This is a genomic window from Nocardioides sp. AX2bis, assembly GCF_902506435.1.
In the GTDB taxonomy this organism is placed as follows: Bacteria; Actinomycetota; Actinomycetes; order Propionibacteriales; family Nocardioidaceae; genus Nocardioides.
In genome coordinates, this window is sequence record NZ_LR733215.1 from 3,401,484 (window position 1) to 3,515,725 (window position 114,242).

Consider the following 114,242-nt stretch of genomic DNA (forward strand, 5'->3'; position numbering starts at 1 on the left):
TCGCGCCGCTGAGCCTGCCGCGGTTCACCAACTCCGCGATGGACGGCTACGCCGTGCGCGCCGCCGACCTCGGCAGCCCCGGTGAGGCCGCGCCGGTCGAGCTGCGGGTGGCCGGTGAGGTCGGGGCCGGCCAGGCCACCACCCGGGTCGTGCCGCCCGGCGAGGTCGTCAAGATCATGACCGGCGCCCCGGTGCCGGACGGCGCCGACGCGGTCGTGCCCTACGAGTGGACCGACCGCGGCGCGACCACGGTCCGGATCACCCGCGCACCCGCGGTCGGCGCGCACCTGCGGGGTGCGGGGGAGGACGTCACCGAGGGCGACCTCCTGGTCGCCGCCGGCACCCGTCTCGGCCCCCGCCACCTCGGCCTGCTCGCCTCCTGCGGCATCGCCACGGTGCCCGTACGACCCCGTCCCGTCGTGGCGGTGCTCTCGACCGGGACCGAGCTGCGCGACCCGTCCACCGCGCTGGGGGACCTGCCCGACGACGCGATCTACGACGGCAACTCCTACCTGCTGGCGGCGGCCGTCGAGGCCGCCGGCGCCACCGCGCTGCGGCTGGGGCTGGTGGCCGACGAGCCACGGGCGTTCCTCGACGTGCTCGCCCGGCTGAACGACGAGGGCGGCGTGCACGCGGTGATCACCTCCGGCGGGGTCAGCCAGGGCGACTTCGACGTGGTGAAGGCCGCGCTGCGCCCGCTGGGCACGGTGTGGTTCGGTCCGGTCGCGATGCAGCCGGGCAAGCCGCAGGGCTTCGGCCACGTCGACGGCCTGCCGATCTTCACGCTGCCGGGCAACCCGGTGTCGGCCTACATCTCCACCGAGCTGTTCGTGCGCCCCGCGCTGCGCACCATGATGGGGCTCGAGCCCGTCAGCCGGCCGCTGGTGGACGCCACGCTCACCGAGCGGGTCACCTCGCCGCCCGAGAAGCGGCAGTTCCTGCGCGGCACGGTCAGCGTCCGCGAGGACGGCCTCGAGGTCGCCCTCAGCGTCTCGCCGGTCGGCGGCTCCGGATCCCACCTGGTCGGCGACCTCGCCGCGGCGGACGCGCTGATCGTGGTCCCCGAGGACGTCACCGTCCTCGAGCCCGGGTCCACCGTGCAGGTCGTCCGGCTGACCCGTCCCGAGGAGGGGCTGTGAACGAGCAGGGGCCGGCACGCCTGACGCACGTCGACGAGCAGGGCGCGGCGCGGATGGTCGACGTCAGCGCCAAGGACGTCACCACGCGGACCGCCCGGGCCTCCGGCCGGGTCCTGGTCTCCGCCGAGGTCGTCGGGCTGCTGCGCGGCGAGGGCGTCCCGAAGGGTGACGCGCTCGGGGTCGCCCGGGTCGCCGGGATCATGGGCGCCAAGCTCACCCCGACCCTGGTGCCGCTGTGCCACCCGCTGGCGATCTCCGGGGTCACCGTCGACCTCGAGGTCCTCGACGACGCCGTCGAGATCGGCGCCACCGTCCGGACGACCGACCGGACCGGCGTCGAGATGGAGGCCCTGACCGCGGTGTCGGTGGCCGCGCTCACCCTGGTCGACATGGTCAAGGCCGTCGACAAGGCCGCGGTGATCACCGACGTGCGCGTGGAGACCAAGAGCGGCGGCCGGTCCGGGGACTGGTCGCGGTGAGCCACCCGACGAGCCACCCGCAGGTGCAGCCGCGCGGGTCCCTCGGCGCCGCCGTCGTGGTCGCCTCCAACCGGGCCGCGGCCGGGGTCTACGAGGACACCACCGGCCCGCTGATCGTCGACGCCCTGCGCGACCTCGGCTTCGCCGTCGGGGCGCCCGTGGTGGTGCCCGACGGCGAGCCCGTCGGGGAGGCCGTGCGCGCCGCGGCGGGGGCCGGCGTACGCGTCGTGCTCACCACCGGCGGCACCGGGCTGACCCCCACCGACCGGACGCCCGAGGTGACCCGCGCGCTGCTGGACCACGAGGTGCCGGGGATCGCCGAGGCGATCCGTGCCCACGGCGTCGCCCAGGGCGTGCCGACCGCGATCCTGTCCCGCGGCCTGGCCGGCGTCGTGGGGCACACGCTCGTGGTGAACCTCCCCGGCTCGCGGGGCGGGGTGAAGGACGGGCTCGCGGTGCTGGCGCCGGTCCTGGTCCACGCCGCCGAGCAGGTCGTCGGGAGCGACCACTGAACGGCCCGGGGGCCTACGGCCGCGCCGGGCGGGCCTGGCCGGCACGCCTCCGCTCGGGCCGCGACCCCCAGGTGTCGCTGCGACCGCTGGCCCGCGGTGACGCCGAGGCCTGGCGCGAGGCCCGTCGTCGCAGCGCGGCCTGGCTGGTGCGCTGGGACGCGACCGTGCCGCCCGGTGGATCGACCCGCCCCGCGTCGTACGGCGCGCTCGTGAGGCGGATGAACCGCCAGGCGCGGGAGGGCACCACCTTCCCGTTCGCGATCGAGGTCGACGGCGCCTTCGCCGGCCAGGTGACGGTCAACAACGTCGTGCGCGGCTCGGCGCAGTTCGCCTCGGTCGGCTACTGGATCGACCAGCGCTTCGCGGGCCGCGGCGTGATGCCTCGTGCCGTCGCGATGACCATCGACCACTGCTTCGGCCCGCTCGGGCTGCACCGCGTCGAGGTCGCGATCCGCCCGGAGAACACCAACTCGCTGCGGGTGGTGGAGAAGCTCGGGATCCCCGAGGTCGGCTACGCCCCCCGCTTCCTGCACATCGACGGCGACTGGCGCGACCACCGGCTCTACGCGATCACCGCCGAGGACGTCCCCGAGGGCCTGCTGGCCCGCTACGAGCGCGAGGTCGCGGGGGAGCGGTCGGAGCGGTCGGGGTAGGACCGCGAAGTCCCCGGTCGGCCGGGGACTTCTGAGCTTGTCGGCCTTTGCAAAGGCCGACAAGTTCAAGACTTGCCCGTCAAGTCCAGACCCCCGAACCACATCTGCACCACAGGCAATACGCGACACACGGGCGCGGGTCCCGGGCGCCCCGGCCCCGCCCTCCTAATCTCAGGTCGTGGACCTCAGCGCACTCATCTTCGTGGCCCTCGCGGTGGCCTGGGCCGTCTACCTGGTCCCGAAGGCGATCCGCCACCACGACGAGGTCGCCCGCAGCCGTTCGGTCGACCGGTTCTCCGCCACGATGCGGGTCCTCGCGCGCCGCGAGGCCGTCAGCGCGCGCGACAGCCGCCTGGTCGTCAGCCCCGGTCGCGCGGCCGCCACCACGACGGTCACGACCAAGGACCGCCACGCTCCCGTGGCCGAGCCTGCCGCCGAGCACCCCGCCGACCACCCCGCCGAGCGCCCCGTCGACCAGCCCGCCGAGCCCGCCCGCCGCGAGGTGCCGCTCGCCGTACGCCGGCGCGCCGCCGCCCGCGCGGCAGCCCGTCGCCGGCGCGTGCTCGGTGCCGTCCTGGGTGCCCTGGCCGCCGTCGTCCTGCTCGCCGCAGCGGGTGCGCTCGCCTGGGCCTGGACCGCGGTGCCCGTCGTGCTGCTCGTCGCCTGGCTGACCGCCTGCCGGATGATGGTCCGGGTCGAGACCGGCCGCGCCGCCGAGGCGCAGCTGCGCCGTGCGCAGCGCAAGGACGCCCGGGCTGAGAAGCGCGACCAGCGCCGCGAGGCGCGGATCGCCCGCCGGGCCGAGCGCGACGAGGACTTCTTCGGCGACTACGACAAGCCCTCCCCGCTGCTGCCCGTCGTCGACGACGGCGGTGACCCGACGCAGGAGGTCGCGGCCGTCATCGGTGGTGCGAGCACGTCGGTGCGCACGGCCGCCGAGGCCGGCATGTGGGACCCCGTCCCGGTCACGCTGCCGACCTACGTCGGCAAGGCTGTGGCCACGCCCCGGACCGTGCGCACCATCGACCTCGACTCCACCGGCGTGTGGACCTCGGGCCGGTCGGAGTCGGACAGCGCGCTGGCCCGCGAGGCCGAGCAGGCCGCGCGCACCGAGAAGGCCGAACGTGCCGAGCGGGACCGCGCCGCCGACGAGCGGCGCGCCACCGGTTCCTGACCCGGGCGGGTTTCGGCACCGGCCGCGGCTGGTGCTAACGTTTCGCACCGCGTCGCAAGACGCTCCGGGGCTGTGGCGCAGTTGGTAGCGCGTCTCGTTCGCAATGAGAAGGTCAGGGGTTCGAATCCCCTCAGCTCCACCACCACGCAGGGCCCCTCGACAGCAGCAGTGCTGCTCGGGGGGCCCTTCGTCGTCGTGTCAGGCGGCCGTGCTCACGACGCCTCGCCAGGCCCGATCACGAACGGCAGGGCGTCGCCGAAGGCGCAGACCGTGAACGGTGCGACGGCCCGCCCGGCACCCTCCTCGTCGAGGTGCTCGGGCGCCCGCATCGAGAGCAGCACGTTCATCAGCATCCCCTGGGCGACGAAGTCGCGGATCCGCTCCTCGTCGCCGCCGGCGTCGTGCAGCGTGGTGAACACCGCGCCCATGCACGCCCGGCTGCGCTCGGCGATCTCCTCGATCCCCCCGGCGGCGAAGCCGTGCATCATCACCATCAGCAGGTCCCGGTCGGCCATCAGCTCGGCGTAGGCGAGCCCGAGCCGCTCCCAGTCCTCGTCGCTGCCCGGGTCGAAGCCGGCGCCGATCACCTCCGCGAAGGCCCGGTCGATCCGTCCCATCGCGCGCTCGAACACCTCGAGGAAGAGCTCGAGCTTGGTGCCGAAGATGCGCACGACGTACGGCTGCGAGACGCCGGCGTGCTTGGCCACCGTGTCGGTGCTGGTGCCGTGGTACCCGCCGAGCGCGAAGGCCTGCGTGGCGGCGTCGAGGACGAGGGCGCGGCGTTGTGCCGCGCTCATCCGGGGGACCGGGGCGGCGTCCTGGGTGGTCACCCTTGACAGATTATCAGTCGATTACCTAGCGTCGAGACAAGTAATCATTCGATGCCTTCTAGAGTGGAGACGCAGATGACCCTCCTCGACACCCCGTACGGACGGCGCGGACCGCGCGAGCCCGACGTCGTCGCGACCGGACGTCCCTCCCGCGCCCCGGTGTGGCTCGTGGTGGTGGCGGCCTCCCTGCCGATGTTCATGGCCACGCTCGACAACCTGGTGATGACCAGCGCGCTCCCGGTGGTCCGCGCGGACCTCGGCGCGAGCGTCGGGCAGCTGTCCTGGTTCCTCAACGCCTACACGCTGACCTTCGCCACCTTCATGCTGCCGGCCGCGACCCTGGGTGACCGCCTCGGTCGGCGCCGGGTCATGGTCGCCGGCCTGACCGTGTTCACCCTCGCCTCCATCGCTGCTGCGCTGAGCTCGACCTCGGAGGCGCTGATCGCGGCCCGGGCCGTCCAGGGCCTCGGCGCCGCGGCGATCATGCCGCTGTCCCTGACGCTGCTGGCCTCCTCGGTCTCGCCGGCGCTGCGTCCGGTCGCCATCGGCGTCTGGGGCGGTGTCTCCGGCCTCGGGGTCGCGCTCGGGCCCGTCGTCGGCGGTGCCGTCGTCGAGGGCATCAGCTGGCAGGCGATCTTCTGGCTGAACGTGCCGGTCGCCCTCGTCGCCGTCCCGCTCCTGCTGCTGACGGTCGGGGAGTCGCGCGGCGCCTGGCAGCGCCTCGACCCGGTCGGCACGCTGCTGATCGGCGGCGGCGTGCTCGCCGGGGTCTGGGGGATGGTGCACGGCAACGAGGACGGCTGGGGCTCGCCCGGTGTCCTCGTCCCGCTGGTCCTCGCGGGCGTGCTCGTCCCGGCCTACGTGCTCTGGGCGCGCGGGCGCTCGTACGCCGTGCTGCCGCTGCGGCTCTTCTCCTCCCGGGGCTTCTCGGTGGCCAACGCCGTGGCGCTGCTCTTCACCACGGGGGTCTTCGGCACGGTCTTCCTGCTCTCGCAGTACCTCCAGGTCGTGCAGGGCTACAGCCCGCTCGAGGCCGGTCTGCGGACGCTGCCGTGGACCGCGGCGCCGATGGTGGTCGCGCCGATCGCCGGGGCGCTGGCCTCCCGCACCGGGCTGCGGGCCCTGCTGCTGGTGGGTCTGGGCCTGCAGACCGCGGCGCTCGCGTGGTTCGCGGTCGTCACCGAGAGCGGCGCCGCCTACGAGGCCTTCGTCGTGCCGCTGGCGATGGCCGGCGTCGGGATGGGCCTGACCTTCGCCCCCAGCGCCACGATGGTGCTCGACGGGCTGCCCGACGACGACTTCGCGATCGCCAGCTCGGCCAACTCCACGATCCGGGAGTTCGGGGTGGCCTTCGGGATCGCCCTGCTCACGGCGGTCTTCCTCGGCAACGGCGGTGAGATCAGCCCCACCGGCTACGACGGCGCGGCCGGCCCGGCGCTGCTCACCGGGGCCGCGGCGGTCGGGCTCGCGACCCTCGCGGCCCTCCTGGCTCCCCGCCGGGCCCGCTGAGGCCGGTGGGTCGGCGCCGGCTCAGCCGGCCGGCAGCCCGTCGACCTCGCGCAGCAGGTCGTCCACCCGGGCCCGGACGTGGTCGAGGTCCTGGCCGAGGTCCCGCACCAGCCCGGAGACCTCCGCGACGTCGACGTGGGTGGCGCACAGCAGCAGCGCGGGCGACGTCCCGAGCGCGACCGCCAGGGTGTCGATCTCGACCAGCGTCCAGGGTGTCGTGCCCTCGCGGCGCTCGCGGATCTGCGCCGGGGTGACATCGAGCGCCCGGGCCGCGGCGGCGTCGTCCCACGCGTGGCGCTCCAGGTGGGCGCGGACGTTCGTAGCGACCTGGCGTGTCAGTGAGTGCTCAACCACTGACCGCACAGTAGTAGGAGGCTGCCCACCCCCCCACGACCCCTCAGCCGGTCGAGACCCGGCCGCCCTCGACCCGCCAGTGCTGGTCGAGGCGCACCTGCTCCAGCAGCCGCCGGTCGTGGGAGACCAGCAGCAGGGCGCCGTCGTAGGCCTCCAGCGCCTGCTCGAGCTGCTCGATCGCCGGCAGGTCGAGGTGGTTGGTCGGCTCGTCGAGCACCAGCACGTTGACCGCACGGGCCTGGAGCAGCGCCATCGCGGCCCGGGTCCGCTCGCCGGGGGAGAGTCGGGCCACCTGACCGGCGACCTGGTCGCTCTTCAGCCCGAACTTCGCCAGCAGCGTGCGGACCTCGGCGGGGGAGAGGTCGGGCAGCGCCGCCTCCGCGGCGTCGCCGAGGGTCTGGTCCTCCGGGAGCCAGGCGCGGGCCTGGTCGATCCCGCCGACCGAGAGCGACGCGCCCTGCGAGGCGCGGCCCCCGTCGGGGGCGAGGTGGCCGAGGAGGAGCTGGAGCAGGGTCGTCTTGCCCGCCCCGTTGGGCCCGGTGATCCCGATCCGCTCGCCGGCGTCGACCTGCAGCGACACCGGGCCGAGGGTGAAGTCGCCGCGGCGCACGACCGCCTGGTCCAGCGTGGCCACCACCGAGCTGGACCGGGCGCCGCGGGCGATCGAGAACTGCAGCTCCCACTCCTTGCGGGGCTCCTCGACCTCCTCCAGGCGGGCGATCCGCGACTCCATCTGGCGGACCTTCTGGCCCTGCTTCTCCGACGACTCGCTCTGCGCCCGACGACGGATCTTGTCGTTGTCGGGGCTCTTGCGCATCGCGTTGCGCACGCCCTGCGAGCTCCACTCCCGCTGCGTGCGCGCGCGGGACTCCAGGTCGGCCTTGGTCCCGGCGTACTGCTCGTAGGCCGCACGCGCGTGCCGCCGGTGCACCGCGCGCTCCTCCAGGAACGCGTCGTACCCGCCGTCGTAGACCCGCACCTGGTGCTGGGCGAGGTCCAGCTCGACCACCCGCGTCACGCAGCGGGCGAGGAACTCCCGGTCGTGCGAGACCAGCACGACCCCGGCCCGCATGCCCCCGACCAGCCGCTCGAGCCGCTCGAGGCCGTCGAGGTCGAGGTCGTTGGTGGGCTCGTCGAGCAGGACCAGGTCGAAGCGGCTCAGCAGCAGCGCCGCCAGGCCGACCCGGGCGGCCTGCCCGCCCGACAGGGAGGTCATCAGCGCGTCGGGACCGACGTCGAGCCGCAGGTCGCCGAGCACCGCGGGCACCCGCTCGTCGAGGTCGGGCGCGCCGGAGGCCAGCCAGTGGTCGAGCGCGACGGCGTACGCGTCGTCGGCGCCGGGCACCTCGGAGCCGAGGGCGGCGGCGGTGGCCTCCATCGCCTCGGTGGCGGCGGCGGCGCCGGTACGCCGGGCGAGGTGCTGCCCGACCGTCTCCCCGGGCAGCCGCTCGTGCTCCTGGGGCAGCCAGCCCACGAACGCGTCCGACGGGGCCGTGCTGACGGTGCCCGCCAGGGGGGCGTCGCGGCCCGAGAGCAGCCGGAGCAGGGTGGACTTGCCGGCCCCGTTCGCACCGACCACGCCGACGACGTCGCCCGGGGCGACGGTCAGGTCGAGGCCCTCGAAGAGGGTGCGGTGGGCGTGTCCGCCGGACAGCCCCTTGGCGACCAGGGTGGTGCTCACCGCTGGAGCCTAGGCCGCGGTGCTGCCACCATGGCCGGGTGGTGCGCGACGGTGCGGGCTGGTGGACCGAGCAGGTGGTGCCGCGCCTGGTCGACGCCTCGCTCTCGGCCGCCCCGGTCGGCCGCCTCCGGGCCCGCGCCTGCGCCGGGCTGCACGGCCGTGTCCTGGAGATCGGGTTCGGCAGCGGGCTCAACCTCCCCCACCTCCCCGCCGCCGTCACCGCGCTGGACGCCGTCGAGCCCGCCGACCTGGCGTGGGAGCGGTCGGCCGGCAGACGGGCGGCGGCGCCGCTCGAGGTGGCTCGCACCGGTCTCGACGGCGAGCGGCTCGCGGCGCCGGACGGGTCGTACGACGCCGTGCTGTGCACCTTCACGCTCTGCACCGTCCCGGACCCCGCCCGGGCCCTGGCCGAGGCGCGGCGGGTGCTGCGGCCCGGCGGCGCCCTGCACCTGCTCGAGCACGGCCTGGCGCCGGGGCGACGGGTACGGGGCTGGCAGCGGCGCCTCGAGCCGCTGCAGGGACGAGCCTTCGGCGGGTGCCACCTGACCCGGGACGTGCTCGCGCTGGTCCGGGCCGCGGGGCTCGTCCCCGACCTCGTTCACCAGGCCTACGTGGCGACGGGCCCGGCGCGGCCCTGGTCGTACGTGACCGTGGTCCGCGCCGCTCGCGACGCGGTGGCCTGAGGCCCGGGAACCGGGTCTTCGCAAAAGTCCTCGGGCCGGGCCGGGCCCCGTCTAGGGTGCGAGAATGCCGTCCGGTCCGCCCACCGCTGGGCGTCAACGGACCCATCTGGTCGTCGCCGGCGTCCTCGCGATCGCCCTGGCCCTCACCTTCACGCTGCTGCTCACGTCCTCCCTCGACCAGGGGGCCCGCGCGACGACGTCCGCGGTCGGCCTCCTGCTGACCGGGCTGCTCGCCACGTCCAGCTCCGCCGTGCGCGCCCGGTGGTCGACCGGGGGGCGGCGGCGTGCCTGGCGGCTGCTCGCGCTCGCCGGCCTGGTGGCGATCAGCGGCAACGTCCTCGGGGCGGCGCTCGATTCCGGGCCCGCGCTCGGCCTCCCGTTCGCCCCCAGCGACGTCGCCATCGCGCTCGCCCTGATGACCTCGATCGCGAGCCTGACCTACTTCACCCAGGTCACCCGCAGCCGCGTCGACCTCGCCGTGATGGCCCTGGACGGGCTGATCCTCGGCTCCGCGGTGCTGATGATCGCGGCCACCGTGGTCTACGACCAGCTCAAGGCCGACGTCGGGGCGGACGAGGTGCTGTCCCGGGTCGTCATCCCGTTGCTCGACGTGGTGCTGGCCACGGTCGCGCTGATCCTGCTGCGTCGCACCCGCGGCCCGGACCGGTTCGCGCTCGGCCTGGTGGCCGCGGGGTTCATCGTCTACACGATGACCGACCTCGGCTACGCGGTCCGCCAGGCCGAGGACGGCACGTTCGCCTTCGGCACGCCGCTGGACCTGGGCTGGATGGTCGGCTACCTGCTCCTCGCCCTGGCCGCCTGGTGGCCCACCGGCACGAGGGAGGTGCCCCGCGAGGAGGGCGTCGCGGGCGCGGAGGACTGGGACACCGCCGTCGTGTTCGGCGTGCTCCTGGTCGCGGTCATGGTCGAGGTGACCGGCGAGGGCGGCGAGGGGCTGTTCAGCATCGAGGCCGCCCTCTGGCTGTTCCTGATCGGGGGCGCCGGGCTGCGCCAGGGCCTGATCGCCCGCGACAACCGCCACCTGCGGCGCAACCTCGAGGACGACGTCCGTGAGCGCACCGCCGACCTGCGCCAGATGGGCCGCGAGACCGAGGTGCTGCTGTCCTCGGTCGCCGACGGGATCTACGGCGTGGACACCGAGGGGCGGGTCACCTTCGTCAACCCCTCCGGCGCCACCATGCTCGGCTACGCCGTCGAGGACCTCACCGGCCGCCCCGCCCACGAGCTCTTCCACGCGCCCGCCGAGGACGGGATCCCGTTCCCCGCCGCGGACTGCTACATCGCCGAGGCCGTGCGCGAGCGGGTCGTCAGCAACGGCGAGGAGGACCTCTACGTCCGCGCCGACGGCGGGACGTTCCCGGTCGAGATCACCGCCAGCCCGCTGGTCGACACCGAGACCGGCGAGGTCCGTGGCGGGGTCGTGGTGTTCCGCGACGTCACGCAGCGCCGCGAGGTCGACCGGATGAAGAACGAGTTCCTCTCGGTGGTCAGCCACGAGCTGCGTACCCCGCTGACCTCGATCCGGGGCTCCCTCGGCCTGCTCGCGGGCGGCGTGCTCGGGGAGCTGCCCGAGCCCGCCGGGGCCATGGTCAACCGGGCGCTGATGAGCTCGGAGCGGCTGACCCGGATGATCAACGACATCCTCGACCTCGAGCGGATCGAGTCCGGCAGCCTGGCCCTCGAGGTGCTCCCGCACGACGTCGACGACCTGCTGGCCATCGCCGACCGCGAGATGGCCGGCCTGGCCGCCAGCCGGGAGGTACGCCTGGTGCGCACCGCCGGCTGCCCGGCCCGGGTGCTGGCCGACCACGACCGGATCGTGCAGTCGCTGACCAACCTGATCGGCAACGCGGTCAAGTTCTCCGACCCCGGTTCGGTCGTCGAGCTCGGCGCCGTCCAGGACGGCGACTCCATCGTGATGCGGGTGCGCGACCACGGCCGCGGCATCCCGGCCGACCGGATGGAGAGCATCTTCGACCGGTTCGAGCAGGTCGACTCCTCCGACATCCGCCAGCAGGGCGGCTCCGGGCTCGGCCTGGCGATCTGTCGCGGGATCGTCGAGCGACACGGTGGCCGCGTGTGGCTGGAGAGCGAGCTGGGCGTCGGCACCACCGCCTCGCTGTCCCTGCAGGCCGCGCCGGCGGCCTCGCACGCGGGAGACGCCGCGACCGCGTGAGTCCTGTCCACGAGACTCTGGCAGTCTCACCCCGCCGGGCCCGACCGTGTCCGGCCCCCTCGTCCCCCTCGGGAGTGCTCCTTGTCCAGCGTCACCCCTCCTGCCGGCCGTGCTGCCGCCGGGCCTCGCATCACCGTGCGCACCGGCAGCGGCACCGGGCGTACCCGGCTCTCGGCCTTCGACGCCGCCCTGCGTGAGGCGGGCGTGGCCGACCTCAACCTGGTGACGCTCTCCTCGGTGATCCCCGAGCGCAGCACGGTCGTGCAGGCGCACGAGCCGCTCGGCGCCGACCACGGCGACCGGCTGTGGTGCGTGCTGGCCAGCGACGGCGCCGAGCAGCACGGCGAGGTCGTCTGGGCGGGCCTGGGGTGGGCGGTCGACCGGCGCACCACGGGCGGCGTCTTCGTGGAGCACCACAGCGGCAGCGAGGAGGCCCTGCGCGCGCAGATCGCGCTCAGCCTGGAGGACCTCTGCGCCTCCCGCGGGTGGCACGACGTCGAGACCGGGACCGCGGTGGCCAGCGCCCACTGCATCGACGACCCCGTGTGCGCCGTCGCCGTCGCGGCCTACGAGGTCCAGGGCTGGGGGCGTCGTGGCTGAGCGGACGATCTCGGGCCAGCGGATCAGCATCGCGGTCGAGCGGGCGATGGACGAGGCCGTCACCGAGCGGTTCTGGCGGCTCTACCTCGAGACCTTCGCCCCGATGGCCGTGGTCGCCGTCGCCCGGCAGGTCCTGCACCGCGAGGAGTTCGTGGAGGAGATGGCCGACCCGCGGGTGATGAAGTACGTCGCCCGCGACGACGCGGGCGAGGTCGTCGGCCTCACCACGCTGACCCGCGACCTCGAGACGGTGCCGTGGATCAGCCCGCAGTACTTCGCGGCGCGCTACCCCGAGCACGCCGCACGCGACGCCGTGTTCTACCTCGGCTTCACCCTCGTCACGCCCGACCAGCGGCGCTCGAGGGTCTTCCAGAGCATGATCGAGGAGGTCATCGAGCACGTCCGCGACGCCCGCGGGGTGTGCGGGTGGGACGTCTGCGCCTACAACGAGCGGGTCCTGGGCTTCTCGACCATGATCACCGCGCTCCTGCACCACCACGCCGACTGCACCGTCGAGGCGGTCGACACCCAGCTCTACTCCGCGGTCGAGATGCACGGACCACGACTGACCTAGGTCCCGGGCGGGGCAACGGCCCCCGGGGGGTATCCTCGGCGCAGCAGCCACCCCGGGTCTGCCCGGGGCACTTGGAGGACGCGATGCCGACCGTGCTCGTGGTGGACGACGACGAGGACGTGCGCGTCGTGACGTCGATCTCGCTGGCCCGGGTCGGCGGCTGGAACGTCCTGGAGGCCGCCCGTGGGCGCGAGGCGATCGACATCGCGCGCGACCAGCAGCCCGACGCCATCCTGCTCGACCTGATGATGCCCGACATGGACGGCATCACGACCTTCGGCCACCTGCAGGACGACCCGGCCACGCGCGACATCCAGGTCATCCTGCTGACCGCGAAGAGCCGGGTCGGGCCTCGTCAGCCGTGGGACGGCCTGGCCGTGGCCGGGGTGCTGTCCAAGCCGTTCAGCCCGATGGACCTGCCGGGACAGGTCGCCGCGCTGCTCGGGTGGGAGATCCCGCGGCCCTGAACGGCGGGTGCCCCACCGTCTCCTAGGCTTCCACCGTGCCGACCCTCACCGCTGCCCTGCTGACCGCTGCCGCGGGCGGGGGTGAGGACCCCGCCGAGCTCGGCGGGGTCGCCGGGTGGGCCGTGGACGTGATGGAGCAGCTCGGCGCCTTCGGGGCCGGGCTGCTGATCGCCCTGGAGAACCTCTTCCCCCCGCTGCCCAGCGAGCTGATCCTGCCGGTTGCGGGGTTCACCGCCAGCCAGGGCTCGCTGTCGCTGACCGGTGCCATCGCCTGGACCACGGTCGGCTCGCTGGCCGGCGCACTGGTCCTGTACTGGCTCGGCGCCGCGCTCGGCCGGGACCGCACCTTCGCGATCTGGCAGCGGCTGCCGCTGGTCGACGACCACGACTTCCTGCGCACGGAGGCGTGGTTCGCCCGGCACGGGCGGTGGGCGGTCTTCCTGGGTCGGATGATCCCCATCTTCCGCAGCCTGATCTCGGTCCCGGCCGGGGTCGAGCGGATGCCCCTGCCCCTCTTCGTCGTGCTGACGACGCTGGGCAGCCTGATCTGGAACACCACGTTCATCCTCGCCGGCTACCTGCTCGGCGAGCAGTGGTACCGCGTCGAGCCCGTCGTCGGCTGGCTCCAGCGCATCGTGATCGTCGTGGTGGTGCTCGCCGCGATCGTGTGGGTGGTCAAGCGGCTGCGCCGTCCGATGACCCCCGCCTGACGCGCGCACCCAGCCCGACCGCCACGTCGAGGACCAGGAACCCCAGCAGGCTGACGCCCAGGACCGGCAGGGCCCACCCCACGGCCACCGCGGCGACCACCAGGACACCGGTCGCCACCGGTGGCAGGGAGCGCCAGGCGCCGCGGCGTACGGGCCGGCCCATCCGCAGCAGGTGGCCCCGCGTGGGCCGCCGCTGCCACCACATCCGGTAGCCGGTGACGATCATCGCGACCAGGACGCCGGCCAGCACGAGGAGCGCGACCTGGCTGACCCAGCCGAGCAGCAGGCCCATGTGCAGGTCGATGCCCCAGCGCGCCAGCTTGGCCGCGACCGGGTAGTCGTCGAAGCGGACCACGTCGGCGACCTCGCCCGAGGCCGGGTCGATCGCGGCCGCGTCGGCCTGCGTCGGCCAGGACTTGTCGAGCTCCTGCACCACGTAGGTGCCGGTGGCCGTGGTCGGGCCGGCGACCTCGAGCGGGCCGACCAGGTCGACGGCGCGGGCCGCGTCCACCGCGGCCTGGTAGCCGACGCCGGGGGAGTCGTCGAGCGGGGCCGCCCCGGCCTCCGCCGCCGCGCCGTGGCCCTCGTGGCCCTCGTGGCCCTCGTGGCCCTCGTGTCCCTCGGGGTCGGCCTGGGCGGCGCCGAGGTCGGCCACCACCTGCGGGGTGTCCCAGCTCAGCGCGCCGCGCAGCTCGGTGACGTGGGCGCCGGCGTAGGTCGACCAGGTCAGGCCGGTGGCCGCGAGCATCGCGAAGCCCAGGAAGGCCCAGGTGCCCAGCGCGCCGTGCCAGGACCGGGTACGCCGGCGGGCGCTGCCGTCGCGCCGCGGCCGCAGCCGGGAGCCGTCACGGCGCCCGGTCCACCAGAGCAGCAGCCCGGCCAGGGCGATCACCCCCAGCCACGAGGCCGCCAGCTCGGAGTAGAGCCGCCCGGGCTCGCCGAGGTGCAGGTGGCGGTGCAGCTCGCTGATCCAGGTGCGCACCGGCAGGGAGCCGGAGGACCCGTACGCCGTCTCCTCGCCCAGCACCTCGCCGCCGACCGGGTCGACGAAGACGGCCAGGCTGCGGCTCTCGGCCGTCTCGCCGGCGTCCAGCAGGACGCGGGTGGTGGCTCCCTCGCCGTCGGCCGGGCGGACGGCGAGCAGCGGCAGGTCGGGCTCGGCCTCCCGGGCGGCCGCCACCTGCTCGTCCAGGGGCAGGGCGGGTCCGCGTGCGTCGGTGGTGAGCACGTCGGAGTACGCGACGCGCTCGATCTGGGGGCTCACGGCGTAGAGGCCGCCGCTGACCGCGGCGACCAGCAGGAACGGGGCCACCAGCAGGGCGGCGTAGAAGTGCAGGCGGAGCAGCAGGGGCCGCAGGCTGCGGCGCGGGGCGGGGCCCGGGGCCGGTCCGGGCGCGGGCTCCGCCCCCTCGTCTCCCCCGCACCCCCCGTCGTCCGCGATGTCGTCCTGCTCCTGGCCCGTGTCGGGCTGGCCGTGGTCCTGGTGGCCCACGGCTGGCAGAAGTGGTCCACGAACAGCCTGGCCAGCACCGCCGACGGGTTCGCCGCGATGGGGGTCCCGCTGCCGGGGGTCTCGGCCACCGTGGCCGCGGGCGTCGAGCTCGGCGGCGGCCTGCTGCTCCTGCTGGGCCTGCTGACCCCGGTCGCGGGCGTGCTGGTGGCGGCGGTGATGGCCGGGGCGTGGTGGTTCGCCCACCGCGGGGCCGGGGTGCTGGCCAGCGACGGTGGTGGCGAGCTGGTCGCCGTGATCGGGCTGCTCGCCCTGGTCCTGGCGGCGGTCGGCCCGGGCCGGCTCTCGTTGGACGCGCTCCTCGGTCGCGGTCGCGCGGTCAGCCCGGCCGGTGCGCCAGCAGCTCGCCCAGCCGCGGACGCACGCCCCAGGTCCTGACCAGCTCGTCGTACTCCTCGCGCTGCTCGCCCCCCACCGCGGCGCCGGTGCGGGTGGCGCGCAGCAGCGTGTTGCGCGGCGTGTGCTCGCTGCCGACGAACTCCACGACCTCCACCCGGTAGCCCTCCAGGCGCAGCAGCGAGGCGCGCAGGGCGTCGGTGAGGGTGTCGGCGAAGCGCTCGCGCAGGATCCCGTGCCGGGTCAGGGCGGCGTACGGCGCGGGGGTCGCCGCCGCGCGCAGCTGTGCGGCCACGTCGTGGTGGCAGCAGGGCGCAGCCAGCGCGACGGGCGCCTCCCAGGCCGCGGCCCGGCCCAGCGCGTCGTCGGTCGCGGTGTCGCAGGCGTGCAGGGCCAGCACCACCTCCGGCGCGGGGTCCAGGACCACGTCCTGGATGCTGCCGACCACGAAGTCGGCGCGGCCGTCACCGAACGCACCGGCGGCGGCCAGCCGCTCCGCGACGGCGGTGTTGTGCTCGCGGGACTGCTCCTTGACGTCGACCCCGGTGACGACCACCGGCAGGCCCCGCACGCCGGCGAGGTAGCGCAGCGCGGCGAAGGTCAGGTAGGCGTTGCCGCACCCGAGGTCGACCACCCGCAGCGGCTCCTCGACGGTCGGGCGGCGCAGGTGCCCCTTGTCGAGGGCGTCGGTGACCGTGGTCTCCAGCAGCCGCAGGAACTCCTCGACCTGCCGGTGCTTGGCGACCCGCGTCGGCTTGACCCGACCCCGCTCGTCGGTGATCCCGAGCGCGGCGAAGACCGGGTCGTCGTCGTCGAGCAGCCGTGCCTTGTCGCGGTCGTGGCCGCGGTCGACCTCGACCGGGGTCTCGCGCCGCTCGGTGCTCACCAGCGCCTCGAGCTTCTTGGTCGCCCGGCCCTGGTAGGTCTGGGTCGTCGTCTCGACCAGCCAGTTGCCGTACCCCTGCGCCAGGAGGGCGTCGACGGCCTCCTCGGCGGCCGGCCCGGGCTCGTGGTTGCTGGTGTGCGCCTGGGTGGCGTCGTAGGCCGTCGCCTGGAGCCGCCGGCCGGCGCGCAGGTCGACCCAGCGCAGCTCGACGCGTCGCCACGGCGGCGGCGCCTGGCCGCGGCGGCGGCCGGACAGCACGGCCCGCACCAGCGCGTCCGGGTCCAGGACGTCGGCGCGCACCCGCTCCAGCGCGCGCAGCAGCGGCTCGGCCACCTCAGAACCTCCCCATCACGGCGGAGACCACGACGACCAGCAGCAGCGCGACCAGGGCCAGGGGGATGACGAGGCGGCGGCGGCGCGGGTTCACCGCCCGCCCCGGTCGCTGCCCCGGTCGCTGCCCCGGCCGTTGCGCAGCCCGCGCAGGCGGGGTCGGCGCGACGGGCGGGCGGTGGACTGGTCCGCGGGCACACCGAAGGCCAGCAGCTCGGCGAGGTGCAGCGCCCGCAGCTGCTCGAGGTCGTCGAGCTGGACGCGGCAGGAGACCCCGTCGGCCAGCACCACCTTCGTGCCCCGCGCGCGGACGGCGGGCAGCAGGTGCGTCTCGGCGACCGCGACCGACGTCTCGTAGTGCCCCTTCTCCATCCCGAAGTTCCCGGCCAGGCCGCAGCAGCCGGGCACGACGGTGACCGCGGCGCCGCAGCGCTCGAGCAGCGCCTTGTCGGCGTCGAAACCGAGGATCGAGGCCTGGTGGCAGTGCGGCTGGACGAGCACCTCGACCTCGGACAGGTCGGGGAGCGTCAGCCGGCCCTGGTCGGCGAGGTCGGTGAGCACCTCGGCGAAGGTGCGGACGCCCTGGGCGGCCGTGGTGGCCTCCGGGGAGTCCACGAGCTCCTCCACGTCCGAGCGCAGCGTGGCCAGGCAGGACGGCTCGAGGCCGACCACGGGGACGCCGGAGCCGACGTACGCCGCGAGGGTCGACACGGTCCGCCCGACGATCTTGCGGGCCTGGTCGAGCTGGCCGGTGGTCACCCAGGTGAGACCGCAGCAGGCCGGCTCGGGGATGACCTCGGCCCGCAGGCCGGCGGCCCGCAGCAGTGCCAGGGCGGCCTGGCCGGTGTGGGGCGAGAGCTGGTCGGTGAACGAGTCGGCCCAGATCCAGACGTCGGGCGTGCCGGTGCCCCCCGGGGCCTCTCGCGCGGTGCGGCGCAGGCTGCGCCCGGCCACGGTGGGCAGCGAGCGGCGGTGGTCCACGCCCGCGGCGGCGGTGGCCAGGCGTGCGGTGGGCGCGAAGCGGCCGGCGGCGTTCAGCGCAGGTGCGAGCGGGGGCACCTTGCCGATCAGGCCGAGCCAGGTCGGCAGCCGCCCGAGGGTGTAGTGGCTCAGCGGGCGGGTGCGGCCGCGGTAGGTCTGGTGCAGCACCTCAGACTTGTACGTCGCCATGTCCACGCCCGTGGGGCAGTCCGACGCGCAGCCCTTGCAGGACAGGCAGAGGTCGAGCGCCTCGTGGAGGGCAGGGTCCCGCAGGCCGGTGAGCGTGCCCCCGGGGCCGGCGTCGAGGGCCTCCTGGAGCACGCGGGCGCGGCCCCGGGTGCTGTCCTTCTCATCCCGGGTGGCCTGCCAGGACGGGCACATCACGCCCGTGGACGACGCGGCGACGCACTTGCCGACGCCGGTGCAGCGGTGCGCGGCCGCGGCGAGGTCGCCCCCGTCGTGCAGCAGCCGCAGGCCCGCGTTCACCCGGGTGCGGGGGCGCGCCGGGCGCACGTCGGCCTCGACCGGCCGCGGGTCGACCAGGACGCCCGGGTTGAGCAGGCCGTCGGGGTCGCAGGCGTGCTTGACGGCACCGAAGAGGTCGATCGTGTGCGGGTCGTACATCAGCGGCAGCAGCGCCGAGCGGGCCCGGCCGTCACCGTGCTCGCCGGACAGCGAGCCGCCGTACTTCACCAGGCCGGTCGCGCTGGCCTCGAGGAACTCGCGGAAGGACCGCCCACCGTCCTCGAACCGGAAGTCGATGCGGACGTGCACGCAGCCGTCGCCGAAGTGGCCGTAGGGCACCCCGTCGAGCCCGTGCTCGCGCAGCAGCTCGTCGAAGTCGCGCAGCCAGGACCCGAGGTGCTCGGGCGGCACGGCGGCGTCCTCCCACCCGGCGTGGGCGGGGCGGGTCAGGCTGCGCGCGGCGAGGCCGGCACCGTCGTCGCGGATCCGCCACAGGGCGGTGGTCTCACCGGGATCGGTGATCAGCCGGGACTCCAGTGCGCCGGACTCCGCGCGCAGGCGGGCGACGAGGTCGGCGGCCCCCTCGCCGGCGACCTCGGCGAAGAGCCAGCCGCCGCCACGAGGCAGGTCGGGGACGCTGCCGTGGCGGGCGCGGACCAGGTCGACGATGCGGGAGTCGAGGCCCTCGCAGGCCACCAGGCGGGCCCGGTCGTCGGGCGTGCCCGCGCCGCGCTCGGCGCCGAGGGCGAGCAGGGTCGGTACGGCGTCCGCGGCGTCGATCATCGAGGCGTAGCCGAGGACCAGCAGCAGCCGCTCGGGGTGGTCGCGCACCAGGGAGACCGTGGCCTCGCGAACCAGGGCCAGGGTGCCCTCGGAGCCGGTCACCAGGCGGTCGAGGCGGCGGCCGCGCTCGGGGAGCAGCTGCTCGAGGGCGTAGCCGGAGACCTGACGGGAGAACTGGCCGAACGTCTGCCGCACGTGGGCCAGCTCGGCGTCGACGATCGCGGCGAGGCGGCGCTCGACGTCGCTGCCGTCGGGGTGGTCCAGGGAGACGCCGTCACGCACCCGCACCCGCTCGCCGGCGCCGGTGAGCAGGTCGAGGCCGACCACGTTGTCGGAGGTGCGCCCGTAGCCCAGGGCGCGGGACCCGCAGGCGTTGTTGCCGATCATCCCGCCGATCGTGCAGCGGGTGTGGGTCGAGGGGTCGGGACCGAAGCGCAGGCCGTGCTCGTGGGCGCGGGCCTGGAGCCGGGCGTGCACCACGCCGGGCTGCACCGTGGCGGTCTGCGCCTCGGGGTCGAGGCTCAGGATGTTGTTGAGGTGGCGACCGGTGTCGACCACGATCCCGGGCCCGACCGCGTTGCCCGCGATCGAGGTGCCGGCGCCCCGCATCGTCACCGGGACGCCGGTGGCACGGGCGGCGTCGAGGACGGCGTCGATCTCGTCGACGTGGCGCGGCCGGGCGACGACCTGCGGGACCACGCGGTAGAGCGAGGCGTCGGCGGCGTAGAGCGAGCGGGTCAGCGCCGAGTCGTCGACGTCGCTGACGCCGCGCGCGCGCAGGGCGGCCGCGACGTCGCTGCCCGCGGCGTCGGTGGTGCCGGCGGTCGGCAGGTCGACGGTGGTCACCACAGCTCCATCGAGCCGCCGACGACGCCGGCGAGGTCCTCGCCGGTGACCGGGCGGGGGGCCGTGGCGAGCAGCCGCTGCTGCTGCAGCGCTCCCTCGACGATCCCGTCGACGTCGGCCGCGCCGTACCCGATCTCGGACAGGCCGTTGGGGATCCCGATGTCGTGCATGATCCGGGTCAGCACGCCCGGCAGCGCGTCGGGACCGCGCTCGTCGGCGGACAGGTCGGGCTCGAGCAGCCGCGCGGCGCGCACGTGCCGCTCGGGGTCGCCGTCGAAGGTGAACCGGAAGGCCGCCGGCGCGGTCAGGGAGACGGCCATGCCGTGGGGCACCATCGCCTCGTCCTGGGGGTAGCCCGCGGGCCGGTAGTCGCGGACGCGCCCGGCGATCGGGTAGGCGTTCGCGTGCGGGATGTGGACACCGGCGTTGCCGAACCCGAGGCCGGCGAAGGTCGCGGCCATCGCCATCTGCTCGCGGGCGACCTGGTCCTCGGGGTCGCGCACGGCGCGGCGGAACGCGCCGGCCAGCAGCGACATCGCCTTCTCCGACCACATGTCGGCGACCGGGTTCGCCCCGCAGTACGGCACCCGCTGCTCGGGGGTCTTGGCGTCGAAGTCGGCGTACCAGCGCGCGGTCCAGCTCTCCAGGGCGTGGCACAGGATGTCCATCCCGGACGCCGCGGTGACCATGGCCGGCTGGGTCGCGGTCAGGGACGGGTCGACCACGGCCAGGCGCGGGCGGAGCGCGACGTGGCTGATGCCGGTCTTGACGTGCAGCGACAGCACGTCGAGCACGCAGATCGTGGTGCTCTCGCTGCCGGTGCCGGTGGTGGTGGGGACGGCGACCAGCGGCAGCAGCGGGTTGACGGGCGCGAGGGCCTTGCCGACCGGGGCGTTGACGTAGTCCATCAGCTCGCCGGGGTTGGTGGTGAGCAGGTTGACCGCCTTGGCGGTGTCGATCGCCGACCCGCCGCCGACGGCGACGACGGCGTCGAACGGGCCGGCGTCCCGGCCGAACTCGACCGCCTCGCGCAGGGAGACGTCGGTCGGCTCGACGTGGGCCTGGTCGAAGACGACGACCTCGATGCCGGTGGCGCGGATCCCCTCGGCGATCCGGTCGGGGTGGCCGGTGGCCGCGACGCCCGGGTCGGTGACCAGCAGCACGCGGCGTGCGCCGTACTGCCCGAGGTCGTGGCCGATCTCGGCGGAGGCGCCCGGGCCGAACTTCAGGGCGGGGGCGGCGTAGGTGAAGACGGTCTCGCTCACCTGCCCAACCTACCGACCGGGGGGCTCATCCCCCACCGCGACCAGGGCGACCCTCACCACGTCGAGCACCGGGCGCGGGTCCGGCCCGGTGAGCTCGCGCAGCGGCACCCAGGCCGCCCGCGAGGTGGTGCCGCCGACCTCGGTCACCCGGGGCTCGGCGGCGGGGTCGCGGGTGGTCGTGGCGAAGAGCAGGTGGACGCCGTGGAAGTCCTCGTCGCGCCCGCTCGGGGCCGTCCCGCGCAGGTGGACGTCGTGCACGTCCAGGACCCGGCCGACCTCCACCTCGAGCCCGCACTCCTCGAGCACCTCGCGGCGCAGCGCGTCGCGCGGCGGCTCCCCGTGGTCGACGCCGCCGCCGGGCAGGGTCCAGGAGCCCGCGTGGAACCCGCGGGCCGAGACCTCGGTCAGCAGGAGCGCCGGTTCGGGCTCGTCGCGGACCAGGACGGCGTACGCCGCCAGCCGCTGCAGGCGGGTCGGGCGGTGCTCGGCGAGCGCCTCGGTGACCAGGGCCGTGGTGGGCAGGGTGCCGTCGAGCACCCGGTCGAGGGGGTGCCAGGCCGCGTCGACGGTGGACCCGTCGACCTCGACGACCCGCGGGGCGGGGGCGTCCTTGGCCGCCCAGCCCTCGTAGACCAGCCGGACGCCGTGGGCGTCGCGCACCGCGCCGTCCCACACCCGCTCGGGCTGGTGCCAGGAGTAGGTGCGCGCGGTCGGGCCGACCTCGACGTCGAGCCCGGTCTCCTCGTGGACCTCCCGGACGACCGCGTCGCGCGGGTCCTCCCCGTGGTCGATCCCGCCGCCGGGCAGCGTCCACAGCTCGGTCTCGCTGATCCGGGGCGCCAGGCGGCTGAGCAGGACCTCGCCGTCGCGGAGGACGACCGCGTACGCACCCCAGCGCTGCCAGCGCGGCGGGCTCACCGGACCGCCGCGGCGGTGGCTGCGGTGGTGGCTGCGGTGGTCGCGACGCCCGGGCCCCACGTGGGCAGGACCGCCGAGCGCAGCACCGGGTCCCGGGCCAACGACGTCGCCCGGTCCAGGGCGTCGCCGCCGAGGTGGGCGGGGTGCCAGGGCGCCGGTTCGCCGGGCAGCGGGCGGTGCTCGGGGAGCCGCTGGAGCGCCTCCAGCCCGTCGTGGAGGCGGTGGCCGAGCGCCCGGGTGGTCGCCACGAGGTCGGCGTCGGGTGCGACCTGCTCGGCGCGCCCGACCCGCACGTCGACCAGGCGCCCGCGCTGCGGCGTGGGCCGTGGGAACGGGTCCTCGGCGCTGTGCTTCTGCGGCCACAGCCGCTGCCCGCCCCAGACCGAGACCGGCACGAGCGGGGCGCCGGTCTCGCGGGCCAGGGCCGCGGCGCCGGGCATCAGGGCGCGGACGACGTACGCCGCGGAGATCCCGGCCTCGGGGAAGACGCAGACCACCTCGCCGGCGCGCAGGTGGGCGCGCGCCTGCAGGTACGCCGCCGCCGGCGCCTCGCGGTCGACCGGGACGTGGCCCATCGCGTCCATCGCCCGCCCGACCGCCCGGACCTTCCAGACGTCGTGCCGGCACAGGAAGCGGACGCGACGGCCGGTGGCCAGCAGGGCCCGCCCGATCAGCAGGAAGTCCGGGAAGGAGACGTGGTTGGCGGCCAGGACGACCGGGCCGCTCGGCGGGACGTGACCGGCTCCACCACCGCGCACGGTGAGGTCGAGGCCGCCGAGCAGCACGTGACCGAGGCCGACGGCGCCGGCGTAGACCGGCTCGCGCCGCGACGGACGGGTCGGGCGAGCACTCACGTGAACGGCGGGCGGTGGTCCACCGCGAGCGAGCGGCGGCCGGCCCAGCGCCAGACCCGCGCCGCGGTGTCGCGGTCCTCGTCGGTGACCAGGTTGCCCATCCAGCGCAGGGCGAGCGTCATCAGCAGGTCCGAGCGCATCCCGACCGGGCCGAGCGCGGGGAGCAGCCGCGGGACGGTCACCAGCCCGGCCATCCGGCGGGCGATCGAGAACGCCTCGCCGTACTGCTGGCGCAGCACGACCGGCCAGGACCGGGACAGGTCCGCATCGCGGCCCTCGAGCATCATCTCGGCGACCAGGCGGCCGGTCTCGAGGCCGTAGTCGATCCCCTCGCCGTTGAGCGGGTTCACGCAGCCGGCGGCGTCGCCGACGAGCGCCCAGTTGCGCCCGGCGACCCCGGACACGGCGCCGCCCATCGGGAGCAGGGCGCTGGTGGGGGCGCGCAGGTCGCCCTCCAGCTCGAACTCCTCGCGGCGCTGGTCGGCGTAGAACTCCATCAGCGGCTTCAGCGCGATGTTCGCGGGACGCTTCGAGGTGGCCAGGGTGCCGACACCGACGTTGACCTCGCCGGCGTCCTTGCCCAGCGGGAAGATCCAGCCGTACCCGGACAGGATCTCGCCCTCGGTGCCGCGCAGCTCGAGGTGGGAGGAGATCCAGGGGTCGTCGCTGCGCGTGGAGGAGACGTACGCCCTCCCCGCCACGCCGTAGACCGTCTCGCGGTGCCACTCCCGGCCGAGCACCTTGCCGAGCCCCGAGCGGACCCCGTCGGCGACCACGAGCCGGCGGCAGGCCACCTCGTGGGTCTCGGACCCACGCTTGAACACGACGTGGGTGACCTTGTCGCCGTCGCGGCGCACGTCGACGGCCTTCACCCCGTCGACGGCGCGGGCGCCGGCCTTGACCGCGGTCGTGCGCAGGTGGTCGTCGAGCTCGGTGCGCGGCACCGCGCTCCCCCAGTCCGGCAGCGTGCCGCCGGGCCAGGGCAGGTGGAGGACCTGGCCGAAGCCGTGGGCCCGCAGGCCCTTGCTGGTGGCGCGGGCGGCGAGCCAGTCCTCGAGGCCGAGGCGCCCCAGCTCGTGCACGGCGCGGGGGGTCAGGCCGTCGCCGCAGGTCTTGTCGCGGGGGAAGACCGCAGCGTCGGCCAGGACGACGTCGGCGCCGCCCTGCGCGGCCCAGGCGGCCGCCGCCGACCCGGCGGGGCCGGCGCCCACCACGAGGACGTCGGTCTGCGCGGGGAGGTTCACGCCCCCAGTCTCTCAGGCACGCCCAACGCCCTCTCGGTAGCGTCCCGGTCGTGACCGACCCCCTCGTGCTGTCCCTCGGCGACCTCAGCCCCGCCCTCGACCCGAACGCGTTCCTCGCCCCCGGGGCGGTGGTGGCCGGCGACGTGACCGTCGGGCCCGACAGCGGGATCTGGTACGCCGTCGTCGTGCGTGGTGATGCCGAGCGGATCAGCATCGGCGCCCGCAGCAACGTCCAGGACGGCTCGGTCCTGCACGCCGACCCGGGCTTCCCGTTGACCGTCGGCGACGGCGTCTCGATCGGCCACCGCGCGGTGCTGCACGGCTGCACGATCGAGGACGACGTGCTGGTCGGGATGGGCGCGATCGTGATGAACGGCGCCCGGGTCGGCGCCGGCAGCGTCGTCGGCGCCGGCGCCTGCGTGCCCCAGGGCATGCAGGTCCCGCCCCGCTCGCTGGTGCTCGGCCTGCCGGCCAAGGTGCGCGGCGAGCTCGACGACGCCCAGGTCGACGGCGTGCGCGAGAACGCGGCGACGTACGTCGCCCTCGCCGCCCGCCACCGCGCCGCCCAGCCGAGATGACGCTCGCGGACAGCCGAGATGACGGTTCCGGCGCCTCGAGGTGACGGTTCCGGCGCCTCGAGGTGACGGTTGCGGCGCGCCGGGCCCGCCCACGGGTGCGGTGACCGGCCGGCGCACGTACGCCGGACGGGTGCCGGTGTGACCGCGAGCGTCATCTCGAGGCGCCGCGAGCGTCATCTGGGCTGTCCGCGAGCGTCATCTCGGCGGGACGCAGCGGACCCCCGCCACCCTGGTGCGGGTGACGGGGGTCCGGGTGCTGCGGTCGTGCTGGTCGTGCGGGTCGTGCGGGTGCTGCGGGACTGCTAGTTCTGGTACGACCCGAAGTCGAAGTCGTCCAGGGCGACGGCCTGGCCGTTGCCCCCGAACTCGTAGTCGTAGCTGTCGTAGCCGGTGACCGAGTAGGCCGCGGCGCGGGCCTCCTCGGTGGGCTCGACGCGCACGTTGCGGTAGCGCTCGAGACCGGTACCGGCGGGGATCAGCTTGCCGATGATGACGTTCTCCTTCAGACCGCGCAGCGAGTCCGAGCGGCCGTGGATCGCCGCGTCGGTCAGGACGCGGGTCGTCTCCTGGAAGGAGGCGGCCGAGAGCCACGACTCGGTGGCCAGCGAGGCCTTCGTGATGCCCATCAGCACCGGTCGACCCGAGGCCGGCTTGCCGCCCTCGGAGACGACGCGACGGTTCTCCTCCTCGAAGATGACGCGGTCGGTGAGGTCGGAGGGCAGCAGGTTGGTGTCCCCCGACTCGATGACCGTGACGCGACGCAGCATCTGGCGCACGATGATCTCGATGTGCTTGTCGTGGATCGACACGCCCTGCGAGCGGTACACCTGCTGCACCTCGTGCACCAGGTGCTCCTGCGCCTTGCGCACACCCAGGATCCGCAGCATGTCCTGCGGGTCGGGCGTGCCGAGGATGATCATCTGACCGACCTCGACGCGACCGCCGTCCTCGACGAGCAGGCGCGAACGCTTCGACACGGGGTACTCCTGCACCTCCGAGCCGTCGTCGGGGGTGATGACCACCTTGCGCGACTTGTCGGTCTCCTCGATCTCGACGCGGCCGGCGGCCTCGGCGATCGGCGAGCGACCCTTGGGCGAGCGGGCCTCGAAGAGCTCGACCACGCGGGGCAGACCCTGCGTGATGTCCTCGGCCGAGGCCACACCACCGGTGTGGAAGGTACGCATGGTCAGCTGCGTGCCCGGCTCACCGATCGACTGGGCCGCGATGATGCCGACGGCCTCGCCGATGTCGACGAGCTTGCCGGTGGCCAGCGAGCGGCCGTAGCACTTGGCGCAGGTGCCGGTACGGGCGTCGCAGGTCAGCACGGAGCGGACCTTGACCTGCTCGATGCCGGCGCCGATGAGCTCGCCGATCTTCACGTCGCCCAGGTCGCCGCCGGCCTCGACCAGCACGGCGCCGGTCTCGGGGTGGGTGACCTCGATCGCCGCGGACCGGGCGTACGCCGCGGTCTCGGCGTTCTCGTGCTTGACCACGTTGCCGTCGTCGAGACGCTCACCGATCACCTTGGGCAGACCGCGCTCGGTGCCGCAGTCGTCCTCGCGGATGATCACGTCCTGCGAGACGTCGACGAGTCGACGCGTCAGGTAGCCCGAGTCGGCCGTGCGCAGCGCCGTGTCGGCCATGCCCTTGCGGGCACCGTGGGTGGAGATGAAGTACTCCAGCACGGACAGGCCCTCGCGGAAGTTCGCCTTGATCGGCCGCGGGATGATCTCGCCCTTGGGGTTGGCCACCAGGCCACGCATGGCGCCGACCTGACGGATCTGGTTCATGTTTCCCGAGGCACCCGAGTCGATCATCATGAAGATCGGGTTGGTGCGGTCGTAGGCGTTCTCCATCGCCTCACCGACCTTGCGCGAGGCCTCGGTCCAGATCTCGATGAGCTCCTGACGGCGCTCGTCGTCGGTGACCAAGCCGCGCTCGTACTGCTTCTGCACCTTGGCGGCGTCGGCCTCGAACGAGGCCAGGATCTCCGCCTTGTCGGCCGGCTGCGTGACGTCGTCGATGGAGACGGTGACCCCGGACTGGGTCGCCCAGGTGAAGCCGGCCTCCTTCAGCGCGTCGAGCGAGGCGGCGACCTCGACCTTGGAGTAGCGCTCGGCGAGGTCGTTGACGATCGCGCCGAGGGCCTTCTTGCCCACCTCGTAGTTCACGAAGGGGTAGTCGGCCGGGAGCGTGTCGTTGAACAGCGCGCGGCCCAGCGTGGTCTCGAGGGTCATCGAGCGGACGGCGTCGGGGTCGGCGCCCTCCTCCAGCGGCGGGACGATGTCGTCGAAACGGATCTTGACGACGCTCTGCAGGCTGATCGCGCCCTGGTCGAAGGCCATGATCGCCTCGGCCGGGCTCGCGAACGCCCGGCCCTCGCCCGGCTGACCGTCACGGTCGGTGGTGAGGAAGAACAGGCCGATGATCATGTCCTGGGTAGGCATGGTCACCGGACGGCCGTCCGAGGGCTTGAGGATGTTGTTCGTCGACAGCATCAGGATCCGGGCCTCGGCCTGGGCCTCGGCCGACAGCGGCAGGTGCACCGCCATCTGGTCACCGTCGAAGTCGGCGTTGAACGCGGTGCAGACCAGGGGGTGGATCTGGATGGCCTTGCCCTCGATCAGCTGCGGCTCGAAGGCCTGGATGCCGAGGCGGTGCAGCGTGGGCGCCCGGTTCAGCAGGACCGGGTGCTCGGTGATGACCTCCTCGAGCACGTCCCAGACGACCGGGCGCGAGCGCTCGACCATCCGCTTGGCGGACTTGATGTTCTGCGCGTGGGAGAGGTCCACGAGGCGCTTCATCACGAAGGGCTTGAAGAGCTCGAGGGCCATCTGCTTGGGCAGGCCGCACTGGTGGAGCTTCAGCTGCGGGCCCGAGACGATGACCGAACGACCGGAGTAGTCCACGCGCTTGCCGAGCAGGTTCTGGCGGAAGCGCCCCTGCTTGCCCTTGAGCATGTCGGACAGCGACTTCAGCGGCCGGTTGCCCGGGCCGGTGACCGGACGACCGCGGCGACCGTTGTCGAACAGCGAGTCGACGGCCTCCTGGAGCATCCGCTTCTCGTTGTTGACGATGATCTCGGGCGCGCCGAGGTCGAGCAGGCGCTTGAGACGGTTGTTGCGGTTGATCACGCGGCGGTACAGGTCGTTGAGGTCGGAGGTCGCGAAGCGGCCACCGTCCAGCTGCACCATCGGACGCAGGTCCGGCGGGATGACCGGCACGGCGTCGAGGACCATGCCCTCGGGCTTGTTGCCGGTCTTGCGGAACGCGTCGACCACCTTGAGGCGCTTGAGCGCACGCACCTTGCGCTGGCCCTTGCCGTTGGCGATGGTGTCGCGCAGCGACTCCACCTCGGCCTCGATGTCGAAGTTCTGCAGGCGCTTCTGGATCGCCGTGGCGCCCATGAAGCCCTCGAAGTACTTGCCGAACCAGTTCTTCATCTCGCGGTAGAGCATCTCGTCGCCCATGAGGTCCTGGATCTTCAGCGACTTGAAGGTGTTCCAGACCTCGTCGAGGCGCGCGATCTCGTTCTCCGAGCGCTTGCGCAGCTGCGCCATCTCGCGCTCGGCGCCGTCCTTGACCTTGCGGCGCTGGTCGGCCTTGGCCCCCTCGGCCTCCAGGGCCGCGAGGTCCTCCTCGAGCTTGCGGGCGCGGTCCTCGATCATGCCGTCGCGACGCTTCTCGAGCCGCTCGCGCTCGAGGCCGACCTTGCCCTCGAGCTCGGACAGGTCGCGGTGCCGCGCGTCCTCGTCGACGGAGGTGATCATGTAGGCCGCGAAGTAGATGACCTTCTCGAGGTCCTTCGGGGCCAGGTCGAGCAGGTAGCCCAGGCGGCTCGGGACACCCTTGAAGTACCAGATGTGGGTCACGGGAGCGGCGAGCTCGATGTGGCCCATCCGCTCGCGACGCACCTTGGAGCGGGTCACCTCGACGCCGCAGCGCTCGCAGATGATGCCCTTGAAGCGCACGCGCTTGTACTTGCCGCAGTAGCACTCCCAGTCCCGGGTGGGACCGAAGATCTTCTCGCAGAAGAGGCCGTCACGCTCGGGCTTGAGCGTGCGGTAGTTGATGGTCTCAGGCTTCTTGACCTCACCGTGGCTCCAGCCGCGGATGTCTTCCGCGGTGGCAAGGCCGATCTGGAGCTGGTCGAAGAAGTTCACGTCGAGCACGATGGCTGCAACCCTTCAGTTGTTCTTGAGAAAAAGCTGGGTGGGGGGCGTCAGGCCGCGTCCGCCGGCCGCGAGGGCCGGCGGACGCGGGCCGTCACACCTCTTCGACCGTGTTGGGCTCGCGCCGGGAGAGGTCGATGCCGAGCTCCTCGGCTGCACGGAAGACGTCGTCCTCCGCGTCGCGCATCTCGATGGCCGTGCCGTCCTGGGACAGCACCTCCACGTTGAGGCACAGCGACTGCATCTCCTTGACGAGCACCTTGAACGACTCGGGGATGCCCGAGTCCGGGATGTTCTCGCCCTTGACGATGGCCTCGTAGACCTTCACGCGACCGGGCACGTCGTCGGACTTGATCGTCAGCAGCTCCTGCAGGGCGTACGCGGCGCCGTACGCCTCCATCGCCCAGACCTCCATCTCGCCGAACCGCTGGCCGCCGAACTGGGCCTTACCGCCCAGGGGCTGCTGCGTGATCATCGAGTACGGGCCCGTCGAGCGCGCGTGGATCTTGTCGTCGACGAGGTGGTGGAGCTTCAGGATGTACATGTAGCCCACCGAGACCGGGTCCGCGAACGGCTCGCCGGAGCGGCCGTCGAACAGGTCGGCCTTGCCGGTCTCGTTGATCATCCGCACACCGTCGCGGTTCGGGGTGGTCGACCCGAGCAGCCCGGTGATCTCGTCCTCGCGCGCACCGTCGAAGACCGGGGTGGCGACCTTCGAGTTGCCCGGGGCCTGGGCGGCGTTGATCCGCGTCAGGCGCTGCTTCCAGTCGGCGTCGGCGGGGTCGTCGGACAGGTTGAGGTCCCAGCCCTGCTTGGCCAGCCAGCCCAGGTGCAGCTCGAGGATCTGGCCGACGTTCATCCGGCGCGGGACGCCGAGCGGGTTCAGCACGACGTCGACCGGGGTGCCGTCCTCCATGAACGGCATGTCCTCGACCGGCAGGATCTTGGCGATGACGCCCTTGTTGCCGTGGCGCCCGGCGAGCTTGTCGCCGACCGAGATCTTGCGCTTCTGCGCGACGTAGACGCGGACCAGCTGGTTCACGCCCGGGGGCAGCTCGTCGCCCTCCTCGCGGTCGAAGACCCGGACGCCGATGACGGTGCCGGACTCGCCGTGGGGGACCTTCATCGAGGTGTCGCGCACCTCGCGCGCCTTCTCACCGAAGATCGCGCGGAGCAGGCGCTCCTCGGGGGTGAGCTCGGTCTCGCCCTTGGGCGTGACCTTGCCGACCAGGATGTCCCCGGTCGTGACCTCGGCGCCGATGCGGATGATGCCGCGCTCGTCGAGGTCGGCCAGACCCTCCTCGGAGACGTTCGGGATGTCCCGGGTGATCTCCTCGGGGCCCAGCTTGGTGTCGCGGGCGTCGACCTCGTGCTCCTCGATGTGGATCGAGGTGAGGACGTCCTCCTGCACCAGGCGCTGGGAGAGGATGATCGCGTCCTCGTAGTTGTGGCCCTGCCACGGCATGAACGCGACCAGCAGGTTCGTGCCCAGCGCCATCTCGGCGTCGTCGGTGCACGGGCCGTCGGCCACGGGGGTGCCGAACTCGAGGCGGTCGCCCTCGGCCACCAGGGGGCGCTGGTTGATGCAGGTGCCCTGGTTGGAGCGCTTGAACTTCGAGAGCCGGTAGCTGGAGTACGTGCCGTCGTCGTTGAGGGTCTCGACCAGGTCGGCCGAGACCTCCTTGACCACGCCGGGCTTGAGCGCGGTGACGACGTCGCCGGCGTCGACCGCGGCGCGGAACTCGATGCCGGTGCCGACGATCGGGCTGTCGCTGCGGATCAGCGGGACGGCCTGACGCTGCATGTTGGCGCCCATGAGCGCACGGTTGGCGTCGTCGTGCTCGAGGAACGGGATCAGCGCGGTCGCGACCGACACCATCTGGCGCGGCGAGACGTCCATGTAGTCGACCTCGCCGGCCAGCAGCTCGGAGACCTCGCCGTCGCGCTGGCGGACCAGCACGCGCTCATTGGTGAAGGTGCCGTTCTCGTCGATGGCCGCGTTGGCCTGCGCGATGACGAAGTGGTCCTCGTCGTCGGCGGTCAGGTAGTCGATCTGGTCGGTGACCCGACCCTCGACGACCTTGCGGTACGGCGTCTCGACGAAGCCGAACGGGTTGATCCGACCGAAGGAGGCCAGCGACCCGATCAGGCCGATGTTCGGGCCCTCCGGGGTCTCGATCGGGCACATCCGGCCGTAGTGGCTGTGGTGGACGTCGCGGACCTCCATGCCGGCGCGGTCGCGCGAGAGACCACCGGGGCCGAGCGCGGAGAGGCGACGCTTGTGCGTCAGGCCGGCGATCGGGTTGGTCTGGTCCATGAACTGGCTGAGCTGCGAGGTCCCGAAGAACTCCTTCAGCGCGGCCACGACCGGACGGATGTTGATCAGCGACTGCGGCGTGATGGCCTCGACGTCCTGGGTGGTCATCCGCTCGCGGACCACGCGCTCCATGCGGGCCAGGCCCGTACGGAGCTGGTTCTGGATGAGCTCGCCGACGGTGCGCATCCGGCGGTTGCCGAAGTGGTCGATGTCGTCGGAGGCGATCTCCCAGGTGCCCTGGGGGGCCTCGACGTCGGCCTTGCCGTCGTGCAGCGCCACGATGTAGCGGATGGTGTTGACGACGTCGCTGATGGTCAGCGTCTGCTTGTCGAAGGCCTCGACCAGGCCGAGCTTCTTGTTGATCTTGTAGCGACCGACCTTGGCCAGGTCGTAGCGCTTGGGGTTGAAGTAGTAGTTCTTCAACAGCGTCAGCGCGGCCTCACGGGTGGGCGGCTCGCCCGGGCGCAGCTTGCGGTAGATGTCGAGCAGCGCGTCGTCGGGACCCTGGGTGTGGTCCTTCTCCTCGGTCAGCTGGATCGACTCGTACCCGCGCAGCTCGGCCATCACGGCCTCGTAGTCGTACTCCTCGCCGGTGTCCTCGGCGACGGCCTGCAGGGCCTTGAGCAGGACGGTGACGTTCTGCTTGCGCTTGCGGTCCAGGCGCACCCCGACGAGGTCGCGCTTGTCGATCTCGAACTCGAGCCAGGCGCCGCGCGAGGGGATCAGGCGCGAGGTGTAGATGTCCTTGTCGGACGTCTTGTCGGCAGACCGCTCGAAGTAGACGCCCGGGCTGCGGACGAGCTGGGAGACGACGACGCGCTCGGTGCCGTTGATGACGAAGGTGCCCTTGTCGGTCATCAGGGGGAAGTCGCCCATGAAGACCGTCTGGCCCTTGATCTCACCGGTGTCGTTGTTGGTGAACTCCGCCGACACGTAGAGGGGCGCGGAGTAGGTGAAGTCCTTCTCCTTGCACTCGTCCACGGTGTACTTGGGGTCGTAGAAGACCGGGTTCTCGAACGAGAGCGACATCGTCTCGGAGAAGTCCTCGATCGGCGAGATCTCCTCGAAGATCTCCTGGAGCCCCGACTTGCGGGACGAGTCCTGGCCCTCGGCCAGGCGCTGCTCGACGCGGGCGTCCCAGGCCTCGTTGCCGATCAGCCAGTCGAAGCTGTCGGTCTGCAGGGCCAGGAGCTGCGGGAGCTCGAGCGGCTCGTCGATCTTCGCGAACGAGATGCGACGGGGGTGGGAGGAAGCGGTGGTGCTGCGCGCGGCCAAGAGGAGTCCTTCGAGAGGGTCGTCGGTTGGCGGCGCCGACCGACCACTGCTCCGGTCATCCGGACAGAGCGGAGAGCATCTGAGGGCAGGCGCAATGCGCCACGATACATCCCCCAGCGGCGCGTGACAAGACGGTCCGCGCCTGACCCCGGGGCGTGGGCCGATCATGCTCCCCCTCCGGGCTGCAGGTCAAGCACCTGAGGGGCGGGTCGTGGACGGACCGGGGGCCGCGGGGCGGGGCGGGGCGGGGGGCGCTACTCCGGGGCGGGCGTGGTCTGCAGCCGGTCCACGAGCCAGCCGTCGTCGTCGCGGACCATCGTGACGGTGACCTGGTCGCGGTAGACCACGGGCTCGGTGACCTGCTTGTTCGTGGTCGGCCGGTTGACGAAGAGGAGGACCTCGACGGCGTCCGGGGAGGTGCGCACCACCGAGGAGGCGATGACCTCGGCGCGGACGACGGCCTCGGTGCGCGGGGCGTTGTCGGAGATCACCGTGAAGAGCTGGGTGTACTCCTCCTGGTAGTCCTCGGTCAGGTACGACCGGGCCGCCTCGGCGTCCTCGTCGAGCTCGCGGTAGTCGTAGGACAGCACCGGGACGATCGCCTGCTCGGCCGCGGACTGGGCGGCGCCCACGTCGTCGGGGTCGACGTGCGGGCGGAACCACACCACGGCGGCCAGGACCACCAGCGCCAGCGTCACCACGCCGGCCACCGCGAGCAGCAGCACCGGCAGCCGCCGTCCGGACCGGCCGGCCGGGCTCTTCTCCCCCGTGGCCGACGTCTTCTCATCCGTCACCGGGCGGTCGTCGGACCGCGGCGCGACCGGGGCCGGCACCACGACCGGCTCCGGGGCCGGCTCGGGCTCCTCGGCGGGCAACGTGGCGTCGTAGGCCCGGCGCCGGTCGGCGTCGAGGAGCACCTCGGCGGCCTCGTTGGCGGAGCGGAACCTGCGGTCGGAGGGGTCGAGGTCGGCGATGCTGCGACGCCAGGCGGCGCGCACCTCGTCCGGCGTGGCGTCGCGCTCGACGCCGAGGACGTCGTACCAGGTGGGGCTCATCGGGCTCCCCCGCCGTTGCCGCCGCCGCTGCCGTTGCCGCCGCCGTTGCCGCCGCCGTTGCCGCCGTTGCCGCCGCCGCCCGGGATCTCGGTCGGCACCTCGGAGGGCACCGGCTGCGGTGCCTCGGAGGCCTCGCCGGTCACCGGCACGAAGTCGTCGACCAGCCACTGACCGCCGGTGCGCACCAGCGCCACCTCGACCCGGAACGGCGCCGGCTCGTCCTCGACGCGCTCGGCGTCCTGGACGTCGGCGCCGCGCCCGGCGCTCGCCGGGTAGGAGTTGATGAAGGACCCGGCGACCAGCACCCGGGCGGAGTCGGTGTCCAGGGAGCTGACACCGGTGGCGAAGACCTCAGTGGTCCGTGCCAGGCCCGCGCCGGAGACGGTCTGCTCGGCGGCGACCACGCCCTGCTCGAAGGAGGCCTGGAACTTCGGCGAGATCACCTCTTCGACCCCGGTGCGGTAGTCGGGCATCGTCCCGTTCTCGGCGAGCAGGTCGGGACCGTAGGTGTTGATCCGCAGCATGAACTGGCGGGCCTGGCTCATCACGACCTCGCGCTCGGCCTGGCTCGGGTCGTCCCCGGACACCAGGGCCCCGGCCCGCTCGGTCAACGAGCCGTCGGCCCCGCTGGTGCGCTGGGTGAAGGCGACCGCGAGCACCGCCAGCGCCAGCACGAGGAGCAGCACGAGAACGCCGAGGACGAGCCCACGAGCGCGGGCGGGCACCTGCCGCGCCGTCACTCCCGACCCGAGGCCAGGGGCTGGAGGTACAACCACTTCCACGAGTCCTTTCCGAGTGATCTCGGAGCCACGCTACCCGGCTCGCCGGCCTCGAGCGCGGCAGCGTCGACGTCCCAGTCGACCTGCTCGGTCTCGGGGTCGTACGACGCCACGACCTGCTCCTCGTAGCTGGCCGGGGCGCGCGGGATGTTCTGCGCACCGCGGGCGTTGCTCTCGGCCGCGGGCTCGGTGCAGCGGGCCTCGGTGTTCAGCGGCAGGTCGGCACGCTCGAACGGCGTGCGCTTGTTCGTCCCCTCGTACCCGCGGGTGCAGACCGGCTGGTCGGTGATGATCAGCCCGAAGTGGGCGTCCATCAGACCGGTGTCGGGGCTGCGGGACACGACGGTCAGCCCGCCCTCGACCACGTACGGGTAGAGGATCAGCAGCTGCTCGATGCCGTCGAGGCGCTGCACGACGACCTCGCCCGTGGTGACCAGCCGGTTGAGCAGCTGGCCGAGCTCGACCCGGTTGTCCTCGATCAGGCCGCGCAGCTGCAGCGCGGTGCCCGAGCCGGTGTCGATGATCTGGCGCAGGTCGCCGTCGGCGTCGACCAGCGTGTCGCTGACCAGCTCCAGGTCGTTGGAGAAGCTCCGGATGGCCGACTCCGAGTCCACCTGGGTCTGGAGCACGGTGTTGCCGTCGCGCAGCAGCCGCTGGGTGGTCTCGAAGTTCGCGTCCGCGGTCTCCAGGAAGGAGCTGCCGGAGTCGATGATGCGCTGCAGGTCAGGCCCGGTGCCGGCGAAGGCCGTGCCGAGCTCGAGCACGGTCGTGCGCAGCGCCTTGCGGTCCACCGACCCGACGGTGGTGGAGATGCTCTCCAGGAGGGTCTCGGTGGCCACCGGGGTCCGGGTGTCGTCCATGGCGATCTCGGAGTCCTCGGCGAGGTACGGCTCCTCGTCGCTCTGCGGCTGGAGCTCGACGTACTGCTCACCGACCGCGGACCGGTTGCCGACCACGGCGAGGCTGTCGGCGGGGATGTCGTCGTAGTCCTTCTCGATCGAGAGGTAGGCGTCGACACCGCCCTCGACCAGCTCGAGCTTCTCGACGCTCCCGACGCCGACGCCGCGGTAGGTGACCTCGCCGGCGGCGAAGGTGCCGCCGGACTCCGCGAGGTGGGCCACCACGGTGTAGGTGTCGTCGTAGAAGATCCGGTCCAGCCGGGCGTAGCGGGCCCCGACGAACGAGACCCCGACCATCGTGATGATCGCGAACACGATCAGCTGCATCTTCGTGCGGCGCGTGATCACTGGGTCACCATCCCGGGGACGAGGAGCGTGGTCAGGGCGGGGTCGTAGACCTCGACCAGCTGGGCGAGGGTCGGGCCGGACGTCGTGGCCGGGGCGGTACGGGTGGGGCCGAACGCGGCCCGGTTGCCCAGGACGCCGCCGAGCAGGCCGCCGCCGTTGCCGCCGCCACCGCCGCCGCCGAGGAGGCCGCCGCCGCCCAGGAGGCCGCCGCCGCCGTTGCCCCCGTTGCCGCCGCCCAGGAGGCCACCGCCACCGCCGCCGAGCAGGTCAGGCAGACCACCGAGGAGGTCGTCGAGGACCCCGGGGAGCAGGTCGCCGTTCTGGTCGCAGAACGGCAGGTCGAGACCGGTCGTGCCGGAGACCGCGTCGCAGATGTCGGAGAGCAGGTTGGTGCAGGCCTCCGGGAGCTGCTCGTTCAGGCCGTTGGCCACGCAGTCCTGCACGACGTCGTTCAACGCCTCGCAGGCTCCCTCGGGGTCGAGCTGCTTGAGGGCTTGCGCCAGGGCCTTCTCGAGCGCGTCGCCGAGCGGCAGGTTCGGCTGGTTCTCCTGGATCTGCTCCAAGATCGGGCCCAACGCCTCACCGAGCTGCTGGGAGCCGTCCCCGATGATGTTGCAGGGGATGCCGGGGATGTCCGGCGGGTCGGTCAACGGGTCGCTGAGGTCGAGGTCGAGCTCGATCGAGAGGTTGGTGTAGTCGCCCATGTGCAGGTTGCGGGCGACCTGCGGGTCGCGCCCGACGACCTCGTCCACGAACGGGTAGGTCAGGAACACGTTGAAGGCGTTGACGAAGTCGTCGCCGGAGTTCGCGAGCTGCGTGAGCACCGGCTGGAGGTTCTCCAGCGTCTCGATGGTCACGGCCTTGGAGCGGCGGATGACCCCGACCCCGACGTCGCCGAGGTCCTCGAGCGCGGTCAGCATCCGGACCAGGTCGTCGCGCTGGCGGTCGATCGAGTCCAGGGCGCTGGGCAGCTGCTCGAGGGCGTTGTCGATGCTGGGCTGCTGGTCGCGCACGGCCAGCGAGAGCTCGTTGAGCTTCTCGATCGCGGTGACGATGTCGGCCTTGTTGGCGTCGAGCTGGCCCATGAAGGAGTCCAGCTGCTGGAGCAGCTGCTTGGTGGTGCCCTCCCGGCCCTCGAGGGTCTTGTTCAGCTCGACGGTGATCGTCTTGAGCTGGCCCACGCCGCCGCCGTTGAGGATCAGGCTGAGCGCGCCCAGCACCTCCTCGACCTCGGGGTTGCGCCCGGTGCGCGAGAGCGGGATGTCCTCGCCGTCCTCGAGCTCGCCGCTGGCGCCGGCCGGCGGCGGCGCGAGCTCGACGAACTTCTCGCCGAGCAGGCTGGTCTGGCGGATCTCGGCCACGGCGTTGTCGGGCAGGTCGAGGTCGTTGCGCAGCACGAGGTCGACCTCGGCGCTGAAGCCCTTCAGTCGCACGTCGCTGACCTGGCCGACGTTGACGTCGTTGACCTTGACCGTCGACTTGGGGACCAGGTCGAGCACGTCGCGGAAGGCGACGGTCACCGTGATCGGGTCGTCGCCGACGTCGGCGCCACCGGGCAGGGGCAGCTCGTAGACGTCGAAGTCGGCGCCGCCGCAGCCGGTCAGCAGCAGTGTGCCGGCCAGGCCGAGCGCCACGCGCCGCAGGATCCGTCGGGTGCTCATCGGGTGCCCTCCACCAGTCCGCCGAGGCTCGGGTCGAAGCGCTCGCCGTAGGACGTACCGGTCCCGGCCCCGAGGAACGGGGCACGGTTGTTGCCCTGCTGGAGGATGTCGTCGACCAGCAGCTCGATCGCGTCGCAGGCCCCGCCGTTCGTGGGGTCGTTGGGCTCCACCAGGCCGCACAGGAACCGGCTGGGGTCGCTGAGGATCTGCTCCGGGAGCATCCCGAGGTTGGCGTTGGTGTCGAGCGTGCCGGCCTCGGGGTTGTAGGTCAGGGCGAGGTTGTTCAGCGCCACCGGGGCCACCTCGAGCACCTCGTCGAGCGCGGCCCGCCGGTCCGAGAGGATCTTCGCCACGTCGTTCAGCCCGGCGATGTCCTCGGTGAGGATGTCGCGGTTGTCGCGGACGAACCGACCGACCTCGGTCAGCGCGGTGGCCAGGTTGGACAGCGCGGCGCGCAGCTCCTCCCGCTCACCGGACAGCACCGAGGAGACCTGCGCCAGGGACTGGTTGAAGTCCCGGACGGTCTGGTCGTTGTCGGCCAGGGTCTCGACGAACTGACCGAGCTCCGCGGTGGCACCGAAGAGCTCCTCCTTGTTGTCGTCCAGCGTGGTGGTCAGGGTGCTGAAGTCGCGGATGGTCTGGTTGAACGACTCCCCCTGACCGGCGAAGTTGTCCGCGGTCGACTCGAGCAGGTCGGTCAGCGCCCCGTTCGCGTTGGCCCCGTCGGGGCCGAGGGCGACCGAGAGGTCGTTGAGGCTGGAGTAGATCTGGTCCAGCTCGATCGGCACCGACGTGCGGTCCAGCCCGAGCTCGGCGCCGTCGGCCAGCGTCTCGGTGCTGGCACCCTCACGCCCGTACGGCGGGGTGAGCTGCACGAACCGGTCCCCCACGATCGAGGGCGCCACGATCACCGCGGTCGCATCGGCCGGGATGTCGGTCGCGGAGTCGTAGCTCATCTCGACGCGGACGGCGGTCCCCTCGGGGGTGACGGTGTCGACGGTGCCGACGGGCACCCCGAGCACGCGCACGTCGCTGCCCTCGTAGACCGAGATGGCCCGGGGGAACAGCGCGGTGACGCTCTTGCGGTCGTCCCCGTCGAGCATCACCAGCGCACCGGCGAGCACGAGGGCGACCACGACCAGGGGCCCGACGGCCCTCTTCAGCGCGTTCATCAGTTGCCCCCGACCGGGAGGCCGTTGCCGAGGTCCGGCACCGGCGGGATGTTCTCGATGTAGGTGTCGAACCAGGGTCCGTTGCCGAGGGTGTTGGCGAAGACCCGGTAGAAGGGCGCCATCAGTCGCAGGCTCTCGTCGAGGTTCTCACCGTTGGCGTTCAGCACGTCGAGCACCTCGTCCACCTCACGCAGCGCCGGCTCCAGGTCGGCCCGGGTCTGGCGCACCAGCAGGGTCAGCTCCTCCGAGAGCGTCGAGGTCGAGACCAGCAGGGCGTTGATCTGCTCGCGGCGGGCCACCAGGGCCCGGAAGAGCACGTCGGCGTCGCGCATCAGCGCGATGATGTCCTCGTCCCGCTCGTCGAGCACGGAGGAGAACCGCTCCAGGTTCACCAGCAGCGACTGGATCTGGTCGTCGCGGGCGGCGATGTTCGACGACAGCCGCGACACCCCGTCCAATGCGCCGCGGAACTCCTCGGGCGTGTTGCGGGTGAGGTCGGCCAGCGTCGTCAGCGACGCGGCGAGCTGCTCGGTGTCGACGTCGTCCACGGTCTCCGACAGGCCCTCGAACGCCTCCACCACGTCGTACGGCGAGGAGGTGCGCTCCAGCGGGATCTCGGCGCCCTCGTCGAGCTGGCCCTCGCCGCTGGGCTGGAGGGCCAGGAACATGTCGCCGAGCAGGGTCTTGACCTTGATCGCAGCACCGGTGTCGGTGCCGAACGCCGAGTCGGTCTTGATGGTGAAGGTGGCCTTGACGCGGCCCTCCTCGACGACCAGCTCGTCGACCTGGCCGACGCGGACACCGGCGATGCGGACCTCGTCACCGGGCTCGAGGCCGCCGGCCTCGGAGAAGGAGGCGTAGTAGGTGTCGCCGCCGCCGATCAGGGGCAGGTCCTGGGCGCGGAAGCCCGCGACCAGCAGGCCCGCCACGGCGGTCAGGCTGATCGCCCCGATGATGACGGGGTTGCGCTCGCGGAACGGGGTGCTCATCCGAGGTCACACCTCTCGGCGTTGGTGCTGTACTCGAGGGGCAGCGACTGGGGCAGGTCGATCGGCAGGCCACCGAGCTCGTCGACGACCGGCAGGTCGATGCGGCCCTTGAAGTCGCAGAGGTAGAAGTTGAACCAGGACCCGTACGTCGCGGTCCGGCCGATCTTGTTCAGCTTGATCGGCAGCACCTTCATCGCCCGGTCCAGCTCGCCCTTGTTCTCGTTGATGTTGCCGGCGAAGCGGCGCAGCTGCGAGACGTCCTGGACCAGCGGGGGCCGGATGCCCTTCACCAGCCCGGCGGTCTCGACCGAGAGCTCCGAGATGCCGTCGAGCGAGCCGAGGATGGCCTCGCGGTCGTCCTTCAGCCCGCCCACGAGGCGGCGGAAGGACAGGATCAGGTCGCTGAGCTGCTCGTCGCGGTCGGCGAGGTGGTCGAGGACGAAGTCCAGGTTCTCCAGCAGCTGGCCGATCACCTCGTCGCGGTCGGCCAGGGTGCTGGTGACCGACGCGGTGTGGCCCAGCAGGCTCTCCAGCGTCCCGCCCTCGCCCTGGAAGACCTGCACGATCTCGTACGACAGCTGGTTGATGTCCTCGGGCGAGAGCGCCTTGAACAGCGGCTTGAAGCCGTTGAACAGCACCGTGAGGTCGAGCGCGGGCGCGGTGCGCGAGACCGGGATGGTGTCGCCGGGCTCGAGCCGGACGTCGTCGCCGATCTCCTCGGTGAGCGAGATGTAGCGCTGGCCGACCAGGTTGCGGTAGCGGATCGTGGCGAACGTGCGGCCGGTCATCGGGACGTCGGTGGAGACGTCGAAGGAGACCAGCGCGAGGTCCCGGTCGACCACCGTCACGTCGGCGACGGTGCCGACCTTCACGCCGGCGACGCGGACGTCGTCGCCCTTGACCACGCCGGTGGCGTCGGAGAAGACCGCCCGGTAGTCCTCGCGCTCGCCGAAGGAGATGTTGCCGATCAGGATCACCAGGACCCCGGTGAGGAGGCTGGTGACCAGCACGAAGGTGATCAGCCGGACGAAGTCCTTGCTGGTCTTGGCGTCGAAGAGCTTCACCGCAGCCCCACCTTCGCGCCGCGCGCCATCGGCGCGACCAGCAGCGGCCCGAGGTCCGGGACGTCGGTGGTCGGCACGCCCATGCCGGGCGCGAGCAGGCCCTTGAGCACGTCGGACTCCTCACGGCTGCCGGCGAAGCCCATGCCGTCGCGCAGCCAGTAGCTCGGAGCGACGCGGGTGGTGCCCTTGCCGGTGGGCTCGTCCACGCCGTCGTCGAAGTTCGGGATGTCGTCGAAGGGGTTCGCCTGGGACCCCGGGGGGTTCGGCAGGTTCAGGCAGTCGGGTCCGCGCTTGTCCCCCAGCCGGGGCTGGTCGGCGGCGGTGTAGCCGCGCGGCTGGTTGGGGATCGTCTCCAGCACGATGTGCAGGGTGAAGTTGCGGAACGCCTCGGCCTGGCCCTTGCCGGCGTTGACGACGCCGCCGAGCAGGCAGGGGAACTCCGGCGAGTACTTCGCCAGCACCCGGAAGGACGCCGCGCCCAGCTCGCCGGAGCGGACCAGGTTGTCGCCGTTGTCGCGCAGGAAGGTCCGGGTCGTGTCGGAGAACGAGGCCACGTCGTTGAACAGCGCCTGGAGCTTGGCCTCGCGGTCCTCGAGCGTCCCGGTGGTGATCACGGTGTTGTCCAGGATGGTGCCCAGCTCGGGCAGCACGTCGGCGTAGATGTCGGAGGTCTGCGAGGCCAGCCGGAGGTCCTCGACGAGCAGCGGGATCTCCGGGTTGATCTTGCGCAGGTACGCCTCGGTGACCTCGATCGTCTCCCCCACCTGCTCGCCCCGGCCCTCGAGGGCCGTGGACAGGGCGTTCAGCGTCATGTTCAGCTCGGCCGGCTGCACGGTGCGCAGCAGCGGGTAGAGGTCGTTGAGGACCTCCTCCACCTCGGTGGCCACCGCGGTCTGCTCGACGGTGTCGGCGGCGGTGATGTGCTCCGACGACGGCTCGGGGGGCACGACGAGCGAGACGTACTTCTCGCCGAAGAGCGTCTTGGGCAGGATCGCGCCGGTGACGTTCTCGGGGATGATGTCGACCTGGTCGGGGTAGAGGCCGAGGGTCACCTCGGCGCCGTCCTCGGTGGGCTCGAAGTCGAGCACCTCCCCCACGATCACGCCGCGGATCTTCACGTCGGCACGCTCGGGCAGCTGCAGCCCGATCTTGGAGGTCTGCAGGGCGACCTCCTCGTAGGTGACGAACTGCTTGGAGAAGATCCCGTACGTCAGGTACGCCGCCGCCAGCAGCAGGAGAAGGAAGGCGACGCCGAGCGTCTTGTACATCGCGAGCAGCTTGGTCATCAGCCGGCCAGCCTCACGGTCGTGGTGGTGCCCCAGATGGCCATGGACAGGAACAGGTCGATCACGTTGACGGCCACGATGCTGGTCCGCACGGCGCGGCCGACCGCGACGCCCACACCTGCGGGCCCGCCGCCGGCGGTGTAGCCGTGGTAGCAGTGGATCAGGATCACCACGACGGCGAACACCAGGACCTTGCCGAAGGACCACAGCACGTCGCCGGGCGGCAGGAACTGGTTGAAGTAGTAGTCGTAGGTGCCCGCGCTCTGGCCGTAGAACTGCGTGACGGTGAGCCGGGTGGCGAAGTACGAGGACAGCAGACCCACGACGTAGAGCGGGATGATCGCGATCAGCCCGCCGACGATGCGGGTGGTGACCAGGAACGGCATCGAGGGGATCGCCATCACCTCGAGGGCGTCGACCTCCTCGGAGATCCGCATCGCGCCGAGCTGGGCGGTGAAGCCGCAGCCCACCGTGGCGGCCAGGGCGATGCCGGCGACCAGCGGGGCGATCTCGCGGGTGTTGAAGTAGGCCGACACGAAGCCCGCGAACGGCGCGGTGCCGATCTGGTCGAGCGCGGCGTACCCCGAGAGACCCACCTGGGCACCGGTGAAGAAGGTCATCGCCGCGATGACGCCGACGGTGCCGCCGATGACGGCCAGCGCCCCGGAGCCGAGGGTGACCTCGGCCAGGATCCTCAGGATCTCCTTCGGGTAGCGCTTGACCGACCGAGGGGTCGCGGCCAGGGCGCGCAGGTAGAACGACAGCTGCTCGCCCATGGTGTCCAGCGACGACAGCGGTCGCTGGTAGACGGATCGGATCCCGGCCATCTGATCAGCCCGTCTTCGGTGGGATGACTTGGAGGTAGATGGCGCTGATGATGAAGTTCACGATGAACAGCAGCACGAAGGTGATGACCACCGACTCGTTCACGGCGTCACCCACGCCCTTGGGCCCGCCGCCGGCGTTGATCCCCTTGTACGCGGCCACGATCGCCGCGATCAGCCCGAAGATCAGGGCCTTGACCAGGCCCACCCACAGGTCGGGCAGCTGCGCCAGCGCGGTGAAGCTGGCGATGTAGGCACCGGGCGTGCCGCCCTGCAGGCCGACGTTGAAGACGTAGCCGCCGGCCACGCCCACCACGCTGACCATGCCGTTGAGGAACACCGCGACGAGCATGCAGCCCAGGACGCGGGGCACGACGAGGCGCTGGATCGGGTCGATGCCCAGCACCATCATCGCGTCGAGCTCCTCGCGGATCTTGCGCGCCCCGAGGTCGGCGGCGATCGCCGACCCGCCGGCACCTGCGATCAGCAGTGCGGTCGCGATCGGGGCGGCCTGCTGCACCACCGCCAGCACCGACGCCGAGCCCGTGAAGGACTGCGCGCCGAACTGCCGGATCAGCCCACCCACCTGCAGCGCGATCACCGCACCGAAGGGGATGGCGACCAGGGCGGTCGGCACGATCGTCACCGACGCCACGAACCAGGCCTGCTGGATGAACTCGCGGGTCTGGAACGGGCGACGGAACAGGGCCCGTCCCACGTCGAGCGCGAAGGCGAAGAGGGTCCCGGCCGCCCCGACGGGCTTGAGGAACCTCGCGCTGGTCAGCGACGACACCGATCAGGCCCCCGTGGTCATGGACATGTTGTCGTCGAAGGACCCCGGGGGCGGGGTGACGCCGTTGTCGCGGCACCAGGCACCGGGCTCGCGCTGGCTGCGGCGCGGGATGCCGTTGGACGGCTCGAGCTGCATCGGGATCGGGGGCAGCGCCGGCAGCTCCTGGTCGGACTCGGCCGCCAGCTCGTCGGCGTCCTTCTCCTCCGACATGCCGATCGGGCCGACCTTCTGCGCGTTCAGGAACTGGCGCACGACCGGCTCCTCGGAGCTCAGCAGCATCTCGCGGGGGCCGAACATGGCCAGGTGCTTGTGGTAGAGCAGGCCGATGTTGTCCGGCACCGTCCGGGCGGTGTTGATGTCGTGGGTGACGATCAGGAACGTGGCGTCGATCTGGGCGTTGAGGTCGACGATCAGCTGGTTCAGGAACGACGTGCGCACCGGGTCCAGCCCCGAGTCGGGCTCGTCGAAGAGGACGATCTCGGGGTCGAGCACGAGCGCCCGGGCCAGGCCGGCGCGCTTGCGCATCCCGCCCGAGATCTCTCCGGGCAGCTTGTCCTCGGTGCCGAGGAGACCGACGAGGTCGAGCTTCTCCATGACCACGTCGCGGACCTCGGACTCGGACTTCTTCGTGTGCTCGCGCAGCGGGAAGGCGATGTTGTCGTAGAGGTTCATCGAGCCGAACATCGCGCCGTCCTGGAACAGGACGCCGAAGAGCTTGCGGATCTCGTAGAGCTCGCGCTCGGGGCAGCTGGCGATGTCGGTGCCCTCGATGATCACCGAGCCCCGGTCGGGCTTGAGCAGGCCGATCAGCGTCTTGAGGAACACCGACTTGCCCGTCCCCGACGGACCGAGCATCACGCAGATCTCGCCGGCCGGGATCGTGAGGGTCACGTCACCCCAGATCAGCTGCTTGCCGAACGACTTGGTCAGGTGCTCGACCTTGATCTCCACGCCCACTGCGTGTGCCTCCCTCGATCTCGTGGCCCCATGACCCGCGCCGGGTTGCCAGGCGCACGCCGTGCCACCGACTGGTAACAACGCCGGTGACCCGGCGAGGTTACGCGCTGGACTTGACGCACGTCACGTTTTTGCCGGCCTCCGGTGCACACTCGTGACCTGAGTCAGCGCCGGAGGCGTCAATCACCCCTCCGACCTGCACGGACGCCCCGACGACCGCCGACGACGTGACGCCGCTCACGTAGGTTACTCACGAGTCACCCCCTGCCCAGGCCGCTCCCGACCCCTGGACGACCCGACCTACGGGCGAGCAACGGGGCGTCCGGACGCACGACGGGGCGGGCACCGGTGAGGTGCCCGCCCCGTGGCGGTGTGCTGCTGTCGCAGCGTGGCCCGCCGAGGCGGGCCGGGTGTCAGGCGTGGGTCACTTGACGGTGACGGACGCGCCGGCGCCCTCGAGCTGCTCCTTGGCCTTCTGAGCAGCCTCCTTGGTGGTCTTCTCGATGATCGCCTTGGGGGCCGACTCCACGAGCTCCTTGGCCTCCTTCAGTCCGAGGGAGGTCAGGGCGCGCACCTCCTTGATGACGTTGATCTTCTTCTCGCCGGCAGCCTCGAGGATGACGTCGAACTCGTCCTGCTCGGCGGCCTCCTCCGCGCCACCACCGGCGGCGGGGGCGGCGGCGACGGCGACCGGAGCGGCCGCGGTGACGCCGAAGGTGTCCTCGAACTGCTTCACGAACTCGGAGAGCTCGATCAGCGTCATCTCCTTGAACGCGTCGAGCAGCTCGTCGGTGCTGAGCTTCGCCATGGTGGCGGTTCCTTCCAGTCGGTGGCCCGTGTCGGTCGACCCGGGCCGGGGGTTTGTCTTCGTCGGTGGTGAGCCGGGCCGTCAGGCCTCGGCGGTCTCGCCCTCGGCGGCGGGGGCGTCCTCGGCGGCCGCGGGGGCCACCTCGGTCTCCTCCGCGGTGTCGACGGGGGCCTCCTCGGCGGCAGCCGGCACGCCGGCACCACCAGCGAGGATCGAGGGGTCCTCCGCAGCCTTGGCCTGCAGCGCACCCGCGACGCGGGCGGCCTGGCTGAGGGGGGCCTGGAACAGGGCGGCGGCGTTGGTGAGCGACGCGAGCATCGCGCCGGCCATCTTGCCGAGCAGCACCTCGCGCGACTCGAGGTCGGCCAGCTTGGCCACCTCGGACGCGTCCAGCGCAGCACCGTCCAGGTACCCGCCCTTGATGATCAGGGCGGGGTGAGCCTTGGCGAAGTCACGCAGGCCCTTGGCGGCCTCGACCACGTCACCGTTGATGAAGGCGATGGCGGTCGGACCGACGAGCAGCTCGTCGAACCCGGCCATGCCGGCCTCAGCGGCGGCGATCTTGGTCAGCGTGTTCTTGACCACGGCGTAGGAGGCGTCCTCACCCAAGGCGCGCCGCAGGTCCTGCAGCTCCTTGACGGTGAGACCGCGGTAATCAGTCAGGACAGCGCCGGCGGACTCGTTGAAAGACTCGACGATCTCCGCCACGGCTGCCTGCTTGTCTGGCCGCGCCATGGGTCTCCTTCCGGTGGGCGACCACCGGGCGGGTCCTCAGATGCGAAACGCCCCGAGCGCAGGCTCGGGGCGTGGACTGGCGCGGCGGGCATCCGCTGCGGGTCTGGCGACGTGGCCTGCGCTGGACGTCCGCTGCTGCGGAACCTTCGGTCCTGCCACGGGGACAGGACGACCGGCGGTCTCTGGTTGCGAGAGGAACAGTACGCGGGGCGACCCCGCACACCAAATCGGCCCGGCCACCCGCGAGGGGCGACCGGGCCGAGGCCGTGCTGGTGGTGCTGGGTGGTGCGGTGGCTCAGACCTGCGGGGCGTCGTCGTCGCCGGCGACGTTGCGCACGCGGTTCGGGTCGACCTGGACGCCGGGGCCCATCGTGGTCGACAGCGTCACCTTGCGCACGTAGCGGCCCTTGGAGCTGGCCGGCTTGAGCCGCAGCACCTCCTCGAGGGCGGCGGCGTAGTTCTCCGCGAGCTGGGCCTCGTCGAAGGAGGCCTTGCCGATGATGAAGTGCAGGTTGGCGTGACGGTCCACGCGGAACTCGATCTTGCCGCCCTTGATGTCGGTCACGGCCTTGGCCGGGTCCGGGGTGACGGTGCCGGTCTTCGGGTTCGGCATCAGGCCACGGGGGCCGAGGACGCGGCCGAGGCGACCGACCTTGCCCATCATGTCCGGGGTGGCGACGACGGCGTCGAAGTCGAGGTAGCCGCCGGCCACCTTCTCGATCAGCTCGTCGGCGCCGACCTCGTCGGCGCCCGCGGCGCGGGCGGCCTCGGCCTTGTCACCGGCCGCGAACACCAGCACCTTGGCGGTCTTGCCGGTGCCGTGGGGCAGGTTGACGGTGCCGCGCACCATCTGGTCGGCCTTGCGGGGGTCGACCCCGAGGCGCATGACGACGTCGACGGTCTCGTCGAACTTCTTCTTGCTCGCGGTCTTGGCGATACCGATGGCCTTCAGGGGGCTGAAGACCTCGTCCCGGTCAAAGGACTCGGCCGCCGCGCGGTAGGTCTTGCTGCGCTGCATGTCTGGCTCTTCTCTTCTCGTTGTCGTCCAGGTGTGGTCGGCGGGCCAGCGCGGCCCTGCCACGGGGGTGGAGCGGTGGGTCAGTCGGTCGTGACGCCCATGGAACGGGCGGTGCCCTCGACGATCTTCATGGCGGCGTCGATGTCGTTGGCGTTCAGGTCCGGCAGCTTGGTCGTCGCGATCTCGCGCACCTGGTCCTTGGTCAGCTTGCCGACCTTCTCCTTGTGCGGGACGCCGGAGCCGCGCTGCAGGCCGGCGGCCTTCTTGATCAGCTCGGCGGCCGGCGGGGTCTTCGTGATGAAGGTGAAGGACCGGTCCTCGAAGATGGTGATCTCGACGGGGATCACGTTGCCGCGCATCGCCTCGGTCTGGGCGTTGTAGGCCTTGCAGAACTCCATGATGTTGACGCCGTGGGGGCCGAGCGCCGTACCGACCGGGGGCGCGGGGGTCGCGGCGCCGGCCTGCAGCTGCACCTTGACCAGCGCTGCGATCTTCTTCTTCTTGGGAGGCATGGTTTCTCTTTCTCTCTCGTGGTCATGACGAGGACTCGCGTCCTCTGCCACCTCGGGTGGTGCACGTCGTGCGCCGCGACCCGGGGCGTGGCCCGGGGCGCGGGGTGCCTCAGACCTTCTGGATCTGGCTGAAGCTCAGCTCGACCGGGGTCTCCCGGCCGAAGATCTCGACCAGCGCCTTGACGCGCTGGGACTCGGCGTTGATCTCGGTGATCGTCGCGTGCAGCGTGGCGAACGGACCGTCGACCACCATGACCGAGTCGCTGACGTCGAAGTCGGCGACCTCGACGGGGCGGGAGGACTTCGCAGCGCCGCCCTTGGACTTGTCGCCCTCGCCGGCGGCGGCCGCCGCGGCCTCGGCCTGGGCCACCACGGCGGGGGCGAGCATGTTCTCGACCTCGCTCATGCTCAGCGGCACGGGCTGGTGGCTGTGGCCCACGAAGCCGGTGACCGACGGCGTGTGGCGCACGGCGGACCAGGACTCGTCGGTCAGGTCCATGCGGACCAGGACGTAACCGGGCAGGACGGTGCGCTTGACCATCTTGCGCTGGCCGTTCTTGATCTCCGCGACCTCCTCGGTGGGGACCACGATCTCGTGGATGTAGTCCTCCATGTTCAAGGAGATGATGCGGTTCTCGAGGTTCTGGCGGACGCGGTTCTCCATGCCCGAGTAGGTGTGGACCACGAACCAGTCGCCCGGCTTGGCCCACAGCTCGCGGCGGAACTCCTCGAGGGGGTCGATCTCCTCGGGCTCGGCGTCCGCGTCGTCGACGGGGACCTCGTCGCCGTCGGCGAGGGCCTCCGCGCCGAGGGTGGCCTCGAGGTCGCCGTCCTCGGTGTGGTCGATCGGCTCGACGACCTCACCGGGCATCTCGACGGTCTCGACGAGTCCCTCGTTGCTGCTGTCCGTGAGGGCCTGGTCCTCGACCTGGTCCTCGACGTCCTGGTACTCCGACACTCGTTGCTCCATCATCAGGGGGTTCGTGGGGGCCGCGGCGGGCGCGGCCCTGGTCTCACTGCTCGGCGTTGCCGGTGAAGACCGCGAAGGCCAGCCGGCCGAACCCGAGGTCCAGGGCGGAGATCAGCGCCATCATCACGACGACGAAGACCATCACCACGAAGAAGTAGGTGACCAGCTGCTCCTGCGTCGGCCACACGACCTTGCGCAGCTCCGCGACGACCTGGCGGTAGAAGGTGACCAGGCTGGTGCGCTTGGGCTTGTCCTCGTCGGACCCGCCGTCACGCGACCCGCGCACGGTGTCGCTGTCCGCCACGTCGTCACACCTCTCGTCGTACGGCGACGACCCCCCTGGTCGGGGAGCCGGGCCGGCTTGGTTCTTCGCAGGGCACGAGGGACTTGAACCCCCAACCTTCGGTGTTGGAGACCGATGCTCTACCAGTTGAGCTAGTGCCCTTCGGTGGTCCCGGGCCCCGCGTCAGCGCCTCACGTGTCCTGCTGCGAGGGCGTGCCGCATCATGGCGACGGGTCCACCGTGGTGGAGTCTACGGGCAAGGGGAACGGTGCGTCCAAACGCACCGGGACTAGCCCTTGCGCGCGGAGCGCACCACCAGCACCGGGCAGGGCGCGTACTGCTGGACCCGCTGGGCGGTGCTGCCCAGCAGCACCGTGTCGGACAGGCCCCGCCCGCCGCTGGCGATGACCACCAGGCCGGCGTCGAGCTGCTTGGCGGCCTTGATGATCTCCTTGGCCGGGGAGCCGGAGCGCAGCCGGGTGTGGACCTGGGGCCCCCACCCGTCGAACTCGGCCGCGACCGTGGCCAGCGCGGCCTGCGCGGCCTCGCGGAAGCCCGACTCCTGCGCGACCGCCGTGCGCTGCTCGGCCTCGCTGACGTCGTCGGCGAAGGCCACCGCCGCGAACGGCCGGATCACCGCGACCACCGAGACGTCGGCGATCTTCGCGGGGTCGGCGAAGGACTTCAGCTTGCGGGCGGCGGCCAACGACTGCTTGCTGCCGTCGGTGGTGACGATGACGTGCATGGCTCAGGCTCCTCCGGTCGGGTCGGCGATGCTCGGCGGGGCGCCGGGCGGTCGGGTACGGCTGCCGAAGGCCTTCTCGGCGGCGAACAGCACGAGGCCGACGCCGATCAGGCCGCCGCACCACAGCAGCGAGGTCCAGTCGTCGACCACGACGTACACGGCGAGCACGACGTTGCCCACCAGGCCGACGGCCAGCAGCGGCGTCGGCGCCGTGAAGGTCGATCCGGAGCCGGTGTCGGGGTCCCCGCGCAGCTTGAGCGCGGAGACGATCACCAGGGCGTAGATGACCAGGAGCAGCAGCACGGTGACGTTGGCCAGCGTGGTGATGAGGTCGATGTCCAGGCCGAGCCGGGTGAGGACGTCACCGACGACGAGCAGGCCGACGACCACGACCGCCGACAGGATCAGCGCCACCCAGGGGCTGCGTCGCGTGGGGTGGACCTTGGCGAACACACCGGGCACGACGTCCTCGCGGGCCATGCCGTAGAGGATCCGCGACTGGGTGACCACCGCGACCAGGGTGGTGTTGGTGATGGCGACCATCGCGATGATCGCGAACAGCGTCACCGAGACCGGCAGCACGTCGGCCTTGACCACCTCGAGCAGGGAGGGCTCGCCGGCGTCGGAGGCGGCCGCGAGGGTCCCGGCGCCGACGACCAGCTCGGCGGTCATCGCGACCAGGACGTAGATGACGCCGGCGCAGATCATCCCGCCGACCAGGGCCTTGGGGAACGTCTTCGCGGGGTCGACGGTCTCCTCGGCCACGTTGGCGGCGTTCTCGAAGCCCGTCATCGCGAAGAAGGCCAGCGCCACCCCCGCCACGATCGCCCAGGTGACGCTGCCGTCGGTCGAGAACTCGGTCAGCCCGCCGAAGTCCGCGTCGCCGCGGGCCACGAAGACGACACCGATGGCCAGCACGATGACCAGGCCGGCGACCTCGACGACCGTCATCACCATGTTGATGACCACCGACTCGGTGATGCCGATGTAGTTGACGACCGCGAGCACCAGGATGAAGGCGACCGAGACCAGGAGCGCGGGCGGCAGCGTCCAGACCGAGTCGAAGTACGTCGCGAACCCGGTCGCCAGCGAACCGGCCGCGGCGAAGACCGCGCTGAGGGCGCAGATCGTGACCACGAAGGTCAGCGTGCGGTTCTTGAAGGCCTTGTTGACGTAGAGCGCGGCCCCCGCGGCCTGCGGGTACTTGGTGACCAGCTCGGCGTAGGCCAGCCCGGTGATCGTGGCGACGGTGACGCCGACGCCGAAGGCGATCCAGAACGCCCCGCCCACCACTGCGGCCACCGCACCGATCAGCACGTAGATGCCGGACCCGAGCACGTCGCCGAGCACGTAGAAGAAGAGCAGGCGCCCGGTGATCGACCTCTTGAGGTCGCTGTCACCGCCGGGTCCGGCACTGGTCGTGGGTTCTGCCGTCATACGTGCTCCCGGGTGCATCGAGTGGTCGGCGGTGATCCGTCATCCGACCGGTCCCACGCACCGATGTCAACGGCCCTCCCCGGTGACCTCGCCTCTACGATGGCGCGCATGAGCTCCCCAGAAGCCGTCAGCCCCCGCGAGCGCCGCGTCTCCGAGCGGGTCGGTGCGATCGCCGAGTCCGCGACGCTGAAGGTCGACTCCAAGGCCAAGGCGCTCAAGGCCGAAGGCCGCCCGGTGGTCGGGTTCGGCGCCGGCGAGCCGGACTTCCCGACCCCGCCCTACGTCGTGGACGCCGCGGTCGAGGCCTGCCGCGACCCGCGCAACCACCGCTACTCCCCCGCCGGCGGCCTGCCCGAGCTGAAGCAGGCCATCGTCGACAAGACCCGTCGCGACAGCGGCCTGGTCGTCGAGCCGGCGCAGGTGCTGGTCACCAACGGCGGCAAGCAGGCCATCTACGGCGCCTTCGCCGCGATGCTCGACCCGGGCGACGAGGTGATCCTGCCGGCGCCGTACTGGACCACCTACCCCGAGGCGATCGCCCTGGCCGGCGGCCGCCCGGTCGAGGTGCTGGCCGACGAGACCCAGGACTACAAGGTGACGGTGGCCCAGCTCGAGGCCGCGCGCACCGAGCGTACGAAGGTGCTCCTCTTCGTCTCGCCCTCCAACCCGACCGGCGCGGTCTACACCGCCGACGAGATCCGCGAGATCGGCGCCTGGGTGGCCGAGCACGAGCTGTGGGTGCTGACCGACGAGATCTACGAGCACCTGGTCTACGACGGCGTCGAGACCGGCTCGATGCCGGTGCTGTGCCCCGACCTGGTCGACCAGTGCGTGGTCGTCAACGGCGTGGCCAAGACCTACGCGATGACCGGCTGGCGGGTCGGCTGGATGATCGGCCCGAAGGACGTCGTCAAGGCGGCCACCAACCTGCAGTCGCACGCGACCTCGAATGTCGCCAACGTCTCGCAGCGCGCGGCGATCGCCGCCCTGACCGGCGACCTGACCGCGGTCGAGGAGATGAAGACGGCCTTCGACCGGCGCCGACGGCTGATCGTGTCGATGCTCAACGAGATCGACGGCGTCGTCTGCCCCACGCCGCTCGGGGCGTTCTACGCCTACCCGTCGGTCAAGGTCCTGCTCGGCCGCGAGCACGGCGGCGTCCGCATCGACACCTCCGCCGAGCTGGCCGAGTGGATCCTGGAGCAGGCCGAGGTGGCGGTGGTGCCGGGCGAGGCGTTCGGGTCGCCGGGCTACCTGCGGCTGTCCTACGCCCTGGGCGACGAGGACCTGGTCGAGGGCGTCAGCCGGCTGCAGAAGCTCCTCGGCTGACGTGGGTCTCGAGACGTTCGCTGGCGCTCACCCCTCGACCAACGCGGCCCGCGACGTCCGGACGCTGCCGAAGGCGCACCTGCACCTGCACTTCACCGGGTCGATGCGGCACGGCACCCTGCTCGAGCTCGCGGAGCGGGACGGGATCGCGCTGCCCGACTCGCTGGTCTCCGGGTGGCCGCCGCAGCTGAGCGCGGCCGACGAGAAGGGCTGGTTCCGCTTCCAGCGCCTCTACGACGTCGCGCGGTCGGTGCTGCGCACCGAGGACGACGTGCGCCGCCTGGTGCGCGAGGCGGCCGAGGACGACGCGGCCGACGGCGGCGGGTGGCTGGAGATCCAGGTCGACCCCAGCGGCTACGCCGCCCGGTTCGGCGGGATCACCGCCTTCCTCGACCTGGTCCTCGACGCCACCCGGGAGGCCGCGGCCGCCACCGGTGTCGGGATCGCGGCGGTGGTGGCGGCCAACCGCACCCGCCACCCGCTCGACGCACGCACCCTGGCCCGCCTCGCCGCGCAGTACGCCGGGCGCGGCGTGGTCGGGTTCGGGCTGTCCAACGACGAGCGACGTGGCACCACCACCGACTTCGCGCCGGCCTTCGCCATCGCCGGGCGCGCCGGCCTGCTGCTGCTGCCGCACGGCGGCGAGCTGCGCGGCCCCGAGCACGTGCGGACCTGCCTGGACGCGCTGCGGCCGGCCCGCCTGGGGCACGGCGTCCGCTCGGCCGAGGACCCCGACCTGCTGGCCCGGGTGGTCGACGCAGGCATCGCGCTCGAGGTCTGCCCGGTCTCCAACGTCTCGCTCGGCGTCTACTCCGACCTGTCCTCGGTGCCCGTGCCGACACTGCTCGCGGCGGGGGCCACCGTCGCCCTGGGCTCCGACGACCCGCTGCTCTTCGGCTCCCGGCTGGCCGGGCAGTACGCCACCATGCGCGCCGCCCACGACCTCGACGACACCGCCCTGGCCGGCCTGGCCCGGATGTCGGTGCAGGCCAGCGCGGCCCCCGACGACGTCCGGGCGCGGCTGCTCCGCGGCATCGACGACTGGCTGGCCACCCCGGCCTGACCTCGGCGGCCTGACCCCGACGGCCTGGCCTCGGGAGCTAGACCGGGCGCAGCGGCCGGACCCGGAGCTGGTCGCCGGACCAGGGCTGCTCCTCCTCGCCGACGCGGGTGGTGACGACCTGGAGGGTGCCGCGGGCGCGCGCCGGGGCGGCGCACGGCGCCGGGACCCGGGCCACGACCGTGGCGGACCGCTCGGCCCGGGAGACGCCGACCTCGCAGGTGACCTCGGGCTCGGCGTCGCCGTCGGTCGTCCGGCTGGCCACGAACGGCCGCTGGTCGGGCACCGAGGTCAGGAAGACCCTCGTCAGGCCGTCGTCGTCCCGGTCGCGCAGCCGCACCACCACCAGCTGGTCCCACCGCGCGTCGACGGGTGCCAGCCGGGCGAGGTCGACCGCGAGACGCAGGCCGCCCGCACCGGTGCGGCGCACCTCCAGGCCGCCGAGGTCGATGCTGCGCCGGTTCCGGTCCGACAGACCGGCGACGTCGCGGTCGATGCTGACGTCCCCGGCCGGGTCCGAGGAGGTGGACACCACCTCGGCCGCGGCGGACGGGCCGGCGGCCAGGAGCGGGAGCATCAGGGAGCCCGCGAGGGTCACGGCGAGGGCTGGGGACGGCGAGAGGGCGGAACGCACGGCGACAACCTCCCCCGGTGCCCGGGTCCTCCGCAAGCCCTCGGCCCGACGGGCGGGCCGTGGTTGACTCGATCGCGATGGACGAGGTCGAGGTCCCCCTGACCGGGGGCGAGGTGAACGAGGTCGTCCGGATCGGCGACACCGTCCACCGCACCGCCGGGGCGTGGACCCCGAGCGTCCAGCGGGTGCTGGCACACCTCCGCCGCGAGGGCTTCGACCTGGCCCCGGCACCGCTCGGCACCGACGACCGCGGTCGTGAGGTCGTCTCGTGGCTGCCCGGGACCACCGCCGCACGCCCGTGGCCGGCGGTGCTGCTCCGCGAGGAGGGCGTGCACCAGGCCGCGGCCGCGGTGGTGCGGCTGGGCGGGGCACTGGCGACGTACGAGGTGCGACCCGACGACGTGTGGCGCCACGGCGGGGTGCCGGGCGCGCGCAGCACCACGCTGCGGCACGGCGACCTCGGGCTGTGGAACACGGTCTGGAGCGGTGACCGGCTGACCGGGATCATCGACTGGGACTACCTCGAGCCCGCGCCGCCGCTGTGGGACCTCGCGCAGCTCTGCTGGTACGTCCTGCCGGTGCGGCCGACCCGGTGGGCCGACTGCGGGTTCGACGGCGAGCCCGACCTCGACCGGCGCCTCGCCGTGGTCGCCGAGCACGCCCGCTGCCGCCCACGGGACCTGCTCGAGGTGCTCGACGCGCTGATGGGCCTCGACCTCGAGCGCACCCTGACCCGCGGCGCGGCCGGCGTGCACCCGTGGCGGCACTTCCTCGACGCGGGCTTCCCCCGGGACATCGGCACCGACCGGGCCTTCCTGCGGGAGCGGTGGCTGCGCACCTGACACCCGCAGGGACGGCCTAGAGCTCGCAGCCCACGAGCACCGGCTCGTTGACCAGCCGGATGCCGTACACCGCCTCGACGCCGTCGCGCACCTCGCGCGCCAGCACGAGGAGCTCGTCGGTGGTCGCGCCGCCGCGGTTGGTCAGCGCCAGCGTGTGCTTGGTCGACAACGAGACCGACCCGCTGCCGCCGGCCGGGAGGTGGCCGCGGTCGAAGCCGGCGTGCTGGATCAGCCACGCCGCGCTGGTCTTGGCGCGGCCCTCGCCGGCCGGCCAGGCCGGCGCCCCCTCGGGCACCCGGTCGGCGTCGACGACGGGGTTGGTGAAGAAGGAGCCGGCGCTCCATGAGTCGTGGTCGTCGGCGTCGAGCACCATGCCCTTGCCGCGGCGCAGCCCCAGCACGGCCTCCCGGACCTCGGCCAGCGGCGCCCGGTCGCCCGGCTCGACGCCGAGGGTGCGGGCGAGCTCGGCGTAGGTCACCGGGGTGCCGAGCGAGCCCAGCGGGAGCTGGAAGTCGACGGTGAGCACGACGTACCGGCCGGGCTCGGCCTTGAAGCGGGAGTGCCGGTAGCCGAAGTCGCAGTCGGCGCCGGCGAACGAGCGCAGCCGGGCCTCGTGCCGGTCCCACGCACGCACCCGGCTGATGGTCTGGGCGACCTCCTGGCCGTAGGCCCCGACGTTCTGGACCGGGGACGCGCCGACCGACCCCGGGATGCCCGACAGCGCCTCCAGGCCCACCCAGCCGCGGGCGACAGCGGTCGCGACCAGGTCGTCCCACGGCTCGCCGGCGGCGACCCGGACGACGACGCCGCCGCAGGTGGGGTCGGCGCCGTCGTGGTCGGGCAGCACCCCGCGGGTGGCCACCTCGACGACGACCCCCTCGAACCCGTCGTCGGCCACGACCAGGTTGCTGCCGCCGCCGAGCACCAGCACGGGGACGCCCCGCTCGTCGCCGTCGCGGACGGCGTCGACGACCTGCTCCTCGGTGGTCGCGCGGACCAGCTCGGCCGCGGGACCGCCGAGGCGCAGCGTGGTGTGCTCGGAGAGGAGGGCCCCCGGGATCCGGTCAGCCATCGACGCGCACGACCGCCTTGGGCGCGCCGAGGACCTTGCGGCCCTCGCAGGTGACCTCGAGCGCGAGGGTGGCGAGACCGTCCTCGACCTTCTTCACCACGGCTCCGACCTCGACGAGGGCGCCGGTGTCGTCGTCGGGCACCAGGACCGGGTTGGTGAACTTCGCGCCGAGCTCGACGACCTCGGCGCCGTCGGTCCACTCGGCCACCGCGCGGGCGGCCAGGGCCAGGGTGACCATGCCGTGGGCGATCACGCCGGGCAGGCCGACCGCGGTGGCCACCCGGTCGGACCAGTGGATCGGGTTCTGGTCGCCGCTGGCGCCGGCGTAGCGGACCAGGTCGGCGCGGGTCACGGGGTAGCGACGGGTCTCGAGGACGTCGCCGACGGCCAGCGCGGCGCTCATGCCTGCTCCCCCGCCGTGCCGCGGTGGACCAGCGTGGCGCTCGTCGCGCAGACCAGCGCACCGGAGGCGTCGGTGACCTCGCTGGTGGTGCCGATGATGTCGTTGCCGCCGATCTGGCGCAGCGAGGAGACGGTCAGCCCGGCGGTCAGCACGTCGCCGGGGACCACGGGGCGCTCGTAGGTGAACCGCTGCTCGCCGTGCACGATGCGGGACAGCTCGACGCCGACCTCGGCCAGGAAGGAGTTCATCGCCTCGAAGGCCAGGACGATCGGGAACGTCGCGGGCGCCGCGCCCCCGTCGTACGGGTGGCCGAGCGTGGCGGCGAACTCACGCACGCGCTCCTCGGCGACGGTGTAGGGCGCGGTCGGGGCGAAGGTGCGGCCGACCAGGGAGGGGTCCACGGACATGCCGCCGAGCCTAGTGCCCGGGGTGTGCCGGGACGCGCCTGCCCGCAGACGCGACCAGGCCCGCCACGGCGTCGTGGCGGGCCTGTCGGTGGAGCAGGAGTCAGCGGGTCTCGCGGTGCGGCTGGTGGTGGCGGCAGCGCGGGCAGAACTTCGCCATCTCGAGCCGGTCGGGGTTGTTGCGCCGGTTCTTCTTGGTGATGTAGTTCCGCTCCTTGCACTCCACGCAGGCGAGAGTGATCTTGGGGCGAACGTCGGAGCTCTTGCTGGCCACGGGAAGTCCTTAGTCGGTTGGTGCTGCGGTGCGGAGATGGTGGTAGCGGGGGCGGGACTCGAACCCGCGACACCACGATTATGAGCCGTGTGCTCTAACCACCTGAGCTACCCCGCCACGAGCGCGAGGTTCTCCGGTCGATCATACTGCGACCGGAAACCTCGCCCAGAGCCCCTTTACGGAATCGAACCGTAGACCTTCTCCTTACCATGGAGACGCTCTGCCGACTGAGCTAAAGGGGCAACGACGCAGAACCATACACAGAGGTCGGACCGATGGTGAAATCGCCCCCCACCCCCCACTTCTACGACCTCGTCGAGCCCCCCACGGACCCCTCCGAGGGGGCCGCCGGGGACGCCTCGGAGGACCGTCCCGACGGGGTCCTGCCGACCTCCTGGACGGCCGGGCCGTGGACCGCCGAGGCACAGCACGGCGGACCCCCCTCGGCACTCCTGGGGCGTGCCGTGGAGCGGCTCGCGGCGGCCACCGGCGGCGGTGCGGTGGGCCGGATCAGCATCGACCTGCTCGGGCCGGTCCCGGTCGGCCCGCTGTCGGTCGGCGCGACCGTGCTGCGCCCCGGGCGCAGCGTCCGGCTGCTCGAGGCGACGCTGCGCGACGTCGCCGCCGACCGGTCGGTGGCCGTCGCCCGCGCCTGGGTGCTGCCCGAGCGGGACGACGGTCCCGGTGAGCCCGGTCCGCCTCCCCCGCACGGCCCCGAGCACGGCGTACGCCGCCCACGCCCGCCGACGTGGAACGGCGGCTACCTCGACGCGGTCGACTGGCGCTGGGTCCGCGGCGGGCTGGACGAGCCCGGGACCGGCGAGGTGTGGATGCGCTCGCCCCGGCTGGTGGCCGGGGAGGAGACCTCCCCGCTGCAGCGGGTGCTGACGTGCGTCGACTCGGCCTCCGGGGTCAGCGCCGCCCTCGACATCGCGGACTGGGCCTTCCTGAACACCGAGCTGACCGTCCACGTGCTGCGCCCCGCGGTGGGCGAGTGGGTCTGCCTGGACGCCGCCACGACGCTGGGCCCGGGCTCGGTGGCGGTCGCCACGTCGACCGTGCACGACGCCCACGGGCTCGTCGCACGGTCGGCCCAGACCCTCCTGGTCGTCCGCCGCTGACACCTGCCGCAAGGACATCGCACGGTGGTCGAGGAGCGAGCACCAGCCCACGGTGGTCGAGGAGCGAGCGCCAGCGAGCGTCACGAGACCCGGGCCCACCACACGGTGGTCGAGGAGCGAGCACCAGCGAGCGTCACGAGACCCGGCCCCACCACACGGTGGTCGAGGAGCGAGCACCAGCGAGCGTCACGAGACCCGGCCCCACCACACGGTGGTCGAGGAGCGAGCACCAGCGAGCGTCACGAGACCCAGGCCCACCACACGGTGGTCGAGGAGCGAGCACCAGCGAGCGTCACGAGACCCGGGCCCACCGGCCGCGGACCCTGCTCGACGCCTCCCGCAAGGACAGCAGCGGATCACTGCCACCCCGTGGCAGCAATCCGCTGCCGTCATCGAGGGCCGAACGCACGGTGGTCGAGGAGCGAGCGCCAGCGAGCGTCACGAGACCCGGGCCCACCACACGGTGGTCGAGGAGCGAGCGCCAGCGAGCGTCACGAGACCCCACCAGGTCTCGAGGCTCGGGCCGAGCGGCCCTCGCACCTCGACCACCGGAGAGGCAGACCGAGCGGCCCTCGCACCTCGACCACCGGGCGGCGGCGGACCTCAGCGGACGCCGCGGCGGTGGCAGCCCATGAGATGGGTGTCAACCAGCCCCAGCGCCTCCATCAGCGCGTGCATCGTGGTGGGGCCGACGAAGACGAACCCGCGTCGCTTCAGCTCCTTGCTGAGCGCCAGCGAGTCCGCCGAGCTGCCGGGCACCTCCTCGACCGTCCGGGGCGCCGGGCCGACCTCCGGTGCGTAGGCCCGCAGGAGGCCCTCCAGGCCGTCGGTGCCGGCCGCCTCGCGCAGCGCGACGGTGGCGCCCGCGTTGGTGATCGTGGCGTCGACCTTGCGCCGGTTGCGCACGATCCCGGCGTCGGCCATCAGCCGGGCGACGTCGGCGTCGTCGAAGGCGGCCACCGCGTCGACGTCGAAGCCGGCGAAGGCCTCACGGAAGGCGGGCCGCTTGCGCAGGATGGTGGCCCAGGACAGGCCCGACTGGAACGCCTCGAGCGTCAGCCGCTCGAAGTAGGCCGACTCGCCCTCGACCGAGACGCCCCACTCGGTGTCGTGGTACTCCTGCATCATCCCGCTGCCCGCGCCCCAGGGGCAGCGGGGGACGCCGTCGTCCCCGACGACCGGTCCGGTGCTCACGACGCGCTCACGACCGGGTGCGCAGGCGCACGCGCGGCAGCGCCGGGGCCGGGATCGGCGGCATCGCGGAGACGACACCGAAGCGACCGTCGGCCTGCTGCCCCTCGCCCACCTGCGCCTGCCAGTCCTCGCGGGCCGTGACGACCTCGTCGTGCGTGCGCCCGACGAAGTTCCACCACATGACGATCGGCTCGCCGAACGGCGGCCCGCCGAGCAGCAGCACCCGCGCCCCCTCCGCGCCGGCGGCCAGCGTCAGCCTCGCGGCGCCGGGGGCGGCGTAGGCCAGCTCGTGCTGCGCGACGGCGGTGCCGGCCACGTCGACGGCACCGGTGTCGACCAGCACCCCGTGCTCGTAGGACGGGTCGACCTCGAGCGCCAGGACCGCGCCGGGGTCCAGGACGAGCTCGGCGCCCAGCAGCGGGGTGGCCGTCGCGACGGGCGAGGTGACGCCCAGCAGCGAGCCGAGGAACACCGAGGCGCGCCAGCCGTCCCCGGCCAGCGGCTCGGGGGCGTGGTGGGCGAAGGAGGGCGCCCCGTCGCGTGCCCTCTCGGGCAGCGCCACCCAGAGCTGGGCACCGTGCAGCACCGTCGTGGTGGGCAGCGAGATCTCGGAGTGGCTGACGCCCCGGCCGGCGGTCATCAGGTTGACCTCGCCCGGGCGGACGACGGCATGCGTCCCGAGGCTGTCGCGGTGCTCGACCTCGCCGGTGAAGAGCCAGCTGACCGTGGCCAGCCCGATGTGCGGGTGGGGCGCGACCACCATGCCGCCGGTGTCGGCGACGTCGTCGGGGCCGTAGTGGTCGGCGAAGCACCACGCCCCGATCAGCGAGCGGTCACGCTGCGGCAGCGTGCGCCGCACCGTCATCGCCCGCGGGCCCCCGAGCGGGACCTCCCGGGGGCCGAGGACCTCGACCCCCGGGCCGCCCGGGTCCGGTCGGCACTCGACCTCGTCCGGGTCGCGCTCGCCATTGCTCATCGGAGTGGGCTCAGGCCAGCTGGCCCGGGTTGTCCGTGCGCATCGTCCCGGTGCCCTGGTCGCCCGAACCCTCTATCGTCCGGCTGCCCAGGACGTAGCCAGGACGCTCGAGCCGCAGGATGACCGCCTTCGAGACCGGGGTGTTGCTGCCGACCGCGGTGGAGTCCAGCGGCACCAGCGGGTTGGTCTCGGGGTAGTACGCCGCGGCGCAGCCCCGGGGCTGGTCGTAGGAGACGATCCGGAAGTCGCGGGCGATCCGCTCCTCGGCGTCACCGTTGCCGTCCGGGTCGGTCCACTCGCCCACGAGGTCGACCATGTCGCCGTCGGCCATCTCGAGCTCCCGGATGTCGTCGGGGTGCACGAAGACCACGCGGCGCCCGTTGCTGATGCCGCGGTAGCGGTCGTCGAGCCCGTAGATCGTGGTGTTGAACTGGTCGTGGGAACGCAGCGTCTGCAGCAGCAGCCGGCCCTGGGGGACCTCCAGCACCTCGACGGGGGTGCAGCTCAGCAGCGCCTTGCCCGACTCGGTCTCGAAGGTGCGGGTGTCGCGCGGCGGGTGCGGCAGGACGAACCCGCCGGGCACGTCGACCTTCTCGTCGTAGGCCGCGCACCCGGGCACGACGCGGGCGATCGAGCGACGGATCTCGGTGTAGTCCGAGCGCCACGCGGCCCACGGCACGCGGGCCATCGCCTGCCCGGCCGGCGAGTCGGGGGCGGCGGCCTGGACGGCCTCGGCCAGCCCGCAGACGACGTGGACCTCGGAGCGCAGGTGCGGCGACGCCGGCTTCAGCGGCCCCTTCGAGGCGTGCACGGCCGACATCGAGTCCTCGACGGTCACCCGCTGCTCGACACCACCGGTGAGGTCCTTCTCGGACCGGCCCAGCGGCGGCAGCAGCAGCGTCTCGCGACCGAAGGTCACGTGGCTGTGGTTGAGCTTGGTGGCGACGTTGACGACGGTCCGGACCTTGCGCATCGCGGCCGCGGTCACCTCGGTGTCCGGGGCGGCCGAGACGAAGTTGCCTCCCATGGAGAGGAAGAAGTCGACGGTGCCGTCCCGCATCTCGCGGATCGCCTGGACGGTGTCGTGACCGTGCTCGCGCGGCGGGTCGAAGCCGAACTCGCCCTGGATCGCGTCGAGGAAGTGGTCGGGCAGCCGCTCCCAGACGCCCATGGTCCGGTCGCCCTGCACGTTGCTGTGGCCGCGCACCGGGCAGAGCCCGGCACCGGGCCGGCCGATGTTGCCCTGCAGCAGCGCGACGTTGACGATCTCCTTGATCGTGGCGACCGAGTTGTGGTGCTGGGTGATGCCCATCGCCCAGCAGGTCACGGTGGCCTCGGAGTCGCGGAACATCTCGGCGGCCTCGGTGACCTGCGCGCGGGTCAGGCCGGTCGAGGCCTCGACCTTGGCCCAGTCGAGCTCCTGCACGTGGTCGACGTACTGCTCGAAGCCGGCGGTGTAACGCTCCAGGAACTCGCGGTCCAGGGCGTCCCACTGGACCAGCAGCGAGCCGATCGCCTGGAAGAGCGCGAGGTCGCCGTTGATCCGGATCGGCAGGTGGAGGTCGGAGAGACCGGTGCCGTTGGCGAGCCAGCCCTTGACCTTCTGCGGGTTCTTGAAGCGGACCATCCCCGCCTCCTCGAGCGGGTTGACCGAGATGATCTTGGCGCCGCGACCCTTGGCCTCCTCGAGGGCGGAGAGCATCCGCGGGTGGTTGGTGCCCGGGTTCTGCCCGACCACGACGATCAGCTTGGCCAGGTGGATGTCCTCCAGGCTGACCGAGCCCTTGCCGATCCCGATCGTCTCGACCAGCGCCGACCCGCTCGACTCGTGGCACATGTTCGAGCAGTCCGGCAGGTTGTTGGTGCCCAAGGCGCGGACGAAGACCTGGTAGGCGTAGGCGGCCTCGTTGGAGACCTTGCCCGAGGTGTAGAACACCGCGCGGTCCGGGGAGCTCAGCCCGGTCAGCCGCTCGGCCATCAGGGCGTTCGCGTCCTCCCAGCTGATCGGCTCGTAGTGGGTGCCGCCCTCACGGACGATCATCGGCTCGGTGATCCGGCCCTGCTGGCCCAGCCAGTACTCCGTGCGCCCGGCCAGGTCGGCCAGCGAGTGGGAGGCGAAGAACTCGCGGTCGACCCGGCGCTTGGTGGCCTCCTCGGTGACCGCCTTCGCGCCGTTCTCGCAGAACTCCGCGTGGTGGCGCTCCCCCGGGCTGGGGTCGGGCCAGGCACAACCCTGGCAGTCGAACCCGTCGGCCTGGTTCAGCTTGAGCAGCGTCTGGGCGGTGCGGACCGGCCCCATCTGCTCCATGGCGCGCTTCATCGAGACGGCCACGGCGGTCGGACCGGCGGCGTGGTGGTGGGGCTTGTCGACGTCGAGGTCGCCCTCGTCGATGTCGGACTTGGGGGCGGGGCGGAGTGCACTCACCACACCATCATCACCTAGGCCCCCCGACGCGGCGCCACCCCCGGGCGGCGAGTCACCCCGGCGGGGGGACCGGCCCGCCGGCCCACGTCCAGGCGTACGCCGGGTCGTCGACGTCGGCCGCTGCCTCGCCGAGCTCGAGCGGGGCGAAGGTGTCGACCATGACCGCGGACTCGTGGAACTCCGTCGCGCCCAGGGAGCCCTCGATCGCCTCCGGCTGCGGGCCGTGCGGGAAGCCGCCGGGGTGCAGCGAGACCGAGCCCAGCCCGATGCCCGAGCCCTTGCGCGCCTCGTAGTCGCCGCCGACGTAGAACATGACCTCGTCGGAGTCGACGTTCGAGTGGTAGTACGGCACCGGCACGGCCAGCGGGTGGTAGTCGACCTTGCGGGGCAGGAAGGCGCAGATCACGAAGTTCCAGCCCTCCAGCACCTGGTGCACCGGAGGCGGCTGGTGGACCTTGCCGGTGATCGGCATGAAGTCCTCCACGTTCAGCGTGTAGGGGTAGAGGCAGCCGTCCCAGCCGACGACGTCGAACGGGTGCGTGGCCAGGGTGTGCCGGGTGCCGACGACGCCGGCGGACGTGCGGTGCTTGACCAGCACGTCGACCGGCTCCTCGGCCTGCGGACCCTCGACCAGCAGCGGCGCGGTCGGGCCGTGCAGGTCCCGCTCGCAGTACGGCGCGTGCTCGAGCAGCTGGCCGTAGCGCGAGAGGTACCGCTTCGGCGGGGCGACGTGCCCGGTCGCCTCGATCGCGTAGAGACTGCTGGGCTCGGCGGGGACCCACCGGTGGGTGGTGGCCCGGGGCACGACGACGAGGTCGCCGGCCCGGTAGGGCACGGTCCCGAACACGGTCTCGACCGCGCCCGAGCCGGCCTCGACGAAGACCACCTCGTCACCGATCGCGTCGCGGTAGAGCGGGCTCGGGTCGGTGCCGGTGACGACGTAGCCGATCCGGACGTCGTGGTTGGCGAGCACCTGGCGGCGTCCGGTCACGGCGTCGGCCCCGCCCGGGACGGCCAGGTCGTGCAGGCGCAGGTGGCGCGGCAGCAGCGGGTGGTTGGGGCGGCGGGCCTGGTCGGGCAGCTCCCACGTCCCTGCGTCGACGACGGCCGAGGGCACGCCGCGGTGGTAGAGCAGGGAGGAGTCCGAGGAGAACCCCTCCTCCCCCATCAGCTCCTCGCGGTAGAGCCGCCGGTCCTCGCGGGAGGTGTCGCGGTGCTGGGTGTGCCGGGTGCGCGGGACGTCGCCCACGCGGGAGTAGTACGCCATCGTCTCTCCTCGCAGGGCCCCCTCGACGGGGAGCCGGGTCCGGTTACGTTACCGAGATGGAGAGCACGGAGCACCGGACCTGGTGGAGCGGCCTGCTGGACGTGGCGGGGCCGCTCGACGCCATCGACCCGACGGACGCCGACCTCGTCGCCTCGCGGGTCGTCCTCGACACCGACCTGCCGGGGACCGACCCGGACGGCCCGCCGGTCACGCTCGTGGTGAGCGGCGGCGCGGGCCAGGTGGCCGGCCCGTCGGCCCTCGCCGCGCGCCGGGGGGTGCCGCTGCGGGCGGTCCGGGTGACCCTGCGCGACCCCGCCGACCTGCGCGGCAACGCCCGCCGGGTGGTGACGGCCGTCGAGGCCGCCCGCGTCGAGGGCGCGCTGGCCGACGACGTGGTCGTCGCGGTCGGGATGCCCGACGCCGAGCCCGGCGCGGACTGGTGCGCGGCCGTCGACGAGATCGCCGCGCTCGAGCTGGCGGTGTCGCTGCCGGTCGAGGGTGCCGACCCGCTGCGGGTCGCGGCGTGGCTCGAGGCCGTGCTCGACCGGGAGACGCCGGTGACGGTGGTCGGCGGGCACCCGCTGGCGGTGCTCGGTGCCGTGCGTCGCGCCTTCGACGGCGAGGGCGCGGTCGAGGTGGCCGGCGCCCTGGCCGGCCCGCCGACCCGTGCCGTGGCCGGGATGGACGAGACCTCCCTGGTCGGGGTCCGGCGCTGGCTGCGGGGCGTCGAGACCTGCCCGGACGGGCCGGCGGTCCTCGCCGCGGCGCTGGCCGACCTGGGCGTCCGCGCGTGAGGGACCGGCAGGGCCCCGAGGGGTTCGGCGCCGACCACCTGCCGTACGGCGTGTTCTCCCCGCCGGGCGGCGGCCCGCGCGTGGGGGTGCGGTACGCCGACCGCGTCGTGGACCTCGCCGCCGCCACCGGCCTCCCCGCCCTGGCCACCGGGTCGCTGGACGCGCTGCTGGCGCTGGGCCCGTCCGGCTGGGCGCAGGTTCGCGAGCAGGCCGCGCTCGCGGTGGCCGACGCGGGCGTGCCCGCGTACGACGTGGCGACGGTGGCGCTGCACGCGCCGTTCACCGTCGGCGACTACGTCGACTTCTACGCCTCCGAGCACCACGCCCGCAACGCCGCGGCGGTGCTGCGCCCGGACGCCCCGGCGCTGCCGCCGGCCTGGCGGCACCTGCCGATCGGCTACCACGGGCGGGCGCAGACGGTCGTGCCGAGCGGGACGCCGGTGGTGCGCCCGGTGGGCCAGGGGCGCCCGCCCGCCGACGGCGACGGCACGCCGGCCTTCGGGCCCACCCGCCGGCTCGACCTGGAGGCCGAGCTGGGCTTCGTGGTGGGTGCGGGCTCGGCGCTGGGCGAGCGGGTCGCGGTCGACGCCTTCGCCGACCACGTCTTCGGCGTGGTCGGGCTCAACGACTGGTCGGCGCGCGACCTGCAGGGCTGGGAGATGGCGCCGCTGGGGCCGTTCCTGGGCAAGTCGTTCGCGACGTCGGTGTCGCTGTGGGTAACGCCCCTGGCGGCGCTCACGGGTGCGTGGACCGACCTGCCCGGCCAGGACCCGACGCCCCTGCCCTACCTGCGGTCCGCCGACGGGTCGACCCCGCGCGGGCTCGACGTGGCGGTCGAGGTCGTCCTCGACGGGGAGGTGCTGTCGCGACCGCCGTACGCCTCCACCTACTGGGCACCGGCGCAGATGCTGGCCCACCTGACCGTCAACGGCGCCTCCGTGCGACCCGGGGACCTCTTCGCCTCCGGCACGATCTCGGGGCCCGGCGAGGACCAGCTCGGGTCGCTGCTGGAGATGTCGACGCACGGGCGCGGGTTCCTCGAGGACGGCCAGGAGGTCGTGCTCCGCTACAGCGCCCCGGGCCCGGCCGGCGGACGGATCACGCTCGGCGAGGTGCGCGGGCGGGTGCAGCCGGCCCGCCACGTCGGCGACACCTGAGCACGCCCGGGCGTTCACCCGGTCCCGGTTGACTCGGGCGGTGCGCATCGCCCAGCTCGCCAACTTCGTCGGCCCCGCCTCGGGCGGGATGCGCGTCGCGCTCGAGGCGCTGGCCCGCGGCTACGCCGAGCGCGGCGTCCCGCGCCTGCTCGTGGTGCCCGGTCCCACCGACGCCCGTACGACCACCGACGCCGGCGAGGTCGTGCAGCTGCGCGCACCGCGGGTCGGCGGCGGCTACCGGCTGATCGTCGAGCCGTGGCGGGTGGTCGACGTGCTCGAGCGGTTCGCCCCGACGTCGGTCGAGCTCAGCGACAAGACCACGCTGCTGCCGGTGACGCGGTGGGCGCGGCGCCAGGGCGTGCGCACGGTGCTGTTCTCCCACGAGCACCTCGGCGAGATGCTCGCGGGCCGCACCGGCCTCGACCTCGGACCCCGGCTCTCGGTCGGGCTGCTCAACCGGCTGCTGGTGCGCAGCGTGGACGCGGTCGTGGTCACCTCCCGCTACGCCGAGGGCGAGTTCGCGACGCTGGCGGCGGGGGCGGGCTGCCCGGTGGTGCGGGTCCCGCTCGGGGTCGACCTCGAGACGTTCGCGCCGGCCGGTCGCCCCGCGGCCCCCGTACGACGGGACGCGCCGCTGCGGCTCGTGCACGTCGGCCGGCTGTCCCGGGAGAAGTCGCCGCACCTCGCCGTGGCCACGGCGGTCGAGCTGCACCGGCGCGGGGTCCCGGTGACCCTCGACGTGTGGGGCGACGGCCCGCACCGCGACGAGCTCGTGGCGCTCGCGGGCGACGCGCCGGTGCGCTTCGGCGGGTACGTCGCCGACCGGGCCGCGCTGAACGCCGCGCTGGCCGCCGCCGACGTGGCGTTGTCGGTCTGCCCGACCGAGACCTTCGGGCTGGCGGTGCTCGAGGCGCTGGCCAGCGGCACCCCCGTGGTCACCGCCGACACCGGCGGGGCCTGCGAGATCGTCGACGCCGCCTCCGGCGCGTGGGCACCGGCGCTGCCCGGCCCGCTGGCCGACGCCGTGCTCCGCGTCGCCGCCCGGCCGGAGGCGGCCCGCCGCCGCGCTGCGCGGAGCCGGGCCGAGCTGTTCACCTGGGACCGCACGGTCGAGCGGATGCTGGCGGTCCACGCCGGCGAGCCCGACGCGGTGGACGCCGCCGGCTGAGCTCCCGGCGCCGGAACCGTCATCTCGACCGGTCGCGAGCGTCACCTCGACCGGTCGCGAGCGTCATCTCGGCGGTCAGGTCGGGAGCAGGTGGGCCTCGGCGATCCGGTCGACCCGGTCCCGGCCGGAGCGGGTGGCCAGCAGCAGCGGCGCGATCGCGGCGAGCAGCAGGCAGCCCCAGACGATCGCCAGGTAGGCGCCGTGCAGGGAGGAGTCGAGCGGCGAGGCCAGGCCGAGGACCAGCGAGAGCACGAGCACGACCGCGGTGCCGGCGCGCGGGAGGCGCAGGCAGGCGGCGAACGGCAGCACCCACATCGGGTACCAGAGGTGGACCACCGGGCTGAGCAGGACGGTCGCGGCCAGGACCAGGACGAGGGCGCGCAGGGCCTCCCGGCGCTCCCCCGTCGGAGCGCGCAGCGCGACGACCGCGGTGAGCACGACCGCCGCCGCCGAGCCCAGGGCGCGGGTCAGGTCGAGCATCGTGGCGTCCGGCAGGCCCACGACGCCGCCCCCCAGGTCGAGCAGGCCGCCGAGGACGGTGGTCAGCGACAGGGGCGTGGCCACCGTGGTCGGCACGGCGAGCGCCGCCAGCCACCCCAGGCCGAGCCCGCCGGCCAGGCTCAGGCCGACCAGGGTCCCGACGGCGACCAGCCCGACGCCGGCCAGCCGGCGCAGCCGGGCGGCCAGGGCGATCCCCGCCGGCAGGGACGCCACCACGATCGCGACGCAGACCAGGCCGCCGGGGAGCTTGACCGCCGCGGCCAGCCCGGCGAGCACCGCGCCGGCGGCCCAGTGCCGCTCGACGCCGACGACGAGCGAGGCCGCCATCAGGCCGACCATCAGCAGGTCGTTGTGCAGCCCGGCGACGCCGGCGGCCAGCGTCAGCGGCGAGACGAGCACGAGCGCCGAGGCCAGGGCGGGGCTCGCCCCGGTCCACCGGGCCAGCCGTGGGACGGCCCACGCCAGCAGGACCAGTCCGGCCAGCGCGAGCAGCCGGTGCCCGACCACGAGCAGCCACGGGTCCTGGGTGACCGAGGCGCCGAGCCCGCCCAGCAGCAGCGGGACGGGACCGTACGGCGCCGGGGTGTCCATCCAGCGCGGGTCGACGGCCTCGGCGACCGCGCCGGCGAGCACGCCGGGCCCGTGGTCGTAGGGCGAGACGCCCGCCTCGACCAGCGCGCCCTGGGCGGCGTAGGACCACCCGTCGCGCGAGAACAGCGGTGGTGCCAGCACCAGCGGGACGCTCCACCAGACGGCGACGCGGCGCACCAGCGCGAGGTCGTCGTCGGGGTCGCGGTCACCGGCCGCGGTCGACCGGCACAGTCGCAGCCACTGGGCCGCGAGGATGCCGAGACCGCCCATCACCACGGTCAGCCCGAGCATCCGCCCGACCTCCGTGGCGCGCAGCGCCACCAGGGCGTCGAGCCCGAGCAGCGGCGTCGAGGCCGGCAGGGTGGCCACCACCAGGCCCCCGAGGGCCACCAGCACGCTGCCGAGGACCCCTCGAGCGACCATGGTCGGAGGCTAGGAGCGCCCGCCGACCGGGCGGTGGCCGTCGTACGACGGGGTGCGGGCGACCCGGCGACGACGACGTGAACGGGTCAGCCGGCGCCCTCGACGTAGATGCCGTTGCCCGGGCCCAGCGGGACGTCGAGCTGCACGAAGACCAGCAGCACCAGCGCCCAGGCGATCCAGAACGGCACGACGAACGGCAGCATCCGGGCGATCAGGGTCCCCAGGCCGGCCTGCGGCTCGTAGCGGCGCACGAAGGTGAGCAGGACGATCATGTACGGGTTGAGCGGGGTGATGATCTGGGTGGCCGAGTCACCGATCCGGAAGGCCGCCTGCACGAAGGCCGGCTCGTAGCCCAGGATCCCGAACAGCGGCACGAACACCGCCGCCATCAGGGTCCACATCGACGACCCCGAGATGATGAACAGGTTCAGCACCGAGCAGAGCAGCATGAACCCGAAGATCACCACGAGCCCGGTGAGCCCGACCGACTCCAGCGCGTCGGCGCCGGCCACGGCCAGGCCGGAGCCGACGCCGGACCAGTCGAAGAGGGCGATGAACTGGCCGAGCACGAAGGCCAGCACGAGGAACGGGGTCATGTCGCGCAGCGCCTCCCCCATCATCCGTGGCACCTCGCCGAAGCCGCTGATCGTCCCGGACACCCGGCCGTAGACGTAGCCGCCGACGGCGAAGTAGGCGAAGACCACGAACACGATCGAGTCCAGCAGGGGCGAGGCCGGCAGGAACCCGCCGTCGGCGTTGCGCCACGGCGAGGCCGGCACCAGCACCGCCACCAGGACCACGACGGTGAGCACGCCCAGCGCCAGCACGGCGGCGCGCAGCCCGCGCCGCTCGTCGGCGGTGAGGTCGGTGCCGGTGGCGTGCTCGTGGGCGTGCTCGACCTCGCCGGCCTCCGCGTGCTCCTCGGTCGGCACGCCCTGGCGGACGAGCCGGGGCTCGAGGACCCGGTCGATGACGAAGCCGGCCACGAGGGTCAGGACGACCGCGGAGACGGCGTTGAAGAAGTAGTTCGACAGCGGGTTGACCGGGTCCGCGGCCTGCTCCAGCGCGGGGACCGTCGGGATCACCGCGTTGGTGATGCCGGCGAACAGCGCGTCGAGCGAGGTCGGCACGATCGAGGTCGAGTAGCCGGCGCCGGCCGCCGCGAAGCCGCCGAGCAGCCCGGCCATCGGGTGCCGCCCGGCCGCCTTGAAGGCCAGCGCCGCCAGCGGGGGGACGACGACGAAGATCGAGTCCGACATCACCGAGCCGCAGACCCCGAGGAACCCCACGGCGTACGGCAGCGCCCACCGCGGCGCGGAACCCATCGTGCGGCGGATGCCGGCGGCGAGGAAGCCGGTCTTCTCCGCGATGCCGATGGCCAGCAGGATCGTCACCACGGTGACCAGCGGCGGGAAGCCGATGAAGTTCGCGCCGAGGTTCGAGGTGAACCAGGCCAGGCCCTCACCGGTGAACAGGCCGCGGATCACCACCGGCTCGTCGGCGCCGGGGACGGTGACGTCGACCCCGCCCCAGGCCAGGCCGGTGGAGACGACCCCGGTGAGCAGGAAGAGGAACAGGAACAGGTTGAACGGCTGGGGCAGCCGGTTGCCGGCCCGCTCGACGCGGGTCAGGAACCGGTCACCGATGCTCGTGCTGCTGGCCATGACGGCCTCCCGGGAGTGGTGGGTCTAGTCGAAGTAGCGGGCGACGTCGACGGCGCCCCCGGACTCCTCGAACTCGTGGCGGACCGCGGCGGCCAGGTCGTCGTCGACCAGCAGGTCCAGGGCGGCGCAGGCCAGGCCGTACGCCCCGTCGACCGCGGCCCGCTCGGCCTCCGGGGAGGCCGCGGCCGCGGCGAACTCCGGCGTGTGCAGGGCGGTGCCGGGCTCGGCGACCTTGATCAGCGGGTGGATGCCGGGCAGCCGGTAGCTGACGTTGCCGAAGTCGGTGGAGGCCGCGAGCGTCTCGGAGACGACGCCGGCGGGGTACGGCGCGCGCCCGCGTCGCTGCTGGGCCAGCGCCCACCGGGCGGTGAGGGCCTCGTTGGTGCGCACCGGCAGCGACGGCGGGTGCTCGTCCCACTGCAGGTCGAGGCTCACCCCGGCCATCAGCGCCGCCCCGCGCAGCACGTCCTCGACCCGGCGCGAGAGGTCGACCAGCGTCTCGGGGTGGGGCGAGCGGACGTAGAGGTCCATCCGCGCGGTCGCCGGGATCACCGACGGGCGGGTGCCGCCCTCGGTGATCACCGCGTGCACCCGGTCGACCGGGGGCACCTGCTGGCGCAGCAGGCCGATCCCCTGGTAGGCCAGCGACGCCGCGTCGAGGGCGTTGCGCCCGCAGAACGGCTGCGCCGAGGCGTGGGCCGGCAGGCCGGTCCAGGTCGCGGTGGCGACCCGCCGGCCGAGCCAGACCTGGTCGGCGACGTCCGCGCCGTACGGGTGGCACATCACCGCCGCGTCGAGGCCGTCGAAGGCCCCGGCGCGGGCGAGGTGCTCCTTGCCGGTGTGGCCCTCCTCGGCCGGCGTGCCGAGGACCACCACGCGGCCCTCGAAGGCGTCGGGGTCCTCCCCGAGCAGCCGCCGCAGCGCCACCGCCGCCCCGACCGCGGTCGCCGCGATCACGTTGTGGCCGCACGCGTGGCCGATCCCGGGCAGGGCGTCGTACTCCCCCAGGACCGCGACCGTGCGGTGCCGGTCCGGGTCGAAGCCGGGGCTGGCGACCTCGGCACGCACCGCGGTCGCGAGCCCGTGGACGTCGACCTGCGGGGCGTACCCGTGGCGGGTCAGCAGGTCGGCGAAGGCCGCGGCGGCGTGGTGCTCCTCGTAGGCCGTCTCGGGGTGGGCGTGCAGGTCGTGCACCAGCGCGCACAGGTCGTCCCCGACGGCGTCCACGTGCGCCGCGAGCGCCTCGTGCTGCGCGGGCGGGGCGCCGTCGTGGGGCGAGGTCACCGGGCTGCTCGCCGCCGCCCGCCGCGCGGTCTGCCGCTCGAGCACTGCGAGGTACGGCGAGGGGACGGGGTCGGGCGCACTCCCGAGATGAGGGTCCGGCACCGGCGCCACGCTAGGCACCGCGACGGGTCGGGCACAAGGGTGGCGTGACCGCGGTCTCACGAGCAGCGAGCGCCACCCCGGTGGTCGAGGAGCGAGCGCAGCGAGCGTCACGAGACCTGCGCCGCCACCCCGGTGGTCGAGGAGCGAGCGCAGCGAGCGTCACGAGACCTGCGCCGCCACCCGGTGGTCGAGGAGCGAGCGCAGTGAGCGCAGTGAGCGTCACGAGACCTGCGCCGGACCGGGCACGCCTACCGGCGGCACCGGTGCGCCCGACCACCGGTAGCGCTCGACTCGCGATCTGGTGACACCTGGTGACACCGGATCGCGACCCGACCGCCCCAGCGGCGGTCGGGTCGCGGCTGAAACCGTCGACGTGTGATCTGCCTCCACCAGGTGCGTGCAGATCACACATCGACCACAGCGTCCCTGGTCTCGTGACGCTCGCTGGCGCTCGCTCCTCGACCACCGGGGGGCCGGCGTCCCTGGTCTCGTGACGCTCGCTTCGCTCGCTCCTCGACCACCGGGGCCGGCGCTCGCTCCTCGACCACCGGGGCTGGGGTCAGCGGAGGACGACGGTGCGGTGGCCGTTGAGCAGGACGCGGCCCTCGGCGTGCCAGCGCACGGCGCGCGCCAGGGCCTGGCACTCGACGTCACGCCCGGCGGCGACGAGCTGCTCGGGGGTCATCGTGTGGTCGACGCGGGCGACCTCCTGCTCGATGATCGGGCCCTCGTCGAGCTCGGCGGTGACGTAGTGCGCGGTGGCGCCGACGAGCTTCACGCCCCGGTCGTGCGCCTGGTGGTACGGCTTGGCGCCCTTGAAGCTGGGCAGCATCGAGTGGTGGATGTTGATCGCGCGACCCTCGAGGTGGCGGCACAGGTCGTCGCTGAGGATCTGCATGTAGCGGGCCAGCACCACCAGGTCGACGTCGTGCTCCTCGACCAGCTCGAGGAGGCGGGCCTCGGCGGCCGGCTTGGTGTCGCGGGTGACCGGCACGTGGTGGAAGGGCACGCCGTAGTTGCCGGCCAGCCGCTCGAAGGTCGTGTGGTTGGACACGATGCCGACCACGTCGACCGGCAGGCCGCCGATCGAGGTCCGGAAGAGCAGGTCGTTCAGGCAGTGCCCGACGCTGCTGACCAGGATCAGCACCTTCGGGCGTACGGCGGCGTCGACGAGCTCCCACGACATCGAGAACCGCTCGGCCACGGGGAGCACCCGCGCCCGCAGGTCCTCGAGACCGAGACCGTCGGGGGCGGAGAGCTGGACCCGCAGGAAGAAGGTGCGGGTGTCCGGGTCGCCGTACTGCTGGCTCTGCTCGATGTTGCAGCCGGCGTCGGCCAGCAGGGTCGAGACCGCCGCGACGATGCCGGGCCGGTCGGGGCACGCGAGCCGCCAGACGTACTCGCCGCCGCTCACGTGCCGCCTTCCCGCGTCCGCTGGTCAGGGTGGTGCTGGTCGTGCAGGAGATGGTCGTGCTGGTGGCAGGTGCAGGATTCGAACCTACGTAGTCGATGACGGCTGATTTACAGTCAGCTCCCTTTGGCCGCTCGGGCAACCTGCCGGGTGTCGGGCGGAGGCTTTTGGCCCCCTGGCGACGAGAAGGGACAATAGCGCAGCACGGCGGCGATCAGCCAGGCCAGCAGGATGCTGACGATGACCGGGGCGCCGGCCTCGGCCGAGAACAGCCCGCCGAGCACGCCCTCGAGGTCGGTCGCGGCGATGACGGCGCCGAGGGACCCGCCGACGCCGGTGATCAGCAGGATCTGCCCGGTGGTGTCGAAGCCCTTGCTCATGGCCTCGTTGGTGAGGTCACCGCCGATGCTGGTCTTGGCCAGGACGNTCCCACCCCCGCCGCCCCACCCGCAGCCCCAAGGAGCACCACCCGTGGCCGACTCGTCCTTCGACATCGTCAGCAAGCTCGACCGCCAGGAGGTGGACAACGCCCTGGGCCAGACCGCCCGCGAGATCTCCACCCGCTTCGACTTCAAGGGCACCGGCGCCACCATCGAGTGGCAGGGCGACGACGCCATCGAGATCACCGCGTCTGCCGACGACCGGGCCAGCGCCGTGCTGGACGTCTTCCAGGGCAAGCTGGTCAAGCGCAACGTCAGCCTCAAGGTGCTCGACCCCTCGGAGCCGCGCGCGTCGGGGCAGCAGTCGAAGATCACCGTCGCGCTCAAGGAGGGCATCACCTCCGAGGACGCCAAGAAGATCTCCAAGCTGATCCGCGACGAGGGCCCCAAGGGCGTCAAGGCGCAGATCCAGGGCGACGAGCTGCGGGTGAGCAGCAAGAAGCGCGACGACCTGCAGGCCGTGCAGCAGCTGGTGAAGGGCCAGGACTACGAGTTCGCGGTCCAGTTCACCAACTACCGCTGACCCGGCCCTCCGCCGTCAGGCGCTCGCCGCCTCCCGCTGCCGTCCGCTGGCCACGCTGATCGCGCCCTCCGCGGGCGTCAGCCACACCGCGGCGCCGGCCTCGAGGTGCATCGAGCGGGAGTGGGTGCGGGTCAGCACGACGGTGACGTCGGGGCGGTCCGCCACGGCGACCACCACGCGTACCTCGAAGCCGATCCGCAGCACCCGCTCGACCCGGCCCTGCACTCCGCCGGGTACGGGGTGGGTCGCGACCTCGATGTCGTGCGGGCGCAGCACCTGCCCCTCGAGCGTGGTCACCTCGCCGAGGAAGCCCATCACGAAGTCGTTGGCCGGCTCGTCGTAGAGCTGGTCGGGGGTGCCCACCTGCTCCACGCGGCCCTCGTTGATCACCACGATCTCGTCGGCGACCTCGAGGGCCTCCTCCTGGTCGTGGGTCACGAACACGGTGGTCACGTGGACCTCGTCGTGCAGGCGCCGCAGCCAGTCTCGGAGCTCCTTGCGGACCTTGGCGTCCAGCGCGCCGAAGGGCTCGTCGAGCAGCAGCACGGTCGGCTCGACCGCCAGCGCGCGGGCCAGCGCCATCCGCTGCCGCTGCCCGCCCGAGAGCTGGGCCGGCAGCCGGTGGGAGAACTGCGAGAGGTGCACGAGCTCCAGCAGCTCCTCCACCCGCCTGGCGGTCTCCGCCTTGGGCCGCTTGCGGATCTCGAGACCGAAGGCCACGTTCTTGGCCACGGTCATGTGCTTGAAGACCGCGTAGTGCTGGAACACGAAGCCGACGTTGCGCTTCTGCGGCGGCAGCCGGGTGGCGTCGGTGCCCTCGATGGTCACGGTGCCGGCGTCGGCGGTGTCCAGCCCGGCGATGATGCGCAGCAGCGTCGACTTGCCCCCGCCGGACGGGCCGAGCAGGGCGGTGAGCTGCCCGGTGGGCAGCGACACGTTCACGTCGTCGAGGGCGACGAAGTCGCCGAACCTCTTGGTCAGGCCTGAGACCTCGATGCTCATCGGTGGATCCAATCGGTAGCGGGGATCATGAGTGGCTCTGGGGGCGGACGAGGGCGACGACCACGAGGCAGGCGATGCTGACCAGGATCAGCAGGAACGAGGTGGCGTACGCCTCGCCCTGCTGGAAGTTCTGGTACTTCTGCTCCACCACGAGCGTCGCGGTCTGGGTGCGGCCGGTGTAGTTCCCCGAGACGATCTTGACCGCGCCGAACTCGCCCACGGAGCGGGCGAGGCTGAGGACGACGCCGTAGACGACGCCCCACTTGATGCTGGGCAGGGTGATCCGCCAGAACGTCTGCGGGCCCGAGGCGCCGAGGCTGCGGGCGGCCTGCTCCTGGTCGTCGCCGACCTCGACCAGCACCGGGACGACCTCGCGGATGACCAGGGGCAGCGCGACGAAGCAGGTCGCCATCACCATCCCGGGCGAGTTGAAGATGACCTGGAAGCCGGCGGCCTCGAGCTCGGGGCCGACCAGGCCGTTGCGGCCGTTGTAGGCCAGCACCAGCGCGAGGCCGACGACCACCGGGGAGACCGACAGCGGCAGGTCGATCAGCGCCGAGAGCACCCGCTTGCCGGGGAACTCGTAGCGCACCAGCAGCAGCGAGATGGTCACGCCGAAGACCAGGTTGATCACCACGGCGAGGCCGGCGACGATGCCGGTCAGCCGCAGCGCGCTGATCACCTGCTCGTCGCCGAGGGCGTCGAGCAGGTTCGTCAGCCCCCCGTCGAAGGTCTGCTGGACCAGCAGCGCCAGCGGCCAGGCGACGAGGAAGAAGACGTAGCCCACGGCGACGAGCCGCAGCGTCCACTTCACCGGCACCGGGACGGCGGTGGTGGTCCGGGTCGCGGTCGGGCTAGCCACGGCGGGCCACCCGTCGCTGGAGCACGTCGAGCAGCACGATGACGACCAGGGCGACGAACAGCATCACCGAGGCCACGGCGGCCGCGGAGGTGTTGTTGCCGTTCTCGATGAAGGTCAGCACCCGCACCGAGACCACCTCGGTCTCGAACGGCCGGTTGCCGCTGAGCAGCACCAGCGAGCCGTACTCGGAGATCGCCCGGGCGAAGGAGAGTGCGGCGCCGGCCGCGATCGCCGGCACCAGGCTGGGCAGGATGATCCGGCGGAAGATCGTCGAGCGTTTCGCGCCGAGCGAGGCCGCGGCCTCCTCGACGTCGGTCTCGAGCTCCTCGAGCACCGGCTGGACGGTGCGCACCACGAACGGCAGCGTCACGAACGCCAGCGCCAGCGTGACCGCCGACGGCGTGAACGCCCACTGCAGCCCCAGCGGGCTGTTGGGCCCGTAGAGCGAGAGCAGCACCAGTCCGGCCACGATCGTGGGCAGCGCGAACGGCACGTCGATGATCACGTCGAGCAGCCGCTTGCCCCAGAACGAGTCGCGGACCAGCACCCAGGCGATGACCGTGCCGACGAGGACGTTGACCACGGTGACCACGGCGGCCTGGGTGACCGTCAGGGTGACTGCCGCCCACGTCTGGTCGTTCTGCAGCACCGAGACGTAGCCCGAGACACCGCCCTCGGCGGCCACGGCGACGACCGCGGCCAGCGGCAGGAGCACCAGGATGCTGAACCACAGCACGGCCACGCCGAGGCCGAGGCCGGCGCCGCGGGTCAGGGTGCTGCGCGGCCCGGAGCGCCGCGACCGGCGGGGGCGGCGTCGGCCGCCCCCGCCCCCGGTGGGCACGTCGGCCCCCGGGTCCACCGGCGGGGGCGAGCCCCGCTCGACGAGGGCGCTGGTCACTCCTCGCCGACCTTGCCGGTCTCCTGCTGGAGCTCGGTGATGATGCCCAGCGGGTTGCCCTCCTCGCCGTCGCCGAAGTAGAGGTCGGCCGCCTCGCCCCACCCGCCGAAGTCGTCGTCGATCGTGAAGAGCTCCTCCGGGGTCGGGAACGGGTCGGCGGGGTCGTTGGCACCCTCGACCTCGCCGATCTCGACGTCGTCGACGACCGGCCGGAAGCCGGACTGCGCGTAGTCGGCCTGCGCCTCGGGGCCGGTCATGAACTCCAGGAACGCCTCGGCGGTCGCGTCGGCGTCCACCGTGGTCGCGGCCGGGTTCTCGATCAGCAGCGTGTCCGGCGGGACGACGTAGTCGATGTCCGCGCCGCTCTGCTTGGCCAGGATCGCCTCGTTCTCGTACGACAGCAGCAAGTCGCCGCTGCCGTCGGTGAACGCCGTCGTGGCCTCGCGACCGCTGCCGGGCAGCGCGATGGTGTTGCCGAGCAGCGACGTGATGAAGTCACGGGCCTCGTCCTCGCTCCCGCCGTTGCCGGCGACGTGCGCCCACGCGGCGAGGATGTTCCAGCGCGCCGACCCGGACGAGCCGGGGTTGGGGGTGATCACCTCGACACCGGGCTCGACGACGTCGTCCCAGGTCTCGATGCCGTCGGGGTTGCCGGACCGGACCACGAACACGACCACCGAGGAGGTCGCGATGCCGTTGGTCGGGGTGTCGCGCCAGGTGCTCTCGACGAGACCGGCGTCGACGAGCCGGGTGATGTCGGTCTCGAGCGAGTAGTGCACGACGTCGGCCTCCGCCCCGGCCTCGACGGCGCGGCTCTGGTCGCCCGAGGCGCCGTAGGAGGTCAGGAAGTCCGAGCCGGACATGCCCTCGCCCTCCGGGGTCGAGGTGAAGTCCTCGAACACCGGCGCGTTCGCCGCCTCCATCACCGAGAACGCGTTCACCGTCACGGACTTCTCCGCGTCGTCGCCGCTGCTCGCGCCCGAGCACCCGGTCAAGGCCAGGACCGAGGTCGCCCCGAGCGCGGCCGCCGCCTTGAAGGTCTTCTTCATCTGTGTCTCTCTCCGTCCCGGTGAACCAGGACTCGTCCCACCGCGCGGTGCGGTGACCCAACAATGACGATGAGATTAGTAGAGAAACACGAGAATGGGGGGACGCGCCACGGTTCGAGACCAGGAGGTCGTCCCGGGAGTGCGGGCTACATTGGCGAGGCGCTCGCCGGCGTCGGCGAGATCCCCGACGGAACAGGACGGCCGTGGCGACCGAGGTCAAGCAGCTCGACAGGGTCATCATCCGTTTCGCCGGCGACTCCGGTGACGGCATGCAGCTCACCGGCGACCGGTTCACCCAGGAGTCGGCCGCCTTCGGCAACGACCTCGTGACCCTGCCGAACTTCCCCGCCGAGATCCGGGCGCCCCAGGGCACGCTGCCCGGGGTGTCGTCCTTCCAGGTGCACTTCGCCGACCACGACATCCTCACCGCCGGCGACGCCCCCGACGTGCTGGTCGCGATGAACCCGGCCGCGCTGCGGGCCAACCTGCCGGACCTGCCGCGCGGCGCGACGGTCATCGTCGACACCCACGACTTCACCACCCGCAACCTGGCCAAGGCCGGCTACGACGCGAACCCCCTGGACTCCCTCGACGAGCCCGGCTCGCCGCTGGCGGAGTTCGCGGTGCACACCGTCGACCTCACCGGGATGACGGTGGGGGCGGTCAAGGAGTTCGGGCTGTCGCGCAAGGACGCCTCGCGCGCCAAGAACATGTTCGCCCTCGGGCTGCTGTCGTGGATGTACGGCCGGCCCACCGAGCACACCGAGAAGTTCCTGCACCGCCGGTTCTCCCGGGTGCCCGACATCCGGGACGCCAACATCACGGCCTTCAAGGCCGGGTGGGCCTTCGGCGAGACCACCGAGACGTTCGCGGTGCGCTACGAGGTGAAGCCGGCCCCGATGGCGGCCGGCACGTACCGCAACATCACCGGCAACCTGGCCCTGGCCTACGGCCTGGTCGCCGCGGGCGTCCGCTCCGGCCTGCCGGTCTTCCTCGGCTCCTACCCGATCACCCCGGCCTCCGACGTGCTGCACGAGCTGAGCAAGCACAAGGCCTTCGGTGTGACGACCTTCCAGGCCGAGGACGAGATCGCGGGCATCGGCGCCGCCATCGGCGCCTCCTTCTCGGGCGCGCTCGGCGTCACCACGACCTCCGGGCCCGGCGTGGCGCTCAAGTCGGAGTCGATCGGCCTGGCGGTGATGACCGAGCTGCCGCTGCTGGTGATCGACGTGCAGCGCGGCGGACCCTCGACCGGGCTGCCGACCAAGACCGAGCAGGCCGACCTGATGCAGGCGATGTACGGCCGCAACGGCGAGGCGCCCGTACCGATCGTGGCGCCGCGCTCGCCGGCGGACTGCTTCGACGCCGCGATCGAGGCCGCCCGGATCGCGGTGACCTACCGCACCCCGGTGATGCTGCTCTCCGACGGCTACCTGGCCAACGGCTCCGAGCCGTGGCGGATCCCGGAGGTCGACGACCTCCCGGTGGTCGACCCGGGCTTCGCGACCGCCACGAACCACGTCTCGACCGGCAAGGACGGCGCGGAGACGGCCGACTTCTGGCCGTACCTGCGCGACGAGGCCACGCTGGCGCGGCCCTGGGCCGTGCCCGGCACGGCCGGTCTCGAGCACCGCATCGGCGGGCTGGAGAAGGGCGAGGGCCACGGCGACATCTCCTACGACCCCGCCAACCACGAGCGGATGGTCCGCACCCGCCAGGCGAAGGTCGACGCCGTCGCCGACTCCCTGCCGCCGCTCGAGGTCGACGACCCGTCCGGCCAGGCCAAGGTCCTGGTGATCGGGTGGGGCTCGACCTACGGCCCGATCGGCGCCGGGGTACGCCGGGTCCGCCGCTCGGGCCACCACGCGGCCCAGGTGCACCTGCGCCACCTCAACCCGTTCCCCCACGACCTCGGCGAGATCCTCGGCCGCTACGAGCGGGTGCTGGTGCCCGAGATGAACCTCGGCCAGCTCTCCACCCTGCTGCGGGCGCGCTACCTCGTCGACGCCCGCGGCTACCACCAGGTCAACGGGCTGCCGCTCAAGGCCGCCGCGCTGGCCCAGGCCATCGGCGAGCTCGTCGCCGAGGCCGAGGGCGTGCCCCTGCACGAGCTCGACCTGACCGCCGCCACGTCCCAGGAGGTCCACCAGTGAGCACCACCGCCGACCTGCCGTCCCCCACCCTGCGCACCGGCACCGACGGCGTCCCCGCCGTCGACCCCGACGCGCCGGCCCAGACCGGCAAGGAGTTCACCTCCGACCAGGAGGTGCGCTGGTGCCCCGGCTGCGGCGACTACGCCGTGCTCAAGGCGGTCCAGTCGTTCCTGCCCGACCTCGGGCTGCGCCGCGAGAACATCGTGTTCGTCTCCGGGATCGGCTGCTCGAGCCGCTTCCCCTACTACCTCGACACCTACGGCATGCACTCGATCCACGGGCGCGCGCCGGCGATCGCCACCGGGATCGCCACCACGCGCGAGGACCTCTCGGTGTGGGTCGTGACCGGTGACGGGGACGCGCTGTCGATCGGCGGCAACCACCTGGTCCACGCCCTGCGCCGCAACGTGAACATGACGATCCTGCTGTTCAACAACCGGATCTACGGCCTGACCAAGGGGCAGTACTCCCCCACCTCGGAGGCCGGCAAGGTCACCAAGTCGACCCCGATGGGCTCGGTCGACCACCCGTTCAACCCGGTCTCGCTGGCGCTGGGCGCCGAGGCGACGTTCGTGGCGCGCACCATCGACTCGGACCGCAAGCACCTCACCCAGGTCCTGGCCGCCGCGGCCGCGCACCGCGGGACGAGCCTGGTCGAGATCTACCAGAACTGCCCGATCTTCAACGACGGGGCGTTCGACGCGATCAAGGACCGCGACACCAAGGCCGACGCGATCATCCCGCTCGAGCAGGGGCAGCCGATCCGGTTCGGCGCCCCGGCCGAGGACGGCGGCGGCAGCCGCGGCCTGGCCCGGGACGCAGGGACGGGGGGTGTCCGCGTGGTCGACGTGGCCGAGGTCGGCCTCGACGCGCTGCTGGTGCACGACGCCACCCGGGACGACCCGACCACGGCCTTCGCGATCAGCCGCCTCACCGACGCCGGCTACCTGCGACAGAGCCCGATCGGGATCTTCCGCCAGGTCGAGCGCCCGACCTACGACGACCAGGCGCGGGCCCAGCTCAGCACCGCCAGGGACGCCGCCCCGGGCGACCAGGCAGACCGCCTGGCCGCCCTCATCGGGGGCGGCGACACCTGGACGGTGGTCTGACCCACGAGGGTCAGAAGGTCTCGATCCGGTAGATCCGGTTCGAGTAGGACGTCGCGTAGGTGCCGGTCTTCTGGGTCTTGGCGCGGTAGCGCACCACCCCGCGGTCACGGCGCGGCGCGACCTTCGAGCGGTACCGGCTGTCGTTGTTCGTGCGGACCTTGTTGTAGCGGGTCCACCGGCCGTCGCCGAACTTGCGCTCGATGATCACGAACCGCTTGACGTAGCGCGGTCCCACCTTGCCGCTGATGGCGAACCGGTTGCCGGAGCGCTCCTTGCCGCGCAGCGTGATGTTGCGCATCGGCTTGGCGGCCGCCTCGGCGGCACCGGCCTTCTCGCTGCTCGCGGCCGGCACGGTGCGCGCGTCGTAGGACGAGGCGGGGGCGGCGGTGGCCTGCCCGGGGACGGCCAGGCCGATCAGGGCGACGGCGACCGTGCCTCCGACGGCGCGGCCCAGGGTGTGACGCAGGGACATGAGGTTCTCCTCGGTGATGGGGGTGCGCAGGCGTCCGAGCCCGGGGCGCGGACGCTCGGACCATAACGCGGCCCCGCCCCCGATGGGACGAAAGACCCGCCCTAGGTTGGACCAGTGACGGACCACCGGCCGCGGGACGGGCACCGCGACCGGAACCGCGACGGGCTGCTCCTGGGCGTCGCGGCCTACGGCCTCTGGGGCGCGTTCCCGCTGTTCTTCCCGCTGCTGCGCCCGGCCGGCCCGCTGGAGATCCTGGCCCACCGGATGGTGTGGTCGCTGGTCACGATGCTGCTGCTCGTGGCCCTGCTGGGCAGGATCTCGGCGCTGAGGGCGATCGCCGCCGACCCCCGGACGCGGAGGCTGCTGGTCGTCGCCGCCCTCACCATCACCGTGAACTGGGCGGTCTTCATCTACGGCGTCAACGCCGGGCGCGTCGTCGAGACCTCCCTGGGCTACTTCGTGAACCCGCTGGTGACCGTGCTCATCGGGGTCCTGCTGCTCCGGGAGCGGCTGCGACCCGGCCAGTGGCTCGCCGTCGGCGTCGGCGGGGTCGCGGTCGCCGTGCTGACGTGGGACTACGGGCGCCCACCGTGGGTCGCGCTCGCGCTGGCGGTGTCGTTCGGCACCTACGGCCTGGCCAAGAAGCGGGCCGACGTCGGCGCGGTCGAGAGTCTCGCGTTCGAGACCGCGGTCGTCTCCCCGCTGGCCGTGGGCTACCTGGTGTGGCTCGGCGCGACCGGCGCCGGCACCTTCACCACCGAGGGGCCCGGGCACGCGCTGCTGCTGGCCTCGGCCGGGCTGGTCACCGCGGTGCCGCTGATCTGCTTCTCGGCCGCGGCCACCCGGATCCCGATGGTGAGCCTCGGGCTGCTGCAGTACCTCACGCCGGTCCTGCAGTTCGCCGTCGGCGTCCTCGTCGTCGGCGAGGACATGCCGCCCGGCCGCTGGGCCGGGTTCGCGCTGGTCTGGCTCGCGCTCGCGGTCTTCACCGCCGAGTCCCTCCGCCACCGCCGAGGTGACGCTCGCGGACAGCCGAGATGACGCTCGCGGCGCCTCGAGGTGACGATTCCGGCGCGGCTCAGGCCGAGCGGACCGCCACGACGTCGGCGAACGCCTCGAGGGCGGCCCGGACCGGGCCCGCGGGCAGGACGCCGAGCAGCGCCTTGGCCTCCTCGGCGCGGGCGACGACGTAGCGGCGGGCCTGCTCCATCGCCGGGTGGGCGCGCAGCAGGGCGAGGGCCTCGGCGTGCGGGCCGTCGGCGGACAGGTCGCCGCGCAGCAGCTCGTGCAGCCGGGCGTCGGCGGGGTCGCCGGAGGCCAGCGCCATCAGCACCGGCAACGTCGGGACGCCCTCGCGCAGGTCGGTGCCCGGCGTCTTGCCGGACTCCCCGGACTCCGAGGCGACGTCGAGGATGTCGTCGGAGAGCTGGAACGCGGAGCCGACGATCTCGCCGTACGCCGCCAGCGCCTCCTCCACCTCCGCCGGGGCGTGCGAGAACCGGGCGCCGTAGCGCGCCGAGGTCGCGATCAGCGACCCGGTCTTGCCGGCCACCACCTCGAGGTAGTGCTCGAGCGGGTCCTCGCCCGGGCCCGGGGGCACGGTCTCCAGGATCTGGCCCTCGACCAGCCGGGTGAAGGTCTCGGCCTGGATCCGCACCGCGTCCCGGCCGAGCCGCGAGGTCAGCTCGGAGGACCGGGCGAAGAGGAAGTCACCGGTCAGGATCGCCACGAGGTTGTCGTAGCGGGCGTTGGCCGAGTCGGCGCCGCGGCGCAGGTCGGCCTCGTCCATGACGTCGTCGTGGTAGAGCGAGCCGAGGTGGGTGATCTCCACGACGCAGGCCGCGACCTCGACGTCGAGGTTCTCGGGGTCCTCACCGGCCTCGGCGGCCAGCAGCACCAGCAGCGGCCGGAACCGCTTGCCGCCGGCCTCGAGCAGGTGCCGCGCGGCATCCGTGACGAACTGCGAGCGGCCCACGACGTGGCCGGCCAGGGCCTCCTCGACGCGCGCCATCCGCTCCTGCAGCCGGCGGGCGAGGTCGGCGTCGCCGACGGGCAGCGCGAGATCGGTCTGCGGGGTGGTCACCGCAGGAAGCCTCCCACGCCCGCCGCGAGCTCGAGCAACGGGCCCGGCGCCACGCCGAGGGCCAGGGTGACCAGGGCGCAGAGCGCGATGGTCGCCACGGTGGCGGTCGAGGCGGTGGTGACGCCGGCCTTCTCGCGGATCAGCAGCGCGGTCGAGCCGTGCACCTCCAGCGCCGTCGAGCCCGTACGGGTCCCGGCGCCGCTGCCGGCGGCGACCGCGCCGTGCTCCTCGGGCTCCTCGTCGCCGACGAAGAACATCACCCGGATCATCCGGATGTAGAAGAACACCGCGATCACGCTGGAGGCGATCGCGACCAGCACGACCGGCCAGGCCCCGGCGGCCAGCGCGACGGTGAAGACCGCCCACTTGCCGACGAACCCGGCGGTCAGCGGGATGCCGGCCATCGAGAGCAGGAAGAAGGCGAAGACGCCCGCGGTCAGCGGGGAGCGGCGACCCAGACCCTCCCAGGCGTCGAGCGAGCCGGCCTCGCCGCTCGCGTCACGCACCACGGTGACCACGGCGAACGCGCCGATCGTGGCGAAGCCGTAGGTGGCCAGGTAGAACAGCACCGCCTGCAGCGAGGTGACCTGGCCCTCGGCCAGCTCGCCGGCGGACTGCAGCCCGAGCAGACCGGTCAGCAGGAAGCCGGTGTGGGCGACCGAGGAGTAGGCCAGGATCCGCTTGACGTCGGTCTGCACGACCGCGAGGACCGAGCCGACCAGCATGGTCAGGATCGCGATGATCCACATCATCGGCTCCCACGACCAGCGGTCCGAGCCGAAGGCGACGTAGAAGAGGCGGAGCAGCGCGCCGAAGGCGGCCACCTTGGTGGCAGCGGCCATGAAGGCGGTCACCGCGGTCGGGGCGCCCTGGTAGACGTCGGGGGTCCAGCTGTGGAACGGCGCGGCGCCGACCTTGAACAGCAGACCCACGGCGAGCAGGCCGATGCCGAGCGCGAGCAGCGCACCGTTCTCGCTGTCGTTGGCCACCGCCTGCGCGATCGCCCCGAGCTCCATCGAGCCGGCGAAGCCGTAGACCATCGCGGCGCCGTAGAGGAAGAACCCGGAGGAGAAGGCGCCGAGCAGGAAGTACTTCATCGCCGCCTCCTGGCTCAGCAGGCGCCGGCGCCGGGCCAGGCCGCAGAGCAGGTAGAGCGGGAGGGAGAGGACCTCGAGGGCCACGAACATCGTGAGCAGGTCGCCGGAGGCCGGGAAGAGCATCATCCCGCCGACCGCGAACATCAGCAGGGGGTAGACCTCGGTGTGGTCCAGCCCGCGGGTCGAGGCCTCGCGCTCGGCCTCGGTGCCGGGCAGGGCGGCGGCCTGGGCGGCGAACGCCGAGACCCCGTCCTCCAGCTTGCGCTCGCTGAAGAGCGCGACGCCGGCGATCGCGAAGACCAGGATCAGGCCCCACAGGAAGACCGAGGGGCCGTCGACGACGACCGTGCCGGCGCCCGCGAACAGCCCGAGCGCGGCACCGTCGCCGACGCTCTCGAGGCCGGCGCCGACGTAGAGCACCAGGGCGAGGGCGGCGACCAGGCCGACCGAGGCCAGCGTGACCTGGGCGACGTGACGCAACCGGCGCGGGGTGAACGCCTCCACCAGCACGCCCAGGCAGGCAACGCCGAGGACCACGAGCATCGGGGAGAGCTCGACGTAGTTCAGCGTGGGTTCGGTGAACTCCATGCTCACTCACCTTCCTCGGGCGCGGCGGCCGGGACGTACGGGTCCTGGTCGGTGATGCCGATCTGCTGCTGGAGCTGCTCGGCGTACGGGTTGGCCAGGTCGAGCAGCGGCTGCGGGTAGAACCCGAAGAGCACCAGCGCGACCATCAGCGGCGCGACGGCGCCGAGCTCGCGGGCGCCGAGGTCGTGGCGCCCGCCCTTCCGGGACGCCCGGGTCGTCTCCATCGTGGCGACGAGGTGCGCCGGCGTGGGCCCGGTCATCACCCGCTGGTAGAGCCACAGCACGTAGATCGCGGCCAGCACGATCCCGCTGACCGCCACCGCGCCGGCCCAGGGGGCGTAGTCGAAGGCGGAGATCAGCACGAGGATCTCGGAGACGAACTGGGACAGGCCGGGCAGGCCGGCGGTGGCCAGGCCGGCGACCAGGAACAGCCCGGCGAGCACCGGGGTGACCTTCTCCAGGCCCCCCATCTCGCGGATCGAGGCCGTCCCGCTGCGGTGCACCAGGAACCCCGCCAGCAGGAACAGCGCGGCCGTGGCGACGCCGTGGTTGACCATGTAGAGCACCGAGCCGGAGACGCCCTGGGTCGAGGTGGCAAAGATGCCGAGCACGATGAAGCCGAAGTGGGACAGCGAGGTGAGCCCGATCAGACGCATCACGTCGTCCTGGCCGATGGCCAGCAGCGCGCCGTAGACGATCGAGACCAGCGCCAGCACCATCACGACCGGGGTCGCCCAGTCCGAGGCCTCGGGGAAGATCCCGAGGCAGAAGCGCAGCATCCCGAAGGTGCCGATCTTGTCGAGCACGCAGACCAGCAGCACGCTGGTGGCCGGCGTGGCCTTCTCGGTGGTGTCGGCCAGCCAGGTGTGCACCGGGAACAGCGGCGCCTTGATCGCGAAGGCGATGAAGAAGCCGACGAACAGCCAGCGCCCGGCCGTGGAGTCGAGGTCGAGCGCGACGAGGTCGGAGAGCAGGTACGACGGGGTGCCCTGCTGCGCCGAGACGACGTACAGCCCGATCACCGCACCGAGCAGCACCAGACCGCCGCCGAGCTGGAACAGCAGGAACTTCGACGCCGCGGCACCGCGTCCGCGCCGCCCGAACCCCCCGACCAGGAAGTACGCCGGGATCAGCGTGGCCTCGAAGACGACGTAGAACAGGAAGACGTCGGTGGCGGTGAAGACCAGCAGCGAGAGGCCCTCGAGGGCCAGCGCCCAGGCGAAGAACGCCCGCGGGCTGCCCTGGTCGGCGCCCTCGGCGTCGCGCCAGCCGGCGACCAGCACGATCGGGACCAGCACGACGGTCAGCAGCACCATCAGCAGCCCGAGGCCGTCGACGCCGAGCGAGTAGGTGACCCCGAAGGAGGGGATCCAGGAGTAGCTCTCGGTGTGCTGGTAGCCGCCACCGGGGCTGTAGTCGATGGCGACGACGGCCGCGACGGCCAGCGTCACCAGCGAGACGGCCAGGCCGACCGGCCGGGCCAGCCGCGAGGGCAGGAAGCCGACCGCGACCGCACCCACGAGGGGCACGGCGCAGAGCAGGGTGAGGAGGGGGATGCTCATCCGAGGTTCACCGCCAGGAGCGCGAGGACGACGAGCAGGACGCCGCCGAGCAGGGACAGGGCGTAGGAGCGCACGAAGCCGGTCTGGATCCGCCGGCCGACGCTGCCGAGGGCGGCGATCGTACGGGCGGTGCCGGTGAAGGCGCCGTCGGCGCCGGCGCGGTCGAAGCCGACCAGGCCGTGCACCAGGCTGCGCCCGGGACCGACGACCAGGCCGTCGTTGATCGCGTCGCCGTAGAGGTCGGCGCGGGCCGCCCGGGTCGCGAGCGAGACCTTGGTCGGGGCGGTGGCCGGCACCTCCCGGCGCCCCACGAGGACCCAGGCCAGCGCGACGCCGACCGCGACCGTGGCCACGGTGATCAGCGTGATCACGATGATCGGCAGCGGCGGCTCGCCGTGCGACTCCTCACCGGTGACCGGCTCGAGCCAGTGCACGATCCACTCGCCGAGGATCATCACGCCGCCGACCACGGAGAGGCCGGCCAGCACCATCAGCGGGACGGTCATCAGCGACGGCGACTCGTGCGGGTGGACGCCCTCGAGCCACCGCTTGCGGCCGGCGAAGGTCATCAGCATCAGCCGCGTCATGTAGAACGCGGTGACGCCGGCCCCGAGCAGGGCGCACAGCCCGACCAGCAGGTTCTCGGTCAGGGCGACCTCGATGATCAGGTCCTTGGACCAGAACCCGGAGAAGCCCGGGAAGCCGATGATCGCCAGGTAGCCCAGGGTGAAGGTGGCGAAGGTGATCGGCATCGCCCGGGCCAGCCCGCCGTAGTGGCGCATGTCGACGTCGTCGTCCATGCCGTGCATGACCGAGCCGGCGCCGAGGAACATGTTGGCCTTGAAGAACCCGTGGGTCAGCAGGTGGAAGATCGCGAAGGCGTACCCGGCGGTGCCGAGGCCCGCGGCCAGCATCATGTAGCCGATCTGGCTCATCGTGGAGCCGGCCAGCACCTTCTTGATGTCGTCCTTCGCGCAGCCGATCACCGCACCCCACAGCAGCGTCACCGTGGCCACGACGACCACGACCGTCTGCGCGGCCGGTGCGTTCTCGAAGACGAAGTTCGAGCGCACCACGAGGTAGACGCCGGCGGTGACCATGGTCGCGGCGTGGATCAGGGCCGAGACCGGGGTCGGGCCCTCCATCGCGTCCAGCAGCCAGGCCTGGAGCGGCACCTGGGCGGACTTGCCGCAGGCACCGAGGAGCAGCAGCAGGCCGAGCGCGGTCATCGCGGCCTCGGAGGCCTCGCCGGAGACCGCGCTGATGCCGGTGAAGCTGGTCGTGCCGAAGTAGACGAACGCCAGCATGATCGCCAGCGACAGGCCCATGTCGCCGACGCGGTTGATCACGAAGGCCTTCTTCGACGCCGCGGCGGCCGAGGGCTTGTGCTGCCAGAAGCCGATCAGCAGGTAGGAGGCCAGGCCGACGCCCTCCCAGCCGAGGAACAGCAGCAGGTAGTTCTCGGCGAGGACGAGCACCAGCATCGCGGCCACGAAGAGGTTCAGGTAGCCGAAGAAGCGGCGGCGGCGCGGGTCGTGCGCCATGTAGCCGATCGAGTAGACGTGGATCAGGGACCCGACACCGGTGATCAGCAGCAGGAAGAGCGCCGACAGCGGGTCGTAGAGCAGGTCGAAGCCGACGTCGAGCCCGCCGACCTGCATCCAGGTGTAGAGCTGCTGGACGACCTGGCGCTCCTCCTCCCCCCGTCCCAGGAGCTCGAGGAACAGCAGCACGCTGATCGCGAAGGAGCCGATCGGCAGGGCCGTGGCCAGCCAGTGGCCCCAGCGGTCGGTGAACCGGCCGCCGAGCAGCAGCACGGCGGCGCCGAGCAGCGGCAAGCCGACGACCAGCCAGAGCAGCGAGAACGTGCCGTCGGCGGTCGACGGGTCCACGAGGGGCACCGCCTCGACCATCGGCAGCACGGGCAGGGTGAGTGCAGACATCCGTCCCTCAGAACTTCAGCAGGCTCGCGTCGTCGACCGAGGCCGAGCGACGGGTACGGAAGATGGTCATGATGATCGCCAGTCCCACGACGACCTCGGCCGCGGCGACGACCATCACGAAGAACGCGGCCACCTGCCCGTCGAGGTTGCCGTGCTGTCGCGCGAAGGCGACGAACGCGAGGTTGCAGGCGTTGAGCATCAGCTCGACGCACATGAACACCACGATGGCGTTGCGCCGGGTGAGCACCCCGACCGAGCCGATGGTGAACAGGATCGCGGAGAGCACGATGTAGGGCGTCACGTCGCCGCTCACGGGCGTCCCTCCTCATCACGTCGGGCGGGGTTCTCGGTGTTCGCGCCCGAGGTGGTCGGCGCCGGCGAGCCGGCACCCCCGGGTACGCCCTGCGCCGCGGCGGCCACGTCGGTGACGTCCTGGCGGGGGGCGGGGCGCACGGTGCCACGGGCCAGCAGCACCCGGGAGACCGAGGTCGGCGCGGCGCTGCCGTCGGGCAGCAGCGCCGGGGTGTCGACGGCGTTGTGGCGGGCGTAGACGCCGGGCGGGGGCAGCGGGCCGGGGTGCCGGCCGGTCGCGGCGTACTCGGCCATCCGGCGGCGGGCCAGGTCGACCTGCTTGGGCTTGGGCACCAGGCGCTCGCGGTGCGCGAGCACCATCGCGCCGAGCGCGGCGGTGATCAGCAGCGCCGCGGTGACCTCGAAGGCCACGACGTAGCGCGAGAAGAGCAGGTCGGCCAGCGCCTGGATGTTGCCCGGGGCGTTGACCTCCTCCAGGCCGACCAGGGTGCCCAGCGACAGCTGCGCCACCCCGAGGACCAGGATCACGCCCAGCACCAGGCCCATCCCGATCGCCATCGGGCGCTGCCCGCGGATGGTCTCCACGACCGAGTCCGAGGCGTCGACGCCGACGAGCATGACGACGAAGAGGAAGAGCATCAGGATGGCGCCGGTGTAGACGATGATCTGCACCGCGAACAGGAACGGCGCCTCCAGCACGGCGTAGAGCACCGCCAGGCTGATCATGACCACGGCCAGCAGCAGGGCGGCGTGGACGGCCTTGCGCACCACGAGGATGCCCACCGCGCAGATCACCATGATCGGCGCGAGGACCCAGAACGCGATCACTTCTCGCCCTCCCGGCCCGCCGGGGCGGGGGCGGCGTACGTCCCGCGGTAGTAGTCGGCCTCGTCGTCGCCGAGCAGCATCGCGTGGGGCGGCTGCTCCATGCCGGGCAGCAGGGGCGCGAGCAGGTCGGACTTCTCGTAGATCAGGTCGGCGCGGTTGTCGTCGGCCAGCTCGTACTCGTTGGTCATCGTCAGCGCCCGCGTCGGGCAGGCCTCGATGCAGAGTCCGCACAGGATGCAGCGCAGGTAGTTGATCTGGTAGACGCGGCCGTACCGCTCACCGGGTGACATGCGGTGCTCGTCGGTGTTGGCGTCGCCCTCGACGTAGATCGCGTCGGCCGGGCAGGCCCAGGCGCACAGCTCGCAGCCGATGCACTTCTCCAGCCCGTCGGGCCACCGGTTGAGCTGGTGACGGCCGTGGAAGCGGGGTGCCGTGGGCAGCTTCTCGAACGGGTACTGCTCGGTGACGACCTTGCGGAACATGGTCCGGAACGTGACGCCGAAGCCGGCGACGGGGTCCCAGAACTGCTCCTTGAGCGTGGGCCCCTGGGGCTTGTCTGCCATCAGCTCTCCTCGTGCGCGGTGCGGGTGGCGGTGGCGGTCCCGGCGGCGCTGCCGCCGGAGGGGCCGGTGGTGCTGCCGGGGGTGGTCGGGGTGGCCGAGGTCGGGAAGACCAGCGGCGCGGCGGCACCGCGCACGGCACCGCCCTCGGGCAGCGACGGGATCGGGAACGCGCCGGTGGGCTCGGCGACCGGCGAGACGTCCTCGGACTCGTCGCCGCCGACGAACAGCAGCGCGACCAGGACGACGGCGACCACGGCGCCGACCACGATCAGGCCCTGGCGGTCCAGGCCGCCGTCGAGCGTGGCGGCGCGGATGGCGGCGACGGCCACGATCCAGGCCAGCGAGACCGGGATGAGGACCTTCCAGCCGAAGTCCATGAACTGGTCGTAGCGCAGCCGCGGCAGCGTCCCGCGGAGCCAGATGAACATGAAGATGAAGCCGAGGACCTTGCCGAAGAACCACAGCACCGGCCAGTAGCCCTCGTTGAAGCCCGGGTACAGCTTGTCGATCCAGAACGGGGCGCGCCAGCCGCCGAGGAACAGCGTCGTGGCCAGGGCGGAGACGGTGGCCATGTTGATGTACTCGCCGAGGAAGAACAGCGCGAACTTCAGCGAGGAGTACTCGGTGTGGAACCCGCCCACCAGCTCGCCCTCGGCCTCGGGGAGGTCGAAGGGCGCACGGTTGGTCTCCCCCACCATCGAGATCACGTAGACCACGAAGCTCGGCAGCAGGACCAGCCCGAACCACCAGTCCTCCTGGGCCGCGACGATCTCGGAGGTCGACAGCGAGCCGGCGTAGAGGAAGACCGCGACCAGGGCCAGGCCCATCGAGACCTCGTACGAGATCATCTGGGCGCTCGAGCGCAGCCCGCCGAGCAGGGAGTACGTCGACCCGCTCGACCAGCCGCCGAGCACGATGCCGTAGATGCCGATCGAGGCGATCGCCATCACGAACAGCACCGCCACCGGCATGTCGGTCAGCTGCAGCGGGGTCGTGAGGTCGCTGAACGGGACGCCGACCTCGGGACCGAACGGGATGACCGAGAAGGTCACGAAGGCCGGCACCACGGTGATCACCGGGGCGATGATGAAGACCACCTTGTCGGCGGCCTTGGGGACGATGTCCTCCTTCAGCGCCAGCTTCACGCCGTCGGCGAGGGACTGGAGCAGCCCGAAGGGACCGTGCACGTTGGGCCCGATGCGGTGCTGCATCCGGGCGACGACCTTGCGCTCCCACCAGATGTTGAACAGGGTGAGCAGGACCAGGATCACGAAGATGATCACGGCCTTGATGGCCGAGAGCCACCACGGGTCCTGGCCGAAGACGTCGAGGCTCACAGCTCGGCTCCTCTCACGGTGACGCGGGTGCCCGGGGAGGCGAGGTCGGCCAGCACGCCGCCGCCGGCGGAGCGGGCGGGGACCCACACGACGCCCTCCATGAGGCCGACGGTGGGGACGACGGGCAGGGTCAGGGTGCCGCGGTCGCCGGTCAGGGTGACGGCGTCACCGAGCGCGGCGTGGGCGGACGGCGCGACGCGGGCGACGGGCGGGCGGGCGGTCGCGGCGAGGTACGTGTCGCCGTCGAGCAGCGAGGCGTCGTCGAGCATCTGCTTCCAGCTGGCCAGCACCAGCCCCTCGCCGGGCGAGGGTGCCGCGGCGGGGACCTGGGGAGCGGCCGGACGGGCACCGTCCCAGGGGCCCATCTGCTCCATCGCGGTGCGCGCCTGCTCGGGCGTACGGAAGCCGAGCGGACGGCCGAGCTCCTCGGCGATGCCCGCCAGCGCCCGGGTGTCGGGCAGCGAGCGCGGGTCGGCGAAGACCGCGGCGAAGGGCCGCGGGCGGCCCTCCCAGGTGATGAAGGTGCCGGGCTTGTCGCAGACCGGGGCGACGGGCAGGACCACGTCGGCGGCCCGGGTCACATCGGTCTCGCGCAGCTCGAGCGCCACGACGAAGGAGGCCGCGGCGAGCGCGGCCCGGAAGGCGGCGGGGTCCGCGGTGTCGTCGGGGTCGACCCCGCCGACCACGAGCCCGGCCAGGTCACCGGCGGCCGCGGCGGCCACGATCGCGTCGGCGTCACGCCCGACGGCCTCCGGCAGCGTGGGCACGCCCCAGGCGGCGGCGGCGTCCACGCGGGCGGCGGGGTCGACCACGGGGCGTCCGCCGGGGAGCAGGCCGGGCAGGCAGCCGGTCTCGACGGCACCGCGGTCACCGGCGCGGCGCGGCACCCAGGCCAGCCGGGCCCCGGTGCGCGCGGCGAGGGCGGCGGCGGCCGAGAAGGCGCCGGGCGAGGTCGCCAGACGCTCGCCCAGGAGCACCACGGCGTGCTTGTCGACGCCGAACTCGCCCTGCTCGACGAGCGCCGCCAGGGCGGCGGCCTCCTCGCCGGGCGCGGTCGGGACCAGGCGCCCGTCGAGCTTCTCCAGCCCGCGGGTGGCGAACGGGGCGACGGACACGACCCGGGTGGTGCCGTGGAGGACCCCCTTGCGGAGCCGCAGGAAGATCGTGCCGGCCTCGTCCTCGGGCTCCAGGCCGACGAGCACGACGACCGGGGCGGTCTCGAGGTCGGCGTAGGAGACCCCACCGTCCCAGGGCGTGCCGAGCACGACCGTGGAGGCCAGGAAGTCGGCCTCCTCCGCCGAGTGCGGACGGGCGCGGAAGTCGACGTCGTTCGTGCCGAGCGCGACGCGCGCGAAGGAGCTGTACGCGAAGGCGTCCTCGGCGGTCAGCCGACCGCCGGGCAGCACGCCCACGCCGCCGGCGGCCCGGGCCCGCTCCAGCCCGCGGGCGGCCACGGCGAAGGCCTCGGGCCACGACGCCGGACGCAGCGAGCCGTCCTCGTCGCGCACCTGGGGGTAGGTCAGCCGGTCCTGCTCGCGGGTGTAGGCGAAGCCGAAGCGGTCCTTGTCGGTGATCCACTCCTCGTTGACCTCGGGGTCGTTGCCGGCCAGGCGGCGCATCACCTTGCCGCGACGGTGGTCGACGCGGATCGCGGCGCCGCAGGCGTCGTGCTCACCGACGGCCGGGGTGGAGACGAGGTCGAAGGGCCGCGAGCGGAAGCGGTACTCCGCGGAGGTCAGCGCGCCCACCGGGCAGATCTGGATGGTGTTGCCCGAGAAGTACGACTGCAGCGGCTCCTTCTCGTAGATGCCGACCTGCTGCAGCGCGCCGCGCTCGACCAGCGCGATGAAGGGGTCGCCCGCGATCTGCTCGGAGAAGCGGGTGCAGCGGGCACAGAGCACGCAGCGCTCCCGGTCGAGCAGCACGTTGGCGGAGATGTTGATCGGCTTGGGGTAGGTCCGCTTGACCCCGCCCGAGCCGGAGAAGCGGGACTCCCCGCGGCCGTTGGACATCGCCTGGTTCTGCAGCGGGCACTCCCCGCCCTTGTCGCAGACGGGGCAGTCCAGCGGGTGGTTGACCAGCAGGAACTCCATCACGCCCTGCTGGGCCTTGTCGGCGACCGGGCTGGTGGCCTGGGTGCTGACGACCATGCCCTCGGCGACCGGCAGCGTGCACGAGGCCTGCGGCTTGGGCATGCCCCGCCCGTTGCCGGCGTCGGGGACCTCGACCAGGCACTGGCGGCAGGCGCCGACGGGCTCCAGCAGCGGGTGGTCGCAGAAGCGCGGGATCTGGATGCCGACCTGCTCGGCGGCCCGGATCACCAGGGTGCCCTTCGGCACGCTGGTCTGGACGCCGTCGATGGTGACGGTGACCAGGTCGGTGCGCTGGTCGTGCTGGGCCTTCTCGGGCGTGGTGGTCATGGCTCAGGCTCCGGTGGTGGCCGGCACCGCGGCGTCGGCGAACAGGGTGGAGGCGGCCGGGTCGAACGGGCAGCCGCCGTGCTCGAGGTGGGCGAGGTACTCGTCGCGGAAGTGCTGGATCGAGCTGGAGATGGGGCTGGTCGCCCCGTCGCCGAGCGCGCAGAACGAGCGGCCCAGGATGTTGTCGCACTGGTCGAGCAGCAGGTCGAGGTCCTCGGGGGAGCCCTGACCGGCCTCGAGCCGGGCGAGGGTCTGCACCAGCCACCAGGTGCCCTCGCGGCACGGGGTGCACTTGCCGCAGGACTCGTGCTTGTAGAACTCGGTCCAGCGCAGCACCGCCCGCAGCACGCAGGTGGTCTCGTCGAAGACCTGCAGCGCCCGGGTGCCCAGCATCGACCCGGCACCGGCGACGCCCTCGAAGTCCAGCGGGACGTCGAGGTGCTCGGCGGTCAGGATCGGCGTGCTGGAGCCGCCGGGGGTCCAGAACTTCAGCTCGTGGCCCTCGCGGATGCCGCCGGCGAGGTCGATCAGCTGACGCAGGGTGATCCCGAGCGGGGCCTCGTACTGCCCGGGGCGGCGCACGTGCCCGGAGAGGGAGAAGATCCCGAAGCCCTGGGACTTCTCGGTGCCCATGGAGGCGAACCAGTCGGCGCCGCGGCCGATGATGCTCGGCACCGAGGCGATCGACTCGACGTTGTTGATCACGGTGGGGCTGGCGTACAGCCCGGCGACGGCCGGGAACGGCGGGCGCAGGCGGGGCTGGCCGCGGCGGCCCTCGAGGCCCTCCAGCAGCGCCGTCTCCTCGCCGCAGATGTAGGCGCCGGCGCCGGTGTGGACCACGACGTCGAGGTCGTAGCCGGACCCGTGGATGTCCTTGCCGAGGTGGCCGGCGAGGTAGGCCTCCTGCACCGCCTTCTGCACGCGCCGCACGACGTGGAGGATCTCGCCGCGGATGTAGATGAAGGCGTGGTGGGCCCGGATGGCGTAGCTGGAGATGATCACGCCCTCCACCAGCAGGTGGGGGCTGGCCATCATCAGCGGGGTGTCCTTGCAGGTGCCCGGCTCGGACTCGTCGGCGTTGACCACGAGGTACTTCGGCTTGGGGTTGTCCTGGGGGATGAAGCTCCACTTCATCCCGGTCGGGAACCCGGCGCCGCCGCGTCCGCGCAGGCCGGAGGCCTTGACGGCCTCGACCACGGCGGGGGGCTCCATGCCCAGGGCGACGTCGAGGGCGCGGTAGCCGCCGCGGGCCTCGTAGGTCTCCAGGGTCCAGCTGCGCTCGGCGTCCCAGTCGTCGGTGAGGACCGGGGTCAGGGTGCTGATCTCGCTCACGTCGCGTCGCCCTTCTCGGCTGCGGTGGTGTCGGTCGGGCTGTCGGCCTCGACCGCGGCCGCGGTGGCCATGGAGTCGTCGGACTCCTCGGCCGCCGCGACGGACTGCGCGGGCTCCTCCGGCACGCCGGCGTCCGCCCCCTGCGTGACCTGCGCGTCGCTGTCGGGCGCGGTCCAGCCGCGCTCGCGGGCGATCCCGAGGCCGACCAGGCTGGCGTGGCCCGCGGAGGGGCCCTCGTCGGCGCGGTCGTCGGGGAAGCCGGCCAGGACCCGCTCGGCCTCGCGCCAGGTGCAGATGCGCGGGCCGCGGGTGGAGCGGACCTCCTTGCCGGCACGCAGGTCGTCGACGACCGCCGTGGCCGAGGCCGGGGTCTGGTCGTCCATGAACTCCCAGTTGACCATCATCACCGGGGCGTAGTCGCAGGCCGCGTTGCACTCGAGGTGCTCGAGGGTGATCTTGCCGTCGGTGGTGGTCTCGTCGTTGCCGACCTCGAGGTGCTGCTGGAGCCGCTCGAAGATGACGTCGCCGCCCATCACCGCGCACAGCGTGTTGGTGCAGACCCCGACGTGGTACTCCCCCACCGGCTTGCGCTTGTACATCGTGTAGAACGTCGCGACACCGCTGACCTCGGCGGCCGAGAGCCCGAGGATCTCGGCGCAGGTCTCGATGCCGTCGCTGGTGACGCGGCCCTCGGCGGACTGCACCAGGTGCAGCATCGGCAGCAGGCCCGAGCGGGCCTCGGGGTAGCGGGCCGCGATCTGCCGCAGCTCGGCGCGGGTGGTCTCGTCGATCACCGGTCGACACCTCCCATCACGGGGTCGATGGAGGCGATCGCCACGATCACGTCGGCGATCATGCCGCCCTCGGCCATCACGCTGGTGGCCTGCAGGTTGGTGAAGGACGGGTCACGGAAGTGCGCCCGGAAGGGACGCGTGCCGCCGTCGCTGACCACGTGGGCGCCGAGCTCGCCGCGGGGCGACTCGATCGGCACGTACGCCTGGCCGGCCGGCACCCGGAAGCCCTCGGTGACCAGCTTGAAGTGGTGGATCAGGCCCTCCATGGACTCGCCCATGATGTGGCGGATGTGGTCGAGACTGTTGCCCATCCCGTCGGAGCCGATCGAGAGCTGGCTGGGCCAGGCGATCTTCTTGTCGGCCACCATCACCGGGGCGCCCTCGAGGCCGGCGAGGCGCTCGGCGGCCTGCTCGACGATCTTCAGGGACTCGTGCATCTCGTTGACGCGCACGCGGAAGCGGCCGTACGAGTCGGCGGTGTCCCAGGTCTGGACGTCGAAGTCGTAGGTCTCGTAGCCGCAGTACGGCTGGGTCTTGCGCAGGTCCCAGGGGTAGCCGGTGGCCCGCAGCGGCGGGCCGGTCAGGCCCAGGGCCAGGCAGCCCTCGAGGTCGAGGGTGCCGATGCCCTCCAGACGGGCCTTGAAGATCGGGTTGGCGTTGCACAGCGCCTCGATCTCGGGCAGCCGCTTGCGCATCAGCGCCACGAAGGAACCGATCTCCTCCAGGGCGCCCGGCGGGAGGTCCTGGGCGACGCCGCCGGGCCGGATGAACGCGTGGTTCATCCGCAGCCCGGTGATCAGCTCGAACAGGTCGAGGACCAGCTCGCGCTCGCGGAAGCCGATGGTCATCACCGTGAGCGCCCCGAGCTCCATGCCGCCGGTGGCGATGGCCACCAGGTGCGAGGAGATCCGGTTCAGCTCCATCATCAGGACCCGCATGACGCTGGCCTTCTCGGGGATGTCGTCCTCGATGCCCAGCAGGCGCTCGACGCCGAGGCAGTAGGTCGCCTCGTTGAAGAACGGCGCGAGGTAGTCCATCCGGGTGCAGAAGGTGGTGCCCTGCACCCAGGTGCGGTACTCCATGTTCTTCTCGATGCCGGTGTGGAGGTAGCCGATGCCGCAGCGGGCCTCGGAGACCGTCTCGCCCTCCAGCTCGAGGATCAGGCGCAGCACGCCGTGCGTGGAGGGGTGCTGGGGGCCCATGTTGACGACGACACGTTCCTCGTCGCCCTCCGCGAGCCCCTCGGTGATGGAGTCCCAGTCCTGGCCGGTGACGGTGAAGACCCGTCCCTCGGTGGTCTCGGACGATCCGGCGTAGAGGTCCTCCTGCGCGCCTGCGGCGCGGCCGGGGCCTGGTTCGAAGGTGGTCATCAGGTGTAGGACCTCCGCTGGTCCGGCGGCGGCACGGTGCCGCCCTTGTACTCGACAGGGATCCCGCCCAGCGGGTAGTCCTTGCGCTGGGGGTGGCCCGGCCAGTCGTCGGGCATGAGGATGCGCGTGAGCGCGGGGTGGCCCTCGAAGACGAGTCCGAACATGTCGAACGCCTCCCGCTCGTGCCAGTCGGCGGTCGGGTAGACCGGCACGACCGACGGCAGGCGGGGGTCGCTGTCGGGCACGCCGACCTCGAGCCGGATCCGACGGTTGTAGGTCATCGAGAGCAGGTGGTGCACCGCGTGCAGCTCGCGGCCCGTGTCGTCGGGGTAGTGCACCCCGCTGACCGAGGAGCACAGCTCGAAGCGCAGCCGCGGGTCGTCGCGCAGCGCGCGGGCGACCTCGAGGAGGTCCTCGCGGCGCACGTGGAAGGTGATCTCGCCGCGGTCGACGACGACGGCGCCGATCGCGTGCGCGTGGTCGCCGCCGAGGCCCGCCAGGTGCTCGACCAGGGCGTCGGCGACCTCGTCGAACCAGCCGCCGAACGGCCGGCCGGTGGGGGCGGGGAACACGACGGGGGCGACGAGGCCGCCGTACCCGCTGGTGTCCCCGGTGCCGTGGGCGCCGAACATGCCGGTCCGCACGCCGCGCGAGGAGACCTGGCCCGGGGGTGCGGGCAGGTTCTCCGGGGACTGCTCCACCGCGGGCTGGCCCGGGGCGTCGGGGCCGGTGGGGCGCTCGCCGTCGGGCGGCGTCACCGCAGCAGGCCCGTCATGTCGGAGGTCGGGGCGGCCGCCAGGGCGGCGTTCTCGAGCGCGGTGACCTCGGCGCGACGGTTCGGGCCGAGCTTCTCGGCCTGGACCCGGTCGTGCAGCTTGAGGATCGCGTCGATGAGCATCTCCGGGCGCGGCGGGCAGCCGGGCAGGTACATGTCGACGGGCACGACGTGGTCGACGCCCTGGACGATCGCGTAGTTGTTGAACATCCCGCCGCTGGAGGCGCAGACGCCCATCGCGAGGACGTACTTGGGGTTGGCCATCTGGTCGTAGATCTGGCGCAGGACCGGGGCCATCTTCTGGCTCACGCGTCCGGCCACGATCATCAGGTCGGCCTGGCGCGGGCTGGCGCGGAAGACCTCCATCCCGAAGCGGGCCATGTCGTACTTCGGCCCGCCGCTGGTCATCATCTCGATCGCGCAGCAGGCCAGGCCGAAGGTCGCGGGCCAGAACGACGCCTTGCGCATGTACCCGGCCACCCCCTCGACGGTCGTGAGGAGGACGCCGCTGGGGAGCTTCTCTTCGAGGCCCATGGCTGGAACCTTTCGTCACTGTCCGGTGGGGAGGGGCTGTCCGGTGCGTGGGGACCGGGCGGCGGTGCCGTCCGGCGGGGCTGGTCAGTCCCAGTCGAGACCACCGCGACGCCACTCGTAGGCGTAGGCGATGGTGATGTTGAAGAGGAAGAGCACGACGGCGAAGAAGCCGAACCACTGCAGCTGGTCGAAGTAGACCGCCCACGGGACCAGGAACATGATCTCGACGTCGAAGATGATGAAGGTCATCGCGACGGTGTAGTACTTCACCGGGAAGCGGCCGCCGCCCACGGGCTGGGGCGTGGGGTCGATGCCGCACTCGTAGGAGTCCAGACGGGCCCGGTTGTAGCGCGCGGGCCCGGTCAGGGTGCTGACGGCGACCGAGAAGACGGCGAAGCCGGCCGCGAGGCCCGCCAGCCACAGGACCGGGGTGTAGAGCTCCATGCAGGTTCCCTCCGAGTTCTCCGCACGCCTCGTGACCTTGTGAAGACGTTCACGAGTGGCGCGGGCCACAGTCTGCCACTCGGGACCGACCCCGTCACGTCGGGGGTGGCCCGGATCACGTCCGACCTGCTAGGCGGCTGACCTGGGGATTTAGGTCACGCGGGCGTTGCGGAATTGGCTCCGACGACCCGGGCGGAGGGATCGGGGCAGGTCAGGCGGCGTGGGAGTCAGGCGGTGGCGCGGTGCAACGCCACGATGCCGCCCGAGAGGTTGCGCCACGCGGGAGAGGCCCACCCGGCGCCGGCGATCTGGGCGGCGAGGCCGGCCTGGTCGGGCCAGGCCCGGATCGACTCGGCGAGGTAGACGTAGGCGTCGGGCGAGGAGGAGACGCCGCGCGCGATCGCCGGCAGCGCCTTCATCAGGTACTCCAGGTAGACGCGCCGGAACGGCGCCCACGTCGGGTGGCTGAACTCGCAGACCACCAGGCGGCCGCCGGGGCGGGTCACCCGACGCATCTCGTGCAGGCCGGCCACGGGGTCGACGATGTTGCGCAGCCCGAAGGAGATGGTGACCGCGTCGAAGGTGTCGTCGGCGAAGGGCAGCCGGGTGCCGTCGCCGGCGGTGAAGGGCAGCGCGGGCCGGGCGGCCTTGCCGACGCCGAGCATCCCGAGCGAGAAGTCGCACGGCACGACCCACGCACCACGGTCGGCGAAGGGCTGGCTGGAGGTGCCGGTGCCGGCCGCGAGGTCGAGCACCTTCTCCCCCGGACGAGGAGCGACCGCGTCGATCACCTCGTGGCGCCAGCGGCGGTCCTGGCCCAGCGACAGGACGTCGTTGGTGACGTCGTAGCGACGGGCGACGGCGTCGAACATGCGACGGACGTCGGCGGGGGCTTTGTCGAGCTCGGCGCGGGCCACGGGACCGAGCCTACGGCTCACCCTCCCGCGACACGTTCGTGGCTCGGGCAACCAAAGCGGGGCCGGGGACGTCTCAACGGTGACCATGGACGGCATCCCCACCCGGGGTCCGTCCCTTCCCCCTCGCGCTCGTTCACCCGGGAGTCCACCGTGCGCCACCTCCACGCCCTGCGCCGCCTCCTCGCCCGCACCGTGCTGACTCTCGGCGCGGCCGCGCTCCTCGTCGCCGTCGGGTACGCCGGCAGCTGGGTGCTCGCCCCGGACGTCCGTCCGGTCGCCGGCGGCGCCGCGACCGAGCCGGCGCGGACCGAGGTACGACCCACCGAGGTGCGACCCACCGTGGTGCAGCCGGTGGTCGCCGGGCCGACCCCGCGCGGGCGGGTGGCGCCGGGCGCGGCGCTGGAGGTGGAGCTCGTGCCGGGCCCGACGCTGCTCGGCTCCGGCACCGAGGGCGACGAGGTCCGTGACCTGCAGGCCCGGCTGCGCCAGATCGCCTGGTTGAGCAGCGCCCCCGACGGCGTCTACGGCGACACGACCGCGGCCGCGGTCAGCGGGTTCCAGGCCAAGCGGGAGATCCCGGTGACCGGCGAGGTCGACCAGCGCACGACGGACCGGCTGCTGGCGATGACCACGGAGCCCACCGAGGCCGAGCTGACCGGTGCCGTCGACGACACCGCCTCGAACGCGCCGGGCGCGCTCGACCCGCGCTGCCTCACCGGGCGGGTGATGTGCGTCGACAAGTCCACCAGCACCCTGCGGTGGGTGGTGGACGGTGACGTCCTGCGCACGATGGACGCGCGCTTCGGCGGCTCGACCACCGCCACCCGCGAGGGCGAATTCCCGGTGTTCTCGATGAGCCGCGACCACGTCTCGAGCCTCTACGACACCTCGATGCCGTTCGCCATGTTCTTCTCCGGCGGCCAGGCCGTGCACTACTCGCCGGACTTCGCCTCCGTCGGGTACGGCGGCGCCTCCCACGGCTGCGTCAACATCCGCGACTACGACGGGATCGCCGCGCTCTTCGACGAGGTGCAGGTCGGCGACACGGTGGTCGTCTACTGGTCCTGAGCGGGAAGGAACGCCGCCGGAGCGTTCCCAGGCGGGCCCGGGCGTGCCAGGGTCGGTGCTCGTGAGCATCCACGCCCCGCACCCCGTACGCCTGCTGCCCGCCGTCGCCGTGACGGCGCTGGCCTGCCTGGCCGGGTCGGGCGCTGCACCGTCCGCCTCCGCCGCGCCGGCCCCGGCGACCGCCGTCGCGCCGGGCGCGGACGACTGCGTCGACGCGGGCCCGGACGCCTCCGCCGCCCGGGTGACGAAGGGGTCGGAGGCCACCGAGCCGCGGCTCTACAGCCCGACCGACGCCAAGAAGTACGGCGTCATCAAGTCCCACCCGCTGCCGGCGCCCGGCTCGGTCGTGGTCGACACCGTCTTCCACGTCGTGACCGCCGAGCGGGCCGACCGTGCGCGCTACACCGGGCTGATCGACGCCCAGATGGGCGTCCTCAACGACGCCTTCGAGGGCTCGACCGGCGACGCCGCGTCCGGCACGCCGTTCCGCTTCGACCTCGACCGGACGACGTACACGGTGAACCCGGCCTGGGCCTCGCTCGCGCCCGGCAAGGCGGAGCGGGCGATGAAGAAGGAGCTGCACACCGGCGACTCCGAGACGCTGAACGTCTACGTCGGCGACCTCGGCGGCGGGCTGCTGGGCTACGCCTACTTCCCCAAGGACTACAACAACGGCCGCGACTACGTCGACGGCGTGGTGATGCTCGACGAGTCGATGCCAGGCGGCACCGCGGCGCCCTACAACCAGGGCGACACCCTGACCCACGAGGTCGGCCACTGGATGGCGCTGGAGCACACCTTCGCGGGCGCCTGCTCGGCCAGCGGCGACGGCGTGGCCGACACCCCGCGTGAGGCCGTGCCCCAGTTCGGCTGCCCGGTCGGCGCCGACACCTGCGCCGCCCCCGGCCTGGACCCCGTCCACAACTTCATGGACTACTCCGACGACGAGTGCATGAACATGTTCACCGCCGGGCAGGCCCAGCGGATGAGCGACGCCTGGATCGAGTTCCGCGAGGGCGGACTGGGCTAGCGGCTACTGCTCGGCCGTGAGCGCGTCGAGCAGCCCGGAGGCCTCGGACGCCGACATGCCCGTGCCGTCCACCTGGAAGGTCACGCCGTCGGACGCGGTCTGCTGGCACCGCACGCCGGCCGGCGGGACGCTGTCGTCGACCTGCTCGCCCTGGGCGACCGGGGCGCCGTAGACGACGTTGCAGATCGTGTCGCCGACGCGGACGAGCTCGGCCTGGTTGCGGGCCAGGCCGACCAGCTCGGGCGCCGGCGCGGGTCCGCTGGGCAGGAACAGACCGGCCGGGGCCGAGGCGGCGGTGACCACGGCGGTGCGCTGGTCCTGCTCGCCGCCGGAGCCGTTGTAGAGCCCGACCGTCACCGGCACCTCGTAGGTCTGCTCGAGCTGCTCCTCGGCGCTGTCGAGGCGCGCGGTCAGCTCGGCGGCGCCGGCGTCGTCGCCGGCCTCGACCAGGGCGAAGCCCGGCACGGACGCCGGCAAGGTGGCCTCGACGGCCTCGTCGGCGGCTGCGGCCCCGGAGGAGTCGGTGGAGACCTCGGCGCCGTCGAGCCGCGGCAGGACCACGGCGAGCACCACGAGCGCGGCGAGGCCGAGCACGCCGAGGACGATGCCGACGAGACGGGAGCGGGCAGCGGTGGGAGCGGGGGACACGTCGCCCGACGCTACCGACCGGGCGCGAACCGGCGGTCCCCGACGTCCGGTGCCGTTGCTCACACAGCCCCGGGGGGAGGGGGTGCGCTGGGTACGCTCGGGGACGTGAGCAGCAGCCAGGAGGTCGAGCCCCAGGGACCCTGGGTCGCCCGCACCACGGCTCTCGACCCGGGTGACGTCGACGTGCTGGTCGACCTCCTGCCCCGCGAGGAGGCCGTGGCCTGGCTGCGTCGTGGCGACGGCCTCGTGGGCTGGGGCCGGGCCGCGGCGACCCGCACCAGCGGCGCGACCCGCTTCGCCGACGCCGACAAGTGGTGGAGTGAGCTGCTCGCGCGTACCGAGGTGCACGACGACGTCGAGGAGCCCGGCTCCGGCATGGTCGCCTTCGGCAGCTTCGGCTTCGCCGACGAGCCCGGGGACTCGGTGCTGGTGGTGCCCCGCGTGGTCGTCGGACGCCGGGGCGACCGCGCCTGGCTGACCACGGTCGGCACGCCCGACGAGGACCGGCCGGCCGTGCCCCGGCCGACCGACGCACCCGGCCCGCCGCTCGGCGTGGTCTTCGCCGACGGGTCCCGCAACGGCGAGGAGTGGATGTCGGTCGTGGCCGAGGCCGTCCGGCGCATCTCCGCCGGCGACCTGGAGAAGGTCGTCCTGGCCCGCGACATGGTGGCCACCGCCGAGGAGCCGGTCGACGTGCGCTGGCCGTTGCGGCGGCTCGCGGCGTCGTACCCGATGTGCTGGACCTTCCACGTCGACGGCCTCTTCGGCGCCACCCCCGAGATGCTGGTGCGCCGCGAGCGCGGCCTGGTCACCTCCCGGGTGCTGGCCGGCACGATCCGTCGCACCGGCGACGACGACCGCGACCTGGCCCTCGCGGCCACGCTCGCGCGGTCGAGCAAGGACCTCGAGGAGCACGAGTACGCCGTCCGGTCGGTCGCCGACGCGCTTGAGCCGCACTGCTCCTCGATGAGCGTGCCCGAGGCCCCGTTCGTGCTGCACCTGCCCAACGTCATGCACCTGGCCACCGACGTGAACGGCGTCGTGCACGACGCCGCCACCGTCTCGTCGCTGCGGCTGGCGGAGTCGTTGCACCCCTCCGCGGCCGTCGGCGGCACGCCGACCGTCGTCGCCACCGCCCTGATCGACGAGGTCGAGGGCCTGGACCGGGGCCGCTACGCCGGGCCGGTCGGCTGGATCGACGCCGCCGGCGACGGCGAGTGGGGCCTGGCGCTGCGTGCCGCCACGGTCGACGGGCCCACCGTGCGCCTCTACGCCGGTTGCGGGGTCGTGGCGTCCTCCGACCCCGAGGCCGAGCTGGCCGAGTCGCAGGCCAAGCTGGTGCCGGTGCGGGACGCGCTCGGCAGCTAGGTCGTGCCCGGCCTCAGAGGTCGGCGCCGTCGGCGAGGCGGACGTACTCCTGCCCCTCGGGCAGCAGCGCCTCCATCTGTGCTGCCAAGAAGCCGTGGCCGGCCTCGGAGTAGACCCGGTCGTGGATCGCGAGGTTGCGGGGCGCGCCGACGGCGCGGGCGAGGTCGACCGCGTCGGCCGAGCGCAGCCACGGCGCCGAGCTCGGCACGCACAGGACGTCGACCTCGCCGCCCGGTCGCGTGAGGGCGTCCCCGGGGTGGAAGACGGTGAGGTCGCCGGTGACGACGTAGCCGCAGTTGGTCAACCGGTCGATCTCCGGGTGGATCAGCGCGTGGAGGGCACCGACCGCGCGCACCGGGACGCCCGCGTCGAACGACTCGCCGGGGCGTACGACCGTCACCCGCTCGGCGACGTCGGGCGCCTCGGCGCGCAGCTGCTCGGCCACGGCCGGGATCGTCCAGATCGGGGCGTCGGTGGCCCGCAGGTTCGCGACGTCGAGGTGGTCGGGGTGCTGGTGGGTGACCAGGACGCCGGTCGCGCCGTCCACGGCGCCCGGGTCGGTGAACACCCCCGGGTCGAGGACGAGCGCGACGCCCTCCTGCTCGAGGCGTACGCAGGCGTGACCCAGCTTGGTGATCCGCATGCGCCCACCGTAGGACGGAACAAGGCCGGCGGGGTCGGGGTTGGGACCCCATGAACCACTCCTCGACCCGGACCATCGCGATCACCGGCGCCAGCGGCGCGATCGGCGGGCTGGTCACGCAGCAGCTGGCCGGCAGCGACTTCCGCCTCGACCTGCGGCTGCTGGTGCGCGACGCGGCGAGGGCGCCCGACGTCGACACCGACGTCCGCGTCTGCACCTACGACGACCGCGAGGCCTCGGTCGCCGCGCTGCGCGGGGTGGAGACCCTGCTGATGGTCTCGGCCGCCGAGGCCCCGGACCGACGGGCCCAGCACCGGACCTTCATCGCCGCCGCGGCCGAGGCCGGGGTGCGCCACGTCGTCTACACCTCGTTCGCCGGCGCCTCGCCGGAGGCGACCTTCACCCTCGGACGCGACCACGCCGACGCGGAGGAGGCGATCCGCGAGAGCGGGATGGCGTACACGTTCCTGCGCGACAACTTCTACCTCGACGTGCTCCCGCTCTTCGCCGACCCCGCCGGCGTGGTCCGCGGGCCGGCCGGTGAGGGCCGGGTCGCGGCCGTCGCCCGCGCCGACGTCGCGGACGTCGCCTCCGAGGTGCTGCGGTCCCCCGACCAGCACGCCGGGGCCGCCTACGTGCTGACCGGGCCGGAGGCCCTGACCATGGCCGAGGTGACCCGGCGGGCGGGGGCGGTGCTGGGCCGCGACCTGTCCTACGTCGAGGAGACGGTCGAGGAGGCGTACGCCTCGCGCCGCGCGGCGTACCCCGACGCCGAGGAGTACCAGCTGGACGCCTGGGTCTCGACCTACACGGCGATCGCCGACGGCTCCTGCGCCGAGGTCACCGGCGACGTCGAGCGCGTCACCTCCCGCGCCCCCCGCACCCTCGAGGACGCCCTCTCGCCGAGATGACGCTCGCGGACAGCCGAGATGACGCTCGCGGCGCCTCGAGATGACGGTTGCGGACACCCCGGTGGTGCCCGCAGCGCCCGGACGTCAGTTGATCGTGGCGACCGAGCCCGAGTCGACGCGGTAGTCCGCACCGTTGACGAAGCTGGCGAGGTCGGAGCAGAGGAACGCGACCACGTTGGCGACCTCGACGGGCTTCCCGCGGCGACCCAGCTCCATGTACGGCCGGTCGTTCTCGAGGAAGCCCTCGATCGCGGTGTCGCGGTCGGTGCCCTCGGCCTCGGCCTTCTTGTCCATCATCGCGTCGGTCATCGGGGTGTGGATGAAGGCCGGGGACACGCAGTTCACCAGCAGGCCCTCCTTGGCGTAGGTGCGCGAGAGGCCCTTGGCGAAGGACAGCACGCCCGCCTTGGCCGCGCAGTACGGCAGCTCGTCGTCGTAGGGCTGCACCGCGTCCTCGGAGGTGAGGTAGACGATCCGGCCCCACCCGCCGCGGCGCAGCGGCTCGATGAAGGCGCGGGTCAGGCGTACGGGCGCGTGCAGGTCGACGTTGATCGTCTCGACCCAGCCGGCGTCGTCGATCTCGTGGAAGAGGCCCTGCGCGCCGGTGATGCCGGCGGACTGCACGAGGATGTCGATGTCGCCGACCAGCTCGGCGACGTCCTTGGCCAGCTGCTGCGCGGCCTCGTCGGTCGAGAGGTCGGCGGCAACGGCGTGGAGCCGGCCCTCGGGTGCGTCGAGCTTGGCGGCGGCCTCGTCCAGGCTGTCCTGGTCCATGTCGCTCAGCACGACCGTGCAGCCCTCGTCGAGCAGGATGCGGGCGGTCTCCCACCCGATGCCGGAGTCGCCGCCGGTGACGAGCGCGGTACGGCCGGTGATGCCCAGGTCCATGGTGGTGCCTCTCTCAGGGGTACGTCGGGCTGCCGACGCTACGGACCCCTTCGGGGTGGCCTGGCGTTCGCGCCGCAACCGTCACCTCGACTGTCCGCGAGCGTCACCTCGACTGTCCGCGAGCGTCACCTCGGCTGTCCGCGAGCGCCATATCGGCTAGCCGGTGACGTGGTGGACGAAGCACCAGCGCCACTGCTCGCCGGCCTCCGCCGACTGCATCACCGGGTGCGTGCTCTCGTGGAAGTGCTCCGTGGCGTGCCGGTGGGGCGAGGAGTCGCAGCAGCCGACGTGGCCGCAGGTCAGGCAGACCCGCAGCGCGACCCAGCGCTCGTCCGGCTCGCAGTCGTCGCAGACCGGGCCGTCGGCGGTGACCACCGCGGGCGCGGTCGCGAGGTGGGCGCAGGAGCCGGAGCCCGTCCCGGCGAAGGCGGCCGCCCGCTCGTCGTCACGGGCCTCCTGGGCGACGTCGAGCATCGACTCCTCGACGTCCAGCATCGCCAGCACCTCGCTGACCACGCCCGAGGGGACGGTCCCGGACGAGCGGACCTCGAGCACCCGTCGGCGCTCGGCGTCGATCATCGCCAGCCGCAGCCGGGAGTAGAGCTCGCTCGGGCTCTCCTCGTCGGCGGTGGTGTTGAGGCGCTCCCAGGCCGCGAAGTTGCGGCGCTCGATCCGGTCCTTGACCGCGTCGACGACCCCGTGCGGGTTGTCGCGCAGCACCTCCGTCTCGGCCTCCTTCAGCGCCGTGAACCCGGCCTTCGAGGCCTGCTGCAGCAGGGAGGCCCGGGCCAGCGCGTCGTCGAGCGGGTCGGCGACCGGCACGTCGAGGTGACGCACGAACCACGGCAGCGACAGCCCCTGGATCAGCAGCGTGCCGGCCACGACGGTGAAGGCGATCAGCAGCAGCACCTCGCGGTGCTCGGTCTCCTCGGGGATGACGAAGGCGGCCGCCAGGGTCACCACCCCGCGCATCCCGGCCCAGCCGAGCAGGAAGGTCGAGGCCCACCCGGGCTTGTGCCCGGTCGCCGTGTCCGGCCCGGGGCGCACCAGCAGGTAGCGGGCCGGGAAGACCCACAGCAGCCGCAGCAGGATCACCGCGAGCAGCGTCAGCAGGCACACCGCCACGATCCGGCCCAGCGGCAGCGCGCTCTGCTCGACGTCGTCGAGGATCCAGCGCAGCTGCAGGCCGATCAGCAGGAAGACGACGTTCTCCAGCACGAACGCCACCGAGCGCCAGTTGGTGCGCTCGGCGATCCGTGACTGCGCCGTCTGGAGCACCGGCGCCTTGTGGCCCAGCAGCAGCCCCGCGACCACGACGGCCAGGACGCCCGAGGCGTGCAGCTCCTCGGCGAGGACGTAGGCCGCGAACGGCACCACGAACGAGATGGCGGTGTCCATCGCCGGGTCCGTGACGTGGCGCCGCACCCGCGCGACGAGCATGAACAGCAGCCCGCCGACGAGCACGCCGCCGCCGGCGGCGAGCAGGAAGTCCAGCCCCACGTCGAGCGCCGAGACCGACGCACCCGCGGCGCCGGCCGCGATCGCGGTACGCAGGGCGACCAGGGCCGTCGCGTCGTTGAGCAGCGACTCGCCCTCGAGGATGGTCAGCACCCGCCGCGGGAGCCCCACGCGGCGCCCGATGGCCAGCGCGGCCACCGCGTCCGGCGGGGCGACGACCGCCCCGATCGCCAGCGCCGCGGGCCACGCGATGCCGGGGACGACGGTGTGCACGAGCGCGCCGATGCCGACGGTGGTGAAGACGACCAGGCCGACCGAGAGCAGGAGGATCGGTCTGCGGTTGGCGTTGAACTCCACCAGCGACGTCGAGATCGCCCCGGCGTACAGCAGCGGCGGCAGCAGCCCGATCAGCACCACGTCGGGCTCGAGGCGCACCTCGGGCAGTCCCGGGAGGTACGACGCCGCGGCGCCGACCACGATCAGCACGAACGGTGCGGGGACGCCGATCCGCTCGGCCACCCCGGTCACCACCAGGACGCCGACCGCCAGGCCGATCAGGAACAGCGCGATCTCCACGCAGACATCATCGCCCCCGGGCGCCCCGGCATTCCCGGAGCGCGCAGCCGACCGGTCCGTGGCCCCCGGACGTCATCACCGCGTACGCCCGGCCGGGGCGCGGGCCGTATGACGTCCCGGGCGCCTCAGCCCTCCGTGGCCAGCGCCCGGACCCGCTCGTCGAGCACCCGCCGGTCGGCGCGGCCCACCCGTGCCTCGACGACCTCGATCCCGCCGTTGGGCGAGGCCAGCGCCTGCTCCAGCTCGGGCAGGCTGTCGACGCGCCAGTGCGGGGTGCGCGTCGCGGCGCAGAGCGCGGCGAGGTCGACGCCGTGGGGCGTGCCGAAGAGCCGCTCGAAGACGGCGGCGTGGTCCGGGCCGCCCTGCTCCAGCGTCGCGAAGATCGACCCGCCGTCGTCGTTGACCACCACCAGCTGCAGGTCCGGGCGCGGCTCGTCGGGGCCGAGGACCAGGCCGTTGCTGTCGTGCAGGAAGGTCACGTCGCCCATCAGGGCGAACGCCCGGGTCGTCGCGGGACGCCCCAGCGCGGAGCCGATCGCCGACGACACCACGCCGTCGATGCCGGCCAGGCCGCGGTTGGCCACGACCATCCGTCGGTCACCGACGGCGTAGGGCGCGACCATCAGGTCGAGGTCGCGCACCGGGTTCGACGCCCCGACGTGCAGCAGCCCGCCGGGCGGTACGGCCCGGCTCACCGCCCCGGCCACCTCCCACGGCGTCAGGGCCGGCTCGGCGGCCAGCAGCGCGTCCAGGCGTCGGGACACGTCCCGGTCGGCCGCGCGCCAGCGTTCCAGCCAGGCCGGGTCGTCGGCGCCGTCGGTCCCGGGCCGCCCGCCCTCGCAGCGGCGGTCGACGGCGTACGGGCGGGCCGGCCAGACGCCGCGCGCCCCGACGTCGACCACCTCGACGTCGGCGCGCGCCAGCAGCTGCTGCACCGGCCGCGACAGCGTGGGGTGCCCGGCGACGACGACCCGCTCGACCTCGGCGGCCAGCGGCGTGGTGAGCAGCAGCCGGTAGCAGCGCAGCGCGTGCGTGCCGGTGCGCGAGCCGCTGGACGGCTCGGCCAGCAGCGGCCAGCCGGCCTGCTCGGCCAGGGTGCGCGCCGGCGGACCGGCGTCGTCGCCGGCGACGACCACCGTGCGCGGCCCGAGCGGCAGCAGGTCGCTGACCTCGCCCCACGGGCGGCGGGTCCGCCCGGGCGCGACCACGGCCGGGCCGGGCACCCAGCGGTCCTCGGGCACCAACGGGTCGTCGAGCTGGACGTTGAGGTGCACCACGGCGTACGGGTCCGCCGTGGTGGGCCAGACGGCCTCGGCGTCGGGGGCGGTGTCCGCCGCGAGGTCGTGGGTCGCCACCAGCCGCCCGAAGACGCCGACCTGGTCGGTCGTCTGGTTGGCACCGGTCCCCCGCAGCCGGGCCGGCCGGTCGGCGGTCAGCACCACCAGGGGCACCCCGGCGTGGGCGGCCTCCAGCACGGCCGGGTGCAGGTTGGCCACGGCGGTGCCGGAGGTGCACACCACGGCCGCACGCGCCCCGACCCGGGTCATCCCGAGCGCGGTGAAGGCGGCCGAGCGCTCGTCGACGCGGGTGTGCAGGCGCAGCAGCCCGGCGGTCGCCGCGTCGTGGACCGCGAAGGCGAGCGGGGCGTTGCGCGAGCCGGGCGCGAGCACGACCTCGGTGACGCCGTGGGTCACCAGCGCGGTGACGACGTCGCGGGCCAGCCGCGTGGAGGGGCTCATGCGTCCCGATCCTGCCCGAGTACCTCGGCAGCCGCGAGGGCACGCACGTCGGCCAGCCGCTGCTCCCAGTGCCGCACCCGGTCGGGGTCCGGCCGGGCGGCCTCGAGCGCGGCGACGTCGACCGCCGGGCGTACGACGGGCAGCGCGCCGTCCACCGGCAGCAACGGGTCGGCGACGACGTCGCGCCCCAGCAGCTGCACGGTCGCCAGGCCGCAGGCGTGCGGCAGCTCCGGCAGGGCGGCGGCGAGCGCGACGCCCGCGGCGATCCCGACCGAGGACTCCAGCGCCGACGAGACGACGACGGGCAGCCCGATGTCCTCGGCGATCCGCAGGCAGGCCCGCACCCCGCCGAGCGGCTGGACCTTGAGCACGGCGACGTCGGCGGCCTCGAGGTCGCGCACCCGGTACGGGTCGGCCGCGCGGCGGATCGACTCGTCGGCGGCGACCCGGACGTCGACGCGGCGACGGACCGCGGCGAGGTCCTCGACGCTCGCGCAGGGCTGCTCGACGTACTCCAGCCCCCCGGCCGCCCGGTCGAGGCGCCGGACGGCGAGCACCGCGTCGTCGACCGCCCAGGCGCCGTTGGCGTCCACCCGGACCTGCCCGCCGGGCCCGTCCACCTCCAGCGCGGCCCGCACCGCCTCGACCCGCGCCTCGTCCTCGGCCAGGGTCTGCCCCGGCTCCGCCACCTTCACCTTGGCCGTGCGGCAGCCACCGGCGCGGACGATCGCGTACGCCTGCTCCGGCCCGACCGCCGGCACGGTGACGTTGACCGGGACCCGGTCGCGCACCGGCGCGGGCCAGTCCCCGTCGGCGGCCTCCTGCGCGGCGCGCAGCCAGGCGGCGGCCTCGGCGGGGGCGTACTCCAGGAAGGGGCTCCACTCCCCCCAGCCGGCCGCGCCCTCGAGCAGCACGCCCTCGCGGACCGTGATGCCGCGGAAGCGGACCCGCATCGGCACCGAGAACACCCTCATCGTCCGCTCCCCCGCTCGTCGACCTGCTCCTCGACCCGCTCCTCGACGAGCCGGCGGACCGCGAGCCGGTCGGTCTTGCCGTTGGCCAGCAGCGGCACCTCGTCGACCTCGACCAGCGCCCGCGGCGCCCAGGCCCGCGGGTGCTCGGCGGCGACCCAGTCCCGGGCCTCCTCCAGCGGCAGCCGACCGGCGACCACGGCCACGACCCGCCGGCCCCACTCCGGGTCGTCGACGCCGACGACCTCGGCCGCCCGCACGTCCGGGTGTGCCCGCAGCCGTGCCGCGACCACGGCGCCGGGCACGTTGACGCCGCCGCTGACCACCATGTCGTCGAGTCGCCCGAGCAGCTGGAGGCGGCCGTCCTCGTCGAGGCGGCCGGCGTCGGCGGTGAGGAACCACCCGTCGACGAGCACCGCGGCGGTCTGCTCCGGGTCGTGCTCGTAGCCCGCGAACAGCGTCGGCCCGCCGAGGCGTACCCGCCCCTCGGCGCCCAGCGCCACCGCGACCCCGTCGAGCGGCCGGCCGTCGTAGACGCATCCTCCGCAGGTCTCGGCCATGCCGTACGTCGCGACGACGCGGACCCCGGCGTCCGCGGCGCGCTCGCGCAGGCCGGCGTCGACCGGCCCGCCGCCGAGCAGCACGGTGCGGGCCCGGCGCAGCGCCGCGACCTCGTCGGGACGCTCCAGCAGCCGGAGCAGCTGGGTCGGCACGAGCGAGGTGTACCAGCCGTCGCCCGCGGGCCACCCGGCGTCGACCGGGCTCGCCTCGTGCCCCGCGACCAGCGAGCGCAGGCGGACCATCAGCCCCGCGACGTACGCCTCGGGCAGCGCCTGGACCCACGGCCCGGACCCGCCCAGGCGCCGCCCGGTCGCCCGCACCGAGGCCAGGACCGAGCGGCGGGGCAGCAGCACCCGCTTGGGCCGGCCGGTCGAGCCGGACGTCTCGACGACCAGCGGGGGCGGCTCGTCGGCGGCGTCCAGCCAGGCCCGGAGGTCGTCGGTGGTGGGGGCGGCGGTCACGCGAGGCACGCTAGCCCTGCGCCGTGCCGGCGAGGGCACCCGAGCGGGTCGGCGCCCGCCCCGTCCTGAGCGACCTGCTTGGATCGGCCCGTGACGACGATGGCCCAGTGGACCGCGGGTGCGCGGCCTCGTACGCTCCCCGCCGCCCTGGCCCCCGTGGTCGCCGGCGTCGGCGTCGCCGCGGCCGAGGCCGCGAGCCGGGGCGGGGGTCTCGACGACCTGTCGCCGCTGCGCGCGCTGCTGGCCCTGGTGGTCAGCCTGGCCCTGCAGGTCGGGGTCAACTACGCCAACGACTACTCCGACGGGATCCGCGGCACCGACGACGACCGGGTCGGGCCGATGCGCCTGGTCGGCTCCGGCGCGGCGACCCCGGGCGCGGTCAAGCGGGCCGCGTTCCTGGCCTTCGGGGTGGCCGGGGTCGCGGGCCTGGTGCTGGCCGCCCTGGCGTCGTGGTGGCTGCTGGTCGTCGGGGTGCTCAGCGTCGCCGCCGCGTGGTTCTACACCGGCGGGGCGACGCCGTACGGCTACCTCGGCCTCGGTGAGGTGATGGTCTTCGTGTTCTTCGGCCTGGTCGCGGTGGTCGGCACCGTCTTCGTCCTCGTCGAGGGTCTCCCCGCCGCCGCGTGGGCGGCCGGCACCGGGATCGGGGCGCTGGCCTGCGCGATCCTGGTGGCCAACAACCTGCGCGACATCCCGACCGACACCGTGGCCGGCAAGCGGACCCTGGCCGTGCGCCTGGGCGACGCCCGTACGCGTGGCCTCTACGTCCTGCTGGTCGGCCTGGCCGCGGTCGCGGTCGTCGCGGTGGCCGCCGCCACGACCTGGTGGGCGCTGCTCGGGCTGGGGTTCCTGGCGGTGGCCGGCCCGGCCTGCCGGGTCGTGCTCGGCGGCGCGACCGGGCCCGGGCTGATCCCGGTCCTGGGCAGCACGGGCAAGGCCGAGCTGGTGTGGGCGCTGCTCGTCGCCGTCCCGCTCGTGCTCGCGACGTAGGCTCGCGGCATGGGTTTCCTCATCGTCGTCCTGGTCCTCGTCGCCGCGTTCGCGGCCTACAAGTACCGCGTCCCGCTGATGGCCAAGGTCCTTGGTCAGTCCGAGACCCGCGTCCGTTCGCAGATCGAGCGCAAGAAGCGTCGCTGACCCACCCGTCAGTCGCGGTCCTCGCGGGCCTTCATCTCGTCGAACCGCGCGGTCGCGCGGCTGGCCCGCTCCTCGACGCGGCGGGCGAAGGCCTCGCGCTGCGGGTTGAGGACGTAGTAGGACCCGATGCCGCTGATCACGAACGCGATCACCAGGCACCAGAAGACGCTGACTCCGCCGGTGACCGCGATCCACAGCCCGGCGACGATGCCGAACGACGCCGCCAGCAGGACCAGCCGCAGCGCGGTGTAGACCAGGAGCTCCTTCACGTGACCACCCTAGGTCGTCACCAGGAGAGCCCTACGATGGAGGGGTGAAGTTCTTGATCGTGCTCATCCTCTTCGCCGTCGCGACGTACTTCCTCGTCCGGCTGGTGCAGGAGCGCGGTCTGCCGGGCACTCCCGGCTCCGGCGGCGGCAGCGGCGGTGGACGCGGCAACCTGCCCGGCCGCCCGAAGGGCCCCCAGGGCCCGAGCCGCCCGCGTCCCCCGGCACCACGCAGCCCGGACGACGACGACGACATCCTGCGCGAGCTGAATAGCAAACGCCACAAAAAAAAAGAAAAAACAAAAAGCAGACGGGCCGGGGGCGTGNAGCCGCGTCTAATGACAGGCCCGAACACAA

Annotated in this window: 106 protein-coding genes and 5 tRNA genes (1 of these 111 only partly in view); 33 read left to right on the forward strand and 78 right to left on the reverse strand. The window is 73.0% G+C overall.

Features of this window, described 5'->3' with window-relative positions; all coding sequences use genetic code 11:
• The 6 genes from glp to GV155_RS16360 all read left to right on the forward strand — a co-directional run.
• Positions 1–1,139, forward strand: partial view of a molybdotransferase-like divisome protein Glp gene (glp, locus tag GV155_RS16335; RefSeq protein WP_201300207.1) — the 3' portion only. 163 nt of this gene lie to the left of the window's left edge; only the last 1,139 of its 1,302 coding nucleotides appear in the window; its start codon lies off the left edge, out of view; the stop codon is at positions 1,137–1,139.
• Positions 1,136–1,618 carry a cyclic pyranopterin monophosphate synthase MoaC gene (moaC, locus tag GV155_RS16340; protein ID WP_160009675.1) on the forward strand — a complete coding sequence of 161 codons (483 nt, stop codon included), beginning with the start codon at positions 1,136–1,138 and terminating at the stop codon, positions 1,616–1,618. Before glp ends, moaC begins: the two co-directional genes overlap by 4 nt.
• Entirely contained in the window at positions 1,615–2,130 is a 516-nt protein-coding gene (locus GV155_RS16345) for a MogA/MoaB family molybdenum cofactor biosynthesis protein (protein ID WP_236554373.1), read from the forward strand. Before moaC ends, GV155_RS16345 begins: the two co-directional genes overlap by 4 nt.
• Positions 2,131–2,201: 71 nt before the next feature.
• The gene (locus tag GV155_RS16350) at positions 2,202–2,783 is read left to right on the forward strand and encodes a GNAT family N-acetyltransferase (protein ID WP_236554374.1); all 582 of its coding nucleotides are present in this window, start codon (positions 2,202–2,204) and stop codon (positions 2,781–2,783) included.
• A gap of 178 nt (positions 2,784–2,961) precedes the next feature.
• Positions 2,962–3,957, forward strand: coding sequence for a divisome protein SepX/GlpR (sepX, locus tag GV155_RS16355; protein WP_160009677.1), 996 nt, complete (start codon positions 2,962–2,964; stop codon positions 3,955–3,957).
• Between the two features lie 66 nt (positions 3,958–4,023).
• A tRNA-Ala gene (locus GV155_RS16360) sits at positions 4,024–4,099 on the forward strand.
• Positions 4,100–4,169: 70 nt separating this feature from the next.
• On the opposite strand, the gene GV155_RS16365 is transcribed toward GV155_RS16360, so the two are convergent.
• The gene (locus GV155_RS16365; RefSeq protein ID WP_236554375.1) at positions 4,170–4,787 is read right to left on the reverse strand and encodes a TetR/AcrR family transcriptional regulator; all 618 of its coding nucleotides are present in this window, start codon (positions 4,785–4,787) and stop codon (positions 4,170–4,172) included.
• Positions 4,788–4,862: 75 nt separating this feature from the next.
• Here GV155_RS16365 and GV155_RS16370 point away from each other — a divergent pair, with 75 nt between their 5' ends.
• Complete coding sequence (locus tag GV155_RS16370) at positions 4,863–6,296, forward strand: DHA2 family efflux MFS transporter permease subunit (protein WP_160009679.1); 1,434 nt, start codon at positions 4,863–4,865, stop codon at positions 6,294–6,296.
• Between the two features lie 21 nt (positions 6,297–6,317).
• Here the strand turns inward: GV155_RS16370 and GV155_RS16375 are convergent, their stop codons facing one another.
• Together GV155_RS16375 and GV155_RS16380 are read right to left on the reverse strand one after the other, a co-directional pair.
• Positions 6,318–6,650 (reverse strand): helix-turn-helix domain-containing protein, encoded by a 333-nt coding sequence (locus tag GV155_RS16375; RefSeq protein ID WP_160009681.1) that lies wholly within the window; start codon positions 6,648–6,650, stop codon positions 6,318–6,320.
• 43 nt (positions 6,651–6,693) lie between these two features.
• Positions 6,694–8,331: an ABC-F family ATP-binding cassette domain-containing protein gene (locus GV155_RS16380; RefSeq protein ID WP_160009683.1), complete on the reverse strand. Its 1,638-nt coding sequence runs from the start codon at positions 8,329–8,331 to the stop codon at positions 6,694–6,696.
• 38 nt (positions 8,332–8,369) lie between these two features.
• Between GV155_RS16380 and GV155_RS16385 the strand changes: the two genes are divergently transcribed.
• The 6 genes from GV155_RS16385 to GV155_RS16410 all read left to right on the forward strand — a co-directional run bounded on the left by GV155_RS16385 (position 8,370) and on the right by GV155_RS16410 (position 13,562).
• Positions 8,370–9,014: a class I SAM-dependent methyltransferase gene (locus GV155_RS16385; protein WP_236554376.1), complete on the forward strand. Its 645-nt coding sequence runs from the start codon at positions 8,370–8,372 to the stop codon at positions 9,012–9,014.
• A 64-nt stretch (positions 9,015–9,078) separates the two neighbouring features.
• Positions 9,079–11,211 carry a PAS domain-containing sensor histidine kinase gene (locus GV155_RS16390; protein ID WP_160009685.1) on the forward strand — a complete coding sequence of 711 codons (2,133 nt, stop codon included), beginning with the start codon at positions 9,079–9,081 and terminating at the stop codon, positions 11,209–11,211.
• Between the two features lie 135 nt (positions 11,212–11,346).
• Positions 11,347–11,811 carry a pyruvoyl-dependent arginine decarboxylase gene (locus GV155_RS16395; RefSeq protein WP_201300208.1) on the forward strand — a complete coding sequence of 155 codons (465 nt, stop codon included), beginning with the start codon at positions 11,347–11,349 and terminating at the stop codon, positions 11,809–11,811.
• Positions 11,804–12,385: a hypothetical protein gene (locus GV155_RS16400; RefSeq protein ID WP_201300209.1), complete on the forward strand. Its 582-nt coding sequence runs from the start codon at positions 11,804–11,806 to the stop codon at positions 12,383–12,385. The genes GV155_RS16395 and GV155_RS16400 overlap by 8 nt, the downstream gene beginning before the upstream one ends.
• 83 nt (positions 12,386–12,468) lie before the next feature.
• A complete protein-coding gene (locus GV155_RS16405; RefSeq protein WP_160009689.1) occupies positions 12,469–12,852 on the forward strand; it encodes a response regulator in 384 nt (127 codons plus the stop codon).
• A 35-nt stretch (positions 12,853–12,887) separates the two neighbouring features.
• Entirely contained in the window at positions 12,888–13,562 is a 675-nt protein-coding gene (locus GV155_RS16410) for a DedA family protein (protein WP_236554377.1), read from the forward strand.
• On the opposite strand, the gene GV155_RS16415 is transcribed toward GV155_RS16410, so the two are convergent.
• A complete protein-coding gene (locus tag GV155_RS16415) occupies positions 13,528–15,054 on the reverse strand; it encodes a PepSY-associated TM helix domain-containing protein (RefSeq protein WP_236554378.1) in 1,527 nt (508 codons plus the stop codon). The two genes, GV155_RS16410 and GV155_RS16415, sit on opposite strands and share 35 nt — an antisense overlap.
• Here GV155_RS16415 and GV155_RS16420 point away from each other — a divergent pair.
• Positions 15,037–15,450 carry a DoxX family protein gene (locus tag GV155_RS16420; RefSeq protein ID WP_236554379.1) on the forward strand — a complete coding sequence of 138 codons (414 nt, stop codon included), beginning with the start codon at positions 15,037–15,039 and terminating at the stop codon, positions 15,448–15,450. The genes GV155_RS16415 and GV155_RS16420 overlap by 18 nt on opposite strands.
• Here GV155_RS16420 and GV155_RS16425 read toward each other — a convergent pair.
• The 6 genes from GV155_RS16425 to GV155_RS16450 all read right to left on the reverse strand — a co-directional run bounded on the left by GV155_RS16425 (position 15,392) and on the right by GV155_RS16450 (position 23,980).
• Positions 15,392–16,627 (reverse strand): class I SAM-dependent methyltransferase, encoded by a 1,236-nt coding sequence (locus GV155_RS16425; protein ID WP_160009693.1) that lies wholly within the window; start codon positions 16,625–16,627, stop codon positions 15,392–15,394. The two genes, GV155_RS16420 and GV155_RS16425, sit on opposite strands and share 59 nt — an antisense overlap.
• Before the next feature lie 90 nt (positions 16,628–16,717).
• The gene (locus GV155_RS16430; protein WP_160009695.1) at positions 16,718–19,702 is read right to left on the reverse strand and encodes an FAD-binding and (Fe-S)-binding domain-containing protein; all 2,985 of its coding nucleotides are present in this window, start codon (positions 19,700–19,702) and stop codon (positions 16,718–16,720) included.
• Complete coding sequence (locus GV155_RS16435; RefSeq protein ID WP_160009697.1) at positions 19,696–20,964, reverse strand: hydroxyacid-oxoacid transhydrogenase; 1,269 nt, start codon at positions 20,962–20,964, stop codon at positions 19,696–19,698. Before GV155_RS16435 ends, GV155_RS16430 begins: the two co-directional genes overlap by 7 nt.
• A gap of 9 nt (positions 20,965–20,973) precedes the next feature.
• Positions 20,974–21,882, reverse strand: a complete 909-nt coding sequence (locus tag GV155_RS21045; RefSeq protein ID WP_160009699.1) for an NUDIX hydrolase — start codon at positions 21,880–21,882, stop codon at positions 20,974–20,976.
• Positions 21,879–22,736 (reverse strand): lysophospholipid acyltransferase family protein, encoded by an 858-nt coding sequence (locus tag GV155_RS16445; RefSeq protein WP_160009701.1) that lies wholly within the window; start codon positions 22,734–22,736, stop codon positions 21,879–21,881. The genes GV155_RS21045 and GV155_RS16445 overlap by 4 nt, the downstream gene beginning before the upstream one ends.
• A complete protein-coding gene (locus GV155_RS16450; RefSeq protein ID WP_160009703.1) occupies positions 22,733–23,980 on the reverse strand; it encodes a geranylgeranyl reductase family protein in 1,248 nt (415 codons plus the stop codon). Before GV155_RS16450 ends, GV155_RS16445 begins: the two co-directional genes overlap by 4 nt.
• 50 nt (positions 23,981–24,030) lie before the next feature.
• Here GV155_RS16450 and GV155_RS16455 point away from each other — a divergent pair, with 50 nt between their 5' ends.
• Positions 24,031–24,558, forward strand: a complete 528-nt coding sequence (locus GV155_RS16455; RefSeq protein WP_160009705.1) for a gamma carbonic anhydrase family protein — start codon at positions 24,031–24,033, stop codon at positions 24,556–24,558.
• Between the two features lie 302 nt (positions 24,559–24,860).
• Here the strand turns inward: GV155_RS16455 and GV155_RS16460 are convergent, their stop codons facing one another.
• The 22 genes from GV155_RS16460 to GV155_RS16565 all read right to left on the reverse strand — a co-directional run bounded on the left by GV155_RS16460 (position 24,861) and on the right by GV155_RS16565 (position 50,657).
• On the reverse strand, positions 24,861–28,730 hold the full coding sequence (locus GV155_RS16460; RefSeq protein ID WP_160009707.1) for a DNA-directed RNA polymerase subunit beta': 3,870 nt from the start codon (positions 28,728–28,730) through the stop codon (positions 24,861–24,863).
• Between the two features lie 94 nt (positions 28,731–28,824).
• Positions 28,825–32,322: a DNA-directed RNA polymerase subunit beta gene (rpoB, locus tag GV155_RS16465; RefSeq protein ID WP_160009709.1), complete on the reverse strand. Its 3,498-nt coding sequence runs from the start codon at positions 32,320–32,322 to the stop codon at positions 28,825–28,827.
• Positions 32,323–32,576: 254 nt separating this feature from the next.
• A complete protein-coding gene (locus GV155_RS16470) occupies positions 32,577–33,377 on the reverse strand; it encodes a J domain-containing protein (RefSeq protein ID WP_160009711.1) in 801 nt (266 codons plus the stop codon).
• On the reverse strand, positions 33,374–34,102 hold the full coding sequence (locus GV155_RS16475) for a hypothetical protein (protein WP_160009713.1): 729 nt from the start codon (positions 34,100–34,102) through the stop codon (positions 33,374–33,376). Before GV155_RS16475 ends, GV155_RS16470 begins: the two co-directional genes overlap by 4 nt.
• An 11-nt stretch (positions 34,103–34,113) precedes the next feature.
• The gene (locus tag GV155_RS16480) at positions 34,114–35,403 is read right to left on the reverse strand and encodes an MCE family protein (RefSeq protein WP_160009715.1); all 1,290 of its coding nucleotides are present in this window, start codon (positions 35,401–35,403) and stop codon (positions 34,114–34,116) included.
• Positions 35,400–37,064 (reverse strand): MCE family protein, encoded by a 1,665-nt coding sequence (locus GV155_RS16485; protein ID WP_160009717.1) that lies wholly within the window; start codon positions 37,062–37,064, stop codon positions 35,400–35,402. Before GV155_RS16485 ends, GV155_RS16480 begins: the two co-directional genes overlap by 4 nt.
• Positions 37,061–38,236 carry an MCE family protein gene (locus GV155_RS16490; protein ID WP_201300211.1) on the reverse strand — a complete coding sequence of 392 codons (1,176 nt, stop codon included), beginning with the start codon at positions 38,234–38,236 and terminating at the stop codon, positions 37,061–37,063. Before GV155_RS16490 ends, GV155_RS16485 begins: the two co-directional genes overlap by 4 nt.
• On the reverse strand, positions 38,236–39,225 hold the full coding sequence (locus tag GV155_RS16495; RefSeq protein ID WP_160009719.1) for an MCE family protein: 990 nt from the start codon (positions 39,223–39,225) through the stop codon (positions 38,236–38,238). Before GV155_RS16495 ends, GV155_RS16490 begins: the two co-directional genes overlap by 1 nt.
• The gene (locus GV155_RS16500) at positions 39,222–40,289 is read right to left on the reverse strand and encodes an MCE family protein (protein ID WP_160009721.1); all 1,068 of its coding nucleotides are present in this window, start codon (positions 40,287–40,289) and stop codon (positions 39,222–39,224) included. The genes GV155_RS16495 and GV155_RS16500 overlap by 4 nt, the downstream gene beginning before the upstream one ends.
• Complete coding sequence (locus tag GV155_RS16505; RefSeq protein ID WP_160009723.1) at positions 40,286–41,575, reverse strand: MCE family protein; 1,290 nt, start codon at positions 41,573–41,575, stop codon at positions 40,286–40,288. The genes GV155_RS16500 and GV155_RS16505 overlap by 4 nt, the downstream gene beginning before the upstream one ends.
• Complete coding sequence (locus GV155_RS16510) at positions 41,575–42,402, reverse strand: MlaE family ABC transporter permease (protein WP_160009725.1); 828 nt, start codon at positions 42,400–42,402, stop codon at positions 41,575–41,577. Before GV155_RS16510 ends, GV155_RS16505 begins: the two co-directional genes overlap by 1 nt.
• A 4-nt stretch (positions 42,403–42,406) precedes the next feature.
• Positions 42,407–43,192 (reverse strand): MlaE family ABC transporter permease, encoded by a 786-nt coding sequence (locus GV155_RS16515; protein ID WP_160009727.1) that lies wholly within the window; start codon positions 43,190–43,192, stop codon positions 42,407–42,409.
• Positions 43,193–43,195: 3 nt separating this feature from the next.
• Positions 43,196–44,149: an ABC transporter ATP-binding protein gene (locus GV155_RS16520; RefSeq protein ID WP_160009729.1), complete on the reverse strand. Its 954-nt coding sequence runs from the start codon at positions 44,147–44,149 to the stop codon at positions 43,196–43,198.
• Between the two features lie 424 nt (positions 44,150–44,573).
• Positions 44,574–44,957, reverse strand: a complete 384-nt coding sequence (gene rplL, locus GV155_RS16525; protein WP_160009732.1) for a 50S ribosomal protein L7/L12 — start codon at positions 44,955–44,957, stop codon at positions 44,574–44,576.
• A gap of 81 nt (positions 44,958–45,038) precedes the next feature.
• A complete protein-coding gene (rplJ, locus tag GV155_RS16530) occupies positions 45,039–45,692 on the reverse strand; it encodes a 50S ribosomal protein L10 (RefSeq protein ID WP_160009734.1) in 654 nt (217 codons plus the stop codon).
• 295 nt (positions 45,693–45,987) lie between these two features.
• The gene (gene rplA, locus GV155_RS16535) at positions 45,988–46,710 is read right to left on the reverse strand and encodes a 50S ribosomal protein L1 (protein ID WP_160009736.1); all 723 of its coding nucleotides are present in this window, start codon (positions 46,708–46,710) and stop codon (positions 45,988–45,990) included.
• 80 nt (positions 46,711–46,790) lie between these two features.
• Complete coding sequence (gene rplK, locus GV155_RS16540; protein WP_160009738.1) at positions 46,791–47,222, reverse strand: 50S ribosomal protein L11; 432 nt, start codon at positions 47,220–47,222, stop codon at positions 46,791–46,793.
• Between the two features lie 109 nt (positions 47,223–47,331).
• On the reverse strand, positions 47,332–48,192 hold the full coding sequence (gene nusG / locus GV155_RS16545) for a transcription termination/antitermination protein NusG (protein ID WP_442938870.1): 861 nt from the start codon (positions 48,190–48,192) through the stop codon (positions 47,332–47,334).
• A 43-nt stretch (positions 48,193–48,235) separates the two neighbouring features.
• Positions 48,236–48,496: a preprotein translocase subunit SecE gene (secE, locus tag GV155_RS16550; RefSeq protein WP_160009742.1), complete on the reverse strand. Its 261-nt coding sequence runs from the start codon at positions 48,494–48,496 to the stop codon at positions 48,236–48,238.
• A gap of 68 nt (positions 48,497–48,564) precedes the next feature.
• Positions 48,565–48,637, reverse strand: a tRNA-Trp gene (locus GV155_RS16555).
• Between the two features lie 127 nt (positions 48,638–48,764).
• Positions 48,765–49,220, reverse strand: a complete 456-nt coding sequence (locus GV155_RS16560; RefSeq protein ID WP_160009744.1) for a universal stress protein — start codon at positions 49,218–49,220, stop codon at positions 48,765–48,767.
• 3 nt (positions 49,221–49,223) lie between these two features.
• A complete protein-coding gene (locus GV155_RS16565) occupies positions 49,224–50,657 on the reverse strand; it encodes an APC family permease (protein ID WP_160009746.1) in 1,434 nt (477 codons plus the stop codon).
• Positions 50,658–50,765: 108 nt separating this feature from the next.
• Here GV155_RS16565 and GV155_RS16570 point away from each other — a divergent pair, with 108 nt between their 5' ends.
• Both GV155_RS16570 and GV155_RS16575 read left to right on the forward strand, forming a co-directional pair.
• The gene (locus GV155_RS16570) at positions 50,766–51,986 is read left to right on the forward strand and encodes a pyridoxal phosphate-dependent aminotransferase (RefSeq protein ID WP_160009747.1); all 1,221 of its coding nucleotides are present in this window, start codon (positions 50,766–50,768) and stop codon (positions 51,984–51,986) included.
• Between the two features lies 1 nt (position 51,987).
• The gene (locus GV155_RS16575; protein ID WP_160009749.1) at positions 51,988–53,049 is read left to right on the forward strand and encodes an adenosine deaminase; all 1,062 of its coding nucleotides are present in this window, start codon (positions 51,988–51,990) and stop codon (positions 53,047–53,049) included.
• A 37-nt stretch (positions 53,050–53,086) separates the two neighbouring features.
• Here the strand turns inward: GV155_RS16575 and GV155_RS16580 are convergent, their stop codons facing one another.
• Positions 53,087–53,680, reverse strand: coding sequence for a hypothetical protein (locus GV155_RS16580; protein ID WP_160009751.1), 594 nt, complete (start codon positions 53,678–53,680; stop codon positions 53,087–53,089).
• Positions 53,681–53,739: 59 nt separating this feature from the next.
• On the opposite strand from GV155_RS16580, the gene GV155_RS16585 reads away from it, so the two are divergent.
• The gene (locus GV155_RS16585) at positions 53,740–54,522 is read left to right on the forward strand and encodes an aminoglycoside phosphotransferase family protein (protein ID WP_160009753.1); all 783 of its coding nucleotides are present in this window, start codon (positions 53,740–53,742) and stop codon (positions 54,520–54,522) included.
• A 16-nt stretch (positions 54,523–54,538) separates the two neighbouring features.
• Here GV155_RS16585 and GV155_RS16590 read toward each other — a convergent pair whose 3' ends face one another.
• The 6 genes from GV155_RS16590 to GV155_RS16615 form a co-directional block, all read right to left on the reverse strand.
• The gene (locus GV155_RS16590; RefSeq protein ID WP_160009755.1) at positions 54,539–55,594 is read right to left on the reverse strand and encodes a UDP-N-acetylmuramate dehydrogenase; all 1,056 of its coding nucleotides are present in this window, start codon (positions 55,592–55,594) and stop codon (positions 54,539–54,541) included.
• Positions 55,587–55,997: a MaoC/PaaZ C-terminal domain-containing protein gene (locus GV155_RS16595; protein ID WP_160009757.1), complete on the reverse strand. Its 411-nt coding sequence runs from the start codon at positions 55,995–55,997 to the stop codon at positions 55,587–55,589. The genes GV155_RS16590 and GV155_RS16595 overlap by 8 nt, the downstream gene beginning before the upstream one ends.
• Positions 55,994–56,404 (reverse strand): FAS1-like dehydratase domain-containing protein, encoded by a 411-nt coding sequence (locus GV155_RS16600; RefSeq protein WP_160009759.1) that lies wholly within the window; start codon positions 56,402–56,404, stop codon positions 55,994–55,996. Before GV155_RS16600 ends, GV155_RS16595 begins: the two co-directional genes overlap by 4 nt.
• Positions 56,405–56,504: 100 nt before the next feature.
• Positions 56,505–56,675 (reverse strand): 50S ribosomal protein L33, encoded by a 171-nt coding sequence (gene rpmG, locus GV155_RS16605; protein ID WP_160009761.1) that lies wholly within the window; start codon positions 56,673–56,675, stop codon positions 56,505–56,507.
• 40 nt (positions 56,676–56,715) lie between these two features.
• Positions 56,716–56,792 (reverse strand) — tRNA-Met (locus GV155_RS16610).
• Between the two features lie 52 nt (positions 56,793–56,844).
• A tRNA-Thr gene (locus tag GV155_RS16615) sits at positions 56,845–56,917 on the reverse strand.
• Between the two features lie 33 nt (positions 56,918–56,950).
• On the opposite strand from GV155_RS16615, the gene GV155_RS16620 reads away from it, so the two are divergent.
• Positions 56,951–57,796, forward strand: a complete 846-nt coding sequence (locus GV155_RS16620) for a thioesterase family protein (protein WP_160009763.1) — start codon at positions 56,951–56,953, stop codon at positions 57,794–57,796.
• Positions 57,797–58,399: 603 nt separating this feature from the next.
• On the opposite strand, the gene GV155_RS16625 is transcribed toward GV155_RS16620, so the two are convergent.
• Genes GV155_RS16625 through GV155_RS16640 form a run of 4 tightly spaced genes read right to left on the reverse strand, consistent with a single transcriptional unit; the run spans position 58,400 to position 63,658 of the window.
• Positions 58,400–58,990, reverse strand: a complete 591-nt coding sequence (locus GV155_RS16625; RefSeq protein WP_201300212.1) for a DNA-3-methyladenine glycosylase I — start codon at positions 58,988–58,990, stop codon at positions 58,400–58,402.
• A 7-nt stretch (positions 58,991–58,997) separates the two neighbouring features.
• The gene (locus GV155_RS16630) at positions 58,998–59,966 is read right to left on the reverse strand and encodes a pirin family protein (protein ID WP_160009765.1); all 969 of its coding nucleotides are present in this window, start codon (positions 59,964–59,966) and stop codon (positions 58,998–59,000) included.
• Between the two features lie 10 nt (positions 59,967–59,976).
• On the reverse strand, positions 59,977–62,391 hold the full coding sequence (locus GV155_RS16635; protein WP_201300213.1) for an FdhF/YdeP family oxidoreductase: 2,415 nt from the start codon (positions 62,389–62,391) through the stop codon (positions 59,977–59,979).
• A gap of 52 nt (positions 62,392–62,443) precedes the next feature.
• Entirely contained in the window at positions 62,444–63,658 is a 1,215-nt protein-coding gene (locus GV155_RS16640) for a homogentisate 1,2-dioxygenase (RefSeq protein ID WP_160009769.1), read from the reverse strand.
• 56 nt (positions 63,659–63,714) lie between these two features.
• Between GV155_RS16640 and GV155_RS16645 the strand changes: the two genes are divergently transcribed.
• The 3 genes from GV155_RS16645 to GV155_RS16655 are packed head-to-tail and all read left to right on the forward strand — an operon-like array spanning position 63,715 to position 66,777.
• Positions 63,715–64,452, forward strand: a complete 738-nt coding sequence (locus GV155_RS16645; RefSeq protein WP_160009771.1) for a hypothetical protein — start codon at positions 63,715–63,717, stop codon at positions 64,450–64,452.
• Positions 64,449–65,609, forward strand: coding sequence for a fumarylacetoacetate hydrolase family protein (locus GV155_RS16650; protein ID WP_160009773.1), 1,161 nt, complete (start codon positions 64,449–64,451; stop codon positions 65,607–65,609). Before GV155_RS16645 ends, GV155_RS16650 begins: the two co-directional genes overlap by 4 nt.
• Before the next feature lie 40 nt (positions 65,610–65,649).
• Positions 65,650–66,777 (forward strand): glycosyltransferase, encoded by a 1,128-nt coding sequence (locus GV155_RS16655; protein WP_160009775.1) that lies wholly within the window; start codon positions 65,650–65,652, stop codon positions 66,775–66,777.
• Positions 66,778–66,852: 75 nt separating this feature from the next.
• Here GV155_RS16655 and mptB read toward each other — a convergent pair whose 3' ends face one another.
• The 6 genes from mptB to GV155_RS21160 all read right to left on the reverse strand — a co-directional run bounded on the left by mptB (position 66,853) and on the right by GV155_RS21160 (position 73,133).
• The gene (mptB, locus tag GV155_RS16660) at positions 66,853–68,292 is read right to left on the reverse strand and encodes a polyprenol phosphomannose-dependent alpha 1,6 mannosyltransferase MptB (RefSeq protein ID WP_160009777.1); all 1,440 of its coding nucleotides are present in this window, start codon (positions 68,290–68,292) and stop codon (positions 66,853–66,855) included.
• Positions 68,293–68,378: 86 nt separating this feature from the next.
• Positions 68,379–69,956, reverse strand: a complete 1,578-nt coding sequence (locus GV155_RS16665; RefSeq protein ID WP_160009779.1) for an AbgT family transporter — start codon at positions 69,954–69,956, stop codon at positions 68,379–68,381.
• A gap of 24 nt (positions 69,957–69,980) precedes the next feature.
• Positions 69,981–71,342, reverse strand: a complete 1,362-nt coding sequence (locus GV155_RS16670) for an amidohydrolase (protein ID WP_160009781.1) — start codon at positions 71,340–71,342, stop codon at positions 69,981–69,983.
• A gap of 559 nt (positions 71,343–71,901) precedes the next feature.
• On the reverse strand, positions 71,902–72,756 hold the full coding sequence (purU, locus tag GV155_RS16675; protein WP_160009783.1) for a formyltetrahydrofolate deformylase: 855 nt from the start codon (positions 72,754–72,756) through the stop codon (positions 71,902–71,904).
• A gap of 60 nt (positions 72,757–72,816) precedes the next feature.
• Positions 72,817–72,901: transfer RNA gene (locus GV155_RS16680), tRNA-Tyr, on the reverse strand.
• The gene (locus tag GV155_RS21160; protein WP_442938871.1) at positions 72,870–73,133 is read right to left on the reverse strand and encodes a GntT/GntP/DsdX family permease; all 264 of its coding nucleotides are present in this window, start codon (positions 73,131–73,133) and stop codon (positions 72,870–72,872) included. The genes GV155_RS16680 and GV155_RS21160 overlap by 32 nt, the downstream gene beginning before the upstream one ends.
• 91 nt (positions 73,134–73,224) lie before the next feature.
• On the opposite strand from GV155_RS21160, the gene GV155_RS16690 reads away from it, so the two are divergent.
• A complete protein-coding gene (locus GV155_RS16690) occupies positions 73,225–73,716 on the forward strand; it encodes a YajQ family cyclic di-GMP-binding protein (protein WP_160009785.1) in 492 nt (163 codons plus the stop codon).
• A 15-nt stretch (positions 73,717–73,731) separates the two neighbouring features.
• Here GV155_RS16690 and GV155_RS16695 read toward each other — a convergent pair whose 3' ends face one another.
• The 4 genes from GV155_RS16695 to GV155_RS16710 are packed head-to-tail and all read right to left on the reverse strand — an operon-like array spanning position 73,732 to position 77,527.
• Entirely contained in the window at positions 73,732–74,718 is a 987-nt protein-coding gene (locus tag GV155_RS16695; protein ID WP_160009787.1) for a sulfate/molybdate ABC transporter ATP-binding protein, read from the reverse strand.
• Between the two features lie 25 nt (positions 74,719–74,743).
• A complete protein-coding gene (locus GV155_RS16700) occupies positions 74,744–75,580 on the reverse strand; it encodes a sulfate ABC transporter permease (RefSeq protein ID WP_236554381.1) in 837 nt (278 codons plus the stop codon).
• Complete coding sequence (gene cysT, locus GV155_RS16705) at positions 75,573–76,478, reverse strand: sulfate ABC transporter permease subunit CysT (RefSeq protein ID WP_236554382.1); 906 nt, start codon at positions 76,476–76,478, stop codon at positions 75,573–75,575. Before cysT ends, GV155_RS16700 begins: the two co-directional genes overlap by 8 nt.
• On the reverse strand, positions 76,475–77,527 hold the full coding sequence (locus GV155_RS16710; protein WP_160009789.1) for a sulfate ABC transporter substrate-binding protein: 1,053 nt from the start codon (positions 77,525–77,527) through the stop codon (positions 76,475–76,477). The genes cysT and GV155_RS16710 overlap by 4 nt, the downstream gene beginning before the upstream one ends.
• A 203-nt stretch (positions 77,528–77,730) precedes the next feature.
• On the opposite strand from GV155_RS16710, the gene GV155_RS16715 reads away from it, so the two are divergent.
• On the forward strand, positions 77,731–79,680 hold the full coding sequence (locus GV155_RS16715; protein ID WP_160009791.1) for a 2-oxoacid:acceptor oxidoreductase subunit alpha: 1,950 nt from the start codon (positions 77,731–77,733) through the stop codon (positions 79,678–79,680).
• Positions 79,677–80,789: a 2-oxoacid:ferredoxin oxidoreductase subunit beta gene (locus GV155_RS16720; RefSeq protein ID WP_442938848.1), complete on the forward strand. Its 1,113-nt coding sequence runs from the start codon at positions 79,677–79,679 to the stop codon at positions 80,787–80,789. The genes GV155_RS16715 and GV155_RS16720 overlap by 4 nt, the downstream gene beginning before the upstream one ends.
• 10 nt (positions 80,790–80,799) lie before the next feature.
• Here GV155_RS16720 and GV155_RS16725 read toward each other — a convergent pair whose 3' ends face one another.
• Positions 80,800–81,261 carry a hypothetical protein gene (locus tag GV155_RS16725; RefSeq protein WP_160009793.1) on the reverse strand — a complete coding sequence of 154 codons (462 nt, stop codon included), beginning with the start codon at positions 81,259–81,261 and terminating at the stop codon, positions 80,800–80,802.
• A gap of 114 nt (positions 81,262–81,375) precedes the next feature.
• Between GV155_RS16725 and rarD the strand changes: the two genes are divergently transcribed.
• Positions 81,376–82,302, forward strand: coding sequence for an EamA family transporter RarD (gene rarD / locus GV155_RS16730; RefSeq protein ID WP_236554383.1), 927 nt, complete (start codon positions 81,376–81,378; stop codon positions 82,300–82,302).
• A gap of 37 nt (positions 82,303–82,339) precedes the next feature.
• Here the strand turns inward: rarD and GV155_RS16735 are convergent, their stop codons facing one another.
• The 16 genes from GV155_RS16735 to GV155_RS16810 form a co-directional block, all read right to left on the reverse strand.
• Positions 82,340–83,272 (reverse strand): polyprenyl synthetase family protein, encoded by a 933-nt coding sequence (locus tag GV155_RS16735; RefSeq protein WP_160011522.1) that lies wholly within the window; start codon positions 83,270–83,272, stop codon positions 82,340–82,342.
• Positions 83,273–83,340: 68 nt separating this feature from the next.
• Entirely contained in the window at positions 83,341–85,029 is a 1,689-nt protein-coding gene (gene nuoN, locus GV155_RS16740; RefSeq protein ID WP_160009795.1) for an NADH-quinone oxidoreductase subunit NuoN, read from the reverse strand.
• 2 nt (positions 85,030–85,031) lie between these two features.
• On the reverse strand, positions 85,032–86,591 hold the full coding sequence (locus tag GV155_RS16745; RefSeq protein WP_160009797.1) for an NADH-quinone oxidoreductase subunit M: 1,560 nt from the start codon (positions 86,589–86,591) through the stop codon (positions 85,032–85,034).
• Complete coding sequence (gene nuoL, locus GV155_RS16750) at positions 86,588–88,504, reverse strand: NADH-quinone oxidoreductase subunit L (protein ID WP_160011524.1); 1,917 nt, start codon at positions 88,502–88,504, stop codon at positions 86,588–86,590. Before nuoL ends, GV155_RS16745 begins: the two co-directional genes overlap by 4 nt.
• A gap of 37 nt (positions 88,505–88,541) precedes the next feature.
• Complete coding sequence (gene nuoK, locus GV155_RS16755) at positions 88,542–88,835, reverse strand: NADH-quinone oxidoreductase subunit NuoK (protein WP_160011526.1); 294 nt, start codon at positions 88,833–88,835, stop codon at positions 88,542–88,544.
• Between the two features lie 8 nt (positions 88,836–88,843).
• Complete coding sequence (locus tag GV155_RS16760) at positions 88,844–89,674, reverse strand: NADH-quinone oxidoreductase subunit J (protein ID WP_160009799.1); 831 nt, start codon at positions 89,672–89,674, stop codon at positions 88,844–88,846.
• Entirely contained in the window at positions 89,671–90,237 is a 567-nt protein-coding gene (gene nuoI, locus GV155_RS16765; protein ID WP_160009801.1) for an NADH-quinone oxidoreductase subunit NuoI, read from the reverse strand. The genes GV155_RS16760 and nuoI overlap by 4 nt, the downstream gene beginning before the upstream one ends.
• Positions 90,237–91,574 (reverse strand): NADH-quinone oxidoreductase subunit NuoH, encoded by a 1,338-nt coding sequence (gene nuoH / locus GV155_RS16770; RefSeq protein WP_160009803.1) that lies wholly within the window; start codon positions 91,572–91,574, stop codon positions 90,237–90,239. The genes nuoI and nuoH overlap by 1 nt, the downstream gene beginning before the upstream one ends.
• Entirely contained in the window at positions 91,571–93,994 is a 2,424-nt protein-coding gene (locus GV155_RS16775; RefSeq protein ID WP_160009805.1) for an NADH-quinone oxidoreductase subunit G, read from the reverse strand. The genes nuoH and GV155_RS16775 overlap by 4 nt, the downstream gene beginning before the upstream one ends.
• Before the next feature lie 3 nt (positions 93,995–93,997).
• Positions 93,998–95,317, reverse strand: coding sequence for an NADH-quinone oxidoreductase subunit NuoF (gene nuoF / locus GV155_RS16780; protein ID WP_160011528.1), 1,320 nt, complete (start codon positions 95,315–95,317; stop codon positions 93,998–94,000).
• A 5-nt stretch (positions 95,318–95,322) separates the two neighbouring features.
• A complete protein-coding gene (gene nuoE / locus GV155_RS16785) occupies positions 95,323–96,120 on the reverse strand; it encodes an NADH-quinone oxidoreductase subunit NuoE (protein ID WP_160009807.1) in 798 nt (265 codons plus the stop codon).
• On the reverse strand, positions 96,117–97,490 hold the full coding sequence (locus tag GV155_RS16790) for an NADH-quinone oxidoreductase subunit D (protein WP_160009809.1): 1,374 nt from the start codon (positions 97,488–97,490) through the stop codon (positions 96,117–96,119). Before GV155_RS16790 ends, nuoE begins: the two co-directional genes overlap by 4 nt.
• Positions 97,490–98,248, reverse strand: coding sequence for an NADH-quinone oxidoreductase subunit C (locus GV155_RS16795; protein WP_160009811.1), 759 nt, complete (start codon positions 98,246–98,248; stop codon positions 97,490–97,492). Before GV155_RS16795 ends, GV155_RS16790 begins: the two co-directional genes overlap by 1 nt.
• Positions 98,245–98,799, reverse strand: coding sequence for a NuoB/complex I 20 kDa subunit family protein (locus tag GV155_RS16800; protein WP_160009813.1), 555 nt, complete (start codon positions 98,797–98,799; stop codon positions 98,245–98,247). The genes GV155_RS16795 and GV155_RS16800 overlap by 4 nt, the downstream gene beginning before the upstream one ends.
• Positions 98,800–98,883: 84 nt before the next feature.
• A complete protein-coding gene (locus tag GV155_RS16805) occupies positions 98,884–99,243 on the reverse strand; it encodes an NADH-quinone oxidoreductase subunit A (protein WP_160009815.1) in 360 nt (119 codons plus the stop codon).
• A 227-nt stretch (positions 99,244–99,470) separates the two neighbouring features.
• Positions 99,471–100,160 carry a demethylmenaquinone methyltransferase gene (locus tag GV155_RS16810; protein WP_160009817.1) on the reverse strand — a complete coding sequence of 230 codons (690 nt, stop codon included), beginning with the start codon at positions 100,158–100,160 and terminating at the stop codon, positions 99,471–99,473.
• A 150-nt stretch (positions 100,161–100,310) separates the two neighbouring features.
• On the opposite strand from GV155_RS16810, the gene GV155_RS16815 reads away from it, so the two are divergent.
• Both GV155_RS16815 and GV155_RS16820 read left to right on the forward strand, forming a co-directional pair.
• Complete coding sequence (locus GV155_RS16815; protein WP_236554385.1) at positions 100,311–101,228, forward strand: L,D-transpeptidase family protein; 918 nt, start codon at positions 100,311–100,313, stop codon at positions 101,226–101,228.
• A 61-nt stretch (positions 101,229–101,289) separates the two neighbouring features.
• A complete protein-coding gene (locus GV155_RS16820) occupies positions 101,290–102,258 on the forward strand; it encodes a zinc metalloprotease (protein WP_201300216.1) in 969 nt (322 codons plus the stop codon).
• A 3-nt stretch (positions 102,259–102,261) separates the two neighbouring features.
• On the opposite strand, the gene GV155_RS16825 is transcribed toward GV155_RS16820, so the two are convergent.
• Entirely contained in the window at positions 102,262–102,906 is a 645-nt protein-coding gene (locus GV155_RS16825) for a hypothetical protein (RefSeq protein WP_160009819.1), read from the reverse strand.
• Positions 102,907–103,011: 105 nt separating this feature from the next.
• Between GV155_RS16825 and GV155_RS16830 the strand changes: the two genes are divergently transcribed.
• A complete protein-coding gene (locus GV155_RS16830) occupies positions 103,012–104,274 on the forward strand; it encodes an isochorismate synthase (protein ID WP_160009821.1) in 1,263 nt (420 codons plus the stop codon).
• A 13-nt stretch (positions 104,275–104,287) separates the two neighbouring features.
• Here the strand turns inward: GV155_RS16830 and GV155_RS16835 are convergent, their stop codons facing one another.
• On the reverse strand, positions 104,288–104,917 hold the full coding sequence (locus tag GV155_RS16835) for an MBL fold metallo-hydrolase (protein WP_160009823.1): 630 nt from the start codon (positions 104,915–104,917) through the stop codon (positions 104,288–104,290).
• Between the two features lie 50 nt (positions 104,918–104,967).
• Here GV155_RS16835 and GV155_RS16840 point away from each other — a divergent pair, with 50 nt between their 5' ends.
• A complete protein-coding gene (locus GV155_RS16840) occupies positions 104,968–105,828 on the forward strand; it encodes an NAD(P)H-binding protein (RefSeq protein ID WP_160009825.1) in 861 nt (286 codons plus the stop codon).
• Between the two features lie 84 nt (positions 105,829–105,912).
• Here GV155_RS16840 and GV155_RS16845 read toward each other — a convergent pair whose 3' ends face one another.
• The 5 genes from GV155_RS16845 to GV155_RS16865 form a co-directional block, all read right to left on the reverse strand.
• On the reverse strand, positions 105,913–106,716 hold the full coding sequence (locus GV155_RS16845; RefSeq protein ID WP_160009827.1) for an SDR family NAD(P)-dependent oxidoreductase: 804 nt from the start codon (positions 106,714–106,716) through the stop codon (positions 105,913–105,915).
• 156 nt (positions 106,717–106,872) lie between these two features.
• Positions 106,873–108,750: a Na+/H+ antiporter gene (locus GV155_RS16850; protein WP_160009829.1), complete on the reverse strand. Its 1,878-nt coding sequence runs from the start codon at positions 108,748–108,750 to the stop codon at positions 106,873–106,875.
• 125 nt (positions 108,751–108,875) lie between these two features.
• Positions 108,876–110,489 (reverse strand): 2-succinyl-5-enolpyruvyl-6-hydroxy-3-cyclohexene-1-carboxylic-acid synthase, encoded by a 1,614-nt coding sequence (menD, locus tag GV155_RS16855; protein ID WP_160009831.1) that lies wholly within the window; start codon positions 110,487–110,489, stop codon positions 108,876–108,878.
• Positions 110,486–111,463: an o-succinylbenzoate synthase gene (locus GV155_RS16860; RefSeq protein ID WP_160009833.1), complete on the reverse strand. Its 978-nt coding sequence runs from the start codon at positions 111,461–111,463 to the stop codon at positions 110,486–110,488. The genes menD and GV155_RS16860 overlap by 4 nt, the downstream gene beginning before the upstream one ends.
• A complete protein-coding gene (locus GV155_RS16865) occupies positions 111,460–112,482 on the reverse strand; it encodes an AMP-binding protein (protein WP_160009835.1) in 1,023 nt (340 codons plus the stop codon). Before GV155_RS16865 ends, GV155_RS16860 begins: the two co-directional genes overlap by 4 nt.
• A 99-nt stretch (positions 112,483–112,581) precedes the next feature.
• Between GV155_RS16865 and GV155_RS16870 the strand changes: the two genes are divergently transcribed.
• Together GV155_RS16870 and GV155_RS20515 are read left to right on the forward strand one after the other, a co-directional pair.
• A complete protein-coding gene (locus GV155_RS16870; protein ID WP_201300350.1) occupies positions 112,582–113,472 on the forward strand; it encodes a 1,4-dihydroxy-2-naphthoate polyprenyltransferase in 891 nt (296 codons plus the stop codon).
• A gap of 9 nt (positions 113,473–113,481) precedes the next feature.
• Positions 113,482–113,619, forward strand: a complete 138-nt coding sequence (locus GV155_RS20515) for a hypothetical protein (RefSeq protein WP_201300217.1) — start codon at positions 113,482–113,484, stop codon at positions 113,617–113,619.
• 8 nt (positions 113,620–113,627) lie between these two features.
• Here GV155_RS20515 and GV155_RS16875 read toward each other — a convergent pair whose 3' ends face one another.
• On the reverse strand, positions 113,628–113,888 hold the full coding sequence (locus GV155_RS16875; RefSeq protein ID WP_160009839.1) for a DUF4229 domain-containing protein: 261 nt from the start codon (positions 113,886–113,888) through the stop codon (positions 113,628–113,630).
• A gap of 44 nt (positions 113,889–113,932) precedes the next feature.
• Here GV155_RS16875 and GV155_RS20845 point away from each other — a divergent pair.
• Positions 113,933–114,211: hypothetical protein (locus GV155_RS20845; RefSeq protein ID WP_236554386.1), on the forward strand; the 279-nt coding region annotated here is incomplete at its 3' end.
• Positions 114,212–114,242 lie beyond the last annotated feature (31 nt).

Bases quoted from the DNA above. Each gene is read 5' to 3' on its own strand.
- GV155_RS16370 (WP_160009679.1), top strand. From the start codon at position 4,863: ATGACCCTCCTCGACACCCCGTACGGACGGCGCGGACCGCGCGAGCCC.
- GV155_RS16390 (WP_160009685.1), top strand. From the start codon at position 9,079: ATGCCGTCCGGTCCGCCCACCGCTGGGCGTCAACGGACCCATCTGGTC.
- GV155_RS16405 (WP_160009689.1), top strand. From the start codon at position 12,469: ATGCCGACCGTGCTCGTGGTGGACGACGACGAGGACGTGCGCGTCGTG.
- GV155_RS16470 (WP_160009711.1), bottom strand. From the start codon at position 33,377: ATGAGCCCCACCTGGTACGACGTCCTCGGCGTCGAGCGCGACGCCACG.
- GV155_RS16485 (WP_160009717.1), bottom strand. From the start codon at position 37,064: ATGAGCACCCGACGGATCCTGCGGCGCGTGGCGCTCGGCCTGGCCGGC.
- GV155_RS16490 (WP_201300211.1), bottom strand. From the start codon at position 38,236: ATGAACGCGCTGAAGAGGGCCGTCGGGCCCCTGGTCGTGGTCGCCCTC.
- GV155_RS16495 (WP_160009719.1), bottom strand. From the start codon at position 39,225: ATGAGCACCCCGTTCCGCGAGCGCAACCCCGTCATCATCGGGGCGATC.
- GV155_RS16505 (WP_160009723.1), bottom strand. From the start codon at position 41,575: ATGACCAAGCTGCTCGCGATGTACAAGACGCTCGGCGTCGCCTTCCTT.
- GV155_RS16510 (WP_160009725.1), bottom strand. From the start codon at position 42,402: ATGGCCGGGATCCGATCCGTCTACCAGCGACCGCTGTCGTCGCTGGAC.
- rplL (WP_160009732.1), bottom strand. From the start codon at position 44,957: ATGGCGAAGCTCAGCACCGACGAGCTGCTCGACGCGTTCAAGGAGATG.
- rplJ (WP_160009734.1), bottom strand. From the start codon at position 45,692: ATGGCGCGGCCAGACAAGCAGGCAGCCGTGGCGGAGATCGTCGAGTCT.
- rplA (WP_160009736.1), bottom strand. From the start codon at position 46,710: ATGCAGCGCAGCAAGACCTACCGCGCGGCGGCCGAGTCCTTTGACCGG.
- rplK (WP_160009738.1), bottom strand. From the start codon at position 47,222: ATGCCTCCCAAGAAGAAGAAGATCGCAGCGCTGGTCAAGGTGCAGCTG.
- nusG (WP_442938870.1), bottom strand. From the start codon at position 48,192: ATGGAGCAACGAGTGTCGGAGTACCAGGACGTCGAGGACCAGGTCGAG.
- GV155_RS16560 (WP_160009744.1), bottom strand. From the start codon at position 49,220: ATGCACGTCATCGTCACCACCGACGGCAGCAAGCAGTCGTTGGCCGCC.
- GV155_RS16565 (WP_160009746.1), bottom strand. From the start codon at position 50,657: ATGACGGCAGAACCCACGACCAGTGCCGGACCCGGCGGTGACAGCGAC.
- GV155_RS16570 (WP_160009747.1), top strand. From the start codon at position 50,766: ATGAGCTCCCCAGAAGCCGTCAGCCCCCGCGAGCGCCGCGTCTCCGAG.
- GV155_RS16590 (WP_160009755.1), bottom strand. From the start codon at position 55,594: ATGGCTGACCGGATCCCGGGGGCCCTCCTCTCCGAGCACACCACGCTG.
- GV155_RS16595 (WP_160009757.1), bottom strand. From the start codon at position 55,997: ATGAGCGCCGCGCTGGCCGTCGGCGACGTCCTCGAGACCCGTCGCTAC.
- GV155_RS16600 (WP_160009759.1), bottom strand. From the start codon at position 56,404: ATGTCCGTGGACCCCTCCCTGGTCGGCCGCACCTTCGCCCCGACCGCG.
- GV155_RS16620 (WP_160009763.1), top strand. From the start codon at position 56,951: ATGGTGAAATCGCCCCCCACCCCCCACTTCTACGACCTCGTCGAGCCC.
- GV155_RS16630 (WP_160009765.1), bottom strand. From the start codon at position 59,966: ATGAGCAATGGCGAGCGCGACCCGGACGAGGTCGAGTGCCGACCGGAC.
- GV155_RS16640 (WP_160009769.1), bottom strand. From the start codon at position 63,658: ATGGCGTACTACTCCCGCGTGGGCGACGTCCCGCGCACCCGGCACACC.
- GV155_RS16645 (WP_160009771.1), top strand. From the start codon at position 63,715: ATGGAGAGCACGGAGCACCGGACCTGGTGGAGCGGCCTGCTGGACGTG.
- mptB (WP_160009777.1), bottom strand. From the start codon at position 68,292: ATGGTCGCTCGAGGGGTCCTCGGCAGCGTGCTGGTGGCCCTCGGGGGC.
- GV155_RS16665 (WP_160009779.1), bottom strand. From the start codon at position 69,956: ATGGCCAGCAGCACGAGCATCGGTGACCGGTTCCTGACCCGCGTCGAG.
- GV155_RS21160 (WP_442938871.1), bottom strand. From the start codon at position 73,133: ATGAGCAAGGGCTTCGACACCACCGGGCAGATCCTGCTGATCACCGGC.
- GV155_RS16695 (WP_160009787.1), bottom strand. From the start codon at position 74,718: ATGAGCATCGAGGTCTCAGGCCTGACCAAGAGGTTCGGCGACTTCGTC.
- GV155_RS16710 (WP_160009789.1), bottom strand. From the start codon at position 77,527: ATGAAGAAGACCTTCAAGGCGGCGGCCGCGCTCGGGGCGACCTCGGTC.
- GV155_RS16725 (WP_160009793.1), bottom strand. From the start codon at position 81,261: ATGTCCCTGCGTCACACCCTGGGCCGCGCCGTCGGAGGCACGGTCGCC.
- GV155_RS16735 (WP_160011522.1), bottom strand. From the start codon at position 83,272: ATGGCGCGCGTCGAGGAGGCCCTGGCCGGCCACGTCGTGGGCCGCTCG.
- nuoN (WP_160009795.1), bottom strand. From the start codon at position 85,029: ATGGAGTTCACCGAACCCACGCTGAACTACGTCGAGCTCTCCCCGATG.
- GV155_RS16745 (WP_160009797.1), bottom strand. From the start codon at position 86,591: ATGAGCATCCCCCTCCTCACCCTGCTCTGCGCCGTGCCCCTCGTGGGT.
- nuoL (WP_160011524.1), bottom strand. From the start codon at position 88,504: ATGGTCGAGGCGGTGCCCCTCGTGGACCCGTCGACCGCCGACGGCACG.
- nuoI (WP_160009801.1), bottom strand. From the start codon at position 90,237: ATGGCAGACAAGCCCCAGGGGCCCACGCTCAAGGAGCAGTTCTGGGAC.
- GV155_RS16775 (WP_160009805.1), bottom strand. From the start codon at position 93,994: ATGACCACCACGCCCGAGAAGGCCCAGCACGACCAGCGCACCGACCTG.
- GV155_RS16790 (WP_160009809.1), bottom strand. From the start codon at position 97,490: ATGACCACCTTCGAACCAGGCCCCGGCCGCGCCGCAGGCGCGCAGGAG.
- GV155_RS16800 (WP_160009813.1), bottom strand. From the start codon at position 98,799: ATGGGCCTCGAAGAGAAGCTCCCCAGCGGCGTCCTCCTCACGACCGTC.
- GV155_RS16805 (WP_160009815.1), bottom strand. From the start codon at position 99,243: ATGGAGCTCTACACCCCGGTCCTGTGGCTGGCGGGCCTCGCGGCCGGC.
- GV155_RS16835 (WP_160009823.1), bottom strand. From the start codon at position 104,917: ATGCGGATCACCAAGCTGGGTCACGCCTGCGTACGCCTCGAGCAGGAG.
- GV155_RS16840 (WP_160009825.1), top strand. From the start codon at position 104,968: ATGAACCACTCCTCGACCCGGACCATCGCGATCACCGGCGCCAGCGGC.
- GV155_RS16845 (WP_160009827.1), bottom strand. From the start codon at position 106,716: ATGGACCTGGGCATCACCGGCCGTACCGCGCTCGTCACCGGCGGCGAC.
- menD (WP_160009831.1), bottom strand. From the start codon at position 110,489: ATGAGCCCCTCCACGCGGCTGGCCCGCGACGTCGTCACCGCGCTGGTG.
- GV155_RS16860 (WP_160009833.1), bottom strand. From the start codon at position 111,463: ATGAGGGTGTTCTCGGTGCCGATGCGGGTCCGCTTCCGCGGCATCACG.
- GV155_RS16870 (WP_201300350.1), top strand. From the start codon at position 112,582: ATGGCCCAGTGGACCGCGGGTGCGCGGCCTCGTACGCTCCCCGCCGCC.
- GV155_RS20515 (WP_201300217.1), top strand. From the start codon at position 113,482: ATGGGTTTCCTCATCGTCGTCCTGGTCCTCGTCGCCGCGTTCGCGGCC.